Source organism: Pseudomonas entomophila, from assembly GCF_013523165.1.
In the GTDB taxonomy this organism is placed as follows: domain Bacteria; phylum Pseudomonadota; class Gammaproteobacteria; order Pseudomonadales; family Pseudomonadaceae; genus Aquipseudomonas; species Aquipseudomonas entomophila_A.
Map to the genome: position 1 here is coordinate 114230 of NZ_JAAMQI010000007.1, position 97050 is coordinate 211279.

At 65.7% G+C, this 97050-nt stretch carries 90 protein-coding genes, 2 tRNA genes, 3 pseudogenes and 1 riboswitch (1 of these 96 running past the window's edge); of the genes and pseudogenes, 46 read left to right on the forward strand and 49 right to left on the reverse strand.

Annotation, left to right across the window (positions count from 1 at the left end):
- Positions 1-389: the 3' portion of a sulfate transporter CysZ gene (cysZ, locus tag G7Z99_RS07710; protein WP_181092974.1), read on the forward strand. The gene continues 376 nt to the left of window position 1, outside the view; only the last 389 of its 765 coding nucleotides appear in the window; its start codon lies off the left edge, out of view; the stop codon is at positions 387-389.
- A gap of 42 nt (positions 390-431) precedes the next feature.
- On the forward strand, positions 432-647 hold the full coding sequence (locus tag G7Z99_RS07715) for a TIGR02450 family Trp-rich protein (protein ID WP_181092975.1): 216 nt from the start codon (positions 432-434) through the stop codon (positions 645-647).
- Between the two features lie 123 nt (positions 648-770).
- Here G7Z99_RS07715 and G7Z99_RS20115 read toward each other — a convergent pair whose 3' ends face one another.
- Positions 771-1331, reverse strand: coding sequence for a methyl-accepting chemotaxis protein (locus G7Z99_RS20115; RefSeq protein ID WP_375139140.1), 561 nt, complete (start codon positions 1329-1331; stop codon positions 771-773).
- Positions 1314-2087 (reverse strand): annotated as a pseudogene (locus tag G7Z99_RS20120) (PAS domain-containing protein); the annotation flags it as partial. The pseudogene G7Z99_RS20120 and the gene G7Z99_RS20115, both read right to left, overlap by 18 nt.
- Before the next feature lie 175 nt (positions 2088-2262).
- On the opposite strand from G7Z99_RS20120, the gene G7Z99_RS07725 reads away from it, so the two are divergent.
- Positions 2263-3489 carry a glycosyltransferase family 4 protein gene (locus G7Z99_RS07725; RefSeq protein WP_181092977.1) on the forward strand — a complete coding sequence of 409 codons (1227 nt, stop codon included), beginning with the start codon at positions 2263-2265 and terminating at the stop codon, positions 3487-3489.
- 32 nt (positions 3490-3521) lie between these two features.
- On the opposite strand, the gene G7Z99_RS07730 is transcribed toward G7Z99_RS07725, so the two are convergent.
- Together G7Z99_RS07730 and G7Z99_RS07735 are read right to left on the reverse strand one after the other, a co-directional pair.
- Positions 3522-4004 carry a glutathione peroxidase gene (locus G7Z99_RS07730; RefSeq protein ID WP_181092978.1) on the reverse strand — a complete coding sequence of 161 codons (483 nt, stop codon included), beginning with the start codon at positions 4002-4004 and terminating at the stop codon, positions 3522-3524.
- Positions 4005-4145: 141 nt separating this feature from the next.
- The gene (locus G7Z99_RS07735) at positions 4146-4631 is read right to left on the reverse strand and encodes an FKBP-type peptidyl-prolyl cis-trans isomerase (protein ID WP_181092979.1); all 486 of its coding nucleotides are present in this window, start codon (positions 4629-4631) and stop codon (positions 4146-4148) included.
- On the opposite strand from G7Z99_RS07735, the gene G7Z99_RS07740 reads away from it, so the two are divergent.
- Entirely contained in the window at positions 4630-4932 is a 303-nt protein-coding gene (locus tag G7Z99_RS07740) for a DUF3565 domain-containing protein (RefSeq protein ID WP_181093064.1), read from the forward strand. The two genes, G7Z99_RS07735 and G7Z99_RS07740, sit on opposite strands and share 2 nt — an antisense overlap.
- Before the next feature lie 30 nt (positions 4933-4962).
- On the forward strand, positions 4963-7050 hold the full coding sequence (pta, locus tag G7Z99_RS07745; protein ID WP_181092980.1) for a phosphate acetyltransferase: 2088 nt from the start codon (positions 4963-4965) through the stop codon (positions 7048-7050).
- Positions 7051-7329: 279 nt separating this feature from the next.
- Here the strand turns inward: pta and G7Z99_RS07750 are convergent, their stop codons facing one another.
- From G7Z99_RS07750 to G7Z99_RS07765, 4 genes are all read right to left on the reverse strand, one after another.
- Complete coding sequence (locus tag G7Z99_RS07750; protein WP_181092981.1) at positions 7330-8031, reverse strand: OmpA family protein; 702 nt, start codon at positions 8029-8031, stop codon at positions 7330-7332.
- 119 nt (positions 8032-8150) lie between these two features.
- A complete protein-coding gene (locus tag G7Z99_RS07755; RefSeq protein WP_181092982.1) occupies positions 8151-8843 on the reverse strand; it encodes a sensor histidine kinase in 693 nt (230 codons plus the stop codon).
- Positions 8840-10447, reverse strand: coding sequence for a tetratricopeptide repeat protein (locus tag G7Z99_RS07760; RefSeq protein WP_181092983.1), 1608 nt, complete (start codon positions 10445-10447; stop codon positions 8840-8842). The genes G7Z99_RS07755 and G7Z99_RS07760 overlap by 4 nt, the downstream gene beginning before the upstream one ends.
- 148 nt (positions 10448-10595) lie before the next feature.
- The gene (locus G7Z99_RS07765) at positions 10596-12470 is read right to left on the reverse strand and encodes a DUF1302 domain-containing protein (protein WP_181092984.1); all 1875 of its coding nucleotides are present in this window, start codon (positions 12468-12470) and stop codon (positions 10596-10598) included.
- Positions 12471-12755: 285 nt separating this feature from the next.
- On the opposite strand from G7Z99_RS07765, the gene G7Z99_RS07770 reads away from it, so the two are divergent.
- From G7Z99_RS07770 to G7Z99_RS07780, 3 genes are all read left to right on the forward strand, one after another.
- Positions 12756-13718 carry a 2-hydroxyacid dehydrogenase gene (locus G7Z99_RS07770; RefSeq protein ID WP_181092985.1) on the forward strand — a complete coding sequence of 321 codons (963 nt, stop codon included), beginning with the start codon at positions 12756-12758 and terminating at the stop codon, positions 13716-13718.
- Positions 13719-13767: 49 nt separating this feature from the next.
- Positions 13768-14766, forward strand: coding sequence for a class I SAM-dependent methyltransferase (locus tag G7Z99_RS07775; protein WP_181092986.1), 999 nt, complete (start codon positions 13768-13770; stop codon positions 14764-14766).
- A 38-nt stretch (positions 14767-14804) separates the two neighbouring features.
- A riboswitch (yybP-ykoY riboswitch) is annotated at positions 14805-14925 on the forward strand.
- Positions 14926-15012: 87 nt separating this feature from the next.
- Positions 15013-15597, forward strand: a complete 585-nt coding sequence (locus G7Z99_RS07780) for a TMEM165/GDT1 family protein (protein ID WP_181092987.1) — start codon at positions 15013-15015, stop codon at positions 15595-15597.
- Positions 15598-15696: 99 nt separating this feature from the next.
- Here the strand turns inward: G7Z99_RS07780 and G7Z99_RS07785 are convergent, their stop codons facing one another.
- From G7Z99_RS07785 to G7Z99_RS07800, 4 genes are all read right to left on the reverse strand, one after another.
- Positions 15697-16512 (reverse strand): M48 family metallopeptidase, encoded by an 816-nt coding sequence (locus G7Z99_RS07785; RefSeq protein ID WP_181092988.1) that lies wholly within the window; start codon positions 16510-16512, stop codon positions 15697-15699.
- A gap of 95 nt (positions 16513-16607) precedes the next feature.
- A complete protein-coding gene (locus G7Z99_RS07790) occupies positions 16608-17231 on the reverse strand; it encodes an SOS response-associated peptidase (protein ID WP_181092989.1) in 624 nt (207 codons plus the stop codon).
- A 15-nt stretch (positions 17232-17246) separates the two neighbouring features.
- On the reverse strand, positions 17247-17507 hold the full coding sequence (locus tag G7Z99_RS07795; RefSeq protein WP_181092990.1) for a putative signal transducing protein: 261 nt from the start codon (positions 17505-17507) through the stop codon (positions 17247-17249).
- Positions 17507-17692 carry a CPXCG motif-containing cysteine-rich protein gene (locus G7Z99_RS07800; RefSeq protein ID WP_181092991.1) on the reverse strand — a complete coding sequence of 62 codons (186 nt, stop codon included), beginning with the start codon at positions 17690-17692 and terminating at the stop codon, positions 17507-17509. Before G7Z99_RS07800 ends, G7Z99_RS07795 begins: the two co-directional genes overlap by 1 nt.
- A gap of 123 nt (positions 17693-17815) precedes the next feature.
- Here G7Z99_RS07800 and G7Z99_RS07805 point away from each other — a divergent pair, with 123 nt between their 5' ends.
- Together G7Z99_RS07805 and G7Z99_RS07810 are read left to right on the forward strand one after the other, a co-directional pair.
- Complete coding sequence (locus tag G7Z99_RS07805) at positions 17816-18979, forward strand: 1-acyl-sn-glycerol-3-phosphate acyltransferase (RefSeq protein WP_181092992.1); 1164 nt, start codon at positions 17816-17818, stop codon at positions 18977-18979.
- Positions 18980-19122: 143 nt separating this feature from the next.
- Positions 19123-19329 (forward strand): hypothetical protein, encoded by a 207-nt coding sequence (locus G7Z99_RS07810; protein ID WP_181092993.1) that lies wholly within the window; start codon positions 19123-19125, stop codon positions 19327-19329.
- Between the two features lie 67 nt (positions 19330-19396).
- On the opposite strand, the gene G7Z99_RS07815 is transcribed toward G7Z99_RS07810, so the two are convergent.
- The gene (locus G7Z99_RS07815) at positions 19397-19981 is read right to left on the reverse strand and encodes a YajG family lipoprotein (RefSeq protein WP_181092994.1); all 585 of its coding nucleotides are present in this window, start codon (positions 19979-19981) and stop codon (positions 19397-19399) included.
- 145 nt (positions 19982-20126) lie between these two features.
- Between G7Z99_RS07815 and G7Z99_RS07820 the strand changes: the two genes are divergently transcribed.
- The gene (locus G7Z99_RS07820; protein WP_181092995.1) at positions 20127-20360 is read left to right on the forward strand and encodes a hypothetical protein; all 234 of its coding nucleotides are present in this window, start codon (positions 20127-20129) and stop codon (positions 20358-20360) included.
- A 612-nt stretch (positions 20361-20972) separates the two neighbouring features.
- Positions 20973-22478 carry a malate dehydrogenase (quinone) gene (mqo, locus tag G7Z99_RS07825; protein ID WP_181092996.1) on the forward strand — a complete coding sequence of 502 codons (1506 nt, stop codon included), beginning with the start codon at positions 20973-20975 and terminating at the stop codon, positions 22476-22478.
- A gap of 53 nt (positions 22479-22531) precedes the next feature.
- Here mqo and G7Z99_RS07830 read toward each other — a convergent pair whose 3' ends face one another.
- The 3 genes from G7Z99_RS07830 to G7Z99_RS07840 form a co-directional block, all read right to left on the reverse strand.
- Positions 22532-22822, reverse strand: a complete 291-nt coding sequence (locus G7Z99_RS07830; protein WP_181092997.1) for a PA4642 family protein — start codon at positions 22820-22822, stop codon at positions 22532-22534.
- Positions 22823-22889: 67 nt separating this feature from the next.
- Positions 22890-23360, reverse strand: a complete 471-nt coding sequence (locus G7Z99_RS07835) for a hypothetical protein (RefSeq protein WP_181092998.1) — start codon at positions 23358-23360, stop codon at positions 22890-22892.
- A gap of 129 nt (positions 23361-23489) precedes the next feature.
- On the reverse strand, positions 23490-24047 hold the full coding sequence (locus G7Z99_RS07840) for a hypoxanthine-guanine phosphoribosyltransferase (protein ID WP_181092999.1): 558 nt from the start codon (positions 24045-24047) through the stop codon (positions 23490-23492).
- Positions 24048-24210: 163 nt separating this feature from the next.
- Between G7Z99_RS07840 and upp the strand changes: the two genes are divergently transcribed.
- Both upp and G7Z99_RS07850 read left to right on the forward strand, forming a co-directional pair.
- On the forward strand, positions 24211-24849 hold the full coding sequence (gene upp / locus G7Z99_RS07845; protein WP_181093000.1) for a uracil phosphoribosyltransferase: 639 nt from the start codon (positions 24211-24213) through the stop codon (positions 24847-24849).
- A 1-nt stretch (position 24850) separates the two neighbouring features.
- A complete protein-coding gene (locus G7Z99_RS07850; RefSeq protein ID WP_181093001.1) occupies positions 24851-26116 on the forward strand; it encodes a uracil-xanthine permease family protein in 1266 nt (421 codons plus the stop codon).
- Between the two features lie 64 nt (positions 26117-26180).
- Here G7Z99_RS07850 and hemH read toward each other — a convergent pair whose 3' ends face one another.
- Entirely contained in the window at positions 26181-27197 is a 1017-nt protein-coding gene (gene hemH, locus G7Z99_RS07855; RefSeq protein ID WP_181093002.1) for a ferrochelatase, read from the reverse strand.
- Positions 27198-27210: 13 nt separating this feature from the next.
- Positions 27211-28128 carry a TIGR01777 family oxidoreductase gene (locus tag G7Z99_RS07860; RefSeq protein WP_181093003.1) on the reverse strand — a complete coding sequence of 306 codons (918 nt, stop codon included), beginning with the start codon at positions 28126-28128 and terminating at the stop codon, positions 27211-27213.
- Positions 28129-28318: 190 nt separating this feature from the next.
- On the opposite strand from G7Z99_RS07860, the gene G7Z99_RS07865 reads away from it, so the two are divergent.
- The 5 genes from G7Z99_RS07865 (at position 28319) to G7Z99_RS07885 (ending at position 33397) form a co-directional block, all read left to right on the forward strand.
- On the forward strand, positions 28319-29305 hold the full coding sequence (locus G7Z99_RS07865; RefSeq protein WP_181093004.1) for an NAD(P)/FAD-dependent oxidoreductase: 987 nt from the start codon (positions 28319-28321) through the stop codon (positions 29303-29305).
- Positions 29306-29398: 93 nt separating this feature from the next.
- Positions 29399-30367, forward strand: coding sequence for a YbgA family protein (locus G7Z99_RS07870; protein ID WP_181093005.1), 969 nt, complete (start codon positions 29399-29401; stop codon positions 30365-30367).
- On the forward strand, positions 30357-31277 hold the full coding sequence (locus G7Z99_RS07875) for a MerR family transcriptional regulator (RefSeq protein ID WP_181093006.1): 921 nt from the start codon (positions 30357-30359) through the stop codon (positions 31275-31277). The genes G7Z99_RS07870 and G7Z99_RS07875 overlap by 11 nt, the downstream gene beginning before the upstream one ends.
- A complete protein-coding gene (gene phrB / locus G7Z99_RS07880) occupies positions 31268-32692 on the forward strand; it encodes a deoxyribodipyrimidine photo-lyase (RefSeq protein WP_181093007.1) in 1425 nt (474 codons plus the stop codon). The genes G7Z99_RS07875 and phrB overlap by 10 nt, the downstream gene beginning before the upstream one ends.
- 9 nt (positions 32693-32701) lie before the next feature.
- Positions 32702-33397 carry an SDR family NAD(P)-dependent oxidoreductase gene (locus G7Z99_RS07885; protein ID WP_181093008.1) on the forward strand — a complete coding sequence of 232 codons (696 nt, stop codon included), beginning with the start codon at positions 32702-32704 and terminating at the stop codon, positions 33395-33397.
- 51 nt (positions 33398-33448) lie between these two features.
- Here the strand turns inward: G7Z99_RS07885 and murI are convergent, their stop codons facing one another.
- The 5 genes from murI to hemA are packed head-to-tail and all read right to left on the reverse strand — an operon-like array spanning position 33449 to position 38175.
- Complete coding sequence (murI, locus tag G7Z99_RS07890) at positions 33449-34246, reverse strand: glutamate racemase (protein WP_181093009.1); 798 nt, start codon at positions 34244-34246, stop codon at positions 33449-33451.
- Positions 34239-34994, reverse strand: a complete 756-nt coding sequence (locus tag G7Z99_RS07895) for a molybdopterin-synthase adenylyltransferase MoeB (protein ID WP_181093010.1) — start codon at positions 34992-34994, stop codon at positions 34239-34241. The genes murI and G7Z99_RS07895 overlap by 8 nt, the downstream gene beginning before the upstream one ends.
- Positions 34988-35818 (reverse strand): peptide chain release factor N(5)-glutamine methyltransferase, encoded by an 831-nt coding sequence (prmC, locus tag G7Z99_RS07900; RefSeq protein WP_181093011.1) that lies wholly within the window; start codon positions 35816-35818, stop codon positions 34988-34990. Before prmC ends, G7Z99_RS07895 begins: the two co-directional genes overlap by 7 nt.
- Positions 35819-36901 carry a peptide chain release factor 1 gene (prfA, locus tag G7Z99_RS07905; RefSeq protein WP_181093012.1) on the reverse strand — a complete coding sequence of 361 codons (1083 nt, stop codon included), beginning with the start codon at positions 36899-36901 and terminating at the stop codon, positions 35819-35821.
- Complete coding sequence (gene hemA, locus G7Z99_RS07910; protein ID WP_181093013.1) at positions 36898-38175, reverse strand: glutamyl-tRNA reductase; 1278 nt, start codon at positions 38173-38175, stop codon at positions 36898-36900. Before hemA ends, prfA begins: the two co-directional genes overlap by 4 nt.
- 169 nt (positions 38176-38344) lie before the next feature.
- On the opposite strand from hemA, the gene G7Z99_RS07915 reads away from it, so the two are divergent.
- The 10 genes and pseudogenes from G7Z99_RS07915 (at position 38345) to G7Z99_RS20130 (ending at position 47397) form a co-directional block, all read left to right on the forward strand.
- Positions 38345-40072 carry a tetratricopeptide repeat protein gene (locus tag G7Z99_RS07915; RefSeq protein WP_181093014.1) on the forward strand — a complete coding sequence of 576 codons (1728 nt, stop codon included), beginning with the start codon at positions 38345-38347 and terminating at the stop codon, positions 40070-40072.
- 2 nt (positions 40073-40074) lie between these two features.
- Positions 40075-40695: a lipoprotein insertase outer membrane protein LolB gene (gene lolB, locus G7Z99_RS07920; protein WP_181093015.1), complete on the forward strand. Its 621-nt coding sequence runs from the start codon at positions 40075-40077 to the stop codon at positions 40693-40695.
- A gap of 3 nt (positions 40696-40698) precedes the next feature.
- Positions 40699-41544: a 4-(cytidine 5'-diphospho)-2-C-methyl-D-erythritol kinase gene (gene ispE, locus G7Z99_RS07925; RefSeq protein ID WP_181093016.1), complete on the forward strand. Its 846-nt coding sequence runs from the start codon at positions 40699-40701 to the stop codon at positions 41542-41544.
- A gap of 33 nt (positions 41545-41577) precedes the next feature.
- A tRNA-Gln gene (locus tag G7Z99_RS07930) sits at positions 41578-41652 on the forward strand.
- A 48-nt stretch (positions 41653-41700) separates the two neighbouring features.
- Complete coding sequence (locus G7Z99_RS07935) at positions 41701-42642, forward strand: ribose-phosphate pyrophosphokinase (protein WP_060392573.1); 942 nt, start codon at positions 41701-41703, stop codon at positions 42640-42642.
- Between the two features lie 123 nt (positions 42643-42765).
- Positions 42766-43365: a 50S ribosomal protein L25/general stress protein Ctc gene (locus G7Z99_RS07940; protein ID WP_181093017.1), complete on the forward strand. Its 600-nt coding sequence runs from the start codon at positions 42766-42768 to the stop codon at positions 43363-43365.
- Between the two features lie 78 nt (positions 43366-43443).
- Positions 43444-44028: an aminoacyl-tRNA hydrolase gene (gene pth, locus G7Z99_RS07945; protein WP_181093018.1), complete on the forward strand. Its 585-nt coding sequence runs from the start codon at positions 43444-43446 to the stop codon at positions 44026-44028.
- Positions 44029-44050: 22 nt separating this feature from the next.
- Positions 44051-45151 (forward strand): redox-regulated ATPase YchF, encoded by a 1101-nt coding sequence (gene ychF / locus G7Z99_RS07950; protein WP_181093019.1) that lies wholly within the window; start codon positions 44051-44053, stop codon positions 45149-45151.
- 266 nt (positions 45152-45417) lie between these two features.
- Positions 45418-46533: pseudogene (locus G7Z99_RS20125) on the forward strand (Cache 3/Cache 2 fusion domain-containing protein); the annotation flags it as partial.
- A gap of 132 nt (positions 46534-46665) precedes the next feature.
- Positions 46666-47397 carry a methyl-accepting chemotaxis protein gene (locus G7Z99_RS20130; RefSeq protein ID WP_375139141.1) on the forward strand — a complete coding sequence of 244 codons (732 nt, stop codon included), beginning with the start codon at positions 46666-46668 and terminating at the stop codon, positions 47395-47397.
- Positions 47398-47441: 44 nt separating this feature from the next.
- Here G7Z99_RS20130 and G7Z99_RS07960 read toward each other — a convergent pair whose 3' ends face one another.
- Positions 47442-50321, reverse strand: a complete 2880-nt coding sequence (locus G7Z99_RS07960) for a PAS domain-containing hybrid sensor histidine kinase/response regulator (protein ID WP_375139142.1) — start codon at positions 50319-50321, stop codon at positions 47442-47444.
- Between the two features lie 298 nt (positions 50322-50619).
- Between G7Z99_RS07960 and G7Z99_RS07965 the strand changes: the two genes are divergently transcribed.
- Positions 50620-50883, forward strand: a complete 264-nt coding sequence (locus G7Z99_RS07965; RefSeq protein WP_181093021.1) for a DUF6429 family protein — start codon at positions 50620-50622, stop codon at positions 50881-50883.
- Positions 50884-50904: 21 nt separating this feature from the next.
- Here G7Z99_RS07965 and G7Z99_RS07970 read toward each other — a convergent pair whose 3' ends face one another.
- From G7Z99_RS07970 to G7Z99_RS07990, 5 genes are all read right to left on the reverse strand, one after another.
- Positions 50905-53334 carry a DUF3772 domain-containing protein gene (locus G7Z99_RS07970; RefSeq protein ID WP_181093022.1) on the reverse strand — a complete coding sequence of 810 codons (2430 nt, stop codon included), beginning with the start codon at positions 53332-53334 and terminating at the stop codon, positions 50905-50907.
- 59 nt (positions 53335-53393) lie between these two features.
- Positions 53394-54446, reverse strand: a complete 1053-nt coding sequence (gene ada, locus G7Z99_RS07975; protein WP_181093023.1) for a bifunctional DNA-binding transcriptional regulator/O6-methylguanine-DNA methyltransferase Ada — start codon at positions 54444-54446, stop codon at positions 53394-53396.
- A 111-nt stretch (positions 54447-54557) separates the two neighbouring features.
- Complete coding sequence (locus tag G7Z99_RS07980; RefSeq protein WP_181093024.1) at positions 54558-55199, reverse strand: DNA-3-methyladenine glycosylase family protein; 642 nt, start codon at positions 55197-55199, stop codon at positions 54558-54560.
- Positions 55192-56376 (reverse strand): MFS transporter, encoded by a 1185-nt coding sequence (locus tag G7Z99_RS07985; RefSeq protein ID WP_181093025.1) that lies wholly within the window; start codon positions 56374-56376, stop codon positions 55192-55194. The genes G7Z99_RS07980 and G7Z99_RS07985 overlap by 8 nt, the downstream gene beginning before the upstream one ends.
- 103 nt (positions 56377-56479) lie before the next feature.
- Positions 56480-57691, reverse strand: coding sequence for an MFS transporter (locus G7Z99_RS07990; RefSeq protein ID WP_181093026.1), 1212 nt, complete (start codon positions 57689-57691; stop codon positions 56480-56482).
- Positions 57692-57932: 241 nt separating this feature from the next.
- Between G7Z99_RS07990 and G7Z99_RS07995 the strand changes: the two genes are divergently transcribed.
- The 3 genes and pseudogenes from G7Z99_RS07995 to G7Z99_RS08005 all read left to right on the forward strand — a co-directional run bounded on the left by G7Z99_RS07995 (position 57933) and on the right by G7Z99_RS08005 (position 59924).
- A tRNA-Met gene (locus G7Z99_RS07995) sits at positions 57933-58009 on the forward strand.
- A 78-nt stretch (positions 58010-58087) separates the two neighbouring features.
- A pseudogene (locus G7Z99_RS08000) lies at positions 58088-58443 on the forward strand (IS5/IS1182 family transposase); the annotation flags it as partial.
- 323 nt (positions 58444-58766) lie between these two features.
- Positions 58767-59924, forward strand: coding sequence for a hypothetical protein (locus G7Z99_RS08005; RefSeq protein ID WP_181093027.1), 1158 nt, complete (start codon positions 58767-58769; stop codon positions 59922-59924).
- A 96-nt stretch (positions 59925-60020) separates the two neighbouring features.
- Here the strand turns inward: G7Z99_RS08005 and can are convergent, their stop codons facing one another.
- The 3 genes from can to G7Z99_RS08020 are packed head-to-tail and all read right to left on the reverse strand — an operon-like array spanning position 60021 to position 61953.
- Complete coding sequence (gene can, locus G7Z99_RS08010) at positions 60021-60674, reverse strand: carbonate dehydratase (RefSeq protein ID WP_181093028.1); 654 nt, start codon at positions 60672-60674, stop codon at positions 60021-60023.
- A gap of 33 nt (positions 60675-60707) precedes the next feature.
- Positions 60708-61163: a ribosomal protein S18-alanine N-acetyltransferase gene (gene rimI / locus G7Z99_RS08015; protein WP_181093029.1), complete on the reverse strand. Its 456-nt coding sequence runs from the start codon at positions 61161-61163 to the stop codon at positions 60708-60710.
- Positions 61156-61953, reverse strand: coding sequence for an energy transducer TonB (locus G7Z99_RS08020; protein ID WP_181093030.1), 798 nt, complete (start codon positions 61951-61953; stop codon positions 61156-61158). Before G7Z99_RS08020 ends, rimI begins: the two co-directional genes overlap by 8 nt.
- A 169-nt stretch (positions 61954-62122) precedes the next feature.
- On the opposite strand from G7Z99_RS08020, the gene mksB reads away from it, so the two are divergent.
- The 3 genes from mksB to mksF are packed head-to-tail and all read left to right on the forward strand — an operon-like array spanning position 62123 to position 66904.
- A complete protein-coding gene (mksB, locus tag G7Z99_RS08025) occupies positions 62123-63400 on the forward strand; it encodes an Mks condensin complex protein MksB (protein WP_181093031.1) in 1278 nt (425 codons plus the stop codon).
- A complete protein-coding gene (mksE, locus tag G7Z99_RS08030; protein WP_181093032.1) occupies positions 63390-64064 on the forward strand; it encodes an Mks condensin complex protein MksE in 675 nt (224 codons plus the stop codon). Before mksB ends, mksE begins: the two co-directional genes overlap by 11 nt.
- Entirely contained in the window at positions 64061-66904 is a 2844-nt protein-coding gene (mksF, locus tag G7Z99_RS08035) for an Mks condensin complex protein MksF (protein WP_181093033.1), read from the forward strand. The genes mksE and mksF overlap by 4 nt, the downstream gene beginning before the upstream one ends.
- Before the next feature lie 358 nt (positions 66905-67262).
- On the opposite strand, the gene G7Z99_RS08040 is transcribed toward mksF, so the two are convergent.
- From G7Z99_RS08040 to rplU, 5 genes are all read right to left on the reverse strand, one after another.
- Positions 67263-67724, reverse strand: a complete 462-nt coding sequence (locus tag G7Z99_RS08040) for a CreA family protein (RefSeq protein WP_181093034.1) — start codon at positions 67722-67724, stop codon at positions 67263-67265.
- Positions 67725-67734: 10 nt separating this feature from the next.
- Positions 67735-68853 (reverse strand): glutamate 5-kinase, encoded by a 1119-nt coding sequence (gene proB / locus G7Z99_RS08045; protein ID WP_181093035.1) that lies wholly within the window; start codon positions 68851-68853, stop codon positions 67735-67737.
- Positions 68854-69015: 162 nt separating this feature from the next.
- Positions 69016-70239: an Obg family GTPase CgtA gene (cgtA, locus tag G7Z99_RS08050; protein WP_181093036.1), complete on the reverse strand. Its 1224-nt coding sequence runs from the start codon at positions 70237-70239 to the stop codon at positions 69016-69018.
- A 206-nt stretch (positions 70240-70445) separates the two neighbouring features.
- On the reverse strand, positions 70446-70703 hold the full coding sequence (gene rpmA, locus G7Z99_RS08055) for a 50S ribosomal protein L27 (protein ID WP_060392553.1): 258 nt from the start codon (positions 70701-70703) through the stop codon (positions 70446-70448).
- 36 nt (positions 70704-70739) lie between these two features.
- On the reverse strand, positions 70740-71054 hold the full coding sequence (gene rplU / locus G7Z99_RS08060) for a 50S ribosomal protein L21 (RefSeq protein WP_060392552.1): 315 nt from the start codon (positions 71052-71054) through the stop codon (positions 70740-70742).
- Positions 71055-71299: 245 nt separating this feature from the next.
- On the opposite strand from rplU, the gene G7Z99_RS08065 reads away from it, so the two are divergent.
- From G7Z99_RS08065 to G7Z99_RS08075, 3 genes are all read left to right on the forward strand, one after another.
- A complete protein-coding gene (locus tag G7Z99_RS08065; protein WP_181093037.1) occupies positions 71300-72268 on the forward strand; it encodes a polyprenyl synthetase family protein in 969 nt (322 codons plus the stop codon).
- 124 nt (positions 72269-72392) lie between these two features.
- Positions 72393-72731: a zinc ribbon domain-containing protein YjdM gene (locus G7Z99_RS08070; protein WP_181093038.1), complete on the forward strand. Its 339-nt coding sequence runs from the start codon at positions 72393-72395 to the stop codon at positions 72729-72731.
- Between the two features lie 150 nt (positions 72732-72881).
- Positions 72882-73127 carry a PA4570 family protein gene (locus G7Z99_RS08075; RefSeq protein ID WP_181093039.1) on the forward strand — a complete coding sequence of 82 codons (246 nt, stop codon included), beginning with the start codon at positions 72882-72884 and terminating at the stop codon, positions 73125-73127.
- Positions 73128-73211: 84 nt separating this feature from the next.
- On the opposite strand, the gene G7Z99_RS08080 is transcribed toward G7Z99_RS08075, so the two are convergent.
- The 5 genes from G7Z99_RS08080 to G7Z99_RS08100 form a co-directional block, all read right to left on the reverse strand.
- The gene (locus tag G7Z99_RS08080; RefSeq protein ID WP_060392548.1) at positions 73212-73829 is read right to left on the reverse strand and encodes an FKBP-type peptidyl-prolyl cis-trans isomerase; all 618 of its coding nucleotides are present in this window, start codon (positions 73827-73829) and stop codon (positions 73212-73214) included.
- Positions 73830-73914: 85 nt separating this feature from the next.
- A complete protein-coding gene (locus tag G7Z99_RS08085) occupies positions 73915-74220 on the reverse strand; it encodes a DUF6482 family protein (protein WP_181093040.1) in 306 nt (101 codons plus the stop codon).
- Between the two features lie 429 nt (positions 74221-74649).
- Positions 74650-75138, reverse strand: a complete 489-nt coding sequence (locus G7Z99_RS08090; RefSeq protein WP_144939451.1) for a TIGR00645 family protein — start codon at positions 75136-75138, stop codon at positions 74650-74652.
- A 99-nt stretch (positions 75139-75237) separates the two neighbouring features.
- Positions 75238-75576, reverse strand: a complete 339-nt coding sequence (locus G7Z99_RS08095) for a PA4575 family protein (RefSeq protein WP_060392545.1) — start codon at positions 75574-75576, stop codon at positions 75238-75240.
- A 162-nt stretch (positions 75577-75738) separates the two neighbouring features.
- Positions 75739-78177: a Lon protease family protein gene (locus tag G7Z99_RS08100; RefSeq protein WP_181093041.1), complete on the reverse strand. Its 2439-nt coding sequence runs from the start codon at positions 78175-78177 to the stop codon at positions 75739-75741.
- A gap of 253 nt (positions 78178-78430) precedes the next feature.
- On the opposite strand from G7Z99_RS08100, the gene G7Z99_RS08105 reads away from it, so the two are divergent.
- From G7Z99_RS08105 to G7Z99_RS08115, 3 genes are all read left to right on the forward strand, one after another.
- A complete protein-coding gene (locus tag G7Z99_RS08105) occupies positions 78431-78919 on the forward strand; it encodes a DUF3015 domain-containing protein (protein WP_060392543.1) in 489 nt (162 codons plus the stop codon).
- Between the two features lie 75 nt (positions 78920-78994).
- A complete protein-coding gene (locus tag G7Z99_RS08110; RefSeq protein WP_181093042.1) occupies positions 78995-80848 on the forward strand; it encodes an Lnb N-terminal periplasmic domain-containing protein in 1854 nt (617 codons plus the stop codon).
- A gap of 91 nt (positions 80849-80939) precedes the next feature.
- Complete coding sequence (locus tag G7Z99_RS08115) at positions 80940-81428, forward strand: GreA/GreB family elongation factor (protein ID WP_181093043.1); 489 nt, start codon at positions 80940-80942, stop codon at positions 81426-81428.
- A 209-nt stretch (positions 81429-81637) separates the two neighbouring features.
- On the opposite strand, the gene gdhA is transcribed toward G7Z99_RS08115, so the two are convergent.
- The 3 genes from gdhA to G7Z99_RS08130 all read right to left on the reverse strand — a co-directional run bounded on the left by gdhA (position 81638) and on the right by G7Z99_RS08130 (position 85441).
- Positions 81638-82978, reverse strand: a complete 1341-nt coding sequence (gdhA, locus tag G7Z99_RS08120) for an NADP-specific glutamate dehydrogenase (RefSeq protein ID WP_181093044.1) — start codon at positions 82976-82978, stop codon at positions 81638-81640.
- A gap of 219 nt (positions 82979-83197) precedes the next feature.
- Positions 83198-84865 carry an energy-dependent translational throttle protein EttA gene (gene ettA / locus G7Z99_RS08125; RefSeq protein ID WP_181093068.1) on the reverse strand — a complete coding sequence of 556 codons (1668 nt, stop codon included), beginning with the start codon at positions 84863-84865 and terminating at the stop codon, positions 83198-83200.
- Between the two features lie 156 nt (positions 84866-85021).
- A complete protein-coding gene (locus tag G7Z99_RS08130) occupies positions 85022-85441 on the reverse strand; it encodes a hypothetical protein (RefSeq protein WP_181093069.1) in 420 nt (139 codons plus the stop codon).
- Between the two features lie 298 nt (positions 85442-85739).
- Between G7Z99_RS08130 and G7Z99_RS08135 the strand changes: the two genes are divergently transcribed.
- Together G7Z99_RS08135 and glyA are read left to right on the forward strand one after the other, a co-directional pair.
- Positions 85740-89570: a bifunctional diguanylate cyclase/phosphodiesterase gene (locus G7Z99_RS08135; RefSeq protein WP_181093045.1), complete on the forward strand. Its 3831-nt coding sequence runs from the start codon at positions 85740-85742 to the stop codon at positions 89568-89570.
- A gap of 185 nt (positions 89571-89755) precedes the next feature.
- Positions 89756-91009 (forward strand): serine hydroxymethyltransferase, encoded by a 1254-nt coding sequence (gene glyA / locus G7Z99_RS08140; protein ID WP_181093046.1) that lies wholly within the window; start codon positions 89756-89758, stop codon positions 91007-91009.
- Between the two features lie 160 nt (positions 91010-91169).
- On the opposite strand, the gene yjiA is transcribed toward glyA, so the two are convergent.
- From yjiA to G7Z99_RS08155, 3 genes are all read right to left on the reverse strand, one after another.
- Positions 91170-92156 (reverse strand): GTPase, encoded by a 987-nt coding sequence (yjiA, locus tag G7Z99_RS08145; protein ID WP_181093047.1) that lies wholly within the window; start codon positions 92154-92156, stop codon positions 91170-91172.
- 65 nt (positions 92157-92221) lie between these two features.
- Complete coding sequence (locus tag G7Z99_RS08150) at positions 92222-92422, reverse strand: YbdD/YjiX family protein (RefSeq protein ID WP_060392535.1); 201 nt, start codon at positions 92420-92422, stop codon at positions 92222-92224.
- An 18-nt stretch (positions 92423-92440) separates the two neighbouring features.
- Positions 92441-94507, reverse strand: a complete 2067-nt coding sequence (locus tag G7Z99_RS08155; RefSeq protein WP_181093048.1) for a carbon starvation CstA family protein — start codon at positions 94505-94507, stop codon at positions 92441-92443.
- A 163-nt stretch (positions 94508-94670) separates the two neighbouring features.
- Here G7Z99_RS08155 and G7Z99_RS08160 point away from each other — a divergent pair, with 163 nt between their 5' ends.
- A complete protein-coding gene (locus G7Z99_RS08160; protein WP_181093050.1) occupies positions 94671-95048 on the forward strand; it encodes a PilZ domain-containing protein in 378 nt (125 codons plus the stop codon).
- Positions 95049-95168: 120 nt separating this feature from the next.
- Here the strand turns inward: G7Z99_RS08160 and radA are convergent, their stop codons facing one another.
- The gene (gene radA, locus G7Z99_RS08165) at positions 95169-96539 is read right to left on the reverse strand and encodes a DNA repair protein RadA (protein ID WP_181093052.1); all 1371 of its coding nucleotides are present in this window, start codon (positions 96537-96539) and stop codon (positions 95169-95171) included.
- 174 nt (positions 96540-96713) lie between these two features.
- On the opposite strand from radA, the gene mscL reads away from it, so the two are divergent.
- Positions 96714-97050 (forward strand): large-conductance mechanosensitive channel protein MscL (gene mscL, locus G7Z99_RS08170; protein WP_181093053.1); only part of this gene is annotated, 337 nt, incomplete at its 3' end.

A 97050-nucleotide genomic window follows, 5' to 3' on the forward strand; every position in this document is an offset into this window, starting at 1 on the left:
TCGCCATGGTCCCGCGCACCTTCAGCCGCGAGATGCGCAAGCTGGGTTACTTCCTGCCGCGCGCGCTCGGCCTGTTCGTCCTGTCGCTGATCCCGGTGGTGAACGTGATCGCCGCACCGCTCTGGCTGCTGTTCGGGGTGTGGATGATGGCCATCCAGTACATCGACTACCCGGCCGACAACAACAAGATGAGCTGGCAGGACATGCTCGCCTGGCTGCGCCAGAAGCGCTGGCAGAGCCTGGGCTTTGGTGGCGTCACCTACCTGGTGCTGCTGATTCCGCTGGTCAACCTGCTGATGATGCCGGCGGCGGTGGCGGGGGCGACGGTGTTCTGGGTGCGGGAAAAGGGTGAGACTCGTGCTGCAGGAACGCCCGCTCATCGCGCCTGAGACGGCCCCGGCGTGATCCAACCTCGTCCACAGGAGCTTCCCATGAACCGCTTCAACCCTGCCAAGCTCAAGCTGTCGAAATGGACCGCGACGCAACCGGTCAACCGTGAAAAGCACTTCCTGGTCACAGACCTGGAGCATGACGAGGCAGGTACTCTCCTGCGTGTGGAACTGCAGGCCGTGCACAGCGGACGCAGCGAGTGGCTGGACTGGCGGGTGCTGCGCGATGCCCAGGTGTGGGCGATGGGCTGGCGATAGCCGAGTGGCTGGCGGCTACCGCCCTTTGGCCGACCAGGCCTGGGGCGTGGTGCCTGAGAGCGCTTGACGCTCCACGCCTGCCAGCGACCAGCGTCACTGCTCCAGTCAGGGCGCCCCCTTCGTTCACCGCCCCAGTTGATGGGCGAACTGGCCCACGGCACCTACCACCTGGCGCGCACCGTCCTGGATCTCGGCGATCACGGCATCGGTCTGCCCCGCCAGCGCCAGGCTCTGTTCGGCCTGGCGTTTGCTGGCGTCGATGATCGCCACCGCGGCCTGGGCGAGTTTCTCGTTCTGCTTCACCACCTGGGCGATTTCCTCGGTGGCCCCACTGGTGCGCGACGCCAACTGGCGCACCTCATCGGCGACCACGGCGAACCCGCGCCCCTGTTCGCCTGCGCGCGCGGCCTCGATGGCGGCATTGAGCGCCAGCAGGTTGGTCTGCCCGGCGATGTCGCTGATGGTCTTGATGATCGCCCCGATGACCCGCGACTGCTTGTCCAGCGCCTCGATGCTCTCGGCCGCCTGCTGCATGCACGCCTCCAGCTCGCGCATCACCCCCATCGACTGGCTGACCACCTCACTGGCCTTGCGCGCACTGGCGTCGGTCTGCACCGAGGTCGAATGGGCGATGTCGGCTGCCCTGGACACGGCGTGTTCCTGGTTGATCTGGTCGGTGATCACGGTGGCGAACTTGACGACCTTGTAGAGCACGTCGTGGGCATCGAAGATCGGGTTGTACGAGGCCTCGAGCCAGATGGTGCGGCCACGCGAATCGACGCGCTGGAAGCGATCGGCGACGTATTCGCCGCGTCGCAGCTTCTCCCAGAAGGCCTGGTAATCGGACGAGCGTGCCTGCTCGGGGTCGCAGAAAAGACGGTGGTGCTTGCCGCGAATCTGCTCCAGCGTGTAGCCCGTCGCCTCCAGAAAGCGCTCATTGGCGGTCAGCACTTCGCCCTCGAGGTTGAATTCGATCACCGCCGTGGAGCGTTGCAGGGCCTTGATCAGGCTTTCATGCTCGCGCGACGTCTTGATGGTACGGGTCAGGTCGCTCGAGTGGATGGTGAAACACCTGATACGGCCCGAGGCATCCAGCACCGGTTGCAGGATCGAACGCAGCCAGGCCTCTTCGCCATCGCCACGCAACAGCCTGAAGGCCCCGTGGTAATGCTCGCCGTTGCGAATGGCACGGCTCATGCGCTGGTGGAATTCCAGGTTCTTCACATGCGGCGGCACGATGTCGTCGAGCGGTCGTCCGATCAGTTGCTCGGCGCGGTAATGCATGTCTCGTTCGAAATTGCCGTTGACCGACTCGATGCGTCCTTGTGGATCGAGCTGAAGTACCAGCATCTCGTTGTCGAGACTCGTCTTGATCTGCAAGACCGACAACAGGTCGTCACGCAGGCGCTGGAGTTCTTTCTTCAGTTTGTTGTGGAACATGACCGCTCTCCTGGAGGGCACCGAGGGTTCGTTGACAGGCCATCGGCCAGCTGCGAGCGATTCTTGAGTGGCGTGAACAAATATTCACGCGCCAACCTTTGGCCTCGAGGCGTCGTCATGCAGTGGTCATGACGATGACACGTCGCTGCAACGGAGCAGGTCCATGCTGTCCTGCATGAGCACACCGTCCCTGCGTATCACCCTGGTCAGCGAAACCTTCCCACCCGAGATCAATGGCGTGGCCACGACGCTTGGGCGCCTGACCGAGGGGCTGCGACAGCGCGGCCATGCCGTGCACGTGCTCCGGCCTCGTCAACCGGTCGATCTGGCGACACCGCCAGGGCCGGAGGTCATGCTGTCCCGGGGATGGCCACTGCCGGGCTACCCCGGCTTGCAATGGGGCGAGATTTCCGTGCACGCGCTGGTGCGTCAGTGGCGCAAGGAACGGCCAGACGTGCTCTACATCGCCACCGAGGGCCCCCTGGGGCTGAGCGCCCTGCGTGCGGCGCGACGGCTGGGCATCGCCGTGGTCAGCGGCTTCCACACGAATTTCGCGCAGTACGCCGGGCACTATGGGTTCGGCCTGCTGACCCGGCCGGTGACCCACTACCTGCGCTGGTTTCATCGCCGCACCGCGCTGACGCTGGTGCCGAGCCTCAGCCAGCAGACCGAACTGGAACGGCGTGGATTCGAACGCCTGGCGCTCCTGAGCCGGGGCGTCGACGCCACGCTGTTCACGCCCTGTCGGCGCAGCCAGGCATTGCGTGACGGCTGGGGCATGGGTGCGGACGATATCGTGGTGCTGCATGTCGGACGGCTGGCGCTGGAGAAGAACCTGGGCGTGTTGGCTCCCTGCCTGCTGGCCCTGCGTCACGCTCATCCCCAGCGCCGTGTACGCCTGGTGGTCGTCGGCGACGGACCGCAACGCGCCGCCCTGGAGCGCGTGATGCCGGACGCCATCTTTTGCGGCGTGCAGCAGGGCGACGCGCTGGCGGCGCACTACGCCAGTGGCGATCTGTTCCTGTTTCCGAGCCTGACCGAGACCTTCGGTAATGTCGTGCTCGAAGCCATGGCCTCAGGCCTGGGGGTGGTGGCCTATGACAAGGCCGCCGCCGCCCAGCACATCCGCCACGGCGACAACGGCGTACTGGCAATGCCAGGTGATCAGGCTGCCTTCATCGAAGCGGCCAGCTGGTTGCTGGAAGAAAGCGAGCATTTGCGCCGGGTGCGGCTCAATGCCCGGTGGCACGCCAGCCGACAAGGCTGGTCGACGATCGTCGAGCAGTTCGAAGGTTACTTGCGTGAGGCATGCCGGCCCGCGAGCGTGACGCTGAGCGCGTTGCCAGGTGCAAGCCTGGACCGTGTGACGCCGCCTGCGACGAACGCCTTGTCGACGGAGTGAGCCTGCCCCTCGGTCACGGCGCGTGCGTGACGTCAGGCCAGGGCTTTTTCGATGGCCTGGACCACCGACGGGTCATCAGGTGACGTACGCGGGGAGAACCGCGCCAGCACACGCCCATCCTTGCCTACCAGAAACTTCTCGAAATTCCAGGTGATGTCCCCTGGGAATTCGGCGCCCTCGCCTGCCAGCAGACGGTACAGGGGGTGGCGATGCGCCCCGTTGACCTCGAGCTTGGCGGCCATGGGGAAGCTGACCCCATAGGTCAGGCGGCAGAACTGCTGGATGTCCTGCTCGGTGCCTGGCTCCTGCCCGGCGAACTGGTTGCACGGCAGGCCCAGCACCGTCAGGCCACGCGCGCTGTAACGCTGGTAGAGGTCCTCCAGTGCCTGGTACTGCGGCGTCAGCCCGCACTTGGAGGCAACGTTGACCACCAGCGTCACGCCGCCCTTGAACGGTGCCAGGGGTAACGGTGCGCCCTCCAGGGTCTGCAAGGTGAGGTCGTGAAACGCACTCATGGTGAAGCCCCCCATCGTGTCGGTCATCGCGGCAATGCCCATTGCACATCAAAAAGGCGCTGGGCGCGCCGGCCATGCGTCCAAGGGCGCATGGCCGGCGTACTCAGCGCCTCGTGTCTGTTTCTGAGCGTAGCGCAGAAATCAGTGCTGGTGACCGCCTTCGCCATGGATATGACGATGAGCGATTTCTTCGTCGGTGGCGTCACGCACGTCGACGACCTTGACCTTGAAGTTCAGGCGCTGGCCCGCCAGCGGGTGGTTGCCGTCGACGGTCACGTCGTCGCCGTCGAGGTCACGGATGGTGACGATCTGCATCTGGCCGTCCGGCGCCGAGGCGTGGAACTGCATGCCGACTTCCAGTTCGTCGACGCCTTCGAACATGCTGCGGTTCAAGGTGCTGACCAGCTCGGCCATGTATTCGCCGTAGGCTTCTTCAGGCTCGATGGCAACGTTCAGCTCGTCACCGGCCTGCTTGCCTTCCAGTGCCTTTTCCAGGCCTGGAATGATGTTGCCTGCACCGTGCAGGTAGACCAGCGGCGCACCACCGGCGGAGCTGTCGATGACCTCCCCGGCGTCGTTGGTCAGGGTATAGTCGATCGAGACAGCCTTGTTGGCGGCAATCAGCATGGGGAGGAGACCTTTGCAAAAGAATGTAGAACGGACAAGTGTAACCAAGGCATCGCGCGATTGCGAACGCACCTCCGAAGATGTCGTCTCCACCAGTCGGATGGTCGCTTTTCATCAGGACGACCAGGGCCATTGGGTGGTCGAGCTGTCCTGCGGGCATACCCAGCATGTACGCCACCAGCCGCCCTGGCAGGTGCGTCCCTGGGTGCTGGACGCCGATCGCCGGGCTGCGTGCCTGGGGCAGGTATTTGCCTGCGGTTGGTGCGCTCGAGGGGCGGATGGGACTACTCTTGGCGCCTGACGTTTCCCTTCGCTGCGTTCGAGAGCCTGCATGCAGACATTCTTCATCGCGCCGACCGATTTCGGTGTCGGCCTGACCTCCATCAGCCTGGGCCTGGTCCGCGTGCTGGAGCGCGCGGGCCTCAAGGTCGGGTTCTTCAAGCCGATCGCCCAACCCCACCCTGGGGACACCGGCCCGGAGCGCTCCACCGAGCTGATGGCCCGCACCCATGGCATCAGGCCGCCCACGCCCTTGAGCCTGTCGCACGTGGAACGCATGCTCGGCGAAGGGCAGCTGGACGAGCTGCTCGAGCAGATCATCCGCCTGTACCAGCAGGCCTGCATCGGCAACGACGTGGTGGTGGTCGAGGGCATGGTGCCGACGCGCCACGCCAGCTACGCCGCGCGGGTCAACCTGCACCTGGCCAAGAGCCTCGACGCCGAGGTGATTCTGGTGTCGGCGGCCGAACATGAGGCGCTCAGCGAGCTGTCCGGCCGAGTGGAGTTGCAGGCGCAGCTGTTCGGCGGCCCGCGCGACCCGAAGGTACTGGGGGTGATCCTGAACAAGGTGCGCAGCGAAGAGAGCATGCCGGCCTTCGCCAGCCGCCTGCGCGAGCACTTGCCGTTGCTGCGCGGGGATGACTTCCGGCTGCTCGGCTGCATCCCGTACCAGGCCGACCTCAACGCACCGCGCACTCGCGATGTGGCCGAGCTACTGGGCGCGCAGGTGCTCAACGCCGGCGACTACGAGCAACGGCGCATGAACACCACGATCATCTGCGCGCGCACCGTGGCCAACACGGTACCCCTGCTCAAGCCGGGCACCCTGGTGGTGACGCCGGGCGACCGCGACGACATCATCCTGGCGGTGAGCCTGGCGGCGATCAACGGCGTGCCGTTGGCAGGCCTGCTGCTGACCAGTGACAGCAAGCCCGACCCACGCATCCTGGGGTTGTGCCAGGGCGCCTTGCAGGCCGGGTTGCCACTGCTGTCGGTCGGCACCGGCTCGTTCGAGACCGCCAACCAGCTGCACCAGTTGAACCGGGAAATTCCGGTGGATGACCGAGAGCGCGCCGAAGTCATCACCGATTTCGTCGCCAGTCACCTGGACGCTGCCTGGCTGCACCAGCGCTGCGGTACACCTCGGGAGCTGCGCCTGTCGCCGGCGGTGTTCCGCTACCAGCTGATCCAGCGCGCGCGGCAGGCCGACAAGCGCATCGTCCTGCCGGAAGGCGCCGAGCCGCTGACCATCCAGGCCGCGGCCATCTGCCAGGAGCGTGGCATTGCGCGCTGCGTGCTGCTGGCCAAGCCTGACGAGGTGCAGGCGGTGGCCCAGGCCCAGGGCATCGTGCTGCCGGCCGGCCTGGAGATTCTCGACCCGGACCAGATCCGTGCGCAGTACGTCGAACCGATGGTGCGCCTGCGCAAGAGCAAGAGCCTCAATGCCCCGATGGCCGAGCAGCAGCTGGAAGACCCCGTGGTGATCGGGACCATGATGCTGGCGCTGGACGAGGTCGACGGGCTGGTGTCGGGGCTGGTGCATTCGACCGCCAACACCATCCGCCCCGCCCTGCAGCTGATCAAGACCGCGCCGGGCAACAGCCTGGTGTCGTCGGTGTACTTCATGCTGTTTCCCGAGCAGGTGCTGGTCTATGGCGATTGCATGATGAACCCGCACCCGGACGCCGACGAACTGGCGCAGATCGCCCGACAGAGCGCGGCCTCGGCGCAGGCATTCGGCATCGTGCCACGGGTGGCGATGCTCAGTTACTCCAGCGATCAGGCGGTGACCGACGATGAGGTGGAAAAGGTTCGCGAGGCGACGCGCCTGGCGCAACAGGACCAGGCCTCACTGGTGATCGACGGCCCGCTGCAGTACGACGCGGCGGCCAACCCGGCCATCGCCCGTCAGCTGGCACCCGACAGCCCGGTGGCGGGGCGCGCCACGGTGTTCGTGTTCCCCGACCTGAACACGGGCAACACGACGCACAAGGCGGTGCAGCGCAGCGCCGATTGCGTGAGTCTGGGGCCGATGCTGCAGGGGCTGCGCAAGCCGGTGAACGACCTGCCACGGGGCGCGCAGGTGGATGACATCGTCCATACCATCGCCTTGACGGCGATTCAGGCGAGCACGGTCTGAGAGAGGGGCCGACATACGCAAGGATCGATGGGCGAGCGGCTGTGACGGCGCGATGGCAATCGCTGGCAAGCCAGCTCCCACAGGCCTTCATTCCAATCAACTGGCTGTGGTACCCGCCCACCGAGTGGCCCCCTGTGGCAGCAGGCTCCCCAGGCCTCCGTTCCAATCGACTACCTGGTACCCGCCCACCGAGTGGCCCCTGTGGGAGCGGGCTTGCCCGCGATGAGGGCCCGGCCAGCGCCGCCCTCCTCGAAGATCGGCACCGGCACGAGACGTGGCTTACTGTTGCCCTTGCTGCTGGTAGTTCTGCCCCGGGATCGGCTTGAGGTTCACCTCGACGCGACGGTTCTGCGCACGACCGTTGGCATCACCGTTGCTGGCGATCGGTTGGTCAGGGCCCAGACCACGGGCCGAGACGCGCGACGGGTCGACGCCCTGGGAGGTCAGGTAGCTGCTGACCGCCTGGGCACGGCGCTGTGACAGGTCCATGTTGTGCTGACGGCTGCCCGTGCTGTCGGTGAAGCCGACGACTTCGATGGTGTTCTGGTTGAACTGCTTGAACGAACCGGCCAGGTTGTTGAGCGGGGTGTAGAAGCTGGGCGAGATGCTCGCCGAGTCGGTGGCGAAGGTGATGTTCCCCGGCATGATCAGCTTGATCTGGTCGCCCTCGCGCTGCACTTCCACGCCCGTGTTGGCCATGCTTTCGCGCAAGGCGGCTTCCTGACGGTCGGCGTAGTAGCCATAACCTGCCGCCGCCGCCCCTACGGCCGCTGCGCCGATCAGCGCGCCCTTGCCACGGTGGTTATGGTCGATGGCCGCGCCTGCCACGGCACCGGCCAATGCGCCGAGCCCGCCGTATTTGGCCGTCTTGCTCACGCCACCCGACGCCTGGCCTTGGTCAGTGTAAGGGTTCTGGCTGGCACAACCGGACATCACGGCCGCGGCCGTGACCGCGATGACAAGACGCTGCATGTTGAACATGGGCAAGCTCCTACTCGATTCAAAAAGTGCATGGGGCCTCTGGCAGGCCCGTGCGGGTTTGGATCGTGATCGCGGAGAAAAATTCCTTGCCCAGGGCGCAGGACCCGAGACGGCGATGCTTACGGCAGGAACAGACGGAACACGCCACCGCCCAGGCTGCCACCGTTGGAGATCTCGATGCGCCCCTTGATGCCATCGCGCTCGTGCAACGCCGCGATACGCGAGGCGAAGTACAACCCCAACCCCGTGCTGCCGCTGCTCTGGTCAATGCCCTGGATGAACTCCTGCTGGCGATCGAGCATGGCCTGCGGGTAGCCCGGGCCATCGTCATTGATGCTGATGACCAGCTGCTCGTCCTCCTCGTCGATGGTCATCAGCAAGGCATGGCCGGCATGCCGAACGGCGTTGTCGATCATGTTGCCCACCACCGAGGCGACCAGCTCGCGGTCGAAGAACCCCAGCGGGCTGAAGGCATCCACGCGCCACGTGGCCTGGATGTTGCGCTGTACCAGCACATCCTGGTGCAAGGCCAGCTGCGCCTCGATGAAGTCATCCAGCTCGTGGTAGTCCGGGCACACCGGCAACTGGTTGACCCCCAGCTTGTACAGCCCCAGCAATTGCACCAGCATGCTGTTGAGGTGGGCGAACTCGTGCTCGATCACGCCATGTTCGACACCGCTGCGCAGGTCCTCCGGCATGCGCGCGACCCACTGGCCATGGGCCTGGATCAACGCTGCCAGGGAGTTTTTCATGTCGTGTACGGTGGAGGCGATCACCGTGGAGAAATCCAGCCCCTGGTTTTCCTGATTCATGCGCCAAAGACTCGAAGGTGCAGTTTACGGTAGCGTTCGTAGCGGCTGTCGCTGGTGGGAATGCCCGAAACGCCTTGGAGGCTACGACGGCACTCTTGCAGGATGTCATCGGATAGCTTGTCGCCAGCGATCCGCAGCAAGGCCTGGGTGGTGTTCAAGGCAATGCTGATGTTCTTCGGTTGCATGCCGAGCGCGCGCCGGAAGGTGTCCAGCGCCTGTGGCACCGCACCGGCCTGGTAACTGCGCACGCCTTGGCGGTTGAGCTCGACGGCCTGGGTCACGGCAGTGAGCACGCTCGGGTCGTCGGTCAGCTGCGAGACACTGTCCATGACCTTCGGGTCGTCGCCATAGGTTTCGACGCAGCTCTTGAGAATGTTGTTGGCCGCCTCGCCCTGCCCCAGTTGCTGCAGTTGCTTAGCCACGGTCAGCGCGGCGTCCACGGAGAAGAACTGGTCCATCTTCTCCAGCCGCTGCACGGCCTGTTCGGTCAGCTTGAGCGCCGTGTCGGGATCGCCGACCTGCTGCAGGCTGGCCGCCTTCATCATGCGCGCACGCACCTGAAGGCCTGGATCGTCGGCGTTTTCCTTGGCCACTTCGCTGAGCGTGGTGTTGATCTCGACCCGCGCCCGCGCATCCAGGCCCTGGGCCTCGCCACGGCTCATCAGCGCCTGGGCCAGGCCCAGGTTGCACTCCGGGTCCTTGTAGCGCGAACTCTTGCCCTGGTTGACCGCCTGGCGGAAGGCCCTGGCCGCGCCGTCGAAGTCGCCGTTCTCCATCGCCAGCTTGCCCAGCAGCGACTGGCGGCGTACCGCCAGGGGCGAGAGGCGTACGGCTTCCTCGAGCAAGGTCTGCGCGCGCTGGGTATCGCCCTGCGCCACCAGCGCCTCGGCCATGCCGTCGTACAGGTTGGGCATGATCGGGAAGGCCTTGAGCGCTTGTTCGAAGACGCCCTGGGCCTGGCCGTACTTGCCCCGCTTGTGCATGAGGTTGCCCAGCGCGGCATAAGCCCACGGCTGCGGGCGGCTGGCCAGGATCGCCTTGAGGAACTTCTCCAGCTCCTCGAAGCGGTTCAGGTCGCGCATGGCATCGGCGCGGTAGCGCAGGCACAACGGCGCAAAGCGAGGGTCTTTCTTGCACAGCTCGGCGCAGGCGGCCAGCACTTCGCCCGGACGGCCGCGGTCCAGCGCCTGCAGGATCGGCTTGAGCAGGGCCTTGCGCTGGGTCAGCTTCTCCAGCCGCTGGGCCAGCCCTACGCGGTTGAACGGCTTGGTGAGGTAGGCGTCGGGCTCGTGCTCGATGGCGCTGAGCACGATGGCCTGGCTGCTTTCGGCCGTGACCATGAGAAACACGCACTCATGGCTGATCAGCTTGTCGATGATCAGGTCCTCGAGCACCTGCTGGCCGTTCTTCTTGCCATCGCCCAGGTGGAAGTCCTGAAGGACGAAATCGTAGCGCTTCTGCGCGCACAGGCGCAGCGCCTGTTCGCCGCTGTCGGCGGTGTCCACGTCGCGAGCGCCGAGCTCGCGCAGCATGGAGCGCGTCGACGTCCGGAAATCGGTGTAGTCGTCGACGATCAGAAAGGATTTTTGCCCGTACTGCAGCATCTACGCAACCTGTCCTGGTGTAGAAGGGAAATGGCGCATGCCGTTGCCAGACGCCATCCAGGCTATCGACCGCCATCGAGAAAAGATGAGCCGGATTTCATCACAGCCGCCTGATGGCGTCGAGCCATCCTTTTTTAGGGGCGCAGGACTAGAACTTCACGCCCACGCTCAGCGTCAGGAAATCACGATCGCTCATCGTGCTGTACGCGCCGCCGAAGAAATTGGTATAGGCCACGCTGGCCATGTAGGTGTCCTGGTATTCGGCGTCCAGCCCCAGGCTCACGGCCTTGCGGCCTTCCTCGAACGTCGCTTGCGGGCCGGGCGAATAGCCCGACACATCGTGCGACCAGGCGATGCTCGGGGTCAGGTCGACGCCGGCGAAGACCGCATCATACGTCCAGGCCGCGCGCGCGCGGTAACCCCAGGCAGTACGGGTGGTATAGCCCTCGTTCTCGCAATGACGGCCGGGGTCGGCGCTGCCGCCCAGGCCCGAGCCGGCATACGTACGGGCATTCACCGCGGCACAGGTGTCCGCACCGCCCGCGTCAGGCAGGGGGCCGGGGCCGAACACCGCATCCCGGCCATAGCGCGCCTGGCGGGTGCTGTCCAGGCCGCCCACGTACGTCACGCCCACCTCCCCCATCACGGTGAAGCGACGAGCGCCCATGACCTGGTCGAAGACCTGGGTCAACGAGGTCTGGAACTGCGTGACGTCCTTGCGTCGGTAGCCTGCAATCGCCTCTCCGGCCGCCCCGTCGAGCACCGACGCATTGGCCAGGGTACCGCCCACGGGGCGCAGGGCGGCGAACAGGACGTCATGGCTAGCGAGCTGCACCGGCGCATTGGGCCGGTAGCTCAGCTCGCCACGCCACGCCAGGCCTGCGGGCAACGTCGTCGAGAAGCTGACCCCGTAGAGCCAAATGTCCTCCGGGTACTCGACGGCGTAACGGCCGCTACCTGCCACGGCCAGAGGGCGCAGCGCTTCGGGCAATGCCTGGCTCGCGGCCAGCGCGGAAGCGGAGGCCCGCCGGGCGCTCAGGAACGGCAGCCGGCTGTGGTAGTTCATGACGTAGGCCCCGAACTCGGTGTCCAACGGCTCGAACAGGTAGTGCAGCGCCAGCCCGAACTGGCCACCGTCCCGCGCGTCGCGGTCCACGCCTCGGCCGACCTTGACCCCTTCGTCGTCGATGTCCACGCCCTGGCCCGCCAGCAGGGTCCGGTCGGCCGCTGACAGGGCGCGCCGGCTGTCGAGCAGGCGCAGGTTGTCGGTGCAGCCATTGGCCAGGACATCGGACTGCGAGAAGAACGTGCCGCAGTTCTCGCCGTCGGTCTGTGCCCAGTCAAGCTGGTAGAACGCCTCGGCCGACACGGCATCGGTCAGTTGCTGGGACACGTAGAACAGATTGACGGGCGCCTGGCCGTCCTTGAGGTCAGTGCCGGGCCGCCGGAACGCACTGACGTCGGTCCGGTTGATGGCATTGAGGCCGCCGCCGATGAACAGGCCTTCGCCCCAGTTCACCACCTGCCGGCCCAGCCGGACCGTGCCGGGCTGCTCACCGAGGGTGTAGTGATGATAGGCGAACGCCTCGAGCAGCTCGACCCCGGAGGGCCGGGCACTGCGCGCACGGTGTGAGTCGCCGATGTCCTTGAACGGGCGGCCTTCGTCCTTGAGCTCGAAGTCGTACCAGTACCGGCCCTGCAGGTACACACCGCTGTCGCCATACTTCAGCTCCAGGCCATGCAGCCCGGTGAAGACCTTGGAAAAGGTGTCGCCGCGCTTGAAGTTCTGCCGCCCATCGTCGCTGATCGGCGCAAGCCCCCGGCCACCGTTGTTGGCCCCGATCAACCCCGTGTCCGGCTTGGCGGTGGACCAGCCGGCGCCGATCGACAGCGTGGTGTCCAGCTGCGCCTCCACTTCGCCGATGTTGAAGCTGACGCCGAACGCAGGCGTGGCGAGCGAGGATGCCAGGCTGATGGCCAGTGGCAGGCGGGCGCGGCGCCAGCGGGCGGGGGCGGGTGTCATCGACGGTTCTCCAGATCAGGGGCGGTGCAGGCTGAGGGCGCGGTCATCGTCCGGCCCGGAGGTCTGACCACGACGGACGGCGGACGTTGCCGGGCGCAGTGTAGCGGGAGACCATCGCAGCGCGTTGGACATCGTGCCTGGAAAGGCTGCCACGACGCGCCCTGCCAATGGCCGAAGACCGATTCGACCAGACCGCCCCAAGGCCTGCGACGTGTCCACCAGGCTTGTCAAACGCCCCTCCCCTGCGCCACTGTCCATCTCTGCCCTTTCGCCAGCGGAGTTCGCATGCCAAGTCCCCGTCACGCCGTGTTCCTCGATCACCACTCCCTCGACCTGGGGGACCTCGACCTCTCGCCCCTGGAGCAGGCCTTCGAGACCTTCACGCTGCATGCCACCACGGCGCCCGAGCAGGTCGCCGAGCGCCTGCGGGGCGCCACGGTGGTGATCAGCAACAAGGTGGTGCTCGACGCCGCCGTCCTGAATGCCAACCCGCAGCTCGAGCTGATCCTGGTCGCCGCCACCGGCACCAACAACGTCGACCTGCAGGCAGCCCACGCGCAGGGCATCACGGTGTGCAACTGCCAGGGCTACGGCACGCCCTCGGTCGCCCAACACACCCTGGCCCTGCTGCTGGCCCTGGCCACACGCCTGTGCGATTACCAGCAGGCCGTGGCCGAGGGTCGCTGGGCGCAGGCGCGTCAGTTCTGTCTGCTGGACTTCCCCATCGTCGAGCTGGAAGGCAAGACGCTCGGCCTGCTCGGCCATGGCGAACTGGGCGGTGCGGTGGCGCGGCTGGCCGAGGCGTTCGGCATGCGTGTGCTCAGCGGGCAGATCCCTGGACGGCCGGCGCGGCCCGACCGAGTGCCACTGGACGTGCTGCTGCCCCAGGTGGACGCCCTGACCCTGCACTGCCCCTTGAACGCGCATACCCAGGGCATGCTCGGCGCCCGTGAACTGGCCTTGCTCAAACCCGGCGCGCTGGTGGTGAACACTGCGCGCGGTGGCCTGATCGACGAGCAGGCCCTGGCCGATGCCTTGCGCAACGGCCATCTGGGAGGCGCGGCCACCGACGTGCTCAGCACCGAGCCGCCCGTGGCAGGCAACCCCCTGCTCGAACCCGACGTTCCACGCCTGATCGTCACGCCGCACAGCGCCTGGGGCGCCGTCGAAGCGCGCCAGCGCATCGTCGGCCAGCTCGCCGAGAACGCCCGCGGCTTCTTCGACGGGCAGCCACGTCGCGTGGTCTAGACCTGGGGCGGCTCTGATAAACTGCGCGCTTTTTCCAGGAGATACCGTCATGGACCCGCGCAGTGAAGTGCTGCTTCGTCAGGCCGAGCTTTTCCAGGGCCATGTCCTGCTGGCCGGCCTCCCTCCCGACGACCTGCTCGGTCGACTGCCTCAGGCCCATGGCTGGACCTGGCATGCCGGCGATCTGGCCCGGCTCGAGCAGCGCTTTGCCGGGCGGGTCCACCATGGCGTCGTACCGGGCACACAGGCCTTCGACAGTGCCGTGCTGTTCCTGCCCAAATCGCGTGACCTGTCGGCCTATCTGCTCGACACGCTGGCCGGCCGGATGAAGACCGGCACGCTTTACCTGGTCGGTGAAAAGCGCGGCGGCATCGAAGGCGCGGCCAAGCAGCTGCATCGCTTCGGCAAGCCGCGCAAGCTCGACAGCGCCCGGCATTGCCAGCTCTGGCAGGTGGAGGTGGACAACGCACCGGCAGCCACGCCTCTGGAGCAGTTGGCCGAACGCTTCGAGCTGCCTCTGGAGGACGGCCCGCTGCAGGTGGTCAGCCTGCCAGGTGTCTTCAGTCACGGGCGCCTGGACAAGGGCACGGCGTTGTTGCTGGCACATCTGGAGGGCCTGCCGCGCGGCAAGGTGCTCGACTTCGGCTGTGGTGCAGGCGTGCTGGGGGCAGTGATCAAACGTCGCTACCCGGACAGCGACGTGACCCTGCTGGACGTCGATGCCTTCGCCGTGGCCAGCAGTCGCATGACCCTGGCGGCCAACGGGCTGGACGGCGAGGTGCTCAGCGGGGATGGTATCGAGGCCGCCCCTCGAGAGCTGATGCTCATTCTCAGCAACCCGCCGTTCCACAGCGGGGTACACACCCACTACGAAGCGGCGGAGAAATTGCTGAAAACTTCCCACGAATACCTGCGAAAAGGCGGCGAACTGCGCTTGGTTGCCAACAGCTTCCTGCGCTATCAACCGCTGATCGAGCAGGCCTTGGGCCAGTGCCAGGTCCTGGGCGAGGGCCAAGGGTTCAAGATCTACAGTGCACGGCGCAGCTGAAACAGGGCTTGCCCAACGCGCTGCAACTGGGCAGAATCCGCCCCGTCCTAGGGGAGTAGTCTCCCGCGAGCGCCCTGCTCGCCCGGTACGCGTCAACATGCTTGGTCCACAGACCATGGCGCGTACGACCCACGGTCCGCACAGACGGATCCAGGGTTCGACAAGACCTATGACACGCACACCTTACCCGGGGCGGGGAGGCTGTTCGTGTCATAGCCGTGTCGACCCGCCCCTGTAGGAATCCTGATGCTGGAATCGTTGCTCGTCCCCACCGCCATCGTTGCGCTCGCCGAAATCGGCGACAAGACGCAGTTGCTCGCGCTCGTGCTCGCGGCCCGCTTTCGCAAACCCTGGCCGATCATCGCCGGCATCGTCGCCGCCACCTTGGCTAACCATGCGGCAGCAGGCGCGGTGGGCGCCTGGGTCGGGGACTTCTTCAGCGACAGCGTCCTGCACTGGATCCTGGCCGCCAGCTTCACGGCCACGGCCCTGTGGACACTGGTGCCGGACAAGCTCGACGACGACGAAGCCTCCACGGCGCGCCGCTTCGGCCCCTTCCTGACGACCCTGATCGCGTTCTTCCTGGCCGAGATCGGCGACAAGACCCAGGTCGCCACGGTCATGCTGGCCGCGCAGTATCCCTACCTGATCATGGTCATCATCGGCACCACCCTCGGCATGCTGATCGCCAACGTGCCCGTGGTGCTGGCCGGCAACTTCGCCGCCGATCGCCTGCCGCTGACGCTGATCCGTCGCCTGGCCGCGGCTGCGTTCTTCGTGCTAGCCGCCGTGGCGGTCTATGCGGCGATGCAGAGCAGTGGATGGGTGTAGCGGCAGGTGGCGAGCCAGCAGCTGGTAGCGCCTTAGGGCACGGTCCGCTCGAAGACGCTCGCACGCCATGCTCGGCGTGAAGCTCGCCACACAGCTCGACTACTTCTTGGCCGCCTGATACAGCGGCATGACCTTGGGAATGGCCGCCTGCAACGAGGCGATGCGGCTGCTCGAGGCCGGGTGAGTGCTCATGAACTCGGGCGGCGCGCCGTTGGAAGCCTGGGTCATCTTGTTCCACAGGGTGATGGCGGCGTTCGGGTTGTAACCGGCGCGGGCCGAGAGCTCCAGGCCGATCAGGTCGGCTTCGTTCTCGTTGGAACGGCTGTTGGGCAGGGTCAAGGAGTACTCGACGACCTTGTCGGCCAGTGCGAGGCTGGTTTCACCCAGGCCGAAGATCGCGCCAGCACCCTGGCGCGCCATCTGCACGCCGTAGGCCTTGGACATGGCTTCACGGCCATGCTCGCGCAAGGCGTGGGCGATCTCGTGGCCCATCACGGCGGCCAACTCATCGTCGGTGAGGTTGAGCTTCTCGATCAGGCCGCTGTAGACGATGATCTTGCCGCCAGGGCCGCAGTTGGCGTTGAGCTCATCGCTGTCGATCAGGTTGACCTCCCACTTCCACTGCGCCGCGTCGGGGCGGAACAGCGGCGCCTGGGCGATCAGGCGATCGGCGATGCGCTGGACCCGCTTGGCGTTGACGCTGCTCTTCTCCAGCGCCCCCTTGCTCGACGCCTCGCTCAAGGTCTGCTGGTAGGACTGGGCGTACATCGTGTTGACCTCATCGGTCGACAGCATGCTGAACATGTACTGCTTGCGCTCCACCCCCACGGCTCCGCCGCTGGTGGTGTTCACGGCCTGACAGCCGGCGAGCAGGATGCTGGCGCCCAAGGCGCTGGCGACGAATGACTTGCGCATGAAAACACTCCCTTTTTACGTGCCGCGTATCCTAGGCGTAACGCCGCGTTCAAGCCAGCGCCATGCAGCGGTTCGCGTCGCGCGTGCGACCTGCATCACGAAGCCGGGGTCAGGCACTCGGGGCCGTCCAGCGCCGGGTCGTTGACGAAGTTGGCGAGCAGGCGCTCACGCAGGCTCGCTGGCGGCTGGGCGAGCAGTTCGTGCAACCGGGGCATCGGCGTCTGCGGGTCGAGCCAGGCGGCTTGCGCGGCTGCGTCGAGCAGCAACGGGCGACGCTGGTTCATGGCGGCCTGGGTGACCATCGCGCAGCTCAGCCAGACCTGGTCCTGCACCGGGTAGGCCTCCCAGATGGCGGCGAAGGCCAGCACGCCGCCCTGCCCGTCCGTCAGCCAGTAGGGCCGCTTGCGGACACTGCCTCGCCACTCGTAGAACCCGTTGGCCGGCATCAGGCAGCGGCGCGCTTCGAAGGCGCCGCGAAACATCGGCTGGTCGGCCAGGGTTTCGGCACGGGCATGGGCCGGCGTGCGCGACAGGTCGGTGAGCCAGGACGGGGTCAGGCCCCAGCGCGCGCGCGCCACGTGCAGCTGGCCTTCGAGCAGGCGCTGGATGAGCACCTGCGCACCGGGGGCGATGTTCCAGCGCGGCGGCTGTTGACTGGGGAAACCAGGCAGCGCCGTGAAGGTGGGCGACCAGCGAAACAGTGCATAACGTCCAGACATGGGGGCGTGGGGGGCCTAACAGATCAAGGTGGCAGAAAAACTCTCCGGTTCGTCACCGGCCAGTGGCTGCGCGGTAGTGTACGCGGCGATCAGCGCACGTGCGCGCTCGGCGTCCTCATCGGCGACAGCCAGGGCCAGCAGACCGTGCACCGGCAGCTCGCCGAGCGCCCCGGTCAGGTGCCGCCCCGCCAGGTGCACGACCACACCCTCGCTGGCCAGCATGTCGATGAGCAACTGCGCCTCCATGAGGTTTTCCGGGTCGTAGATGCGCTGCATCAGGCGTCGTCCTCGCTGCGCGTCTCCAGGCTCCAGTCGTCGCCCTGCACCTGCAGGGTGAACACGATCGGTCGACAGCACACCTGGCAGTCTTCGATGTAGGTCTGATCGCCGCCAGAGAGGTCGACGGACGTGGTCACCGCTTCGCCACAGTAGGGGCAGTCGTAGAACGCTTCTTCGAGCATCGCGGCCTCGGGGATGACTTATGCGTATAATTACCGGTCTGCCTGTAGACCGCGCCGTTTCGCATCCGTTTGCCGGCAGCGGTGATCACCTTCTACCTTAGTCGTTTCCAACAAGAGAGCATGATGGGCGAATTCGATGCCATCCGACCATACGACGACGCTGAGGTCCCTGCCGTGCTGGCACGGTTGTTCAGCGACGCGGCCTTCCTCGACATCCTCACCCACTTCCGCTTCCCACGCGCGGCGGGGGCCCTGGGCTGGCTGCTCAAACCCCTGATCGCCCGTCGCCTGCGCAAGGAATTCGCAGGCGTCGACAGCGTGGCCACGTTGCAAGACAAGGTCGAGCACTATGTCGACCAGACCATCGAGCGCGCCACCGATGGCGTGACCTATACCGGGGTCGAGCAGCTCAAGTCCGGCACGGCCTACCTGTTCCTGGCCAACCACCGCGACATCGTGATGGACCCGGCCTTCGTCAACTATGCCGTCTACCATGCCGGCCTGCCGACGCCGCGGATCGCGATCGGCGACAACCTGCTGCAGAAGCCTTTCGTCAGCGACATGATGCGCCTGAACAAGAGCTTCATCGTGCACCGCTCGCTCACGGGCCGGCGCGAAAAGCTGGCGGCCTACCAGTTGCTGTCGGCCTACATCAACCACTCGATCCGCCACGACTGCGTGTCGATCTGGATCGCCCAGGCCGAAGGGCGTGCCAAGGACGGCGATGACCGCACCGACTCGGCGATCCTCAAGATGTTCCACATGAGCCGCAAGGACGAACCGTTCGGCGAGGTGATCCAGAGCCTGCACCTCACACCTGTCTCGATCAGCTACGAATACGACCCGTGCGACCTGGACAAGGCGCGTGAGCTGTACATCCGCGCGACCACCGGGGGCTACACCAAGGTGCCTGGCGAAGACGACTCGAGCATCGCCAAGGGCATCACCGGCTACAAGGGCCGGGTGCACATCCACTTCGCCACGCCGGTCGCCGCGGCGTTCGAGGACACCAAGCAACTGGCCCAGGAAGTCGATCGCCAGATCCTGGCCGGCTACCGGCTGTTCCCGGCCCACTACCTGGCCTATGGAATGTGGGCCGAGGCAGACCCCGCGCTCGGCGTGCCGACGGCCGAGCGCCTGTTCGACAAGGACGAACTGGCGACCGCACGGGCCGAGTGGCAGCGCCGCCTGGACGCCTGCCCCGTCGAGCACCAGCCCTACCTCATCGAGCAGTACGCGACGCCGGTACGCAACCAGTATCAGGTCAAGGCAGCCACGCAGCGCTGAGCAGGTCGGGGACAGCCTGCGCTGTCTCCAGCCGCTGGCCGGTATGGCAGGTGCCCGCCGCTCGCTGTGCAGTAAAAGTCAGTGTCACACGCTCGTCATGCAAAGAGGCCACGCTGTCGGCCTTCTTCGCATGGGAGCCCATCATGTTGCACGCTGAGAACCAGGACCACCTGTACCGAGTCGCGCACAGCGACGAGCAATCGGCCTTGATCGATGGCTTTTCCATCAACGTTCACGATCGCCGCTGGCTGACGTACTGCGTGCTGGGCGGGCATGCCCACCACGACTTGCCGGACGTGGACACGCAGACGGGCATCAGCCTGCTGGACTGGTCCTTCGAGGCGGCTTGAAACGTTCGTCGGGGGGCGATCGCCGCCCTGAAGGCGAGCGACGATCGAGGTCAGGCAGGAAGAGGTGTTACTGCGCCAGCACCTGACCGATGGTCGGGTCCTTGAACAGGCGCGTCAATGCATCGCTCAGCACATCACTGACCAGCTTGGTGTTGGTGTCCTGGTTCGGCGCCATGCCGAAGCGCTGGTCCAGCGACGCACCGTAGCGACCGTTGTAGCGACGGCCGGCATTGTTCACGTCCGCACGGAAGGTGGCGCCGATGGTGGCCTCGGTGACGTACATCTTGTCCTTGGGCGACTGGTACTTGAGCTCGGCCAGGGTCACGGTCAGCTGAGGCGCATTGTAGGCATTGGCGGTCGGCGTGAAGCCCAGCAGGCGCACGGCCGCTTCGGCCTGGGCCTGCAACTTGGGCACGACGTCGTTGCCACTGACGCTGATGGTGCTGGTTTCCGGGTACAGGCCGCCACGGGTGCCCAGGGACTGGCTCTGACGCCCATCCACCACACGCACGACCACGGGCTGGCCTCGGCCGACAGCGGCCAGCTGCGCGTTGAGGGTAGGCTGCGGGCTGAGTTGTTGGGGGCTGTGGGCACACCCGACCAGGCTCACGCTGGCCACCGCGATCAAACCGAACAACAGGCGTTGCAACATGCGCGTTTCTCCAGAAAAGGCCGCAAAGGCCACAGTATACCCAGCCGCCCGATGAGCGGCCATCGGCCCGCGAGGGCTGTCATACAGGGTTCATGGTCCGGAGGTTACCGTACGTGCATACCCGCTCGTTCAAGGACCGACCGCCATGCTCGCTTTCTGGAACCTGATGACCCGTCGCCCGACCCTGCGTGCCTATGCACGCCTGGATGCCCAAGGCCATTGCCAGGCCTTCAAGCACTGCGCCGAACGACCGGCCGGCAGCGGCTGGGTGGAGGTCACGGAGACGCGCCTGAGCTGGCTGGGGCTGCCGCTGCCTGCCAGCGCACGGGCACAGGCGCATCCGCAGACACACTGGCCAAGGCGCGGGTTGCCGGCGTGAGGCGCCTGGAAAACGACAATTAAACCGCGAATAACGACCTTTCTGCCCGCGACATCGTTATAATCTCCCCCCGATTACAAGGACGTCTCCTGATCGGGCCCCGCAGTACGCCGCTTCCCCGCGAACGGCACCTCCTGACTTCGCCCACAGAGAGCCTTCCACGACAGGTCTTGCATCGGCCTTCGCGCGCGTTTTCACGCGTTCGGCCCGGCTCGACCCTGCGGGTCGTCATCGCACGGCCCACTTTCAGAGGTTCACGCCTCCAGAAGAGCGTGAAACAACGGGTAATTCACAACTTCACAAGAGTGTGGCGAGCAGAATGAACAGTCTGGCAAGTGCAATAGCTGTCGAAGTCCGCAGTAACGCCTTTTTCGACCGATGCACCAGCGCGTCCGGTGGCACCGCCTGAGGGCGGACCATGACGCATTCCGGACATCTTGACCATTGGTCGAATTGCCGCAGGGCGGCAGCCAGCGTTCAATGCAAGGGCGCTGTGACTGATTGGCGAGTGTCCGTGGCAATGGCAGGCATTGCGAACAATCGGACATGGCGATCCCCGGCACCCCAGGGATCCTGTGCTGTCAATTAGGCTGTAGAGTGTGGAGACGCGGAATGTCGCAGAACGAATCGGTTGATGTGGTACTGGTAGGCGCGGGCATCATGAGTGCCACCCTGGCCGTGCTGCTCAAGGAACTCGATCCCTCGATCCGACTGGAGGTCGTCGAGGCGATGGACTCCGGCGCGGCGGAGAGCTCCAACCCCTGGAACAACGCAGGTACGGGCCACGCCGGCCTGTGCGAGCTGAACTACACGCCGCAGGCGGCCGATGGCAGCATCGACATCAAGAAAGCCGTGCACATCAATGCCCAGTTCGAGGTGTCCCGTCAGTTCTGGGCCTACCTGAGCCAGCAGGGCAACTTCGGCTCGCCCCGTGATTTCATCAACCCCGTCCCGCACCTGAGCTACGTCGAAGGTGACAAGGGCGTGGCGTTCCTGCGCAAGCGCTTCGAGCTGCTCAGCCAGCATCATGCCTTCGCCGACATGGAATACACCGAAGACAAGGCGAAGATGAACGCCTGGATGCCGCTGATGATGCCCGGCCGCCCGGCCGACCAGCACATCGCCGCCACCCGCGTGGCCCGCGGCACCGACGTCAACTTCGGTGCCCTGACCAACAAGCTGCTCACTCTGCTGAGCGGCATGCCCGACGCCCAGGTCAAGTACAGCAAGAAGGTCGTCGGCCTGCACCGCAATGGCAGCGGCTGGACCGTCGCCATCAAGGACGTCAACAGCGGCAGCAGCCGTGAAGTGGACGCCCGCTTCGTCTTCCTCGGCGCGGGAGGCGCCGCCCTGCCCCTGCTGCAGGCCTCGGGCATTCCCGAGAGCAAGGGCTTTGGCGGCTTCCCGGTCAGCGGCCAGTGGTTGCGCTGCGACAACCCCGAGATCGTCCGCCAGCACCAGGCCAAGGTCTACAGCCAAGCGGCCGTGGGCGCGCCGCCCATGTCGGTGCCGCACCTCGACACCCGCGTGGTCGATGGCAAGAAGTCGCTGCTGTTCGGCCCGTACGCGGGCTTCACCACCAAGTTCCTCAAGCATGGCTCGCTGCTCGACCTGCCGCTGTCGGTGCGCCTGGGCAACATCGGCCCGATGCTGGCCGTGGCGCGTGACAACATGGACCTGACCAAGTACCTGGTCAGCGAGGTGATGCAGTCCATGGAGCAGCGCCTGGAAGCCCTGCGTCGCTTCTACCCTGAGGCCCGTGCCGAAGACTGGCGCCTGGAAGTGGCCGGCCAGCGCGTGCAGATCATCAAGAAGGACCCGAAGAAAGGGGGCGTGCTGCAGTTCGGCACCGAGCTGGTCTCGGCCGCCGATGGCAGCCTGGCCGCCTTGCTGGGCGCCTCGCCAGGCGCATCGGTGACGGTGTCGATCATGCTCGACCTGCTGCAGCGCTGTTTCCCGGAGCAGGCCAATGGCGCCTGGAAGCACAAGCTCGACGAGATCTTCCCGGCACGCGAGAAGGCGCTGGCGCTGGATGCCGAGCTGTACCGCAAGGTCAGTGCCTACAACGACGAAGCCCTGCAGCTGGTCGCCCAGGACCACACTACCCAGCCGGCCTGAGCCCTGCTGCCGGCCTCGCGCGTGGACTCACGCGCCGAGGCCGGCTCACGGCATCAGCCGCGCGCGTTCTCGATGACCTGGATGTAGTCCGGTGCATTGCGCTGATCGGCGATGACCTCGACGAACGTCCTGCCCTGCTCGTCCTTGCCGTCCAGGTCCAGCCCCGCCTCCTTGAAGAAACGCACGAACCGCTCGAAGTCGTCGATCCGCAACCCGCGATAGGCCTTGACCAGCTTGTGCAGCGAAGGCGACGTCACGTCGTCGGCAGGCTCGAACACCAGGAACGACTTCACGTAATCGTCGCTGATCTCATCGCCAATCACCTGTTTCTTGTCTTTACGCATTGCGGGCTCCACTTGGCCGTCGGGATATCACGAAGCCCGGCAGTTTACCCGTGGCCGGTCGCCTGGCTCAACGCGCGCGTACGGTGCCGGTGTGCACGTCGGCCCAGACATGGCCATTGGCATAGCCGAGGTACTGCACATAGAGGGTCTCGTTGCGCAGCAGGTCCATGATCACCCGGTAGTCGCTGATCGGGTAATTGAGGCTGAGCGTATGGGTCTTGTCGTCGTAGACAGGCTTCTTCAGGCTCTTGCCGCCTTCGCCATCGAAGCTGAGCAGCACCTGTGCGACGGTTGCCCCCTTGCTCAACGGCTTGCCTTTCAGGCGCAGGGTCACCGCCGAGGTGATCGGGATCGGCTGCTGGTCGGACTGACGCTGCGTGCCGACGACCACCGAGTACTCGGTGACCTGCAGCAACTGTTGCTGCACGGGCGGCTGCTGCCGCACGTTCGCGTCGTCTGGTGGCAGGAATTGGCTGTGCAAGGGGGCAGCGGACAGCGGCAGGGCCACGGCCATCAACAAAGGGAGGAACACGCGCATGAGGGACTCCTTGGCAGAGAGCCGCACTCTATCATGCGCCTTCAAGGCCGGTGGACGTGCGGCCTCGGTGCGTGTCCCTGGCCCGCCACGGTGCCCGAACGCGGGCACACGGTGGCGGTCGCCCGGGGCTCAGAGCCCCTTGACGGCGAAGATGCCGTTGGCATTGCGCCAGTAGCCCTTGTAGTCCATGCCATAACCGAAGATGTAACGGTCCACGCAAGGCAGGCCGACGTAGTTGGCCTTCAGGTCGGGGCTGGCCTTGCGATCGTGGTCCTTGTCGATCAGGACCGCCGTGTGCACGTCACGCGCGCCGGCATGACGGCAGAAGTCGATGATCGCGCTGAGGGTGTGCCCTTCGTCGAGAATGTCGTCGACGATGAGCACGTCGCGGTCGATGAACGAAACCTCGGGCTTGGCCTTCCAGAACAATTCGCCGCCGCTGGTCTGGTTGCGGTAGCGCGTGGCGTGCAGGTAGGACACCTCCAGCGGGAACTGCAGATGAGTCAGCAGCTTGCCGGCGAAGATCAGTCCACCGTTCATCACGCAGAAGACCACCGGGTTCTTGTCGGCCATGACCTGGCTGATCTGCTGGCCGACCTGGGCGATCGCCGCCTCGACTTCGGCTTCGTTGTACAGGCAGTCAGCTTCGCGCATGACGTGATGGATGTGCTCGAGGTCGACGGACATGACGGTCTCCAGGGGGCGCGGATGAGAAAAGCGGGCAAAGGTACGCACCCCTCGACGCCAGATCAAGCGTTTATGGACTAACGTGCAGAATGACTGCGACATGCCGTGCTGAATAGATTAACCTAGCGCGGTTTTTTTGCCCGCCTCCCGGAGCTTACCTTTTATGCCCATTCGTGAGATCCGCCATCCGCTGATCCGCCACAAGCTCGGCCTGATGCGCCGTGCCGACATCAGCACCAAGAACTTCCGCGAACTCGCCCAGGAAGTCGGCGCGCTGCTGACCTACGAAGCCACCCAGGACCTGCTGCTCGAAACCTACGAGATCGACGGCTGGCACAGCAAGGTGTCGGTCGAGAAGATCGCCGGCAAGAAGATCACCGTCGTGCCGATCCTGCGTGCCGGCATCGGCATGCTCGACGGCGTGCTCAGCCTGATTCCGGGCGCCAAGGTCAGTGCCGTGGGCGTCGCCCGCAACGAGGAAACCCTCGAAGCGCACACCTACCTGGAAAAGCTGGCCCCGGAGATCGACCAGCGCCTGGCGCTGATCATCGACCCCATGCTGGCCACGGGCGCCTCCATGGTCGCCACCATCGACCTGCTGAAGAAAGCCGGTTGCCGCGACATCCGCGCCATGGTCCTGGTGGCCGCGCCGGAAGGCATCGCCACGGTCGAAGCCGCGCACCCGGACGTGCGTATCTACACCGCCTCCATCGATCAGTGCCTGAACGAGGACGGCTACATCATCCCTGGACTGGGCGATGCGGGCGACAAGATCTTCGGCACCAAGCAGAAGGACGCCTGACATGCAGGAGGGTTTCAACGACCCGCTCTGGCGTCAGGTCGTCTCTGGCGCGCAGATGCTCTTCGTGGCCTTTGGCGCGCTGGTACTGATGCCGCTGATCACCGGGCTGGACCCTAACGTGGCGCTGTTCACCGCGGGCCTGGGCACCCTGCTCTTCCAGGTGGTGACCGGTCGTCAGGTGCCCGTCTTCCTGGCGTCGAGCTTCGCCTTCATCACCCCCATCATCCTTGCCAAGGGGCAATTCGGCCTGGCCGAGACCATGGGCGGCGTGATGGCGGCCGGGTTCGTCTACACCTTCATGGGCCTGGCGGTGAAGATCAAGGGCACCGGTTTCATCGACCGGTTGCTACCGCCCGTGGTAATCGGCCCGGTGATCATCTCCATCGGCCTGGCGATGGCCCCCATCGCCGCGAACATGGCCATGGGCAAGTCGGGCGATGGCAGTGTCCTGCTGCCCTACCAGACCGCCATGATGATCTCCATGCCGGCCCTGCTCACCACGCTGGTCGTGGCGGTGTTCGGCAAGGGGATCTTCCGCCTGGTACCGATCATCGCCGGCGTGCTGGTCGGGTTCGCCCTGTCGTTCGCCTTCGGCGTGGTCGATACCGCCAAGATCGCCGCAGCGCCCTGGCTGGAAGTGCCGAACTTCACGGCACCGGCCTTCAACTGGCAGGCCATCCTGTTCATCGTTCCGGTGGCCCTGGCGCCGGCGATCGAGCACATCGGTGGCGTGATCGCCGTGGGCAGCGTGACGGGACGCGACTACCTGAAGACGCCCGGCCTGCACCGCACCCTGCTGGGTGATGGCATCGCCACCACGGCAGCCGGCCTGTTCGGCGGCCCGCCCAACACCACCTACGCCGAAGTCACCGGCGCAGTGATGCTGACCAAGAACTACAACCCGAAGATCATGACCTGGGCGGCGGTGTTCGCCCTCACCCTGGCGTTCATCGGCAAGTTCGGCGCACTGCTGCAGAGCATTCCGGTGCCGGTCATGGGCGGCATCCTCTGCCTGCTGTTCGGCTCGATCGCCGCAGTCGGCCTCAACACCATGATCCGCCACAAGGTCGACCTGGCCGAGGCCCGCAACCTGGTCATCGTGTCGGTGACGCTGGTGTTCGGCATCGGTGGAGTGCTGATCGGCAGTGGCGACGGCCCGGACGACTGGGGTCTGAAAGGCATCGCGCTGTGCGCGGTGGTGGCCATTGCCCTGAACCTGCTGCTGCCGGGCAATGACAGCTGGAAGCACAAGGCCGCCGACGACTGATCGGCGCCTCGCGCAGCGACGACGTCAGCGACGCCCTGGCCCTTGCGGCCAGGGCGTTTTCGTTTCACACCGCCAGGCACATCCCGGCCAGCGTCCTGGCCCACGCCGGATCATCGTTCAGGCATGGCACCAGCACCAACTCCTCGCCACCGGCCTCGGTGAACTGCTCACGTCCGCGATCACCAATCTCTTCCAGCGTTTCGATGCAGTCGGCGACGAACGCCGGGCACATCACCAGCAGGCGCTTGACCCCGGCTTTGGCCAGTGCATCCAGGCAGGGCTCGGTGTACGGTTCGATCCACTTGTCCTTGCCCAAACGCGACTGGAACGATACCGACCACTTGCCCTCCGGGATGCCTGCCTGGCGCGCAAAGGCCTTAGCGGTCGCCAGGCACTGACCGCGATAGCACACCGCGCGTGTCTGCGCGTCGGCATCCCGGCAGCAGTCGGCAGCACGCAGGTCATGCTTGACGCCCTTGGCGAACAGCTTCTTGAGGTGCCGCTCCGGCAGGCCGTGGAAGCTGAGCAGCAGGTGATCGTACGGCTGCTCCAGATAAGGCCGCGCGCTGGCCACCAGCGCCTCGATGTACACCGGCGCGTCGTAGAAAGGCTGCAGCACGCGCACGCTCAAGGGCAGCTGCCTGGCTTCGATGGTCTGGCGCGCCAGCTCCACCACCGTGGTCACGGTGCTGTCGGCGAACTGCGGGTACAGCGGCGCCAGGGTCACCTGACGCACGCCTTGCGCGGCCAACCGCTCGAGCACGTCCGGCAGGGCCGGCTGGCCGTAGCGCATGGCGAACTCGACCGGCCCGTGTGGCCAGTGCTCGACCATCGCCGCCTGCAGGCGACGAGTCAGCACGACCAGCGGCGAGCCTTCCTCCCACCAGATCGACGCATAGGCATGGGCCGACTGCTCAGGGCGCTTGATCAGGATCAGCGACACCAGCAGCCGCCGCAGCGGCCAGGGCAGGTCGACGACGTAAGGGTCCATCAGGAACTGGTCGAGGTAGCGCCGCACGTCGGCTACCGACGTGGAATCCGGCGAACCCAGGTTGACCAACAACAACGCATGATCGGTCATGCCGCATCCTATGTCAGAGGCGCTCGGACAGTGCGTCCAGCGCCGATTTCAAGTCAGTGAAACGGAACACGAAGCCCGCTTCGCGCAAGCGCTCCGGCACCGCGCGCTGCCCGCCCAGTAGCAGGTTCGACATCTCGCCCAGGCCGGCCTTGAGCAGGAACGCCGGCACCGGCAGGCAGGCCGGTCGATGCAGCGTACGCGCCAGGGCCTGGGTGAAGTCGCGATTGCGCACGGGCGCCGGGGCGCAGGCATTATAGGGACCGCTGCAGTCGTCCTGCTGCACAAGAAAATCGATCAAGGCGATCTGATCGTCGATGTGCACCCAGGGCATCCACTGCCGACCATTGCCGATGCGGCCGCCCAGGCCCAGCTTGAAGGGCACGCGCAGGCGCGCCAGCATGCCGCCGTCCGCCGCCAGTACCAGCCCGGTGCGCACCCGTGCCACGCGAATGCCCAACGCCTCGGCACGCTGCGCGGTCTCCTCCCAGGCGATGCACAGCTGGCTGGCAAAATCCGCCTTGATCGGAGGCGAGGCCTCGGTCAGCTCCCGCTCGCCGCCGTCGCCGTACCACCCGACCGCCGAACCGGAGATCAGGACCGTCGGCAAGGTGCCGCCCGTCTGGCGACGCCGTTCGAACCAGGCCAGCACCTGCTCGGTGATGCCGATGCGGCTGGCCCAGAGCAACTGCCGGCGCGCTGCACTCCAGGGCCGGTCGGCGATCGGTGCACCGGCCAGGTTGATCACCGCATCGATGTGATCGTCGGGCGCGATGTCATCGAGCCGGGCGACGCCGCGCACGGCCTGGCCGCACACACGCGACACCTGGTCGGGCGTGCGGCTCCAGACGGTGAGTCGATGGCCCTGTGCCAACCAGTGGCGGCAGAGATGGCGGCCTATCAGACCGGTCCCACCGGTCAGCACGATATGCATGGTTTGCATCCTCTTCGGTTCAGCCATGGTCTATCGTCAAGACCAAGGCACTTTTCGGGACATACGCTCTCGGATAAACATAGGCCAACCTGTTGCATCGAGCGGACCAAACCTTATACAACTCCGCAGGATTGTACAGGTATGCCCTGGCGGCACACACTGCCCTCACGCACGGTTCGAAGAGGCCAACATGACCTTACCCATCGCCATCATCGGCGCCGGCATCGCCGGCTTGTCCGCTGCCCAGGCCCTGAAAAAGGCCGGGCATTCCGTCCACCTGTTCGACAAGGGCCATGGCACGGGTGGCCGCATGGCCAGCAAGCGCAGCGACGTCGGCGCGCTCGACCTGGGCGCCCAATATTTCACCGCCCGTGACCGCCGTTTCGTCGACGAAGTCCAGCAATGGGCCAATGCAGGCTGGGCCAAACCCTGGTCGCCTCAGTTGTTCCAGTACCGCAATGGCCAGCTGAGCCCCTCCCCCGACGAGCAACTGCGCTGGGTCGGGGTGCCTCGCATGAGTGCCATCACCCGTGGGCTGCTCGACGGCCATACCGTCAACTTTGGCTGCCGAATCACCGAAGTGTTCCGTGGCCAGGCGTATTGGCACCTTCAGGATGCCGACGGTAACAACCACGGCCCCTACAGCCGCGTCGTGATCGCCGTGCCCGCGCCGCAGGCCACGCCCCTGCTGGCCGCCACGCCCAAGCTCGCGGCGGTGGCGGCCAACGTGCAGATGGAGCCGGTCTGGGCGATCGCCCTGGCCTTCGCCCAACCGCTGGACACGCCGTTGCAGGGCTGCTTCGTGCAGGACAACGCCCTGGACTGGGTCGCGCGCAACCGCAGCAAGCCAGGGCGCGACGAACCGCTCGACACCTGGGTCCTGCATGCCACATCGACGTGGAGCAAGCAGCACATCGACCTGCCCCGGGAAACGGTGATCGAACAGCTGCGGGGCGAGTTCGCCGAACTGCTGCATTGCACGGTCCCTGCGCCGACCTTCAGCGTCGCGCACCGCTGGTTGTACGCACGGCCCGCCGGCCACCATGAATGGGGCGCCTTGGCCGATGCCGACCAGGGGTTGTACGCCTGTGGCGACTGGTGCCTGTCGGGCCGGGTGGAAGGCGCCTGGCTCAGCGGTCTGGAAGCAGCGCGGCGTCTGCTGGAGCACTTGGAATGAGTCACGCGCGACAGGTTGCAAGAAATCGATTTTTACGATGGAATTGCCCTGTACACGCGCTGTCACTTGTACAAGTATTTTCCGGAGATGACGATGACCACGCCCGTGCCTTCCAGCAAGCCCCGCATCGGGGTCAGCGCCTGCCTTGCGGGCGACGAAGTCCGCTACAACGGCGGACACAAGTCGTCCTCGCTGTGCCACACATTGTTCGACGAGCACTTCGACTGGGTCACCCTGTGCCCTGAAATGGCCATCGGCCTGGGCGTGCCGCGTGAGCCCATTCGCCTGATCGGCGACCCGCAAGCCCCGAACGTGGTCGCCACACGCGATCCCGACGAAGACTATGGTCCCGCCCTGCGCGCCTACGGCAAGCGCATGGCCGAGGAACTGGGCGACATCTGCGGGTATATCTTCATGCAGAAGTCTCCCTCCTGTGGCCTGGAGCGGGTCAAGGTGTATCAGGAGAACGGTCATCCGGCGCTCAAGGGTGGGCGAGGTGCCTACGCGGCCGCGTTCTGCGCTGAAAAGCCCGATCTGCCGGTGGAGGAAGAAGGCCGTCTGCACGATGCCGTGCTGCGCGAGAACTTCGTCAGCCGTGTCTATGCCTACGCCGACTGGCAATCGCAGTTGGCACAAGGCCTGGACCGCGGTGCGCTGATCGCCTTCCACTCGCGCTACAAGTACCTGTTGATGGCCCATAACCCCCAGGCCTACCGCGAACTGGGACGCCTGCTGGGCACCATGACCCGCGACGACGACCCTCAGGCAGTCGGCACGCGCTACTTCAGCCAACTGATGGCCGCCCTGCGCCGCTGTGCCAACCGTGGCACGCACAGCAACGTCCTGCAGCACCTGGTCGGCTATCTGCGCCCGGTCATCTGCAGCGATGACAAGGTCGAGCTGCAACGCCTGATCACCCAGTACCAGCAGGGCATCGTGCCGCTGGTCGTGCCGATGACCCTGCTCAAGCATCACCTGCACAATCACCCGGACCCGTACCTGCTGCAACAGGCCTACCTCAACCCTCACCCGGAAAAGCTGGGGCTGCGCAATGTCATCTGAGACACTGCTGCCCATTCGCGACATCGCCCGCCTGACAGGCGTCAACCCCGTCACACTGCGCGCCTGGGAGCGACGCTACGGGCTGATCGTCCCGCAGCGCACCGCCAAGGGTCACCGGCTCTATTCCCAGGAACAGCTCGGCCGCGTCCGCCTCATCCTGGGCTGGCTCGATCGGGGCGCCTCGGTGGGGCAAGTGCGCGCCCTGCTCGAACAACAGTCCACGGCCCTGCCCGAACTCGAGGGCGAGTGGCAGACACGCGCCAAGCAGTTGATCGAAGCCATTGGCCGTCTCTCGCAGCGCGCACTCGACCAGCAACTCAACCAAGCCATGGCCCTCTATCCGGCCGTCACCCTGTGCGAGCACCTGTTGCTGCCGGTGCTGGAGCACCTGGCACACCGCTGGCAGCCACCGTTCGAGGCTGAACTGGAGACGGTGTTCTTTCAAGGGTGGCTGCGCAGCAAACTGGGCGCCAGGGTGTACCACGACGTTCAATCCCTGGAAGGCCCTGCCGTGCTGCTGGCCACCGACAACCGTGAAGCCTTCGATGCGCACTTCTGGTTGACGGCCTGGCTGCTCAGCAGCAGTGGCCAAGCCGTGGAAACGCTCGAGCAACCCGTGACCGGCCGCCAACTGCAGCAGGCCGTGCTGCGCCTGGCGCCGTGTGCACTGGTGCTGCACCTGGGCCGTTCGCCCGACGTGTCGACCCTGCGCCGGACGCTCGAAGGTATCCACGTGCCCGTCCTGCTTGGAGGCCCGTCGGTCGCTACCCACCAGGCCGAGCTGCAGGATTTCGCCAAGGCAGGGCATCGCCTGTTCGAAACACCCCACGCCGCACTGCGGCACGTTCAGGCCATCAAGCACGCCAGCACCTACCTCTCTCCACCCGACGAAGACCTTCCATGCACCTGATCTGGCTGCGCAACGACCTGCGCCTCGACGACAACACCGCGCTGCACGCCGCCTGCGAGCGAGGCCCGACCCTCGCGCTCTGGCTGGTCACGCCAGGCCAGTGGCAGGCGCATGACGAAGCGGACTGCAAGGTCGACTTCTGGCTACGCAACCTGAAGGCGCTGCGCGAGCGGTTGGATGCCGTCAACATTCCACTGCTGATCCGTCGTATCGAGACCTGGGATCAGGCCCCGGATACCGTGCTGACCCTGTGTCGCGAGCACCAGGTCGAGACGGTTCACTGGAACGATGAGTACGGCGTCAACGAAGAAGCCCGCGACGCTGCGGTACGGGCTGCATTGGAAGAGGCCGGTATCGGTGCGCACAACTACCTGGACCAGTTGCTGTTCAAGCCCGGCTCGGTGCTGACGCGCAGCGGGCACTACTTTCAGGTCTTCGGCCAGTTTCGCAAGACGTGCATGGAGCGCCTGCTGGACAGCCTGCCGGCCCTCGTCCCCACGGTGCGCAAGCAAGCGCCCCTGTCCATTCACAGCAGTCAGCTCCCCCGTCATGTCGAGGGATTCGACACACCGCCCGAGTCGCTACGCGCTCTCTGGCCTGCCGGCGAGGCCGAGGCCCAGCGACGACTGAGGCGCTTTCTCGACGAGACGGCCGAAGACTACGATCGCCTGCGTGACCTTCCGGCCAAACAAGGTACCAGCCAACTCTCGGCGTACCTGGCGGCAGGTGTGATTTCGGTCCGCCAGTGCCTGCATGCAGCCATCGACCGCAACCGAGGCGACCTCGACAGCGGCAGCCAGGGCGTGCAGACCTGGATCACCGAGCTGCTCTGGCGCGAGTTCTACAAGCACATCATGACCGGCTATCCACGCGTGTCGCGCCATCGTGCATTCCGGCCGCACACCGAGGCGCTGCCCTGGCGGCACGCGCCCGAGGAGCTGAAAGCGTGGCAAGAAGGCCGGACGGGCTTCCCCCTGATCGACGCCGCGATGCGCCAGATGCTCGCCACGGGCTGGATGCACAACCGGCTGCGCATGATCACCGCCATGTTCCTGACGAAGAACCTGTTGATCGACTGGCGCGAAGGTGAACGCCACTTCATGCGCCACCTGATCGATGGTGATTTTGCCGCCAACAACGGCGGGTGGCAGTGGAGCGCCTCCACCGGCACCGACTCGGTGCCGTACTTCCGGATTTTCAACCCGGTCACGCAGTCACGCCGTTTCGACCCAGACAGACGCTTTATCGGCCAATGGGTACCGGAAATTGATCATCTGTTCAAAAACGTTCATCTTCCACCGCCAAATTCTGACATATTCAAAAATAATGTTTATCCACGGCCAATCGTGGACCTGAGCAGGAGCCGAACACGTGCCTTGGAGGCCTTTAAGGGGTTGCCTCGTAGTCAGGGTTAAGGAGTCGGGGTGGGAGAGTCGCTGGTAGTTTGGGTAACGGGTGCGTCCAATGGGCTTGGACACGCCTTGGTGCATTATCTGTTGAGCAAAGGCCATCGTGTAGCGGCGAGCGTAAGGCCCGACACGTCTGCGACGTTGTTCTCTGATCGCCGGGACCCGCACGATTTACTGCTGCTGCCTGGTCTGCTGACCGACGCACACGCCGTGCTCGAGGCCAGCGCTGCGATCGAGGCGCGCTGGGGCGGCCTGGACCTGTGCCTGCTCAATACCGGCACCTGCGACTATCTGCCTGCCGATGTCACGGCCAATACGCTGTTCGCCAGTCTTGCCCAGACCAACCGGCAGGCCGCCAAACGTGTGCTCGAAGCGGCCATGCCGCTGCTGGCAAAGGCGCGCAGGCCGAGGGTGCTGGGGCTTTTCAGCCAGGCGTCGGCAGCCCAGCAAGGCGACCCCACCCTACCCCTCTCCACCAGCAACAGCCTGACTCAATGGTTCAGGGAACAACGCCAACCGCTTCAGGCCCAAGGCATTGCCCTGTCGCTGATCGCGCCCACCTCGATCAAGCTGCCGGTGTTCGGCAAACCCCTGCCGCCCGGTGAGTGGAGCGCCGAGAAAGCGGCTCACCGGATCGTCGAGACGCTGCCGGGCCTACACCCCGAACTGGTCCTGGAGGCGTTGAACATGGAGGGGCTGTGGCCTCTCTAGCCAACGATCCTCGGCGCTGAATGGGCGCCAAGAAGACTCACGCGCACCTCTTCAGCGTGCCAGACGCTGAACCTCGTCGCAGGCACCCCACAACGCGGGCAGCGTCCGTGCGAAAGCGGTCGGATCCCCGCTGGTCCAGAAGCGTGCGGCGCTGGCCGGGGTAGTAGCCAGCAGCCCACGGTCGTCCAGTAGTCGACGCAATTGCCGCGCCACCGCTGCCCCTGTGTCGATGAGGATGACCGAAGACGGCAACAGGTCGGCCAGCAACGGTTTCAGGAAGGGGTAATGGGTACAGCCCAGGATCACGGTATCGCAGCCCGCCGCGATCAGCGGCTGCACGTAGCCTGCCAGCAGGGTGCGCAACGCCGGGCTGTGCAGATCCCCCTGCTCGATCAGCTCGACCAGGCCTGGACAAGGCTGGGTGACGACCCGTACGTCGCTGGCGAAGCGATCGAGCAAGGCCGCGAACTTGGCGCTCTGCAGGGTGCCCGTGGTGGCCAGCACCCCGACCACCCCACTGCGCGTGGCCGAGGCCGCGGGCTTGACTGCCGGCTCCATGCCGACCAGGGGCCAGTCAGGATACGCCTGGCGCAGATCGGACACCGCAGCGGCCGTGGCCGTGTTGCACGCCAGGACCAGGGCCTTGGCGCCTTGCTCATGAAAGAACTCGGCGATCACCCGGCACCGTTGGCGAATGGCGTCGGGCGATTTATCCCCATACGGCACATGCCCCCCGTCGGCCACGTACAACAGGCTTTCCGAAGGCAGCGCGCGCCGGATCTCGGCCAGCACGGACAACCCGCCCACCCCGGAGTCCATCACACCGATCGGGGCGTCCCGCTCACCCATGACGGTGCCCGCACACGGCGCAACCGGGGTCGCGCTTGACCCGAAGCTCACGCAGACGCGTGCCGAGCGCGTCGATCAGCACCAGGCGGCCGACCAGGGTTTCCCCGAAGCCTGCCAGCACCTTCAAGGCCTCCAGTGCTTGCAGGCTGCCGACCAGCCCCACCAGCGGGCCCAGCACGCCGGCTTCGCTGCAGGTCAGTTCGGCCTCGCTGCCATGCCCGTACAGGCAGTGATAGCAAGGGCTGTGTGCCTGACGGGTGTCGAAGACCGTCAACTGCCCCTCCAGACGAATCGCCGCACCACTGACCAAGGGCTTGTGCTGCTGTACGCAGGCCTTGTTGACCGCTTCGCGGGTGGCGAAATTGTCGGAGCAGTCCAGGACCAGATCGACGGCGCCCACGGCGTCGGCCAGGGCGCGGTCGGCCAGGGCCTGTCGGTGCGCCACCAGGTGCACGTGCGGGTTGAGCGCGGTCAGGCGCTCAAGCGCGGAGTCGACCTTGCTCAGGCCGATGCTGGCGCTGTCGTGCAGGATCTGTCGCTGCAGGTTGGTCACATCGACATCGTCGAAATCAGCCAGGTGCAGCTCGCCAACGCCAGCGCCTGCCAGGTACAGGACGACTGGCGACCCCAATCCGCCCAGGCCGACGATCAGCACGCGGCTGCGCTGCAGGCGCAACTGGCCTTCGATGTCGACCTGCGGCAGCAGGATCTGGCGGCTGTAGCGCAGCAGCGCCTGATCGCTCAGCATGGCAGGCGGCCCAGGCTGATGCGCGGATGCCCGGCCAGGTCAGGGACACTGTCGACGTCGCCGAAGCCCTGGCGCAGCAGCAATTCGCGCACCGCGGCGGCCTGGTCGAACCCGTGCTCGAGCAGCAGCCACCCCCCAGGCGACAGGTGCGCCGGCGCCTGGACGATGATCGTGCGCAAATCATCCAGGCCGTCGTGGCCGGCGACCAGGGCGCTGCTGGGCTCGAAGCGCACGTCGCCAGCGGCCAGGTGCGGATCGGCGCTGGCGATGTAAGGAGGGTTGCTCAGGATCACGTCGAAACGCTGGTCGACCAACGCTTCGAACCAGTGACTGGCCAGGATGTGCACATTGTCCAGGCGCAGCCGCTGACGATTGCGCTCGGCCAGGGCGACGGCCTGCTCGACACGGTCTACCGCGGTGACCTGCCAGGCCGGCCGCTCACTGGCCAGGGCCAGGGCGATGGCACCGGTGCCCGTGCCCAGGTCCAGCACGCGCGTCGGGCCTGCGGGCAAACGCTGCAGCGCCGCTTCGACCAGCAGCTCGGTTTCCGGGCGAGGGATCAAGGTGTGCGGGGCCACTTCCAGGTCCAGCTTCCAGAACCCCTGCTGCCCGAGGATATAGGCGATGGGTTCGCCGGCCCGGCGACGCGCCACGTAGTCGGCGAACGTCTGCGCCGCCTCGCTGGGCACGATGCGCTCGGGCCAGGTGTGCAGGTAGCTGCGCGATTTGCCCAGGGCACTGGCGAGCAGCAGCTCGGCATCCAGGCGTTCGGTGGGCGAGTCCGGCAACTGCGCGGCGCGCAGCAGGCTGGCGATGATGGTCATTCAGTCCCCCAGTGCGGCCAGTTGATCGGCCTGGTATTCGGCCAGCAGTGGCTCGATCACGGCATCGACGCCACCGGCCAGGATCTCGTCGAGGGAATACAAGGTCAGGTTGACGCGGTGATCGGTCACCCGGCCCTGTGGGTAATTGTAGGTGCGGATGCGTTCGGAGCGGTCGCCCGAGCCGACCAGCAGCTTGCGCTCGCTGGCCATGGCGTTCTGTGCGGCGCTGGTCTGCATGTCGTTGAGCTTGGCCGACAGCCAGGACATGGCCCGCGCGCGGTTCTTGTGCTGCGAGCGCTCCTCTTGGCATTCGACCACGATACCGGTGGGCAGGTGGGTGATGCGGATCGCCGAGTCGGTCTTGTTGACGTGCTGGCCACCGGCCCCGGAGGCTCGGTAGGTGTCCACCCGCAGGTCGGCCGGGTTGATCTCGATCGCCGCCTGCTCGTCCGGCTCGGGCAGGACCGCGACGGTGCACGCCGAGGTGTGGATACGCCCCTGGGACTCGGTCTCCGGCACACGCTGCACACGGTGCGCACCGGACTCGAACTTGAGCTTGGCGTAGACGTTGTCACCCTCGACACGGGCGATGATCTCTTTGTAGCCGCCATGTTCACCCTCGTTCTCCGAGAGGATTTCCAGGCGCCAGCCGCGTTTTTCGGCATACCGCGAATACATGCGGAACAGGTCGCCGGAGAAGATCGCCGCCTCGTCCCCGCCGGTGCCGGCACGAATCTCCAGGAACACGTTGCGCCCATCGTTGGGGTCCTTGGGCAACAGCATGCGTTGCAGGCCGCCTTCCAGGGCCTGGAGCCGCTGCTTGGCCTCGCTGACCTCCTCGACCGCCATTTCGCGCAGGTCCGGGTCGCTGTCCTTGAGCAGCGCCTCGGCGCCCCTGAGGTCGTCCTGCACCTTGCACCACTGGCGGTAGGCGGCGATCACTGGCTCGACTTCGGCGTATTCGCGCGAGTAGGCCCGGAAACGCGCCTGGTCGGCGATCGTCTGCGCATCACCCAACAGGGCGGTCAGTTCTTCGAAACGGTCCTGGAGCGTGTCCAGTTTGTTGAGCAGCGACGCTTTCATTGCGGAGTCTTGTCCGTGGGGCCTTCGTTGAGGGCAAACAGTTCCTGGGCCATGGCCAGCGCATCGACGCGGCCTTCGGCAGAGAGCTTCTTCAACTGCACGCTCGGGGCGTGCAGCAGCTTGTTGGTCAGCCCCCGGGCGAGCTGGGCCAGCACCTCTTCAGGGTTGCCGCCATTGGCCAGCAACCGCTGGGCCTTGTACAACTCTTCATCACGCAGGCGTTCGCTCTGCTGGCGGTAGGCCTTGAGCACATCCACGGCCGCCAGCTCGCGCAGGCGCACCATGAAGTCCTCGGCCCCGGCGCCGACCAGTTCTTCGGCCGCCTGGGCCGCACCCTGGCGGCTCTTGAGGTTTTCCGCCACCACATCGTGCAGGTCGTCGACGGTATACAGATAGACGTCTTCGAGTTCGCCGACCTCCGGTTCGATGTCCCGAGGCACGGCGATGTCGACCATGAAGATCGGTTTGTGGCGTCGCTGCTTGAGCGCGCTTTCCACCGCGCCCTTGCCCAGGATCGGCAACTGGCTGGCCGTGGAGCTGATGACGATGTCGCTGTTGGCCAGCTCCTGGGGAATGTCGGCCAGCAGGACGGCATGGGCCCCGAACTGTTCGGCGAGCAGGCTGGCCCGTTCGAGGGTGCGGTTGGCCACCACGATCCGGCGCACACCCTGCTCGTGCAGGTGGCGGGCGACCAGCGTGATGGTTTCGCCAGCGCCGATCAGCAGCGCCTGGCTGCGCCCCAGGTCGCTGAAGATCTGCCGCGCCAGGCTGACGGCGGCGAAGGCCACCGACACCGGGTTCTCGCCGATCGCGGTGTCGGTGCGCACCTGCTTGGCGGCGCTGAACGTTGCCTGGAACAGCCGCCCGAGCAGCGGGCCGACGGTGCCGGCCTCGCGCGCCACGGCATAGGCCGACTTCATCTGGCCGAGGATCTGTGGCTCGCCCAGCACCAGCGAATCGAGGCCCGAGGCCACGCGCATCATGTGACGCACGGCGTCGTGTTCTTCGTGCACATAGGCACTGGCACGCAGTTCGTCCAGGCTCAACCGGTGGTAGTCGGCCAGCCACAGCAGCACGTCGTCGGCCGACAGGTGCTCCTGCTCCAGGTACAGCTCGCTGCGGTTGCAGGTCGAGAGGATCGCGGCTTCACGGCTGGCGGTCAGTCGACACAGTTGCTGCAGGGCATCGACCAACTGCTCGGGCGTGAACGCCACGCGCTCGCGGACGTCCACCGAAGCGGTCTTGTGATTGATACCGAGTGCGAGAAAGGCCATGCAAAATCGCTGGTGATGACAGGAAGCCGATAATTGTCCTACTTCGCAGGGTCCAGAACAACCACCGTTCACTATTGTCTCAATAGGCCTTGGCCATCGCGGGTGGGTTTGCCCCAGCGCTTGTGTCATGATTGCCACGACCGCCGGTGAGCCCTCCAAAGCCTCTTCTATGACCAGATCCCACGCACTGCTACTCGCCTTCGCCCTGCTCCAGGGCTGCCAGAGCCTGCCTTCGCAGACGCCGCAGACCGCTGCGCCCGTGGCCGAGACCGCGCCTGCCGAGCCGGCCAAGCCGGTGGTCTATGGCTCGTTCGCGCCCGAAACGCTGTACAGCCTGCTGGTGGCCGAACTGGCCGGTCAGCGCAACCGTTTCGACATCGCGCTGGACAACTACGTCGACCAGGCCGAGAAGACCCAGGACCCGGCCGTCTCCGAGCGGGCCTACCGGATCGCCGAGTACCTGGGCGCCGACCAGCCGGCCCTGGACACCGCCCTGATCTGGGCGCGGCATGCGCCCGACAGCCTCGATGCCCAGCGCGCCGCGGCCATTCAGCTGGCCCGCGCCGGGCGCTACGACGACGCCATGACCTACATGGAACGCGTGCTGCAAGGCCAGGGCGACACGCACTTCGACTTCCTCGCGCTGTCGGCGGCCGAAACCGACCAGGCCACGCGGGACGGCCTGCTCAAGAGCTTCGACCGGCTGCTGACCAGACACCCGGACAATGGCCAGTTGCTGTTCGGCAAGGCCTTGCTGCTGAACCAGGACGGCAAGACGCAGGAGGCCCTCGACCTGCTCGAGGCGCACCCGACGCAGGACGACGACATCGCTCCGCTGCTGCTGCGCACGCGCCTGCTGCAGGCGCTCGACCGAGGGCCCGAGGCGCTTCCCCTGCTGCAGAAGGCGATCCGCGAGAACCCTGACGACAAGCGCCTGCGCCTGACCTATGCGCGCACCCTGGTCGAACAGGACCGCCTGGCCGAAGCGAAAGCCGAATTCGCCAGCCTGCTGCAGCAGTACCCGGACGATGACGAACTGCGCTATTCCCTGGCGCTGGTGAGCATCGAGACGCAGGACTGGCAAGAAGCCGAAGGCTACCTACAGGAGCTGATCGAGCGCGACAGCAACGTCGATGCCGCCCACCTCAACCTCGGGCGCATCCGCGAGGACCGTGGCGACGCGACGGGCGCCCTGCGCGAATACGCCCTGGTCGGCCCTGGCGAGCAGTACCTGGCCGCGCGCCTGCGCCAGGCGGCGATCATGATCACCCAAGGTCGGGACAAGGAGGCCTCGCGCCTGCTCGACCAGGCACGTGAAGCCCAGCCGGACCTGGCCGTGCAGCTGTACCTGGTGGAGGCCGAGGCCTTCAGCAACGATGGCAAGGACGCACAGGCCGACACCGTGCTGACCCAGGCCCTCACGCATTACCCGGACGACCTGAACCTGCTCTACACCCACGCCATGCTGGCCGAGAAACGCGGCGACCTGGCGCGCATGGAGCGCGACCTGCGCGCCATCCTGGCACGTGAACCGCAGAACGCCATGGCCTTGAATGCGCTCGGCTACACCCTGGCCGACCGCACCACCCGCTATGCCGAAGCCAAGGCACTGATCGAGCAGGCGCACCAGCTGACCCCGGACGATCCGGCGGTGCTCGACAGCCTGGGCTGGGTGAACTATCGCCTGGGTCACCTGGACGAGGCCGAGCGCCTGTTGCGCCAGGCCTTCCAGCAATTCCCCGACCCTGAAGTCGCAGCTCACCTGGGCGAGGTGCTCTGGGCCAACGGCAAGCACCGCGAAGCACGCCAGTTCTGGGCCAAGGGCTTCGCCGCCCAGCCCGACAGCCCCCTCCTGCGCAAGACCGTCCTGCGCCTGACCGGATCCGAGAGTCTCTGACCATGCCCCTGTTGCGCCACTGCACCACCTTCTTCCTGATCGCCCTGCTCGCTGGCTGCGCCGGCATCGGTTCGCGCGAGGCCCTGCAAGGGCACGGCAACCCCCAGCTGTGGCAGGCCCACAAACAGCAGCTGTCGAACCTCGACGGCTGGCAGATCAACGGCAAGATCGGTATCCGCGCACCGAAGGATTCGGGCAGCGGCACCCTGTTCTGGCTGCAACGCCAGGACTACTACGACATTCGCCTGGCCGGCCCACTGGGTCGCGGCGCGGCGCGCCTGACCGGTCGCCCGGGCGGCGTGACCCTGGAAGTCGCCAACCAGGGCCAGTACGAGTCCCCGTCCCCCGAGATCCTGCTGGAGGAACAGTTGGGCTGGAAACTGCCCGTCTCCAACCTGGTGTGGTGGGTCCGCGGTCTGCCGGCACCGGACAGCAAGAGCCAGCTGACGCTCGACGGCGACAGCCATCTGGCAAGCCTGAACCAGGACGGCTGGCAGGTGCAGTACCTGAGCTACACCGAGCAGAACGGCTTCACCTTGCCCGAGCGCATCAAGCTGCATGGCCAGGACCTGGACGTGACCCTGGTGATCAAGGACTGGCAGCCACGCCAGCTGGGGCGCTGACCCATGGCGCGCCTGACCTTGCCGGCCCCGGCCAAGCTCAACCTGTGGCTGCACATCCTGGGTCGGCGGGCCGACGGTTACCACGAGCTGGAAACCGTGTTCCAGTTTCTCGAGCATGCCGACCAGCTGAGCTTCGAGATTCGCCAGGATGGCGAGATCCGCCTGCACGACACCCTCGCCTCGGTGCCGCACGACGGCAACCTGATCGTGCGCGCGGCGCGCAGCCTGCAACAGGCCTCGGGCTGCACGCTGGGCGCGGACATCTGGCTGGACAAGGTCCTGCCCATGGGCGGCGGCATCGGTGGCGGCAGTTCGGACGCCGCGACCACGCTGCTGGCGCTCGATCATCTCTGGCAACTGGGCTGGAGCCACGACCGCCTGGCCGAGCTGGGCCTGACGCTGGGCGCCGACGTGCCGGTGTTCGTGCGTGGACACGCCGCGTTCGCGCAAGGGGTCGGCGAGCGGCTGACCCCGGTCGATCCCGCCGAGCCCTGGTACGTCGTGCTGGTGCCGCAAGTGTCTGTCAGCACTGCGGAAATTTTTTCACATCCGCAGTTGACACGTGATTCCCTCCCCCTTAAGATGCGCCCCGTTCCCGAGGGAAACAGTCGAAATGACTGCCAACTTGTGGTAGAGCACAGTTATCCAGCCATTCGCGATGCATTGAATGACCTGGGCCAATACACTGAGGCTCGACTCACCGGGACTGGAAGTTGCGTGTTTGGGTCCTTCCCAAGCAAAGCCGAAGCTGATAGAGTTCTGGCCCTCCTTTCAGAGACCCAAACAGGGTTCGTCGCCAAGGGCAGCAACGTTTCGATGTTGCACCGAACGCTTCAAAGCCTGCTCTAGGTATCGAGTATCGCACTCGAAAGCAACAGATACAGGGGCGTCGCCAAGCGGTAAGGCAGCAGGTTTTGATCCTGCCATGCGTTGGTTCGAATCCAGCCGCCCCTGCCATTTTCCTTATACTCATCCAGGTATACCCTCAGCCTTCAGGTACTGCGCGTGTCCAAGATGATGGTCTTTACGGGGAATGCCAACCCCGATCTGGCTCGGCGTGTCGTACGTCAGCTGCACATCCCTCTGGGTGATGTTTCTGTCGGCAAGTTCTCCGACGGCGAAATCAGCACTGAAATCAATGAGAACGTCCGCGGTAAGGATGTCTTCATCATTCAGCCTACGTGCGCGCCAACCAACGATAACCTGATGGAACTGGTCGTGATGGCTGATGCCTTCCGCCGCTCCTCAGCCTCCCGAATCACCGCCGTGATTCCCTACTTCGGATACGCCCGCCAGGATCGCCGTCCGCGTTCGGCTCGTGTTGCCATCAGCGCCAAAGTGGTCGCTGACATGCTCACGGTCGTGGGTATCGACCGTGTACTCACCGTCGACCTGCACGCAGACCAGATCCAAGGCTTCTTCGATATCCCCGTCGACAACATCTACGGCTCGCCCGTACTGGTCGACGACATCGAGGACCAGCGCTTCGAGAACCTCATGATCGTTTCCCCGGACATCGGTGGCGTCGTGCGTGCACGTGCCGTCGCCAAGTCCCTGGGCGTCGACCTGGGCATCATCGACAAGCGCCGCGAGAAGGCCAATCACTCCGAAGTGATGCACATCATCGGCGACGTCGAAGGACGCACCTGCATCCTGGTAGACGACATGGTCGACACCGCCGGTACCCTGTGCCACGCGGCCAAGGCCCTGAAAGAACACGGCGCCGCACGGGTCTATGCCTACTGCACGCACCCTGTCCTGTCGGGCCGTGCGATCGAGAACATCGAGAAGTCCGTGCTCGACGAGCTGGTGGTGACCAACACCATCCCGCTGTCGGCCGCTGCTCAAGCCTGCGACCGTATCCGCCAGCTGGATATCGCGCCGGTGGTTGCCGAGGCGGTTCGCCGCATCAGCAACGAAGAATCGATCAGCGCGATGTTCCGCTAAGGCGGACGTCACGTTGATACATACGCCCCGCCCCGACGTTCGCGCCGGGGCGGGGCTTTTTTGCCCTCCCCGGTCCGGTGCTGGTCGCAAGCACCCTCCGGAAGGCTTATTTGGAGAAACAACATGACCGATTTCATCCTGAACGCCCAAGCGCGTACTGACCTGGGGAAAGGTGCGAGCCGCCGCCTGCGTCACGCCGCCAACGTCCCTGCCGTTGTCTACGGTGGTAACAAGGACGCCGAATCCCTGACCGTCGTGGCCAAGGAAATCGCCAAACTGTTCGAAAACGAAGCGGCCTTCAGCCACGTCATCGAACTGAACGTCGACGGCGCCAAGCAGAACGTCATCGTCAAGGCGATGCAGCGTCACCCGTCCAAGGGCTTCATCATGCACGCCGACTTCGTTCGCGTCGTCGCTGGCCAGAAGCTGACCGCCAAGGTTCCGGTTCACTTCATCAACGAAGAAGCCCCGGTCAAGAAAGGCGGCGAGATCTCGCACACCGAGAACGAAATCGAAGTGTCTTGCGAAGCCAAGGACCTGCCTGAGTTCATCGAAGTGGACCTGGGCAACGCTGAAATCGGCACCATCATCCACCTGTCGGACCTCAAGGCTCCTCAGGGCGTCGAGTTCGTGGCCCTGGCCCACGGCGACGACAAGGCTGTTGCCAACGTTCACGCACCGCGTGTCGAAGCCGCTGACGAAGCAGAAGGCGCTGCCGAGTAATCACTCGCACGCCGGCGTTGACCGGGTGACCGTGCCCTGGGCACGGTCACCCACCAACTCCAAGGAAGAGCCCCTGACGTGACCGCCATCCAGTTGATCGTCGGCCTGGGTAACCCCGGCCCCGAATACGAACAGACCCGGCATAACGCAGGGGCTCTTTTCGTTGAACGCATTGCCAGCGCCCAGCGCGTCACCTTGATCGCTGACCGCAAGTATTTCGGCCTGACGGCTAAATTCAGCCATCAGGGCCATGACGTTCGTCTGTTGATCCCCACCACCTACATGAACCGCAGCGGCCAGTCCGTGGCGGCCTTGGCGAATTTCTTCCGCATCAAGCCGGAAGCGATCCTGGTGGCCCACGACGAACTCGACCTGCCACCCGGCGTCGCCAAGCTCAAGCGCGGCGGCGGGCACGGGGGTCACAACGGGCTGCGCGACATCATCGCCCAGCTCGGTAACCAGAACGACTTCCATCGCCTGCGGCTCGGCATCGGCCACCCGGGTGACGCCAAGCTGGTGTCCAACTTCGTCCTGGGTCGTGCGCCGCGCGCCGAACAGGACAAGCTCGACGCCAGCATCGATTTTGCCCTCGGCGTGCTGCCGGACGTGCTGGCCGGCGATTTCGCCAAGGCCATGCGCGAACTGCACAGCCAAAAGGCCTGAATTCACCAAAAGGGGAATACCCATGGGTTTCAACTGCGGCATCGTCGGCCTGCCCAACGTGGGCAAATCCACCCTGTTCAACGCCCTGACCAAATCGGGCATTGCGGCGGAAAACTTCCCCTTCTGCACCATCGAGCCGAACAGCGGCATCGTGCCGATGCCCGATGCACGCCTGGACGCCCTGGCGGCCATCGTCAAGCCCAACCGCGTGCTGCCGACCACCATGGAGTTCGTCGACATCGCCGGCCTGGTGGCCGGTGCCTCCAAAGGTGAAGGCCTGGGCAACAAGTTCCTGGCCAACATCCGCGAGACCGACGCCATCGCCCACGTGGTGCGCTGCTTCGAAGACGAGAACGTGATTCACGTCTCCAACAGCGTCGACCCCAAGCGCGACATCGAGATCATCGACCTCGAGCTGATCTTCGCCGACCTCGACAGCTGCGAGAAGCAGCTGCAGAAGGTCACCCGCAACGCCAAGGGCGGTGACAAGGAAGCGCTGGCACAGAAGGCCATCCTCGAGAAGCTCATCCCGCACTTCACCGAAGGCAAGCCCGCGCGCAGCCTGATGAAAGACATGGGCGCCGACGAGAAGGCCGTCGTGCGTGGCTTCCACCTGCTGACCAGCAAGCCGGTCATGTACATCGCCAACGTGGCCGAAGACGGCTTCGAGAACAACCCGCACCTGGACGTGGTCAAGGCCATCGCCGAGGAAGAAGGCGCGGTCGTGGTGCCGGTGTGCAACAAGATCGAAGCGGAGATCGCCGAGCTCGAAGAAGGCGAAGAGAAGGACATGTTCCTCGAAGCCCTGGGCCTCGAAGAACCTGGCCTGAACCGCGTGATCCGTGCCGGTTACGGCCTGCTCAACCTGCAGACCTACTTCACTGCCGGCGTGCAGGAAGTCCGTGCCTGGACCGTGCGCATCGGTGCCACCGCTCCCCAGGCGGCCGGCGTGATCCACACCGACTTCGAAAAGGGCTTCATCCGTGCCGAAGTGGTCGCCTATGACGACTTCATCCAGTACAAGGGTGAAAGCGGCGCCAAGGAAGCCGGCAAGTGGCGTCTGGAAGGCAAGGACTACATCGTCAAGGACGGTGACGTGATGCACTTCCGCTTCAACGTCTGACGCACCCAGCGACGTTCGTCGCGCAGTGTTTCGAAAAAGCCCCTGCGGTCGCGATCGATCCGGGGGCTTTTTAGTGGGCCATGGGTGTGCGTTCAGTGCCTCTTGAATAGCGCGAATCCTTCGCCATACATCCTCGACGGCTCAAGAAATCCTGCCACGTGTCGATCCAGTGACACCAGCGCCCCTGAACTGGACATGGACGGCCTGGACAAGAAAAGACCAATCGACACGATTCGGTCATTCTGCCCTACTGCCAGGAGCCTCGCATGCCCAGCCCCCGTACCCACATCGCCTCCCAGCTTGGCGTCGCCCTCGCCGTCGTGCTGGCCGTCGTGATCACTGGCAGCACCCTGTTCGCCTTGCATGCCTTGAACGACGCCAACCTCGAGACCCGCCAGGAGCACCTGCTCAGCGAAGCACGCCTGCTGGCCGATCAGCTCGACACCTTCCACGGCTCGCTCAAGGACAATACCCAACGCCTGAGTGGCCTGTTCGAGCGGCGCTTCGCCACGGGGCTGACCTTGCAGGGCAACGAAACGGTAGTGGTGGCCGGAGAAGCCACGCCGGCGCTCTACCTGAACGCTCGCCTGGTGAACAACGACACCCAGCAGGTCGATGACTTCAAGGACATGACGGCGGGTGTGGCCACGGTGTTCGTGCGCAGCGGCGATGACTTCGTGCGCATCAGCACGTCGCTGACCAAGCAGGACGGGAGCCGCGCTCTGGGCACTCGACTGGACCGTCAGCACCCTGCCTACGCACGCTTGCTGTCAGGCCAGGCCTACGTCGGCCGTGCCATGCTGTTCGAGCGCAACTACATGACCCGTTATGTTCCCGTGCGCGATGGTAGTGGTCAGGTCATCGCCGCCCTGTTCGTGGGCTTCGATTACACCGATGCGCAGAACACCCAGTTCGCCAACCTCACGCGCTTTCGCATCGGCCAGACCGGCTCCCTGGCCTTGCTCGACGAGCACCATACCTGGCTGGTCGCCCCGGCCGAGGTGAACGACCCAGCAGCGGCCGCACAAGCCTTCGCGGGCACGGACGGCCTGCAGGGGCGCTTCTGGCAGGACGGCGAGCGCACCCTGTTCAGTGTCACCACACCGTTCGCCGAAGGCCCATGGACCGTGGTGGCGAGCATGCCCGAGGCCGAGCTGGAGGAAGTGACCTGGAACGTCGGCCTGCGCCTGGCCATCGGCAGCCTGCTGGCCATGGCGCTCGCCGTCGCCGCCACGCTCTGGCTGCTGCGGCGCAAGCTGCGGCCGCTGGCCGGGTTGGTGACCCAGGCCCAGGCATTGGGCGCGGGCGACCTGAGCGCACGCCTGCCGGTGACCAGTCAGGACGAGATCGGCCAACTGGCCGGCAGCTTCAATCAGATGGCCGACGCCTTGAGCGACATGGTCGAGCACATTCGTCAGGCCTCCGGGCAGGTCAGTGAGCGGGCGCATGCCTTGGCCGGCCTGTCTGCCGCGGCCTGCGACGGCATGGAGCGGCAATCGGGTGAGATCACCAGCATGGCAGGCGCCGTGGAGGAGTTCAGTGCCACGTCGCTGGACATCGCCGACAACATGGCAGGCACCGAGCGCACTGCACGGGACAACGCCCAGCAGACCCGTGTCGGTCGCAATGCCATGGACGACGCTTCGGCTTCGCTCAAGCAGATCGCCGAAGCCCTGGGCGGTACGGCGGCGGCGATGGACACCCTGGGTTCACGCTCCCAGGAAATCGGCGGCATCGTCGGGGTGATCACCGCCATCGCCGAGCAGACCAACCTGCTGGCGCTCAATGCCGCCATCGAGGCCGCACGTGCCGGCGAGCAGGGACGCGGCTTCGCGGTGGTGGCCGATGAGGTCCGCAGCCTGGCCGGACGCACGCGTCAGGCGACCGACGAGATCTCGGGCATGATCGCCAGCATCCAGCAGCAGACCGAGCAGGCGATCGGCACCTTGGCGCAGGGCAACCAGCTGATGCACGAAGGTCTGACCCGCAATGATCAGGTCGCCCAGGCCCTGGCCCGGATCGACGAGCAGAGCCGTGCGGCGGGGGAGCAGTTCGCGCTGATCACTACCGCCACCCAAGAGCAGAGCAGCACGGCGACCGTGCTCAGTCGCAACTTGCAGAGCATCGCCCAGGCCAATGGGCAACAGCACGAGGTGGCCAACGACCTGGCCACGACGGCCAAGGAGCTCGAGGGGCTGGCTGCGCAGTTGCGTCGGGAAGTGGACCGGTTCAGGGTCAACGCCTGATCCCTCTGCAGCACAGGGCGCCACACGTGGCGCCCGCCGCAGCCTCAATGGCTCATCAATTCCTTGACCCGCATGGCCAGGGCATCCACCGCGAACGGCTTGGTCAGCACCTGCATGCCCGGCCCCAGGTAGCTATCGTCGAGCGCAGCGCTTTCGGCATAGCCGGTGATGAACAGCGTGCGCATGCCGGGCCGCAGTTCGCGCCCGGCATCGGCCAGCTGCCGACCGTTCATGCCGCCGGGCAGCCCGACGTCGGTGACCAGCAGGTCGATGTGCAGGTCCGAGCGCAGCAGTTGCAAGCCTGACAGGCTGTCACCGGCTTCGAGCACGGTGTATCCCAGATCGCCCAGCACATCGGTGAGCAGCATGCGCACGGTCGGCTCGTCGTCCACCACCAGGATGGTCTCGCCCGATTCGGTGGAGGCCGAGGGGAAGTCGCCTTCCTGGTCTTCGTCACGCACCACGTCGCCCACGTGCCGCGGCAGGTAGACCGAGACCGTGGTCCCCTGCCCGACGATGGAATGAATGCGCACCTGCCCACCGGACTGCTTGGCGAAGCCGTAGATCATCGACAGCCCCAGGCCGGTCCCCTGCCCCAGTGGCTTGGTGGTGAAGAACGGGTCGAACGCCTTGGCGATGACATCCTCGCTCATGCCCGTGCCGGTGTCGGCGACCGACAGACACAGGTAGTGCCCGCTGGCCAGTTCGAGGGCCATGGCCAGTTCGTCGCCGATGCGCCGGTTGCTGGTCTCGATGATGATGCGCCCGCCCTCGGGCATGGCGTCGCGGGCGTTGATCGCCAGGTTGAGCAGGGCGTTTTCCAGCTGGCTGGCGTCGACCCGGGCAGGCCACAGCCCGGCCGTCGGCACGGTCTCGACCTGGATGCCCGGCCCCACCGAGCGCTGGATCAGCTCGCTCATGCCTGCCACCAGGATGTTCACGTCGGTCGGACGTGGATCGAGGGTCTGCCGCCGAGAGAACGCCAGCAGCCGATGGGTCAGCGAAGCGGCCCGCTTCACCGCGCCCTGGGCCGCGTTCAGGTAACGGTCCACCTCGTTGGCACGGCCTTTGGCGATCCGCGCACCGATCAGCTCCAGGGAGCCGGAAATGCCCGCCAGCAGGTTGTTGAAGTCGTGGGCCAGGCCACCGGTCAACTGCCCGACCGCTTCCATCTTCTGCGACTGACGCAGCTTTTCTTCCGCCTGCATCAACGCCGTGGTGCGTTCGGCGACCCGTTGCTCGAGCGTGTCGTTGAGCGCGCGCAGGGCATTGGTGGCCCGATCGCGCTCGGCCTCGATGACGCGGCGCTCCTGCACGTTGATCAACACGCCTGGGAAGTGCGTGGGGGTGCCATCCTCGGCATGATCGACCCGGCCATTGGCCTCGATCCAGTAGTACTGGCCATCGGCGCGGCGCACGCGGTACTGATGCGCATAGGCACCGCCTCGGGCGATGGCGTCATCGATGGCAGCGGTCAGGCCTTGACGATCGTCGGGGTGCACGGTGGCGATCACCTGCTCCAGGCGCAGCCCGCTGCGGCCCAGGGCCGGGTCGAGGCCGAAGGCGATGGCGAAGGCCTCGTCGACGGTGAAGCAGTCGGTCGGCAGGTGCCAGTGCCAGGTGCCCATGATGGCGCCGGCAGCCAGGGCCAGCTGCACACGCTCGACGTTCTCGCGGGCCAGGGCCTCGCTGACGCGCAGACGCTCCTGGGCGTTGCGCCGCGCGGTGACGTCGTTGAAGACGATGCCGATCTGGCGCTCGGCCGGGTCGCCCACGCGGGTGGCACGCACGTCGAACCAGCGACCGAAGGCTTCGGCATAGTTCTCGAAATTGGCCGGCTCGCCCGTCTTGGCCACATGGCCATAGGTCTCGAACCAGAACGGCTCCAGGTTCGGCGCGAATTCGGTGACCCATTTGCCGCGCAGGTCCACGCCAGACTCGCGGGCGAAGGCCGGATTGGCCTCGATGAAGCGGTAGTCGATCGGCTTGTCGTCGCTGTCGAACTTGACCTGAACGATGGCGAAGGCCGCGTCGATGGTGTCGACGACGGTGCGGAAGCGCTCCTCGCTCTTGCGCAAGGCCATCTGTGCGTGACGCATGCTGGTCAGGTCGAGCATCGCGCCGATCATGCGGATGGCACGCCCCTCCCCGTCGCGGATGACATGACCACGGTCGAGGATCTCGGCATAGGAGCCGTCCTGGCGCCGGAAGCGGTACTCATCGCTCCAGGCACTGCCATGCCCATCGATCACGTCGTGGATCGAGTCGTGGATGCGCTGTCGGTCCTCAGGGTGAATCTGCGAGAGCCACCATTGCCCGGTGGTCTCGATCTGCGCCAGCGGGTGCCCGTAGGCCTGCTCCAGGGCGTCGTTCCAGAGCACATGGTTGCCGACCAGGTCCCAGTCCCAGATGGCGTCGTTGGTCGCCTTGGCGGCCAGCCGGTAGCGCTCGCGGGTCTGCGCCATGGCACGCCCGGCCAGGTGTTCGCGGGTGCGGTCGCGCAGGATCTTCATGAAGCCCAGGTGCGTGCCGGCTTCGTCGAGCAGCGGCATCATCTCGCACGAGCCCCACAGATGGCGATCCCCTTCACCCAGCAGCCAGCGTTCGTCGCTGATGCGCCCCTCGCCCAGCGCTACCTGCATGTCCTGCTCGACCTGGCCCTGGGTACGGTCCTGGGGCGTGAAGATGCGGGCGATGTGCTGCCCACGCATCTGCGTGGCGCTCCAGCCCATCACCTGCTCGGCGCCGGCGTTCCAGTCGGTGATGATGCCGTCGGGGTCGGTGAGGACGATGGCGAAGTCGATGGCGCTGTCGAACACCGCGCGTTGCCGTGCGGCGTCGCGGACACAGGCCATCGGGCCTTTGCGACAGGGGCTGGGCAGGCGCGAGGGGTTCTGCGGGTCGATCCCCGCCTGTTCGAGCACCGCGCGCAGGCGCGTGACTTCGCGCTCGAGCGCTTCACGGGTAAGGTCTTTCAGGGGCTGTCCTCTCTGCACATCAATGTTGCCGCTGGCGAGCCGGCTCACGCTGCGGGCGCCACGTAGCGCACAGTGAGGCTCACCGGGGCGGGCGTCAAGCGTGCAGCGGGCATCGGACCGCGGCTGCGGCGGGAATGCTCACGTGCTCATGCCTGCGTTGTCCCCGTGGCCTGTCCGCTTCTTGGGCGATGCTCAGTCTGCCCCCTATACTCCACCCTTGCACGAACCACTCAGGGAGCATGCCATGGAGTACGACAAAGCACGTATCGACGACGCAGTCCTGGCCCTGCTGGAGACGTTTTCGTTCGACGGGGGCCGCAGTTGGAAAGGCTATGACTGGGGCGTAATGGACCGCCTGCACGAGCGCGGCCTGATCACCCAGCCGGCAGGCAAGCGTAAATCGATCTATCTGACGGAAGAAGGCGAGGCGCTTGGCCGTCAAGTGGCCGAGCGCCTGTTCGGCGTGTCCGAACCCGAATTGGCTCCTGGCGACCCGCACCGGTCGTGAAACCAATACGGGTCGCCCGACTCAGCCTTGCGCTGGCGCAGGCGTCGTCGTTGGTGTAGGCGCTGGCCCGACGGCCTGCGTGCCATCGCTGAGCAAGACCATGCTCTGCGGCGCCGACAAGGCGATGCCCTGCTCGCGCAGGCGCCCCAGAATGGTGAACAGCAAGTCGCTGCGGGTGCCGCCCACCACCCGTGGCCCGGCCACATATCCGCTGACCGCCAGCACCATGCCGGTGTTGGTGATGTCCTTGAACGACACCGACGGCGCTGGCGTGTCGAGGATCGCGTCGTGTTCGGCGTAGGCCGCGAGCAGCAGTTCGCGCACCTGCTGGGCGTCGGTGTCCAGCGGCAGCGTCAGGGTGATGCCGACCACGCCCAGGGCGTTGGCCATGGTCACGTTGCGCACGTTCTGCGAAATGAACTGCGAGTTGGGCACGATCACCGTCGAGCGGTCGGACATCTGGATTTCGGTGGCCCGCACGTTGATGCGCCGGATATCGCCCTCCACGCCGGCCAGGCTGACCCAGTCGCCGACTTTCACGGGCCGCTCGGTCAGCAGGATCAGGCCGGAGATGAAGTTCTGCACGATGGCCTGCAGGCCGAAACCGATCCCCACCGACAGTGCACTGACCACCCAGGTCAGGCTGCTGAGGTTGATGTGCAGGGTCGACATTACCAGCATCGCCAGGAACAGGAAGCCCAGGTAGCCCACCAGGGTCACCAGCGACGCACGCATGCCGGCGTCCATCTCGGTTTCCGGCAGCAGGCGCTCGCCCAGCCAGCGCTTGAGCACGCGGATGGCGAACAGGCCGATGAAGAACATCGCCACCGCGATGAAGATGTCCTCCGGAACCAGGTTCAGGTTACCGAGGATGCGCCCGCCGCTGCCGTCCCATTCGGCCAGGCTCATGAACAGCTCGCCAGGGCTGGTGCCCGACGGCAGGAAGGCGAACATCAGCGCGGTGAACAGCAGCAGGGTCTTGCCGACGCCCATGAGCAGGGTGCTGGCCTGGGCCTGGTGACGCTGCGCCAGGCCCAGGGCCGAGGCCAGGGCCAGCCCCCCGGGATGGCGCGGCGACAGCAGGGTTTCGCACAGGTCGACGAAGACACAGGTCAGCAGGTAGGCGCAGGTGGCCACGACGCTGATCCACAGCAGCTTCGAGGCGAGGAAGTACGCCAGCGCCAGGTAGCCGGTGAGCAGGGCCGCGATGATCAGCACCACCCAGACCGTCAGCACGAACGGCACCAGCCCCGCCAGCCCACTGGGCCGTTGCAGCTGGTTCTGGCGCCGGGCACGGCGGTAACGGACCAGCGCGGCGGCATACAGGGCCGCCACGGCCAGGGCGGTCAGGCCATTGGTGGCTACGGTCAGCGCCAGGCTGGTGCCGATGACGCTGTTGACGCGTTCCTGGGTCAGCAGCAGCATCAACACCAGCGCCAGCACCTGGGGGAACCAGGCCAACGCGCTGGCGACCTGATCAGGGATCGGCGGCAGGCGCCACGACGGGCGCTGCAGCATCAGCATGGCGCGACCCAGGCCCGCGATGAAGGCGGTGAACACCACCAGCGTGAGGATGTGATCGATCAGCGCCGAGGTGTTGGCGCCCAGCGTGGCGCTGTTTTCCAGCCCCCAGCGCACCAGCGAGACCGCGCCACCGATGGTGGTCAGCGTGGCCACGGCCACACTCAGCGCCAGGGCGCTGCGCCGTAGCCGGCCTTCGGGGATCCAGCGCAGCATGGCCGCCGCGAGCAGGCGCTCGAACACGCGTCGCACCAAGGTCCAGACCAGGAGCGCGGCCACCAGGCTGACGATGAACAGCGTGCGATGCTCCGGGCTCCAGGCGCTGGCCAGGGCCTCGGCCGCCTCGCTGCGCAAGGTGCGCAGGCGCGCGAGGTCTTCGTCGGTCGGGCGGATCAGGCTGGACCAGAACGCCGGGCTCAGGGGGCTCGCGGCGCGGCTGCTGACCTGCGAGTTGAACTGGCTACGGCGCAGGTTGACGATCTGCGTCGACAGGTCGGTGGCCGACTGGGCCAGCTGCGTGGCCTGGGTCTGTTCGTCCACCAGCCCCTTGCGCTCGGCGGTGAGCTCGCGGCGCTGGCGTGTCAGGGTGTCGGCCTCGTCGGCCTGCACCGGCCCCAGCACATTGAGCTGATCGTCCAGCCGGGCGATGTCGGTGGTGCGTTGCGCGGCCAGCGCGCTGGCCTGACGCTGCACCTGCAGGCTCGCCTGGCGCAATTGGGCCAGCAGGTCGTCGTTGGCACTGCTCGAGACGCCTTGGCGAATCAGGTCGAGCCGGTCGCTCAACTGGGCCAGGCTGGCGTCTTCGGCCAACACGGGAAGCTCGCCGGGCTGGCGCACCGGTGCCTCGGGGGCCGACCAGGCAGGCAGCGCGACCCACAACAGCAGGGCCAGCAACCCTGCGCAAAAACGGTCAAGGCGTAGGCGCCTCATCGAAGTGTCCTCTCTGTCCATCAGCATTCGAGGGGCGGATTCTACGCTGCTTGTTCGGCTCAGGGAGCCTCGGCTTCACGCTCGAGCAAGGCCCGCTTGCGTTCCAGGCCCCAGCGGTAGCCACTGAGCGCACCGTCGCTGCGCACCACGCGGTGGCAGGGGATGGCCACGGCGAGTCGATTGGCGGCGCAGGCCTTGGCCACGGCGCGCACGGCCTTGGGCGCTCCGATGCTCGTCGCGATGTCGCGGTAGCTGACCCGGGCGCCTACCGGCAGCGCACGCAGCGCCTGCCACACGCGTGCCTGGAACGCCGTGCCGCGGATGTCCAGCGGCAGGTGCAGGCCGAGCGCCGGCTGCTCGACGAAGCCCACCACCTCGGCGACCACGCGCTCGAATGCGGCATCGCCGCCGATCAGCTCGGCCTGGGCGAAACAGTCCTGCACCTGCCGCAGCAAGGTGTCGGCCTCGTCCGCCAGCCAGATGGCGCAGATTCCCCGTTCGCTCTGCGCGACCAGAATCGCGCCCAGGCTGCACTGACCGATGGCGAAGCGCACGGTCGTGCCAGCGCCCTGGCCCTGGACCTGGCGTGGTCGCATGCCCAGGCGCTGCCGAGCCCTCTCATAGACGCGGCTGCTGGAGCCATAACCGGCCTCGTGGATCGCCTCGGTGACCGACCCCTGACGGGCGATGAGCGCCTGCTGCAGACGCCGTGCCCGGCACGCGTCGGCATAGGCTTTCGGCGTCAGCCCGGTGTCGGCCTTGAAGCGTCGCTGCACGTGCCCGGCACTCAGGCCGAACCGCTCGCTCAGTGCGTGCAGACCCAGGGGCACCTCATCGGCCTCGAGCAGCCGACACGCGTCCGCGACCCAGCCTGCCGGCGCCTGCCTGGGCCAGCAGCGCTGGCAGGCTCGGTAACCGGCCTGGACGGCGGCGCCGGGATCGTCGAAGAACACCACGTTGTCGCGCCTGGGCGCACGGGCCGCGCAACCGGGCAGGCAGTAGATGCCCGTGCTGAGCACCGCATAGACGAACTGCCCGGCCGCGGCCTGGTCACGGGTGACGACCGCCTGCCAGCGTTGGTTGTCGGTGGCGTAGGCTGGGAGCGATGGCATGCTGGGCACCTCGAGGCAGTGAGGGTGACAGTCTGGCAGGCCCTGACGGGGTGGACACTCCGATTCTGACGCAGCAATCCGAAAGAAACGCGCGCATATGCGATCAGCTAATCAGGCCCGCCACAGGTACCATGCCGCGATGGTGCGGTAAGGACGCCAGGCCTGACCCAGCGCGCGCATCTGCGCAGGGGTCGGCGCCTTGTCCAGCCCTTTGAGACGGCGGTAGCCCTCGCGCACGCCATAGTCGTCCACCGGCAGCACATCCAGACGCCCCAGCCCGTAGATCAGCAGCATCTCGACCGTCCAGCGGCCGATGCCTGGCAGCGTGACCAGGCGTGCGACCAAGGCATCGTCGGTCAAGGCCTGGGCCTGTTGCTGGGTCGGCACCTGCCCCGTCAACCGCGCCTCGGCGAGCGCGTGCAGCGTCGCCAGCTTGCGCGCCGAAAAGCCACAGGCACGCAGGCGCTGCGGGTCGGTCGCGAGCAAGGCCTCTGCACTGGGGAAGGCGACGTCGGGAAACAGCGCCAGCAATCGACCGAGAATCGCTTCGGCGGCACGCGCATGCAGCTGCTGGTAGGCCACCGACCTGACCAAGGCCTCGAAGGGCTCACGGTGCACGGTCGCCCGATGCCGGCAGGGGCCAATGGCGGCAATTTGGCGAGCCCAGTCGGCATCCTGCGCGGCCAGGTGCAGGCTGGCCTGGCGATAGGTATCGTCCACGTCCGGCGCCAGGTCGTGGCCTTGCTCAGGCATCGCTGCCCTCCCCGGCATCGCTCATCGCGCCCGAGCGCTTGTCGGCACGCCAGTAGGCCGGCAGCGCTGCGCACACGAACAGGCCGGCCATCGCGGCCAGGGCCATGGGCAGGCCATGGGGCGCCCTGTCCATGGCCATGCCACTGACCAGCGGGCCGATCAGGCTGCCGACGCCCCAGAGCAGTCCGACACTGGCATTGGCGGTCACCAGGTCGCGCCCCTTGAAGCGCTGCCCGATCAGCACCAGGGCCAGGGTATAGATCCCCCCCGCCACCGCCCCCAGCAGCATCAGCAGCGGCCAGAGCAGCGCGGGGGTGAGCATCAGCCAGGGCAAGCCAATGCCGATCGCCAGCACGATCAGGCCACAGGCCAGGTGCAGGCCCGTGCGCTCCACCCGATCGGCCAGCCAGCCCAATGGCAACTGGAACAGCATGTCACCGGCGAACACCACGGTCACCATCAGGGCGGCCACGCCGACCGCGAAGCCCAGGCCGGTGGCATACACCGGCAGCAGCGACAGCACCACGGCGTCGAAGAACGAGAAGAACAGCACACCGAGGCACAAGGCAGGCGCCACCCGCAGGAAACCGCCCAAGGTGAAGGTTTTGGTGTCGTCGCCTTCATGACGCACCCGGTCGTTCGGCACGGTGAAGACGATGCACACCAGCGCCAGCAGATAGGCCAGCGAGACGATCGCGATCAGCCAGGGGCCGTGGGCGCCGAGCAGTGCCAGCAAGGCCGGGCCGAGCACCTGGAAGCCGGTGAAGCTGGTCGCGTACAGCGCCATGATCTTGCCGCGGTTGCGTTCCGGGCTCAGCTCATTGACCCACGACTCGCCCAGGATGATGGCGATGCCCATGCCGAGCCCGAGCGCCAGGCGCAACGCCGCCAGCCAGGCGATCGACGCGAAGCCCCACTCCAGCAGTGCGATGCTCGCCGCGCAGAGGCTGAAGCAGCCCAGATAGATGACGCGCCGGGTCAGGTAGCGGCAGCAGGCATCGACCAGAAAGGCCGACAGCATCATGCCCGCCGCCGGGATCGCCGACACGATGCCGATCTGCAGGGTACTGGCACCGGCATCGAGCAGGCGCAGCGAGACCAGCGGCAAGCTGGCGCCCAGGCTGAACCCGACGACCGAGACGGCGAACAGCAGGCCCGCCAGCAAACGTGTGTCCATCTCCACTCCTGACGATCGCGGCTGGGGCATCGGCGCCCGCCCGATCCTGATCCTTGGAAGGCGAACGACCGTAAGCCAGTCCTCCGCCGGGGTCAATCGCCGCTCAGCGCTTGCCCGTGGAGGGCAGGAACACCGCCAGCACCCCGAACAATGGCAGGAACGAACACAGGCCATAGACGTACTCGATGCCGCGCAGGTCGGCCAGGTAGCCCAGCAGCGCAGCGCCGATCCCGCCGAAGCCGAACATCAGGCCGAAGAAGATCCCGGCGACCATGCCGACGTTGCCTGGTACCAGCTCCTGGGCATAGACCACGATCGCCGAGAAGGCCGAGGCGAGGATGAACCCGATGATCAGGCTGAGCACGGTGGTCCAGAACAGGTCCGCGTAAGGCAGGGCCAGGGTGAAGGGCGCCACGCCGAGGATCGAGAACCAGATCACCGCCTTGCGCCCGATCCGGTCACCGATCGGCCCGCCAAAGAAGGTGCCGGCCGCCACGGCGCCGAGAAACAGGAACAGGTGCAGTTGCGAGCTGGCCACCGTCACGCCGAACTTCTCGATCAGGTAGAAGGTGTAGTAGCTGGTCAGGCTGGCCATGTAGAAGTACTTGGAGAACACCAGCAGCCCGAGCACGCCCAGGGCGAGCATGACCCGCTGGCGCGACAGGCCGTGGCTGGCCTGCTGGCCCTGACGGGCCCTGAACTGGTTGAGGTGGTCCTTGTACCAGCGACGCAGCAGCAGGGTCACGCCGAAGAAGAACAGCCCGGCCAGGCCGAACCAGGCCACGTGCGTCTGCCCGAATGGAATCACGATGGCGGCGGCCAGCAAGGGGCCGAACGCCGAGCCTGCGTTGCCGCCGACCTGGAAGCTGGACTGCGCCAGGCCAAAGCGCCCACCGGAGGCCAGCCGGGCGATGCGCGAGGTTTCCGGGTGGAAGGTCGACGAGCCGATGCCCACCAGCGCCGAGGCCAGCAGGATCATCGGGAAGCTGCCGACGAAGGCCAGCATGACGATGCCGACCAGGGTGCACAGCGTGCCCAGGGGCAGCAGGTTCGGATTGGGCCGTCGGTCGGTGTAGAAACCGACCCACGGCTGCAGCAGCGAGGCGGTGATCTGGAAGGTCAGGGTGATCAGGCCGATCTGGGCGAAGCTCAGGTCGTAGCTGGCCTTGAGCATCGGGTAGATCGACGGCAGTACCGACTGGATGAGGTCGTTGATCAGGTGCGCCAGGGCACAGAAGGTGATGATGCGCATCACCAGCGGCTGGGCAGGATTCGCCGTACCGGTGCTGGCGGTGGAGGTGCTGCTGGTGGCCATTGGCGTGGATTCCCGGCGCAGGTGTGGAAGCGGATTATCGGGAATCGAGCGCAGGCATCGCCACTGTTTTATCGCGTGCGCGGCATCTGGGCGGCGGCGCGTGTCCCCTCTAAGGGGTGCCCGGCCCCGTGCTATTCGTCGGACAGCACCGGCCAGGGCCGCTAAGCGTTTGAAAGCGTGCAAATTTTTTTGTGCGTGAGTGTTGACACCGACAGCGCACGAGGGAATAATGCGCGCCATTGGCTACATAGCTCAGTTGGTTAGAGCATAGCATTCATAATGCTGGGGTCCGGGGTTCAAGTCCCTGTGTAGCCACCAAATCCGAAAAGGGCTTACCGCAAGGTAGGCCCTTTTCTTTTGCCTAGAAAAGCCGCGTGGCTCAAGCTCACACGACGACTTCTACGCCAGTTGGCGCGCCTGACCTTGAGTGCGCCGATTCCCGAAGACACCGCGACCATGAGGTTCTGGCATCTGCTGGAGAAGCATCAGCCTGCGGCCGGAATTCTGCAGGTCATCAGCGGCTACTTGCAAGACAAGGACCGGTCGCTGCGCCAAGATACCTTCGTCGACGCCACCATCATCCATCCGCGGAGTTCGAACAAGTAGGGCAAGCGCGATCCTGAATGCACCACGTTCACGATACTGCCGCCAACGTCGCAGACGTTACCCAGGTGGTCAAACGGCTGCACGGCGAGGAGAACGCGGTGTACGCTGACGCCGGTTACATCGAGGTTGAGAAGCGAGAGGAGCACTCTTGATCAACGTGTGGTGACGCGCGCGCTCCAATGCAGTACGCACGACCTCCCCTTAATAGAAAAGCCGGGTATCACTGTCAGTCTTCATGGTGGATACCCTCCTTGGTTTGGACGCGCATTCGACATCCAAAAACTGGCATAAATGCCAAGCCGCATGGATGGCACTTTATGTCACTGATGGGTGGCTGCCGTGGCTTGCCGTGGGACGATGAGCTGTCACCGCCGTCGTCACTGGCCCTCTTGTCCTTTCCACTGAAAGACGCCTTGCCGCACTATGCGCGCGGCCGCTCAACCGGGCGGTCGTCGACAAGGAATCGAGCATGACAAGAACCGCCTTACCGGGCCTCGCTGCCCTCGCCTTCTGCAACCTGACCCTGGCCGACGCGAACATCGACCTGGGTGACGCCCAACGCGCCACCCGCCTGTTCGCCTTCCCCAACAACTGCCATGTGATCTGCTACCGCACCTGGACGCTGGAACAGACCGTCGAGCACTACCTGACCCAGAGCGTGCGTCGCGATGGCTATGCCAACGCGCAGGTGCAGGTCCGCCGGGACCACGACCGGCTCCACGCGGCCATCAGTGAGGTCCCCGCCAGTTATGCCGAGCCACTGCGCAGGCTGCTCGACAGCGGCGAACTGGCCTATGAGGGCGCCACCCGGTTGAACAAGGATGGCAAATGGTCGTACGACTGGTACCTGTTCCTGCCGCTGGGCATGGCCTTGCAGCATCGCCGCAGCATCGAACTGCTGCACTTCCCGCCCGACTATTCGCTGACCCAGGCCCAGGACTACCTGCGCTCCAGCACCACCGACCGCTGGGCCGAGCTGTTGACCTTCAATGGCGTGGAGGCCAGCCAGACACCGGCGTACCAGACCATCATCGACATCGCCCCGATCGCGGCACCCGCCAGCGCAGGCGCTGCCCTGGCGGACACCTACGGCTACTTCAAGGACTATCAGGTACGCATGGTCCGCGAGATGACTCTGCAGAGCTCGGCCAGTCCGTTGCCGATGGTTGCCTTCGGCGCTCCCGTGCATGCCTGGATCGAGCAGCAGTACGGGCCCAAAGTCGGTGTCCTGGACCTGGTCAGCATCAGCCCGCAACCGGGCGCGCAGGTGCCGGTGCTGGGCGCCAACCACCCCAGTGCGATCTGGTATGCGGCCAACAAGAACAGCCATGGCGGCGATCAGGACGCAGCCGATGCAGCGGGCTTGAAGATGATGGGGCAGGACCTGACGGCGGCCTGCTGGCAGGCGGGCATGGGACGCGAGCCACAGGCCGACGCCAGGCAGGCGCTGGAGGCCTGCTCGACCCAGTGGCAGGTGACGCAGAGAAAGCGAACGTGCGAGCTGTTCTTCCAGACGGTGCGCACGTACACGCCCGCGCAGGCGGCGGCGAAGTGCAACACCGGCGAGATGACCCGCCGCCTGCGGGACCTGCGCAAGCCGGTCGACGGCGCGCCCCAGGCGTTGTGACGCGTCTGCCGGCCTCTCGGCGCACGCCTGCCGCCAGGCCGGCCCGAAAGAAGCCTGAGGGGCTGCCGGCCAGAGCCTGGTCCTGGCCGGCACGCATCACCCGCTCGTGCCTGCCTCTACCGGCCGCAACCGGTACTGCGCAGGCACTTGCTCGAGCTTCTCGATGGTGGTGTCCAGGCTCTTCCAGCGGCCATCCTTGATGCCATAGATGCACCCGTGGATCGACAGGGGCTGGCCGCGGTGCCAGGCGTTCTGGACGATGCTGGTGTGCGCCACGTTGGCCACCTGTCGGATCACGTTCAACTCGCACAGGCGGTCGACGCGAGCCTCCTCGCCGTCGAGCGCCGCCAGCTCGCCACGCTTCTCGTAGTACAGGTCGCGAATCGAGCGCAGCCAGCCATCGATCAGGCCGAACTGGCGATCCTGCATCGCCGCGCGCACGCCCCCGCACCCGTAGTGCCCGGTCACCAGGATGTGCCGGACCTTGAGCACGTCCACCGCGTACTGGATCACCGACAGGCAATTGAGATCGGTGTGCAGCACCACGTTGGCCACGTTGCGGTGCACGAAGAGGTCGCCCGGCAGCATGCCGACGATCTCGTTGGCCGGCACCCGGGCGTCGGAGCAGCCGATCCAGAGAAACTCCGGCGCCTGCTGGCGCGCCAGCTTGGCGAAGAACTCGGGGTCACGCGCGTTGATCGCGTCGGCCCAGCGAGCGTTGTTGTCGATCAGTTCCTGCAAGTCATGCATGGTCGTGCCTCGTCAATGCATCAGGTCATCGGGTCAGGCGTCGAACAGGGTGCAGGCCATCACCAGTGCATCCTCGCGACCACCGGGCGCGGGGTAATAGTCGCGTCGGCGACCGATCTCGTTGAAGCCATAACGTTCGTACAGGCGGTAGGCCGACTGGTTGCTGGCCCGCACTTCGAGAAAGCATTCCCGCCCGTTCAGTGCCCAGGCCCGTGCCATCAGGTGTTCGAGCAGGCGCAGGCCGAGCCCACGCCCCTGGTTCTCGGGTTTGACGGTGATGTTCAGCAGGTGCGCCTCGTCGATGATCACGTTGATCACCCCATGCCCGACCTGTTGCTGGCCGTCGAACATCAACCAGACTTCGTACGACTTGAGCGCATCCTGGAAGATACCGCGGGTCCAGGGATGGCTGAAGGCGGCATATTCGATCTTCAACACGGCATCCAGATCCGCCTCGGTCATCGGGCGGAAACTGATCGATTCACTCATTCGAGGCTTTCCAGCGCGCCATCAGCTGGCGCATGGCTTTCCAGACGTCCGCCTTGCGCTGCGGCTCGTCCATCAACACTTCAAGACCCGGCAACGCCCAGGCATCGCCCAGGCCGTCGATCGGCACTTCACGGTAATACGCCTGCTCGTCGGCCTGCCCGGCGAAACGGATCGCGGGCAGGCCGATCAGCCACAGGCAGGCACAGGGCGACTCTTCGAGGCGCGCCTGGATGAACCCCTGGACGAAGTCCTGCGCCGCCTCGGGCCCCTGGTCGAGGTTACCGCGCATCAGCAGTGGCCAGCGGACCGGCTCGCCGATGATCTGCGGGGCGTCCGACAAACCGGCGGCGCGCAACAGGTCCTTGAGCAGCAGGTAGGACGGATCGCGACTCTGGAACGGCTGACCGGTGGCCAGCTCCACCAGCAGCAGGCAACGGCCTGCGCGCAGCAGTTGCAGGGCAAAGCGCGGTGGCGGCGCCTGCACCGGGCGGGGCGCAGGGCTGGGCGCTTCGGCGGGCGTTGACGGCGCAGGCTTGGCGAGCGCGGCAGGACGCGGGACCTCGATCTTCGGCCGCTCGCCACCACGGGCCTGTGGCGTGGCCACTGGACGCGGCGCAGGCGCCACCACGGCGACGGGTTCGACGCTCGGCGCATCGGGCGCGCTCGGCAGCGCCACCGGCAGCAGCAGCGCGGGCCGTGACGGCGCCGCGAACGGCAGTTCGGCGCGCGGCAGCCAGTGCACCACCTGCATGGCGTTCAAATAAGCGCGGCGGCGAGACTCGGTCAGCACGGCACGGGTCATCCAGGGTCAGAAAACGGTCGGCCATTCTACCGCCGTTGCCACGCGTGTGCCGCACTGGATCGATGGGAAACCCGCCGTAACGACCAGGGGGTGAAACCCTGCCCCTCCGATACAGTACAATCGGCGCTTTTTGACCTGGCAGCGAGCCCGACCGTCGATGATCGAACCCAAGCGCGTCCTGCGCGCCCTCGCCGAGCACTGGGCCTTGCTCGAACCGCTGTGCGCACGTTTCGACCAGGGCACCCTGAGCCTGGTGGAACTGCGCCAGCACCTGGCCCGTCAGTCAGGCGACACGACGCCGCAAGACATCACCCACCTGCTGGACGTGTGGATCCGCCTGGACATCCTGATGCCCGTGGCGAAAAGCCCCAACCGTTTCGAGCTGAATGCGCAGATCCATGACTTTCTGGCCTACCTGCGCCGCGAGCATCGGCTTGGCCTGTGCCTGGAGATCGAGGCCTACCTGCGTCACCTCGAACGCCTGGCCGGGCACATCCAGGATGCCTTCGAGACCCGCGACCGCGACGACCTGGCCCGGCAACTGCGCCTGCTCGACATGCGCGTGCGCGACGTGCTGAAGAAGCTCGACAACGACGAGCAGGCACTGGTGGCGGTGGCCGAGCGCGCCAAGACCCGTGACCGGCAGATCCCGTTGCGCCAGCGCTACGCCGAGGTGCTGGCGACCTGGGACGAATACGTCGAGCCGATGATCCAGCTGGTCAACGCCGACGGCGCCTTCGAGCAAGGCGTGCGCAAGGTCGAGGCCGTGCTGCTGCACTTGCTGAGCGAGCAGGCGCGCCTGGGCCACCTGATCGACGACGACCGTCTGCTGCGCACCCACGCGCGGATCCTGGAGATGCAGACCAGCGCGCAGCTGACCCTGCGTCACGCCCGCGAACTGCTGCTGCCCCTGCGCGAAGAGGCCCGCCGGCACAACACCGTGACCCGTGGCGCGGCGCTGGCCCTGGCGGTGATCCGGCGCAAGGGGCTCGACGCCCTGCCCCACGCTGCCGTGCCGCTGTTCACACGACCGCAGAGCACCTTTCTTGGCAGCGCCAGCCAGGTCGAGGCCTACGTCTATGCCCTGGCGCGCTTCGAGCCCAAGCCGGCGCGCTTCCCCAAGGCACACAAGACCGACAAGAACACCCCCGCCCAGGCACCACGCACGGTCAAGGAAATGCTCGACCGCTGCGAGCAGGCCCTGCCGCTGCCCGACCTGATGGCCTGGCTGCTCGAGCAGGAGCCGGAGGGCGACACCGACGAGTTGCTGTACTGGTTCTCGCGCCTCTCGCGCGAGAAGCGCTTCCAGCGCGAACGGCTCGAGCGCCGCGACTACGTCACCCATGAACACAAGGTCAGCCTGCGCTCGTTCGCCCTGACCTCCCGTCGCGCGCCTTCGCCCGACGCCACGCCAGGCCCTGCCCATGCATCTTGATCTTTCCGAACTGTCCCAGCTCGCGCCTCTGTTCCGCGAGCTGTACAAGGGTTTTCACATCAGCCGCCGCGACCCGGAACTGTACGCTCAGCTGTCGACGTTCCAGGACGCCTACCGGGCCTTGTTCAAGGCGCTGGGCTTCGAGCTGGTCTGCGATACCCGTGGCTTCTACTACTTCGTCCCGGAACAGGCCGCCGCCCACGTCAACAAGACGGCTCAGCGCCTGTCGCTGATGACCTTCATCCTGGTCGAACACCTGGCCGACCAGGGCCGTGACCCCCTCGCCGTGCTCGACGGCGGCAGCCTGGGCCGCGACGAACTGCCCGCACTGCTGGACAAGTACCGCGACCTGTTCATCCAGGCCGAGGTGCAGAGCGTCGAGGACCTGGAAGAGAAGATCCTGCGACGCATGACCCAACTGGGCTTTGCCCACGAGGAAGGCGGGCTGTACCGCTTCCTGCCGCCGATGCATCGCTTTCTCGACGTCTGCCTGTCGGTCCAGCAGGACCGCGACCTGGCGGCCACGCTGCACAGCGACCTGCCGCTGCCGACCCCGGTACTGGCCGAAGACGACGGACTGACCGGCCTCGATGCGCTGGATGACAGTGAAGACGAGGCCCTGGCCCGCGCCATCGCCGAAGAACAGCAGGAGACCTGCCCATGAGCCAGGACCGCTACGGGATCCGCCGCTTCGCCCTGCTCAACACGGCCGGTTACAGCCTGGGCGTGTTCCCGCTGGAAGAGCCGCTGTCGGTGTACGGCGCCAACAACCTGGGCAAGTCGGCGTCGATCAACGCGCTGCAGTTCCCGATCCTGGCACGCATGTCCGACATGAGCTTCGGCAAGTACAGCCTGGAGCAGTCGCGCCGCTTCTACTTCGCCAGCGACACCAGCTACATCCTCTGCGAGCTCAACCTGCCCCACGGCCCCCATGTGATCGGCGTGGTCGGGCGTGGGCCGGGCGGTGGTTTCGGTCACCAGTTCTTCGCCTACGCCGGCGAACTGGACCTGGCTCACTACCAGCGCGACGACACCTGCCTGCGGCAGAAGGAGCTGTTCGCCAACCTCGACCGCCATGGCCTGAAGGCTTACGAGCTCAAGCCCGACGAGCTGCGCCGCCTGCTGGTCGGCGGGCATACCTCGGTCCCGCTCGACCTGACGCTGATCCCGCTGCGCTCGACCAGCGAGCACAGCCTCAAGACCTTCCGCGCCCTGTTCATCAACCTGCTGCACATGCGCGAGATCACCGCCGCCAAGCTCAAGCAGCTGTTCCTGGATGCGTTCGAGCACAGCCTGCGCTCGGGCAGCATCGACTACATCGCTGCCTGCGAAGAAGCGTTCCGCGACGTGCGGCGCATGGAGCAGGACTACAACGCCCTGGTCATCGCCGGGCCACTGGTCGAGTCGCTGGCCAACGGCGTGGCCCAGCGCGATGTGCTGCGCGGCAAGCTGCACCGGCTCTCGCCCCTGCTCGACCACCTGCTCGGCACCTGGCAGGACTACGCCGCCGCGCGCAAGGAAGAGCTGGTCATCCAGGCCGAGCATTACCAGCAAGAACAGGACAACCTGCAGAACACCCAACGTAACAGCACCCAGGAGCTGATGCGCCTGGAACGCGAACTGACCGGTGTGCAGCGCTGGCTGGGCGAGCTGTCGGCGCTCAAGCACCGGTTCGCGCTGGTGGACGACGTCAGGGGGCTGGAGCAGCAACTGCTGGTCGCCAAGGATGCCCACGACGAATTGGCCGGCGCCCTGGCGCAGTCCCGTCAGTTCAGCGCCGAGGACCTCGATCAGCGGGTGCAGGATGTGCAGGCGCGGCTCAAGTCGGTCCGCCAGCAGCTCGATCATGCCGACAACAACAGCTACGCCCGCCTGCGCGAGGCATTTTCCCAGCAGGACCTGGAGCGGCTGATGCGCCTGTTCAACGGCGCCCTCTTCAGCCTGCCCCTGGGCCAGGCGGGCCTGGCGCTGGACGACGACGAGCAGTGGGTCAAGACCCTCGAAGGCGTGCTCGAAGGTTTCAACGGCGAACGCTTCGAGGCACCCGGCCTGTCGATCGACCTGTCGCACGTCGACCCGCCAGCGCTGCGTGCACTGGTCGACCGCGCCGCCTTGCGTGAGCAGAAGGACCGCCTGGAGAAAGAGCTGCGCCAATTGCAGACCCAGCAGGCGGTCAGCGCCGACCGGACCGCCAGCAAGACCCAGACCGACGCCTTGTACCAAGCGGTGCTGGATGCACAGAAGGCCCTGGAAGACTATCGCCGCGCCCAGACCCTGGGCGCCGAGGAAGCCCAGAAGCTGGAGCACCTGGCCCAGCTCGAGGCGGCACAGGACGAGCTCAAGCGCTCCAGCGATGCCTTCACCGAGCGCGTGCAGCAGTTGTCGACCAAGCTGCAACTGGTCGGCCGGCAGTTGGCCGACCTCGAGGCGCGTCAGCGGACCCTCGACGATGCCCTGCGCCGTCGCCAGCTGCTGCCAGCCGACCTGCCGTTCGGCACACCCTACCTGGAGCCGGTGGACGACAGCCTGGACAACCTGCTCCCGCTGCTCAATGACTACCAGGACAGCTGGCAAGGGCTGCAACGGGTCGACAACCAGATCGAGGCGCTGTACGCCCAGGTGCGCCTCAAGGGCGTGGCCAAGTTCGACAGCGAGGACGACATGGAGCGTCGCCTGACCTTGCTGATCAATGCCTATGCCCACCGTGGCGACGAGGCGCTGACCCTGGCCAAGGCCCGCCGCGCGGCGGTCACCGACATCGCGCGGACCTTGCGCAACATCCGCAGCGACTACGACAGCCTCGAGCACCAGCTGGCGCTGTTCAACCGCGAGATCAACAAGCGGCAGGTGTCCAACCTGCAGAGCTTCCGCGTGGTGCTGGCACCGAACAAGGATGCCCTCAGGCACATCGACCAGATCATCCACAGCGCCGGTCAGTACGAGGAAGGCGAGACGCTGTCGGTGTTCGACCTGAGCCATACGGCCGAACAGGACCACAAGAACGAGGAAGCCAAGGAGTACCTGGCGCGCCTGGTCGCCGCCAATCATAACCAGCTGGGGCTCAAGGACCTGTTCGAGCTGGCGTTCGAGATCACCAAGGTCAACGGCCAGCCGGTGATCCACGCCGACATCGACGGCGCGGCCTCCAATGGCACCACCATGACCATCAAGGCGCTGACCAACATGTACCTGTTGCTGCACCTGATGGACCGCGACCTGGCCGGGCGCGTGCGCCTGCCCTACTACCTCGACGAGGCGGCGGACATCGACGAGCGCAACCAGACGGCGCTGCTCGAGACCAGCCAGCAACTGGGCTTCGTGCCGATCCTGGCGAGCGTGAAGCCGCAGGTGTCGGCGCGGGTGGCGATCGACCTGGAAGGCGGTAGCGGGCCGAACGGGATCTACCTCGACGAAGCGGACTGGAAGTACATCAGTCGCCTGGACGTGCAGGTGGGTGAGGCAGAGGACGTGTGGGGCGTCGAAGAGGAGGCGATGCCGGGCTGACAGGACTCAGGGGCCTGAGAAGGCGCCGTTCCTCTTCAGAAGAATCGAGTGGCTGATTCTGTGGGCCCTGACGGGCCCAATCGCGGCACGGGGGCCGCTCCCACAGGGGACCGCGATTGCCTGTGATGCCGTGGTGCAGCTACGGGTGCAGGAGCGGCCCCTGCCGGGGCGCCGGACCGGCCGCGATTGGGCCCACCGGGCCCACATCACACTTGGTGGAAACCATAGAATCTCCCACAGGGGACCGCGATTGCCTGTACTGGTGCGACGGGTGAGCGGCCCCTGCCGGTACATTGGGCCGAGCGCCATCAACCCCGCCAGGACTGTAGAGTCAGCTGCCTCGTCTAGCCCGGCATGCTTACTGCTGTGGCCACGGCACGATCGGGATCGCCGTCACGGCGTTCTGCGGGCTGCCTTCGACGACACGGTCGCTGTACACCAGGTACACCAGGGTGTTGCGCTTCTTGTCGAGGAAGCGCACCACCTGCATGGTCTTGAACACCAGCGAGGTGCGCTGCTTGAAGACTTCGTCGCCATCCTTCAGCTCGCCCTTGAAACGAATCGGCCCGACCTGACGGCAGGCGATGGACGCCTCGGCGCGGTCTTCGGCCAGGCCCAGCCCGCCCTTGACGCCACCGGTCTTGGCCCGCGACAGGTAGCAGGTCACTCCCTCCACCTTGGGGTCGTCGAACGCTTCGACCACGATCCGGTCGTTCGGCCCGACCATCTTGAACACCGTCGAGACCTGGCCGATCTCCTCGGCACCGGCCATCGAGGACACACCGGCCAACAGCACCAGGGCAAACAGGGGTTTCAGCATGATGGCCTCCTCAGACCAGGACCAGGTTGTCGCGGTGCACCAGTTCCGGTTCAGCCGCATAGCCGAGCACGGCCTGGATGGCATCCGACGCCTGCCCGATGATCTTCTGCGCCTCGGCGGCGCTGTAGTTGGCCAGGCCACGGGCGACCTCCTGGCCGTCGGTATCGACGCACACCACCATCTCACCCCGGCGGAAGCTGCCCTGCACGCCCTTCACGCCGACCGGCAGCAGGCTCTTGTTGGCTTGACGCAGGGCCTGCACGGCGCCTGCGTCGAGCACCAGGGTGCCGCGTGTCTGCAAATGCCCCGCGAGCCACTGCTTGCGCGCCGCGAGCATGCCGCGCTCTGGCGACAGCAAGGTGCCCAGGCGTTCGCCGGCCTTGAGACGGTCGAGCACGCGCTCGAGGCGACCGCCGACGATGAGGGTGTGGGCGCCCGAGCGAGCGGCCAGCCGCGCCGCCCGCAGCTTGGTCTGCATGCCACCGCGACCCAGGGCGCCGCCCGTGCTGCCGGCCACGGCATCCAGGCCCGGATCGTCGGCACGGGCTTCGTGGATCAACTGGGCATCGGGGTTGTGACGCGGGTCGGCCGTGTACATGCCATCGCGGTCGGTGAGGATCACCAGCAGGTCGGCCTCGACCAGGTTGGCCACCAGCGCCGCCAGGGTATCGTTGTCGCCGAAGCGGATCTCGTCGGTGACCACGGTGTCGTTCTCGTTGATCACCGGCACCACGCCCAGCTCGACCAACGTGCGCAACGTGCTGCGCGCGTTCAGGTAGCGCTTGCGATCGGACAGGTCGTCATGGGTCAGCAGGATCTGCGCGGTGTGCTTGCCGTGCTCGCCGAAGCTCGACTCCCAGGCCTGTACCAGGCGCATCTGGCCCAGCGCGGCGGCAGCCTGCAGCTCGTTCATCGCGCTCGGTCGCTGGGTCCAGCCCAACTGACTCATGCCCGCGGCCACGGCCCCGGAGGACACCAGGACCAGTTCGACGCCCGCGTCACGCAGGGCGACCATCTGTTCGACCCAGACGGCCATGGCGCCGCGGTCCAGACCTTTGCCATCGGCGGTCAGCAGGGCACTGCCGATCTTCACGACCCAGCGCTGCGCGCCCGTCACCTTGTCTCGCATCTTCTTCCAACCTATGTCGTGTAGATACCAAAACGCCGCGCCTGGGCGTGGTGTCGGAGCGAGGATTCGAACGGCCGGCCATCGCGGGAATGTCCCGCCGGGCCAGCCAACCTCGACCGATCACCACGCACCCAGGCGCGGCGTTCAGTGTACTGCAACCGGTCAGTCGCGCACGTAAATGATTTCCGGGCCGTCCTCGTCGTCCTCGAAGTCATCCCAATCGTCATCGTCACCGATGTCGTGCACGCTCTTCACACCGGTACGGCGCAAGGTGCGGGCATCGTCCAGGGCCTGCAACTGGGCGCGAGCCTCGTCTTCGATGCGCTGATCCAACTCGGCCATTTCTTCGGCGTAGGCCGGGTCATTGGCCAGGCGGTCGGCGCGGTCCTCGAGGTAGCGCATCAGGTCGTGGCTGAGCTGCTCGGTGCCCTGCTTGGCGATGGCCGAGATCACGTAGACCGGCCCCTCCCACTGCAGGCGCTCGACCACTTCCTTGACGCGCTCGTCGCGCTCGTCGTCCATGATCATGTCGGCCTTGTTCAGCACCAGCCAGCGCTCACGCTCGCTCAGCGACGGGCTGAAGCGGGTCAGCTCGTTGACGATGATCTCGGCGGCATCGGCCGGGCTGCTCTCGTCGAGCGGCGCCAGGTCGACCAGGTGCAGCAGCACGCGGGTACGCGCCAGGTGCTTGAGGAAGCGGATACCCAGGCCGGCACCGTCCGAGGCGCCTTCGATCAGGCCGGGAATGTCGGCGATGACGAAGCTCTTCCAACGGTCGACGCTGACCACGCCCAGGTTCGGCACCAGGGTGGTGAACGGGTAGTCGGCGACCTTCGGCTTAGCGGCCGAGACGGACCGGATGAAGGTGCTCTTGCCAGCGTTCGGCAGGCCCAGCAGACCGACGTCGGCCAGCACCTTGAGCTCCATCTTCAGGTCGCGCTGATCGCCTGGCTTGCCCGGCGTGGTCTGGCGCGGCGCACGGTTGGTACTGGACTTGAAACGGGTGTTGCCCAGACCGTGCCAGCCGCCCTGAGCGACCATCAGCTTCTGCCCCGGCGCGATCAGGTCACCGATCACTTCCTGGGTGGTGGCGTCGATCACCGTGGTGCCGACCGGTACGCGCAGGAACAGGTCCTCGCCCTTCTTGCCGGTGCAATCGGTGCTGCCGCCATTGGAGCCGCGCTGGGCCTCGTGGTGACGGGTATAGCGGTAGTCGACCAGGGTGTTGAGGTTTTCGTCGGCGACCATGTAGACCGACCCACCATCACCGCCGTCGCCGCCATTGGGGCCGCCGTTCTCGATGAACTTCTCACGACGGAAGCTCATGCACCCATTACCGCCGTCACCGGCCTTGACCCGAATCGATACTTCGTCAACAAACTTCATAAAAACCGCCTCTCGTCGGTGGACGAGGTGAAATGACTCAAGAACATGAGGCTCTTGCAAAATTGAGCGCGGCGACCCCGTCAACGACCGTGGTGGCCTGTGTGGTCACTCTCAGCGCCGGCAGCCCATACAAACAGCTTTGCAAGAGGCTCCGCAGAAACGAAAAAGCCCCGTCGCGTGACGGGGCTTTTCCAGCGACAACGCGATCAGGCCGCGACGACGCTCACGTAACGACGATTGAACTCGCCTTTCTTCTCGAACTTGATCACGCCTTCGATCTTGGCGAACAGGGTGTGATCCTTGCCCATGCCAACGCCGTAACCGGCGTGGAACTGGGTGCCGCGCTGACGCACGATGATGTTGCCGGCCTTGATGACCTGGCCGCCGTACATCTTCACGCCCAGGCGTTTCGATTCTGAGTCGCGACCGTTACGGGTACTACCACCAGCTTTTTTGTGTGCCATGGTTCAATTCTCCAAAAAATTCAGGGTTCGAGGCGATTAAGCCTGAATACCGGTGATTTTGATCTCGGTGAACCACTGGCGGTGGCCCATGCGCTTCATGTGGTGCTTACGACGACGGAACTTGATGATGCGAACCTTGTCGTGACGGCCTTGCGAAATGACTTCGGCAACGACCTTGGCACCGGCGACGACGGGTGCACCGATGGTGACGTCGTCACCGTTGGCAACCAGCAGAACGCGATCGAAGGTCACGGATTCGCCAGTGGCGATCTCGAGCTTCTCGATCTTCAGGTATTCACCTTCGGCGACTTTGTATTGCTTGCCACCGGTAACAATTACTGCGTAAGACATGGTATTTCTCCGATAATCCTGCTCACCCAGCGCTTTATGGGATAAGTATTGGCTGGCATGGCTGCACGGGGCTGGAACGGCCCGGTGCAATTGCGTAAGGCAGGTGCTGCCCAGGAAAGTTAGGGTGCGCGATTGTACGCAACCGGTGGCCGGCACGCAAGTCTCGCCCCGCCGCCCTGCCCCGCGTGCCTTGACACACCGGGACCTGCGACCTAGCATGCCGCGCAACCTCAATGGAGCAATCGATGCAACCCCAGACCTTCTATCGCGCGGTGGCCGAAGATTTCAGCGCCGTCGATGAGATCATCAAGCAGCAGCTGACGTCACGCGTGCCGCTGGTATCGAAGATCGGCGACTACATCACGTCGGCCGGGGGCAAGCGTCTGCGGCCCTTGCTGGTGCTGCTCTGTGGCAAGGCCCTGGGCCGCGAGGGCGACGACCTGCGTCTGCTGGCAGCGACGATCGAGTTCCTGCACACCGCCACCCTGCTGCACGACGACGTGGTCGACATGTCCGGCATGCGCCGTGGCCGCTCCACCGCCAATGCCCTGTGGGGCAACGCACCCAGCGTGCTGGTCGGCGACTTCCTCTATTCGCGCTCGTTCGAGATGATGGTCGAGCTGGGCTCCATGCCGGTCATGCAGATCCTCTCCCGGGCCACCCGGGTGATCGCCGAGGGCGAAGTGCTGCAGCTGTCGCGGGTACGCGATGCCAGCACCACCGAAGAGGTCTACATGGAGGTCATCCGCGGCAAGACCGCCATGCTGTTCGAGGCGTCCACCCACAGTGCCGCGGCCCTGGCCGGCGCCAGCGCCGAGCAGTGCGAAGCCTTGCGCACCTTCGGTGACCACCTGGGCGTGGCTTTCCAGCTGGTCGACGACCTGCTCGACTACAAGGGCGACTCCGACACCCTGGGCAAGAACGTCGGCGACGACCTGGCCGAGGGCAAACCGACCCTGCCGCTGATCTACACCATGCGTGAAGGCTCGCCCGAACAGGCCGCGCTGGTCCGTCAGGCGATCCAGAAAGGCGGCCTCGAAGACCTCGAGCGCATCCGAGCCGCGGTCGAGGTCTCGGGCGCCCTGGACTACACCGCACGCCTGGCGCGCGACTACGTGGCCCGCGCCATTGCCTGCCTCGAAGTGCTGCCGGCCAGCGAATGCCGCGATGCCCTGGTGGAACTGAGCGAGTTCGCCGTCGCCCGTACGCACTGATCCTGCCGCGTCTCGGCCTGCCCGAGACCGCCTGTACGCCTGATCGATCATGACGGGCGTATCCCTTCGCGGGCAAAACCTCATATAATGTGCGCCTTTTTTCGCCCACCTTCGAGGAACCCCCGTGAGCACCTTGCCACCCTGCCCCCACTGCAACTCCGAATACACCTACGAGGATGGCACCCAGCTGATCTGCCCCGAGTGCGCCCACGAGTGGTCCGCCGTCGCGTCCGACGAAGCCTCTGACGAGGTGGTGAAGAAGGATTCGGTCGGCAACGTCCTGCAGGACGGCGACACCGTCACGGTGATCAAGGACCTCAAGGTCAAGGGCTCGTCCCTGGTGGTCAAGGTCGGCACCAAGGTCAAGAACATCCGCCTGTGCGATGGCGACCACGACATCGACTGCAAGATCGACGGCATCGGTGCGATGAAGTTGAAGTCTGAGTTCGTGCGCAAGGTCTGAGGCCTCTGCCGGCAAGGGCTGCCGACCCGGTGGCCCCTGATCGTCCCGCAAGGGGCACCCGGCAGGGCGACATGAAAAACGCCAATAGGGGCTTGCTATTTAGCGAATAAGAATTATTCTCATCGGAACGTGTTTTCGAGGAGACCTCTCATGACCTACCTGATCGATGCCTGGCTGGACCGCCCTCACCCTTACCTGCGCATCCTGCACCGAGAGACCGGCCGTGTGTGCGCCGTGCTCGAGGAAGAAGCGCTCGACGAGCTGCGTGAACAGGGCGACCTGGACCTTGGCTGCCTGAACTCCAGCGAACCGAGTGCCCTCAAGGAAATGGTCAGGAACCTGTTCCTGTTCAGCTACGCCCGCGCACTGCGGCCTGGCGGGCACCACTGGCACTGAGTGACGTTGCGTCACCTGCCTGCCCAGGCCGGAACCAGGCCGGCCCGATCGAACACCGATCGGCCGACCCGTCTCGCTCGAAGCTTACAGAACGTCGAGCAGCTCGACGTCGAACACCAGCACGCTGTGCGGCGGGATGCTGCCTGCGCCCTGGGCACCGTAGGCCAGCTCGCTCGGCACGTGCAGGCGCCATTTGCTGCCGGCGTTCATCAGTTGCAGCGCTTCGGTCCAGCCTGCGATTACACCCGTGACCGGGAATTCGATCGGCTGGCCGCGCTCGTAGGAGCTGTCGAACACGGTCCCGTCGATCAGGGTGCCGTGGTAATGGGTGCGCACGGTGGCTTCACGGCCTGGCTTGGCGCCGTCGCCGGTGGCCAGCACTTCGTACTGCAGGCCCGATGGCAGGGTGATCACACCTTCACGGGTGGCGTTGTCGGTCAGGTACTGCTTGCCCACGGCTGCTGCGGCTTCGGCCTTGGCGGCAGCTTCGGCCTGCATGACTTCGCGGATGACCTTGAAGCTGGCCGACAGGTCGGCTTCGCTGACACGGCTGTCCTGACCGTTGAACGCATCGGTCAGGCCCAGCAGGATCGCCTCGAGGCTCACGCCCGGTGGCGGGTTGTCGCGCAGCTGGCCACCCAGCTGACGGCCGATGCCGTAGCTGACGCGGGATTCGTCGGTGGACAGGTTGATTTCGGACATGCACGTGCTCCGCTGCGGGGCGTCAGCACGCTGCGCCCCTGATGAAATGGGCCCGCAGCCTAGCACACTGCGGGTGACGCATCAGCTACCAGGCCGACCGTTGCGAGATCGGCACCTTGAGCACGTTGCGCGGGTGTTCGCCCAGGCCGCACATCTCGTCGTAGGCCGACGGGTGGACCAGGTGCATCGGGACATCGGGAAGCGTCTGCACCAGCTGGCGAATGTGCTCGACCGAGCGTGCGCGCAAGCGTGTGCCGCCTGTGTCCTTGATCGGACAGACACGCTCGTCGATCAGGGCCTCGAGCAGGTAGTCGCCGCCCTCGATGGAGATCACGTTCAGTTCGCGGACACGGCCGGCCTGGATCTCGAGGTCGAGTTGCTGAAGGTTCATGGGACGCCCTCGCTGGAGTGGGAGGGGCATTGTTGCCAGGATTCGAGAGAAAGGACAACGGGCATGCGGTGTTGCAGTGGGAGTCCGCCCCTTGCCCTGGCGCTGCGCTGTCGCACAGAGCACATGACGATCACCGGCAGGGCTCGGAGGCTTTATCGCCGATCGATTTCCAGGGTCGCTCCCCCATGACCACGTTGCAGTGAGACCAGCTGTCAGAGCCTTGTGTGCGGGCTTGCCCGCGATAGCGTCCGGTCCTTCACCGCCTGCATCGCGGGCAAGCCCGCTCCCACAGAGGATTGCGTCGGCCTGTCGGACTCGCAAGGCGGTTCGACGTGCAGGCCTGCGGGGCAGGCGCTGAATGGGTCGGCCCTGTGGCTGGCAAGCCGGCTCTGACGTCAGCGCCCCCGATCACGGGTGCGCAGCGGTTTCTCAATGCTTGGTCAGCTTGTCCAGGTACCCCATCACGAACGCCGAGACCACGAACGTCATGTGGATGATCACGTACCACATCAGGTAGTCGGTGGTGATGTTCTGAGCATCCATGAACACCCGCAGCAGGTGGATCGAGGAGATGGCCACGATCGAGGCGGCGACCTTCATCTTCAGCGAGGACGAGTCCATCTTGCCCAGCCAGTTGAGCTTCTCCTTGCTCTCGTCGATGTCCAGTTGCGAGACGAAGTTCTCGTAGCCGGAGATCATGACCATCACCAGCAGGCCACCGACCAGCGACATGTCGATCAACGACAGGATCACCAGGATCAGGTCGGCCTCGCTCAGGGCGAAGACATTGGGCAGGACATGGATCACTTCCTGGAAGAACTTCAGCGCCAGGGCCAGCAGGCCCAGGGAAAGACCGAAATAGATCGGTGCGAGCAGCCAGCGCGAGGCATACATCGCGTTTTCGAGGATACGTTCCATTGCAGCGTCATACTCGTGGAGGGCGAAAAACGAGCGCGAGTATAGCCACCCCGTCCCCTTCAGAGAAAGCCTGCGCTGCTGTGCCGCAGCCCTCGAGGCTCACGCGTCGGGGTGAAACTGGTAGTCGCCCAGGTGACGGCAGCGTTCGCCGTTGATGCGGCGCAGCTGGGCCTGCAGGTGCGTGCACCAGATCTGCGGGCCCTCAGCGACTTCGTAGCCATGCACGGTCAGGCTCTCGAGGATGGCATCGAGCACCGATTCAGCGACCTGCGGGCCGTGGAACGGGCCCTGGGCCTTGATCGCCGAGGGTTGCTCACCGGCCATGCCAGCGGCGAACAGCAATGTCCACAGGCCGGTGTCGCCGGCCAGGGGGCGAATGCTGCACTCGATACGGGTCACCAGGCCCAGGCACTGGCGGGTCAAGCTGAGGTTGCGCATGGTCGCGTCTCCCTCGTTCAGGCCCCAGATCCATGACAAGGGGCAGGCGGCCTCCTGCCTGGAGACCGAGGACGTCGTGACCTGAGCATAGAAGAGGCGTCGCGAAGCCGCGAGCCTGGCGCCAGACGGTCGAGCCGTCCGCGCCACGAGCCTGGCTCTGACTTACTGGGGCTGAGCCTGTGCCAAGGCCTCCTCGAGCCGGTCCTTCTCGGCTTCCTTGATGTCCTCCTCGCTCACCATCTCGGCGATGACGCGCAGGCGCTCGACCACGCGGGCGTTGATGCTGCCCTCGGGGAATTCGCCCTGATCGTCCGGCGCGCCGGCCGGTTCGCCCACCAGCAGGCTGAGGGCCTCGTCGGCCTGGCTGACCGCATAGACATGGAAACGCCCCGCCTCCACCGCCTGCAACACCCGCTCGTCGAGCATCAGCGTGGCGACGTTGGCGCGCGGGATGATGACGCCCTGCTCACCGGTCAGGCCACGGGCCTCGCACAGCCGGAAGAACCCTTCGATCTTCTCGTTGACGCCACCGACCGCCTGCACTTCGCCGAACTGGTTGATCGAGCCGGTGATGGCGAAGCATTGCTTGAGCGGGGTCTTGGACAAGGCCGAGATCAGCGTGCAGACCTCGCCCAGCGAGGCGCTGTCTCCGTCCACGTAGCCGTAGGACTGTTCCAGCGCGATGCTGGCGGAAATCGCCAGCGGGAATTCCTGGGCATAGCGGCTGCCCATGTAGCCGGTGAGGATCATCACGCCCTTGGAGTGGATCGGCTGCCCCAGGTTGACCTCGCGCTCGATGTCGACGATGCCACTGCCGCCGGGGTAGACGGTGGCCGAGATCCGCGCCGGGACGCCAAAGGCCGAATCGCCGACTTCGAGCACGGTCAGGCCATTGCACTTGCCGATGGCCGCGCCGTCGGTGTCGATCAGGATGATCCCGGCGAGCATGTCGTCGAGGATCCGTGCCGACACCCGCCCGGTACGCGTGGCCTTGGCGCGCAGGGCGCGGTCGATGTGCCCTGCGTCGGTGGTGGCGTCGTTGGCCAGCTGGCGGATGAAGTCCGCTTCGCTGACCAGCTGGAACAGGTCGCCGATCCGCGCCGACAGGCGCTTCTGGTTCTCGGCCAGGCGCGCGCTGTAGGTCGCCAGGCGTGCGACCGCATCGGCGGTCAGCGGCGCCATGCCTTCCTCGTTGGTGCGCGTGCGCAACAGCTGGGCGAACTGCTCGAGGTTCTCGTCGAGCATGGGCATGTCTTCGTCGAAGTCGACCAGCACCCGGAACATCTCCTGGAACTCCGGGTCGTTGTCCTGCAACGCGTAGTAGAGCTGTCGCGACCCGATGATCACCACCTTGACGCTCAGCGGGATCACCTGCGGCGCCAGTGTCACCGTGGCCACGCGGCCCAGTTCGCCCAACGGCGACTCCATCTTCAGCTTGCGTGACTGCAAGGCACGCTTGAGCGCCTCCCAGACGAACGGTTCGCCCAGCATCTTCTCAGCTTCCAGCACCAGGAAGCCGCCATTGGCGCGGTGCAGGGCCCCCGGCCGCAATTGCCGGTAGGAGGTCGACAGTGCGCCCTGGTCGGTGCTGTATTCGATACGCCCGAACAGGTTGTCGTAGGTCGGGTGAGGCTCGAACACCACCGGTGCGCCGCCCTTGGCCGGGTGGCCGACCACCAGGCTCGGGGCGTACTGGTCCTCGAGCAGCTTGCGCGCCGCAGCGTCGGTCTTGCTGTCGTCGACCAGCTGCTCGACCACGGTACGCAGCAGGTTCAGCTGCATGGCCTGCAGGTAGGCGCACACGGCTGCGTTTTCCGCGTACGTCTCGGACAGCGGCGCCAGTAGCGGCTGCAGGGCCAGGGTGATGGTCTCTTCGTTGAGCTCGCGCAGCTGGTTGTTCGATTCGCGCTTCCACTGCGGCAGGCTGGCCAGCTCTTCGTTCAGGCGCTCCTCGAGGGCCGCGATGTCCTGGTGGAACTGCTCGCGCACCGCCTCGGGCAACTGGGCGAACTCGGCCTCGTCCAGTGCCTTGCCGTCGCTCATCGGCGTGAAAGCGACGTTGCTGGCGTCACGGTACAGCGCCACGTCCTTTTCCAGGGACGCGCGCTCGATGATGTCCAGGGCGCGGTCATAACGCTGATTGAAAGCGCGGTCGATGGCGCCCTTCTTCTGCTGGTACGAGGGGTGTTCGAAGACGGCCGGGAAGGTCGCCACCAGGTTGCCGATCAACGTGTTGATGTCGGCGATGAACGCATGGGCGCTACCGGCCGGCAATTCCAGGGCACGCGGCTCGCGCAGGTCGTCGAAGTTGTTGACGTAGACGCGGTCGGCCGGCGTCTGCTGGCGCTTGCCTTCGGCGTTCAGGTAGCGTTTGACGAAGGAGAAGCGACCGGTCCCCGGCTCGCCCATCACATACACGTTGTACCCAGGGCGCGGCATGGCCACGCCGAACTGCAAGGCCTCGACCGCACGCTCCTGGCCCAGCACACCTCGAAACGGCTCCAGGTCGTCGGTACTCGAAAAAGCAAACTGGTCGGCGGAAAAACGCCGGGTCAGGGCATGAGGTTCAAGACGCAGACTCGCAGCGACAGAATCGGGCATTGGGCTTCCTTGGTTCGCGGGCAGATGACGGCATTCTGGCGCCGCATGCGCGCGCCTTGCAAGGTGCCGAGACGCTTTATGTCACCGACGCAAGGGCCGTGCGTTCAAGGAAATTTTCACATCCCGGTACGCAACCTTTGGAACATGCCTAAACTCCAACTTGCGCGGGAAGGCGAATCGCTTGCCCCATCCGGCAGCCGATGTTGTCGGGTCCATGACCTTTGGCATGTTTACTGATAAAGAGAACAAAGCTATGAAACGGATTCTTCTGGGTACGCTGTTCACCGTCGTTTCGATCAACGCCATGGCCGAAGCGCCAGGTGGTCCGAACTGCGGTTGGGGCAACATGTTGTTCGAAGGCCAGCGTGGCACCCCTGCCCACTTCCTGGCATCCACCACCAACGGCACCTCGGGCAACGCCACCTTCGGCATGACCTCCGGCACCAACGGCTGCTCGACCAACTCCGCGCTGACCTACGGCGGCAAGTCCTGGCTGGCCATGAACGGCATGATGAACGAACTGTCCGAAGACATGGCCCAGGGCCAGGGCGAAGCCCTGACCACCTACGCCGTGGTCATGGGCGTGGCCCCTCAGGACCGCGAGCGCTTCGCGGCCGTGACCCACGACCACTTCCAGCAGATCTTCAGCAGCGCCGACGCGACTGCTGAAACCGTTCATACCAACACCCTGGCTGTCCTGAAAAACGACCCGCAACTGGCCAAGTACGCGACCGAGGCCTGAGTCCTGCCCAACCCGCCCTGCACGACAGGGCGGGTTCGTGCATTCTATCGGCACTTTCCTGACTAGTTGCCCGACATGCTCAAACGCCTTTGCCTGCTGGCGCTCAGCGTCAGCCCCTCGCTGCATGCCGCACCCTCCATCGATCACGCTCGCTTGCAACAGCTCGCCGCCCTGCCCTACTGGATTGCCCTGGGGCACTACGAAAGTGGCAAGCTCGGCGGTTGGCGCAGCTATGTCGACGATCCCAAATTCTTCCTGGCCGACGATGGCGCTCACCACCCCGAGCGTGAACTCGACGCCACGGTGCAGGCCCTCTATGCCCCGGCAAGCCTGGGCAACCGGCACGCCCAATGCGTGTTTCCGGCGCGCACCCGCTGGTTGCGCGAGCAGCTCGCCCTGCGCGACCTGCCGCAGCCGGTCTGCAGCGATTACCGGACCTGGTACGACGATGTCGCTCCGCACAGCGCCGCCCTGATCTTCCCGGCGGCCTACCTGAACAGCCCGTCGTCGATGTTCGGGCACACCCTGCTGCGCATCGACCAGGCCGACACGCACAGCAACCAGACCTCGCTGCTCAGCTATGCCATCAACTTCGGCGCCTACATCGAAGGCAACGACAACAGCATCCTGTATGCCTGGAAAGGCCTGGCCGGTGGCTACCCCGGGCTGTTCGCCCTGATGCCCTACCAGGCCAAGCTGTCGGAGTACCGCAGCCTGGAAAACCGTGACCTGTGGGAGTACCAGCTGAACCTGACGCCCGAAGAGACCGGGCGCATGGTCGAGCACGTCTGGGAGCTGCGGCAGGTGCAGTTCGACTATTTCTTCTTCGACGAGAACTGCTCCTACCGTCTGCTGGAGCTGCTGCAAGTGGCACGCCCCAGCCTGGACCTGACGTCGCAGTTCCCGCTCACCGCCATCCCGACCGACACCGTCAAGGCGGTCAAGCAGGCGGGGCTGGTGGCCGACACCCGTTATCGACCGTCCCGCGAACGCGAGCTGCTGGCCCGCGCAGAACCGCTCGATGCCGACGAGACCCAGCAGGTGCTGGCCCTGAGCGCCGATACCCAGCACCTGCAGGCGCCGGCCTTCACCGCCCTGCCCCGCGAGCGTCAGGCTTTGATCCAGGACACGGCCTATCGCCTGGAGCGCTACCGCGCCAATGGCCAGGAGCGCGACCCGGCCCAGGCGGCACGCAGCTTCGAGCTGTTGCGGGCGATCAACCGCAACCCGCCACCGCCGCTGGAAGTCGAAAGGCCCGGCCTGCCGGAAGAAGGTCACCAGTCGCGCACCTGGCAGCTGGGCGTCGGTACCCGTGACGATCGCGCCTATGCCGAGTATGGCCTGCGCATGGCCTACCATGACCTCAACGACAACGCCTACGGCTTCCCGCTGGGCGCGCAGATCGAGATCCTGCAGCTCAAGGTGCGCCAGTACGAAGGCAACGAGTGGCAGGTGCAACGGCTGGACCTGGCCACGATCCGCTCGCTGACGCCACGCAACGACCTGCTCAAGCCGTGGTCCTGGCAAGTGGCCGGTGGGCTGGAGCGCGTGCCGGGCAAGCACGACGACGAGGTGCTGGTCAGCCACGTCAATGGCGGCGCCGGGGGTACCTGGCAGTTGGGCGAGGATGTGCTGGGCTTCGCCTTGGGCACGGTGCGCCTCGAGCACCACAACGACTTCGCCGAGTTCGTCTCGCCCGCCACCGGGTTCAATGGTGGCGTGCTGTGGCGCAACGGCCTGGGCAACCTGAGCCTGGAGGCCAAGGGCGATTTCTTCACCAATGGCGAAGTGCGTCGCAGCCTGAGCCTGAATCAGCAGTGGGAAATTTCCCGCAACCTGGGCCTGCGCCTGAGTGCCAAGCGCGAGTTCAGCCACCTGGCGTCGGCACAGAACGAAGTGATGCTGGAAATGAAGTGGTATCACTACTGAAGCACAATGGCGCGCGGGTGGGTCCAACCAACGAAGCGCATCGTCTACGCCAGGCGGTGCGCAACGTCGTTCGAAGGATCAGGAGGTCAACATGAGTCGCGCATTCGTCAACGAAGACCAGGCGGCCGCCCAGGCCAACCCGCCGGTGGAGCGACGCATCAGCGATCAGCCCAACCAGGTGACCGCCAATGGATATGCCCAGTTGCAGCAGCGCGTGGCCGAACTGTCGGCGCAGCGCAGCGCGCTGCTGGCACACGGGGACGCGGTGGACACGTCACAGGTGGCCGACAGCGAGCGCGACCTGCGCTATTTCACCGCGCGCTTGCAGAGTGCCCAGGTCGTGCCTGCACCGACACCCGGCGGCAAGGTGCAGATCGGCAACCGGGTGCGCTTCCTCGATGAGGATGGTGTCGAGCATGCGGTGCAACTGGTCGGCGAAGACGAAGCCGATGCCGCGCAAGGGCGGGTGAACTGGGGATCGCCCCTGGGGCGGGCGCTGCTGGGCGCGGCCGCGGGGGATGAAGTGAGATGGCGCAGGCCGGCAGGCGACCAGACGATCGAGATCGTCGCCATCGAATAGCAGGCAGGTCTTGCACAAGCGAGTCGCAGGGCGTCGGCGCCCTGTGTTCAGGCGAAACCGACGTCGGCTTCATCGCGGGCAAGCCCGCTCCCACAGGGCCCGGCGCCATGCCTATGACGACCTGAGGATTGCCCCCGCTCTGTGGGAGCGGGCTTGCCCGCGATGGGGCCGCGGTGCGGCCCCTGCGTTTCACGTCTTTCGCCTTACGGTCAGACCACACCCTGCGCCAGCATGGCATCGGCCACCTTGACGAACCCGGCGATGTTGGCACCCTTGACGTAGTTCACGCGACCATCGGCCTCTTCCCCGTAGTGCACGCACGCCTGGTGGATCGACTGCATGATGCCGTGCAGCTTGCTGTCCACCTCCCCGGCGGTCCACAGCAGGCGCATGGCATTCTGCGACATTTCCAGGCCCGAGACGGCCACACCGCCCGCATTCGAGGCCTTGCCCGGCGCGAACAGGATGCCGGCGTCGATGAACAGGTCCACGGCCTCGAGGGTCGTCGGCATGTTCGCGCCTTCGGCGACGCACAGGCAGCCATTGCCGAGCAGGGTACGGGCAGCCTGGACGTCGAGTTCGTTCTGCGTGGCGCACGGCAGGGCGATGGTGCACGGCAGCGACCATGGCGTCTGCCCCTGGCGGAACTCCAGCCCCAATGCTGCCGCCAACGTGCTGAGCCGCCCGCGCTTGACGTTCTTCAATTCCAGCACCGCATCCCACTGCGCCTCGGTCAGGCCCGATTCGCAATACAGCGTGCCTTCGGAGTCGGACAGCGAAATCACCTTGCCGCCCAGGTCCATGACTTTGCGTGCCGCATACTGGGCCACGTTGCCCGAACCGGAAATGGCCACGCGCTGGCCGTCGAAGCTCAGCTGCCGGCGCTTGAGCATCTGTTCGGCGAAGTACACGCAGCCGTAGCCCGTGGCTTCCGGGCGGATCAGGCTGCCGCCATAGCTCATGCCCTTGCCCGTCAGCACCGAGGTGAACTGGTTGGCCAGGCGCTTGTACTGCCCGAACATGAAACCGATCTCGCGAGCGCCGACCCCGATGTCCCCCGCCGGAACGTCCACGTCCGCACCGATGTGACGGTACAGCTCGCTCATGAACGCCTGACAGAAACGCATGACCTCGCCGTCGCTCTTGCCCTTCGGGTCGAAGTCCGAGCCGCCCTTGCCACCGCCCATCGGCAGCGAGGTCAGCGAGTTCTTGAAGACCTGCTCGAACGCCAGGAACTTGAGCACGCTCAGGTTCACCGACGGGTGGAAGCGCAAGCCACCTTTATAGGGGCCGATGGCGCTGTTCATCTGGATGCGGTAGCCGCGGTTGACCTGGACCTTGCCCTGGTCATCGACCCAGGACACGCGGAACAGCACGGCGCGCTCCGGCTCGACCATGCGCTCGAGAAGGCCGGCGTTCAGGTAATGCGGGTTGGCTTCGAGAAACGGCCAGAGGGTGCGCAGCACCTCTTCGACCGCTTGATGAAATTCGGGCTGGGCCAGGTCGCGCTGCTTGAGGCGGGCCAGGAAATCGTCGACAGATTCAGTCATGGAGGCATCTCACCACGTCGGGATTGTAGTTGTTGGTTTCCTCGACTGTAGCAAGAACCTTTCGCACCGCAACAGGGCGTGATGTCGTTTTTATGAAATTTTTTGGTGCATTTCTGTAACTGTATGCCAGAGGAGGCGCCAAAAGTGCCGAATCATGTCGCTTTCAGGCACAAAAATGGGGCCATCAAGGCCCCATTTTCATCCATCGGCGATGGACGCTTACTGCGCCAGCTTCTTGTGACGCACACGGTGCGGTTGCGCTGCGGCATCGCCCAGGCGTTTCTTGCGATCGGCTTCGTATTCGGTGTAGTTACCCTCGAAGAAGACCACGTTGGAGTCGTCTTCGTACGCCAGGATGTGGGTGGCCACGCGGTCGAGGAACCAACGGTCGTGGGAAATCACGATGGCCGCGCCCGGGAAGTCCAGCAGGGCCTCTTCCAGCGAACGCAGGGTCTCGACGTCGAGGTCGTTGGACGGTTCGTCGAGCAGCAGGACGTTGCCGCCCTCCTTCAGGGTCAGGGCCAGGTGCAGGCGGCCACGCTCACCACCGGAGAGGTCCTTGACGAACTTCTGCTGGTCGCCGCCCTTGAAGTTGAACCGGCCGACGTAGGTGCGCGACGGGATCTCGTAGCTGCCGATGCGAATCTGGTCGGAGCCGTCGGAGATCTGCTGGAACACGGTCTTGCTGCCGTCGAGGTCCTCGCGGCTCTGGTCGACGCAGGCCAGCTGGACGGTTTCGCCGATCTCGATGCTGCCGGAGTCCGGTTGCTCCTTGCCCATCAGCATGCGGAACAGCGTCGATTTACCCGCGCCGTTGCCGCCGATGACGCCGACGATGGCACCCTTGGGCATGGCGAAGGACAGGTTCTCGATCAGCACGCGATCGCCATAGCCCTTGCTGACGTTCTTGAACTCGATGACCTTGTCGCCCAGGCGCGGACCGGCCGGGATGTAGATCTCGTTGGTTTCGCTGCGCTTCTGGAATTCCTGCGACTGCATTTCCTCGAAGCGCGCCAGACGGGCCTTGGACTTGGACTGACGAGCCTTGGCGCCTTTGCGCACCCACTCCAGCTCTTCCTTCATGGCCTTCTCGTGGGCGCTCTGCTGCTTGGACTCCTGCGCCAGACGATCGGACTTGGCTTCCAGCCAGCCCGAGTAGTTGCCTTCGTACGGAATGCCCGCGCCACGGTCCAGTTCGAGGATCCAGCCGGCGACGTTGTCGAGGAAGTAACGGTCGTGGGTGATGGCCACCACGGTGCCGGGGAAGTCGTGCAGGAAGCGCTCGAGCCAGGCGACCGAGTCGGCGTCCAGGTGGTTGGTCGGCTCGTCGAGCAGCAGCATGTCGGGGGCCGAGAGCAGCAGGCGGCACAGGGCCACACGGCGTTTCTCACCACCGGACAGGTGCTCGATCTTGGCCTCCCAGGCTGGCAGGCGCAGGGCGTCGGCAGCCACTTCGAGCTGGCGTTCGAGGTTGTGGCCGTCGGCGGCCTGCAGGATCGATTCGAGCTTGGCCTGCTCGGCGGCGAGCTTGTCGAAGTCGGCGTCCGGCTCGGCGTAGGCGGCATAGACCTCGTCCAGGCGCGCCTGGGCATCCTTGATCACGCTGACGGCCTCCTCGACCACCTCGCGCACGGTCTTGCTCGGGTCCAGCTGGGGCTCCTGGGGCAGATAGCCGACGTTCAGCTCGGGCATCGGACGGGCTTCGCCGTCGAACTCCTTGTCGACCCCGGCCATGATGCGCAGCAAGGTGGACTTGCCCGCGCCGTTCAGGCCCAGTACGCCGATCTTGGCGCCCGGGAAGAACGACAGGGAGATGTTTTTCAGGATTTCCCGCTTCGGCGGCACGACCTTGCTCAGCCGATGCATGGTGTAGACGTATTGAGCCAAAACCAAGCCCTCTCTCAGATAGGTGAAGACATCGACGACGATCCCGGCCCGGTGACAGGCCAGCGGGAAGGGCCGTGTACAGAATATCGGTGGACAAAGGCGTCCATTCTACGCCAAGACGCGCCCTTGCACAGAAGGACACGCCGGGCGTGGTGGTCAGACCTGCCGCTGGCCTGCCTTGCCGCGTGGCAGCCGGCAGCGGTCGCGCTGGGCGGCCAGTTTCAGCGCCCAGGCGGCCTTGACGCTGACACCGCCAGCGGCGCTCGAGGGCGTGGCATCGGTCACAGGCGCCCTGGTGACGGGGCGTGGTGTGGCGACGACCTGGGTGGCGCGGCCAGACGCGGCAGACGGCTTTGTGACGGTCGAGGTGGCCGAAGGCGCTTCACGGCTCACGGACTGACGCAGGTCGGCCAGCGAAGGCGACTTGCGCACGCTGGCGGTGCCGGCGGCCGGTCGCGCCAGGCTGCGCTGGCATGACTTGCAGGAAACCGAAGCCGCGTCGGCCGTGCCGAGCAAGGTCGCGCTGCTGCGCCCGCAGGCGGCGTCGAGGCCATTGAGGGAGTAATGAGTCACCAAACCGTACATCTCCAAGCATTCATGAACAAAGCAGGTGGTGCGGCAAGGACAGGGCCGGGATGGTACCCGTTGCTCCGTCGGCTGGCCGCAGCACCGAAAGCGCGCGCATTTTCGCACAGGTCGCGCCTCATCCCGAAACCCGCACCCGACGAACGCCACGATTTGCCCCCGCTGGCCACTGGCACTTTGCCACAATTGCGGGCATGCTAGCGCCCCGGCCGGGCCGGCAGTCGTCCGTCCGCGAAACCCGCCTTGCCCGATCTTTCCCTGCCCCGTTCGCCAATCGCAGGATCGACGCGTGACCAACCTCAAGCAACCGCTTCCGCCGCGATCGGCTGACCCTGTGGCCGTCAGGCCGTTGCGTGGTTCACTGAAAAGCGCCTTGGCCGCACTGGCACTGATCCTGCTCGGGCTGCTGCTGTGGCAACTGTTCAGTCAGTTCCAGCAGACTCAGCGGACGCTGCGCGAGCAAGTCATGGGCGAGACATCGGAACTGGCCGATCACATGAGCCTGAACCTGGCGCTCAAGGCCCAGCAGGCGATCAACCTGATCCAGCCCTACAGCCAGGCGCCCGCGCCGTCGACTCTGCCGGTCCTGCTGAGCGGCCTGCAGGGGCGTCTGCCGTTGCTGCGGCACATGGCCTGGCTGGACAGCCGAGGGCGCATCCAGGCCGACAGCCTGGGCCTGAGCGATGACCAGCAGCAGGTGCGCGACTACGTTTCGCTGATCCAGGGGCGGCAGTATTTCTATGGCAATTCCAAGGATAACGGCCTGATCTACCTGCTGCTGCGTCAGCCGACCGGCCATGGTCATGGCTACTGGCTGCTGCGCTTCGAGAAGGCGTACTACCAGGAACTGACCCGCCCCCTGGAAAACCCCAGCCAGCCAGCCTGGCAACTCGAGAACGGTCGTACGGGCCAGGTGCTGGGCGGCCGTGCGGTCGACGGGCGCACCGACGCGCCATTGCACAGCGTGATGCTGGCCTTCATCGACAACAGCGCCTGGCAGTTGCGCGGCCTGTACGATGCGGCGGCCGTTCGCCAACAGCTGTTGCCGGCCCTGATCGGCAAGTGCCTGCTGGTGCTGTGCTGTGCACTGCTGCCCATGCTGGCGCTGATCAAGATGCGTCGTCGCCAGCTGGCACTGCACGAAGACCGGCGCCGCTACCAGGCGATTTTCGAGGGCACCGGGGTCGCGCTGTGCGTGCTCGACCTGTCCAGCCTGCCGAGCCTGCTCGAGCGCCATCACGTGCGCAACCCACGCGCGCTCAAGCAGAGCCTGGCGCTGGACCCTGAGCTGCGTCACGCCTTGCTGCGCGAACTGAGGGTCACCGAGATCAACGACGTGGCACGCCAGCTGCTCAACGTCGGCAGCCCTGAAGGCGCCTGGAGACGCCTGATCGATGGCAGTAATACGGGGCGCGACAGTATCGGTGCGCAACTGCTCGAAGCGCTGATCGACCAACGCACCGAGCTGGAACTCGAAGTGCGCCTGGCGACACCGCGCGACGGCGAACTGCACCTGTGGCTCACGGTCCGTCTGCCGCAGGCCCGAAACGACTACGCAGCGGTGATTCTCAGCATCAGCGACATCACCAGCCGAAAGCAGGTGGAGCTGTCCCTGCTCGAGCGCGAGCGGTTCTGGTCCAACGTGGTGCGTACGGTACCGGACCAGCTGTACGTTCAGGACGTACACAGTCAGGCGATGATCTTCAGCAACCGCCACCTGGGCCACACGCTGGGGTATGACCGCGCCGAACTGACGCAGATGGGTGATCGCTTCTGGGAACTGCTCCTGCACCCGGACGATGCCGTCGACTTCAGGTTGCTGCGCCAGCGCCAGCACGACAGCGGTCACGATGAAGCCCTGCATTGCCAATTGCGCTTCCGCCACCGGGACGGCAAGTGGCGCTGCTACGACATCCGCGAACATGTGCTCACCCGTGACGGCGCTGGCCTGGCCACACGGATCATCGGTGTGGGCAAGGATGTCACGGTGCAGCTGGAGGCCAGCGAGTCCTTGCGTCATAGCGAGCGTCGCTACCGGATGCTCGCCGAAAGCATCAGCGACGTGATCTTCTCCACCGACTGCGCCCTGCAGCTCAATTACGTCAGCCCGTCGGCCACGACGGTGCTGGGGTATTCGCCCGAATGGATCTTCGAGCATGGCTGGCAGTCGACCGTCGCCAACCCGGCGCAGCTGACCGGGATCTTCACGTTCATGGCCCAGGTGCACGCCGCGCTGGACGATCCGGCGCAGCTGAGCCGCCTGCGCGCGCAGTTGCCGACGCCGCTGTACCTGTTCGACTGCCTGCGCGCCGATGGTCGCAAGATCCCGATCGAATTGCGCCTGGTGCTGGTCTGGGACGATCAGGAGCGCTTCGAAGGCATTCTCGGGGTCGGCCGCGACATCAGCCAACAGCGGCGCGCCGAAAAAGACCTGCGCATGGCCGCCACGGTCTTCGAGCACTCGACCTCGGCGATCCTGATCACCGATCCGGCCGGCTACATCGTCCAGGCCAACGAAGCGTTCAGCCGGGTCAGTGGCTACACGGTGGACGACGTGCTGGACCAGCGCCCGAGCATGCTGACCGTGGACGATCAGCAGCAGGCCCACCTGAGCTATGTACTCAAGCAGCTGCACCAGCGCGGCAGCTGGGAGGGCGAGGTGTGGCTCAAGCGCCGCAGCGGCGAACACTACCCGGCCTGGGTCGGCATCACCGCGGTGCTCGATGAGGAAGGCGACCTGGCCAGCTACGTCTGCTTCTTCACCGACATCAGCGAGCGCAAGGCCAGCGAGCAGCGTATCCATCGACTGGCCTACTACGACGCCCTGACCCACCTGCCCAACCGCACCTTGTTCCAGGACCGCTTGTACACCGCCCTGCAGCAGGCCGAACGGCACAAGTCCTGGGTGGTGCTGATGTTCCTCGACCTGGACCGCTTCAAGCCGATCAACGACTCGCTTGGCCATGCCGCCGGCGACCGCATGCTCAAGGACATGGCCGAGCGCTTGCTGGGCTGCGTGGACGATGACGACACCGTCGCGCGGATGGGGGGCGACGAGTTCACCCTGCTGCTGCAACCGCGGGCGACGCGGCAGATGGCCCTGACCCGCGCGATTCACGTGGCCGAGCACATTCTGGGCAGCCTGGTGCGGCCGTTCGTGCTGGAGAACCGTGAATTCTTCGTCACTGCCAGCATCGGGATCGCCCTCAGCCCGCAGGATGGCAGCGAGCTGAGCCAGCTGATGAAGAATGCCGACACGGCCATGTACCACGCCAAAGAGCGCGGCAAGAACAACTTCCAGTTCTACCAGGCCGACATGAACGCCAGTGCGCTCGAGCGGCTGGAGCTGGAGAGCGACCTGCGCCATGCGCTGGAGCAGGACGAGTTCGTGCTGTTCTACCAGCCGCAGTTCAGCGGCGACGGCAAGCGCCTGACCGGCGCCGAGGCCCTGCTGCGCTGGCGTCATCCACGGCGCGGGCTGGTGCCGCCGGGCGAGTTCATTCCGGTCATCGAAGAGCTGGGGCTGGTGGTGGACGTCGGCGACTGGGTACTGCGTGAAGCGACCCGTCAGCTCAAGGCCTGGCGCCAGGCCAACGTGCGCGTGCCGAAGGTGTCGGTGAACATTTCCGCGCGGCAGTTCTCCGACGGCCAGCTGGGTACGCGGATCGCCCACATCCTCGAAGAGACCGGGGTGCCGCCAGGCTGCCTGGAGCTGGAGTTGACCGAAAGCATCCTGATGCGCGAAGTCAACGAAGCCATGCTGATCCTCGACAGCCTCAAGCAGCTTGGGCTGAGCATCGCGGTGGACGACTTCGGCACGGGCTATTCCTCGCTCAACTACCTCAAGCAGTTCCCGATCGACGTGCTGAAGATCGACCGCACCTTCGTCGACGGCCTTCCCGAAGGCGAACAGGACGCCCAGATCGCCCGCGCCATCATCGCCATGGCCCACAGCCTGAACCTGGCGGTGATCGCCGAAGGCGTGGAGACGCACGAGCAGCTCGAATTCCTGCGCGAGCATGACTGCGATGAAGTGCAGGGTTACCTGTTCGGTCGCCCCATGCCGGCGGCGCAGTTCGAGTCGCAGTTCAGCAATGAGACGTTGTTCATGCTGGGGTAAAGCCAGAGCGGCAGCGGCGTCTCAACGTCCTGTCGACACCCGACGCACCGCACGACCGTCCGCTTGTAGCCTGGATTTCATCCCTGCCCCACCGCTCACCCGAAACATGAATCCCATTCATATGCCACCCGGGAAGCAATGGGGTAGAATGCCCGCCCAATCCAGCCCGATCCTTGAGGACCGCCATGTTCAGCCGTGATTTGACCATTGCCAAGTACGACGCCGAGCTCTCCAAAGCCATGGAGCAGGAAGCTCTGCGCCAGGAAGAGCACATCGAGCTGATCGCTTCGGAAAACTACACTAGCCCGGCCGTCATGGAAGCACAGGGTTCGGTCCTGACCAACAAGTACGCCGAAGGCTATCCAGGCAAGCGTTACTATGGCGGCTGCGAATACGTCGACGTGGTCGAGCAACTGGCCATCGACCGCGCCAAGGAGCTGTTCGGCGCCGACTACGCCAACGTCCAGCCCCATGCCGGTTCCCAGGCCAACGCTGCGGTCTACCTGGCCCTGCTGTCGGCAGGCGACACCATCCTGGGCATGAGCCTGGCTCACGGTGGTCACCTGACCCACGGCGCCAGCGTCAGCGCTTCGGGCAAGCTGTACAACGCCGTCCAGTACGGCATCGACGGCAACGGCCTGATCGACTACGACGAAGTCGAGCGCCTGGCCGACGAGCACAAGCCGAAGATGATCGTCGCCGGTTTCTCCGCCTACTCCCAGGTGCTGGACTTCGCGCGCTTCCGCGCCATCGCCGACAAGGTCGGTGCCTACCTGTTCGTCGACATGGCCCACGTCGCAGGCCTGGTCGCGGCTGGCGTCTACCCCAACCCGGTGCCGTTCGCCGACGTGGTTACCACCACCACCCACAAGACCCTGCGCGGTCCACGTGGTGGCCTGATCCTGGCGCGCGCCAACGCCGACATCGAGAAGAAGCTCAACTCCGCCGTCTTCCCAGGCGCCCAGGGTGGCCCGCTCGAGCACGTCATCGCTGCCAAGGCAATCTGCTTCAAGGAAGCCCTGCAGCCTGAGTTCAAGGCTTACCAGCAGCAAGTGGTGAAGAATGCCCAGGTCATGGCCGAGGTGTTCATCGAGCGCGGTTTCGACATCGTGTCCGGCGGCACCCAGAACCACCTGTTCCTGCTGTCGCTGATCAAGCAGGATATCTCGGGCAAGGACGCCGACGCCGCCCTGGGCAAGGCGTTCATCACCGTGAACAAGAACTCGGTGCCGAACGACCCACGCTCGCCGTTCGTCACGTCCGGCCTGCGCTTCGGCACCCCAGCCGTCACCACCCGCGGTTTCAAGGAAGCCGAATGCCGCGAACTGGCCGGCTGGATCTGCGACATCCTGGCCGACCTGAACAACGAAGCAGTCATCGACAGCGTTCGTGAGAAGGTCAAGGCGATCTGCAAGCGACTGCCGGTGTACGGTCACTGAGTGACAGCGTGCCGATGACACGCTTCGTACACTGAAGAGGGGCCGCCATGCGGCCCCTTTTTCATGTCATCTGGGCTCATGCTGCGGGCGCCCTGCCTGCCTCAGGCGTCGCGAGGTCGCGTGCGCATGGGCCGCCGCGGACCGACGCTGAGCGTCTGCTCTACCTCGCCTCGCTCAAGGCCTCGAACCCAGCCCGAATCGCCGCTTCCGGCAGGTCGTCAGCGATGAACACCAGGACGCTCTCACGGTGTTCGCCGTCCTTCCACTCGGCATCCCAGTCGAAGCCATACAGTTTCAGCACGCCTTGGAAGACCAGTCGACGCTCATCGCCGGCAATGTTCAGGACGCCCTTGTACCGCAGCAACTGCTTGCCGTGGTTTTCCAACAGCTCGTTCATGAAGTCGCTGAGCCGATCGATGTCCAGCGGGGCATCGGTGCGCAGCACCAGGGTCGCGATGCGGTCTGGGGTCGCCGGCTTGAGCAGGGGCCGCAACATCGGCTTGAGACTGCCGCCCACGTCCGTGTTGAGGTTGAAGCCGCGCACATCGAGCAACTCGGCCAGGTCGATGCGCCCCTGCTCGACCACGCGGATCGGCGCACGGCCGTTGATGCGGCCAAGCCGTTCGCGCAACGCCTCCACGGCCTCGGGCATGACCAGGTCGGTCTTGCTCAGCAGCAGACGGTCGGCAAAACCGACCTGGGCCTGGGCGATGGTCTGGGCCAGGTGCGTGTCGGCATGCGCCGCGTCTACCAGGGTGATGATGCCGTCGAGCAGGTAGCGCTCGCGCAGGTCTTCGTCGATGAAGAACGTTTGCGCCACGGGGGCCGGATCGGCCAGCCCGGTGCATTCGATGACCAGGCGGTCGAAGGCGATCTCGCCCGCGTCCAGGCGCTCGAGCAGCAGGTAGAGTGCGCGCGTCAGGTCACCGTGGATGCTGCAGCAGACGCAGCCGTTGGCCAGGGTCATCACTTGCACGGGTTCGTCGCCGAGCAGTTGGCTGTCGATGCCCGCTTCGCTGAACTCGTTCTCGATCACCGCCAGTTTCAGGCCGTGCTCGGCCTTGAGCATGTGCTTGAGCAAGGTGGTCTTGCCAGCGCCGAGGAAACCGGTCAGCACGGTGACCGGGATGGGGATGGGGTGTGCCATGGACATTGCGACTCCTGAAATGAAACGCGCCACGACGAGGCGTGGCGCGTGGTGTGACACAGGACTCAGCAGCAGCGGGTCGAGCCGTTGCCGCCGCCGTAGCGGGCTTCCTGGCGTTCGCGGAAGAACACCTCGTAGCTCATCACCGGCTTGTCCGGGTGCTTGGTCTGCATGTGTTCGACGTAGGTGTCGTAGTCGGGCATGCCGACCATCAGGCGGGCTGCCTGCCCCAGGTACTTACCCAGTCGACCGAGATCGTTGAACATCAGTGAACACCTCTAGCGTTATGCATCAGGCAAGGCCTGGAACGGGGTTTCCTTGTCGCTGCGCTCCTTGCGGCCCCAGGCGGCGTAACCGACCTTGAGGGCGAAGAACAGGATACTGAAGACCACGACCAGGAACAGCACGGTCAGACCGGCGTTGGTGTAGGCGTTGAAGATCACGTGCTGCATCTGGCCGATGTCCTTGGCCGGGGCCAGGACCTGACCGGCTTCCAGGGCCACGCTGTACTTGTTGGCCAGGGCCAGGAAGCCCACGGCCGGGTTCGGGTCGAACAGCTTGATCAGGCCGGCGGTGGTGGTGCAGATCAGCAGCCAGATGGCAGGCAGCAAGGTGACCCAGACGTAGCGCTGGCGCTTCATCTTGATCAGCACGACCGTGCCGAGCATCAGGGCGATGCCGGCGAGCATCTGGTTGGAGATGCCGAACAGCGGCCACAAGGTGTTGATGCCGCCCAGCGGGTCGATCACGCCCTGGTACAGCAGGTAACCCCACATCGCCACGCACCCGGCGGTGGCGGTCAGGTTCGCCGGCCACGAATCGGTGCGCTTGAGCGCCGGGACGAAGCTGCCCAGCAGGTCCTGCAGCATGAAGCGACCGGCGCGGGTACCGGCATCGACCGCGGTGAGGATGAACAGCGCCTCGAACAGGATCGCGAAGTGGTACCAGAACGCCATGGTGTTCTCGCCGGGCAGTACCTGGTGCAGGATCTGGGCGATCCCCACGGCCAGGGTCGGCGCGCCGCCAGCACGGGCCAGCACGGTGTGCTCGCCGATGTCGCGGGCCGTGGCTTCCAGTTGCTCAGGCGTGATCAGGAACCCCCAGCTGCTGACCGTCTGCGCCACCGACACGACGTCGGCGCCGACCACGGCAGCCGGGCTGTTCATGGCGAAGTACACACCCGGCTCGATGACCGAGGCGGCGACCATGGCCATGATGGCCACGAACGACTCCATCAGCATGCCGCCATAGCCGATGTAGCGGGCGTTGGTTTCGTTGTCCAGCAGCTTGGGCGTGGTGCCCGAGGAGATCAGCGCGTGGAAGCCGGAGACCGCACCGCAGGCGATGGTGATGAACAGGAACGGGAACAGGGTGCCCTTCCACACCGGGCCGGTGCCGTCGGTGAACTGCGTCAGGGCTGGCATCTTCAGTTCTGGCGCGATGATCAGGATACCGATGGCCAGGGCCACGATGGTGCCGATCTTGAGGAAGGTCGACAGGTAATCGCGGGGCGCCAGTACCAGCCAGACCGGCAGCACGGCAGCGACGAAGCCGTAGCCGACCAGCATCCAGGTGATCTGCACGCCGGTGAAGGTGAAGGCCGGGCCCCAGGTCGGGTCGGCGGCGACGACGCCGCCCAGCCAGATCGAGAGCAGCAGCAGGACCACGCCGATCAGCGAGATCTCACCGATCCGGCCAGGCCGGATATAGCGCATGTAGATGCCCATGAACATGGCGATCGGGATGGTCGCCATCACCGTGAACATGCCCCAGGGGCTTTCGGCCAGTGCCTTGACCACGATCAGCGCCAGCACCGCCAGGATGATGATCATGATCAGGAAGCAGCCGAACAGCGCGATGGTGCCCGGAATACGCCCCATCTCTTCGCGCACCATGTCGCCCAGCGAGCGACCGTTGCGACGCGTGGACATGAACAGCACCATGAAGTCCTGGACCGCACCGGCCAGCACCACACCGGCGATCAGCCACAAGGTGCCCGGCAGATACCCCATCTGCGCAGCCAGCACCGGCCCGACCAGCGGCCCTGCGCCGGCAATGGCGGCAAAGTGGTGACCGAACAGGATGTGCTTGTTGGTCGGCACGTAGTCCAGACCGTCGTTGTTGAGGACCGCCGGGGTCGCGCGACGCGGGTCGAGCTGCATGACCTTGGTGGCGATGAACAGGCTGTAGTAACGGTAGGCGACCAGGTAGATGGCCACTGCCGCGACGACGATCCACAAGGCATTGATCGCTTCGCCACGGCGCAGGGCGACCACGCCCAGCGCACCGGCCCCGAGGACCGCCAGCAGTAGCCATGGCAGATGGCGTAGCAGGCTATTATTGTTGTTCATGGTTTACTTCCACTGATGGATTGGAAAAGACCGCCCAGCGAGTCTAGGGCGAGACTTGGCGCATTGCCACACCTGCTTTGGTCAAAGCCGTGCGCCGCTCTATCGAGCGCCCCTGGGGCCGATCCGTTCATTCCTGCTGGAAACCCTCTGGAGGGTCCGCTGCATGTCATCCCACGACGAACGCCGCCGCTTCCAACGCATCGCCTTCGATGCCACCACCCACCTGCGCCAGGGCGAACGAACCTGGGAGGCGCACCTGCTGGACCTGTCGCTCAACGGACTGCTGGTCGAGCGCCCCGCGCACTGGGACGCGGACCCGACGGGCGGGTTCGAGGCGGTGATCGAACTGAGCGGCAAGGAACGGGTGGCGATGCAGGTCGAGCTACGCCACGAGGAATCGAACCACTTGGGGTTCGCCTGCCAGACCATCGATGTGGACTCGATGACGCACCTGCATCGGCTGGTGGAGCTGAACCTGGCGGACCGCGAGGAGATGATGCGGGAGTGGGAGGCGCTGATCGAAGGGCATCGGCGGCGCTGAGGGTTGGGGCAGGCTGCGGGCTGCGCGCAAAAAGCGATCTGCCGGGCGCTCGTTCAGCGCCTGGTGCCTGGATCGCCTTTGCTGACACTCAGCCCTGCCTGTCCGCTTGCAGCGTGCAGCTCACTCCTCGAACAACGCATCCAACGCTTGTTCCAGCCGCGTCACGGCGATGACCTGCAGCCCGGCAGGCGCGTCCTTCGGCGCGTTGGCCTTGGGCACGATGGCGCGCTTGAAGCCGTGCTTGGCTGCCTCCCTGAGCCGTTCCTGGCCACTGGGGACAGGCCGGACCTCGCCCGACAGGCCGATCTCGCCGAACACCAGCAACCCGTGCGCCAGCGGCCGGTTGCGCAGGCTGGACATCACCGCCGCGAGCAGGGCCAGGTCCGAGGCGGTCTCGAGCACCTTGACGCCCCCGACCACGTTGAGAAAGACGTCCTGGTCGTGGGTCGGGATGCCGCCGTGACGGTGCAGCACCGCCAGCAGCATGGCCAGGCGGTTCGGGTCCAGGCCCAGGGTCACGCGCCGGGGGTTGGCCAGGTGACTGTCGTCCACCAGCGCCTGCACCTCGACCAGCATCGGCCGGGTGCCTTCCCAGGTCGCCATCACCACGCTGCCCGGCACCTCCTCCTGGGTCCGGTTGAGGAAGATGGCCGAGGGGTTGGAGACCTCCTTGAGCCCGCGGTCGGTCATGCCGAAGACGCCCAGCTCGTTGACCGCGCCGAAGCGGTTCTTCACCGCGCGCAGCAAGCGCAGGCGTCCATCGGACTCGCCCTCGAAGTACAGCACCGTGTCGACCATGTGTTCGAGCACCCGCGGGCCGGCCAGCGAACCTTCCTTGGTGACGTGGCCGACCAGGAAGATCGCCGTACCGCTCTGCTTGGCGTAGCGCACCAGCAGGGCTGTGCTTTCACGCACCTGGGCCACGCCGCCTGGCGCCGACTGCAGCTGCTCGGTGAAGATCGTCTGGATCGAGTCGATGACCATGACCCGCGGTTTTTCCTGCCGGGCCGTGGCGATGATGGTCTCGATGCAGGTTTCGGTCATCACCTTGAGCTGGTCCTGGGGCAGGCCCAGGCGCCGCGAGCGCATCGCTACCTGCTGCTGGGATTCCTCACCGGTGACGTAGAGCGCAGGCATGTGCGTGGCGATGTTGCACAGGGTCTGCAGCAGGATGGTGGACTTGCCGATGCCCGGGTCACCGCCGATGAGCACCACCGAACCATCGACCAGGCCGCCCCCCAGCACACGGTCCAGCTCGGTGCTGCTGGTGGTGAAGCGCGGGATTTCTTCTACGCTGACTTCTGCGAGGGTCTTGATCTGGGCCTGCTGGCCGGTCCAGCTGGCACGCCCGCTGGGAGCCGCTGCCGCCCCGCTTTCGAGCATGGTTTCCACCAGTGTGTTCCAGGCCCCGCATTCGCCGCATTGGCCAGCCCACTTGGGAAAGGTCGCGCCGCATTCCGTGCAGCCGTACAAACGCTTGGCTTTGGCCATGGTCGATCTCCCAGGGAAAACCGCCATGATAACCGAGCCGATGTGCCGTGAATGCGCCAGAAGGCGACAAAACTATTCGGCCTGTGTGCAGTCATTAACAGCTCAGCGGCGCATGACGCGCATGCAGTCCGTCTGAACCGCTTCGCCTTCTTCAATCGTCACAAGGAACACACCATGGGCATGCTCAAGGAATTCAAGGCCTTCGCGGTCAAAGGCAACGTCGTGGACATGGCCGTCGGTATCATCATCGGCGCCGCCTTCGGCAAGATCGTTTCATCCTTCGTCGGTGATGTGATCATGCCACCGCTGGGCCTGCTGATCGGCGGGGTCGACTTCAGCGACCTGGCCATCACGCTCAAGGCCGCTCAGGGCGACGTCCCCGCCGTGGTCCTGGCGTATGGCAAGTTCATCCAGACGGTGATCGACTTCATCATCATCGCTTTCGCCATCTTCATGGGCGTCAAGGCGATCAACCGCCTCAAGCGCGAAGAGGCCGTCGCCCCGAGCGCCC

Excerpts from the sequence above, each read along its gene's own strand:
- prmC (WP_181093011.1), bottom strand. The coding sequence starts at position 35,818 with ATGACCATCATCGCCAGCCTGCTGCGCGCCGCGCAGTTGCCGGACTCG.
- G7Z99_RS07740 (WP_181093064.1), top strand. The coding sequence starts at position 4,630 with ATGGGGAGGAGACCTTTGCAAAAGAATGTAGAACGGACAAGTGTAACC.
- G7Z99_RS07850 (WP_181093001.1), top strand. The coding sequence starts at position 24,851 with ATGCAGGAGGGTTTCAACGACCCGCTCTGGCGTCAGGTCGTCTCTGGC.
- G7Z99_RS07785 (WP_181092988.1), bottom strand. The coding sequence starts at position 16,512 with ATGCGCAAGTCATTCGTCGCCAGCGCCTTGGGCGCCAGCATCCTGCTC.
- phrB (WP_181093007.1), top strand. The coding sequence starts at position 31,268 with ATGCACCTGATCTGGCTGCGCAACGACCTGCGCCTCGACGACAACACC.
- G7Z99_RS07860 (WP_181093003.1), bottom strand. The coding sequence starts at position 28,128 with ATGCATATCGTGCTGACCGGTGGGACCGGTCTGATAGGCCGCCATCTC.
- lolB (WP_181093015.1), top strand. The coding sequence starts at position 40,075 with ATGCCCCTGTTGCGCCACTGCACCACCTTCTTCCTGATCGCCCTGCTC.
- prfA (WP_181093012.1), bottom strand. The coding sequence starts at position 36,901 with ATGAAAGCGTCGCTGCTCAACAAACTGGACACGCTCCAGGACCGTTTC.
- mqo (WP_181092996.1), top strand. The coding sequence starts at position 20,973 with ATGTCGCAGAACGAATCGGTTGATGTGGTACTGGTAGGCGCGGGCATC.
- ada (WP_181093023.1), bottom strand. The coding sequence starts at position 54,446 with ATGCCATCGCTCCCAGCCTACGCCACCGACAACCAACGCTGGCAGGCG.
- ychF (WP_181093019.1), top strand. The coding sequence starts at position 44,051 with ATGGGTTTCAACTGCGGCATCGTCGGCCTGCCCAACGTGGGCAAATCC.
- G7Z99_RS07965 (WP_181093021.1), top strand. The coding sequence starts at position 50,620 with ATGGAGTACGACAAAGCACGTATCGACGACGCAGTCCTGGCCCTGCTG.
- G7Z99_RS07980 (WP_181093024.1), bottom strand. The coding sequence starts at position 55,199 with ATGCCTGAGCAAGGCCACGACCTGGCGCCGGACGTGGACGATACCTAT.
- can (WP_181093028.1), bottom strand. The coding sequence starts at position 60,674 with ATGCATGACTTGCAGGAACTGATCGACAACAACGCTCGCTGGGCCGAC.
- G7Z99_RS07765 (WP_181092984.1), bottom strand. The coding sequence starts at position 12,470 with ATGACACCCGCCCCCGCCCGCTGGCGCCGCGCCCGCCTGCCACTGGCC.
- G7Z99_RS07865 (WP_181093004.1), top strand. The coding sequence starts at position 28,319 with ATGACCTTACCCATCGCCATCATCGGCGCCGGCATCGCCGGCTTGTCC.
- G7Z99_RS08110 (WP_181093042.1), top strand. The coding sequence starts at position 78,995 with ATGCTCAAACGCCTTTGCCTGCTGGCGCTCAGCGTCAGCCCCTCGCTG.
- gdhA (WP_181093044.1), bottom strand. The coding sequence starts at position 82,978 with ATGACTGAATCTGTCGACGATTTCCTGGCCCGCCTCAAGCAGCGCGAC.
- G7Z99_RS07750 (WP_181092981.1), bottom strand. The coding sequence starts at position 8,031 with ATGTTCAACATGCAGCGTCTTGTCATCGCGGTCACGGCCGCGGCCGTG.
- G7Z99_RS07835 (WP_181092998.1), bottom strand. The coding sequence starts at position 23,360 with ATGCGCGTGTTCCTCCCTTTGTTGATGGCCGTGGCCCTGCCGCTGTCC.
- proB (WP_181093035.1), bottom strand. The coding sequence starts at position 68,853 with ATGCGAGACAAGGTGACGGGCGCGCAGCGCTGGGTCGTGAAGATCGGC.
- G7Z99_RS07735 (WP_181092979.1), bottom strand. The coding sequence starts at position 4,631 with ATGCTGATTGCCGCCAACAAGGCTGTCTCGATCGACTATACCCTGACC.
- G7Z99_RS07990 (WP_181093026.1), bottom strand. The coding sequence starts at position 57,691 with ATGGCCACCAGCAGCACCTCCACCGCCAGCACCGGTACGGCGAATCCT.
- upp (WP_181093000.1), top strand. The coding sequence starts at position 24,211 with ATGCCCATTCGTGAGATCCGCCATCCGCTGATCCGCCACAAGCTCGGC.
- G7Z99_RS07725 (WP_181092977.1), top strand. The coding sequence starts at position 2,263 with ATGAGCACACCGTCCCTGCGTATCACCCTGGTCAGCGAAACCTTCCCA.
- G7Z99_RS07820 (WP_181092995.1), top strand. The coding sequence starts at position 20,127 with ATGCTCGCTTTCTGGAACCTGATGACCCGTCGCCCGACCCTGCGTGCC.
- G7Z99_RS07940 (WP_181093017.1), top strand. The coding sequence starts at position 42,766 with ATGACCGATTTCATCCTGAACGCCCAAGCGCGTACTGACCTGGGGAAA.
- mksB (WP_181093031.1), top strand. The coding sequence starts at position 62,123 with ATGATCGAACCCAAGCGCGTCCTGCGCGCCCTCGCCGAGCACTGGGCC.
- G7Z99_RS07730 (WP_181092978.1), bottom strand. The coding sequence starts at position 4,004 with ATGAGTGCGTTTCACGACCTCACCTTGCAGACCCTGGAGGGCGCACCG.
- G7Z99_RS07805 (WP_181092992.1), top strand. The coding sequence starts at position 17,816 with ATGGGCGAATTCGATGCCATCCGACCATACGACGACGCTGAGGTCCCT.
- G7Z99_RS08160 (WP_181093050.1), top strand. The coding sequence starts at position 94,671 with ATGTCATCCCACGACGAACGCCGCCGCTTCCAACGCATCGCCTTCGAT.
- yjiA (WP_181093047.1), bottom strand. The coding sequence starts at position 92,156 with ATGGCACACCCCATCCCCATCCCGGTCACCGTGCTGACCGGTTTCCTC.
- G7Z99_RS07795 (WP_181092990.1), bottom strand. The coding sequence starts at position 17,507 with ATGCAGCGCATCTACGACCCGGAAAACCTCATGGAGGCGCAGTTGCTC.
- G7Z99_RS08115 (WP_181093043.1), top strand. The coding sequence starts at position 80,940 with ATGAGTCGCGCATTCGTCAACGAAGACCAGGCGGCCGCCCAGGCCAAC.
- G7Z99_RS20130 (WP_375139141.1), top strand. The coding sequence starts at position 46,666 with ATGGCAGGCGCCGTGGAGGAGTTCAGTGCCACGTCGCTGGACATCGCC.
- G7Z99_RS08100 (WP_181093041.1), bottom strand. The coding sequence starts at position 78,177 with ATGCCCGATTCTGTCGCTGCGAGTCTGCGTCTTGAACCTCATGCCCTG.
- G7Z99_RS08150 (WP_060392535.1), bottom strand. The coding sequence starts at position 92,422 with ATGTTCAACGATCTCGGTCGACTGGGTAAGTACCTGGGGCAGGCAGCC.
- mksE (WP_181093032.1), top strand. The coding sequence starts at position 63,390 with ATGCATCTTGATCTTTCCGAACTGTCCCAGCTCGCGCCTCTGTTCCGC.
- murI (WP_181093009.1), bottom strand. The coding sequence starts at position 34,246 with ATGGGTGAGCGGGACGCCCCGATCGGTGTGATGGACTCCGGGGTGGGC.
- G7Z99_RS08085 (WP_181093040.1), bottom strand. The coding sequence starts at position 74,220 with ATGAACCTTCAGCAACTCGACCTCGAGATCCAGGCCGGCCGTGTCCGC.
- G7Z99_RS08080 (WP_060392548.1), bottom strand. The coding sequence starts at position 73,829 with ATGTCCGAAATCAACCTGTCCACCGACGAATCCCGCGTCAGCTACGGC.
- G7Z99_RS07895 (WP_181093010.1), bottom strand. The coding sequence starts at position 34,994 with ATGCTGAGCGATCAGGCGCTGCTGCGCTACAGCCGCCAGATCCTGCTG.
- radA (WP_181093052.1), bottom strand. The coding sequence starts at position 96,539 with ATGGCCAAAGCCAAGCGTTTGTACGGCTGCACGGAATGCGGCGCGACC.
- G7Z99_RS07875 (WP_181093006.1), top strand. The coding sequence starts at position 30,357 with ATGTCATCTGAGACACTGCTGCCCATTCGCGACATCGCCCGCCTGACA.
- cgtA (WP_181093036.1), bottom strand. The coding sequence starts at position 70,239 with ATGAAGTTTGTTGACGAAGTATCGATTCGGGTCAAGGCCGGTGACGGC.
- G7Z99_RS08105 (WP_060392543.1), top strand. The coding sequence starts at position 78,431 with ATGAAACGGATTCTTCTGGGTACGCTGTTCACCGTCGTTTCGATCAAC.
- G7Z99_RS07870 (WP_181093005.1), top strand. The coding sequence starts at position 29,399 with ATGACCACGCCCGTGCCTTCCAGCAAGCCCCGCATCGGGGTCAGCGCC.
- G7Z99_RS07790 (WP_181092989.1), bottom strand. The coding sequence starts at position 17,231 with ATGTCTGGACGTTATGCACTGTTTCGCTGGTCGCCCACCTTCACGGCG.
- G7Z99_RS07775 (WP_181092986.1), top strand. The coding sequence starts at position 13,768 with ATGGACCCGCGCAGTGAAGTGCTGCTTCGTCAGGCCGAGCTTTTCCAG.
- G7Z99_RS08065 (WP_181093037.1), top strand. The coding sequence starts at position 71,300 with ATGCAACCCCAGACCTTCTATCGCGCGGTGGCCGAAGATTTCAGCGCC.
- G7Z99_RS07755 (WP_181092982.1), bottom strand. The coding sequence starts at position 8,843 with ATGAATCAGGAAAACCAGGGGCTGGATTTCTCCACGGTGATCGCCTCC.
- rimI (WP_181093029.1), bottom strand. The coding sequence starts at position 61,163 with ATGAGTGAATCGATCAGTTTCCGCCCGATGACCGAGGCGGATCTGGAT.
- G7Z99_RS07970 (WP_181093022.1), bottom strand. The coding sequence starts at position 53,334 with ATGAGGCGCCTACGCCTTGACCGTTTTTGCGCAGGGTTGCTGGCCCTG.
- G7Z99_RS07840 (WP_181092999.1), bottom strand. The coding sequence starts at position 24,047 with ATGTCCGTCGACCTCGAGCACATCCATCACGTCATGCGCGAAGCTGAC.
- ispE (WP_181093016.1), top strand. The coding sequence starts at position 40,699 with ATGGCGCGCCTGACCTTGCCGGCCCCGGCCAAGCTCAACCTGTGGCTG.
- G7Z99_RS08095 (WP_060392545.1), bottom strand. The coding sequence starts at position 75,576 with ATGCGCAACCTCAGCTTGACCCGCCAGTGCCTGGGCCTGGTGACCCGT.
- G7Z99_RS07915 (WP_181093014.1), top strand. The coding sequence starts at position 38,345 with ATGACCAGATCCCACGCACTGCTACTCGCCTTCGCCCTGCTCCAGGGC.
- pta (WP_181092980.1), top strand. The coding sequence starts at position 4,963 with ATGCAGACATTCTTCATCGCGCCGACCGATTTCGGTGTCGGCCTGACC.
- G7Z99_RS08005 (WP_181093027.1), top strand. The coding sequence starts at position 58,767 with ATGACAAGAACCGCCTTACCGGGCCTCGCTGCCCTCGCCTTCTGCAAC.
- G7Z99_RS07760 (WP_181092983.1), bottom strand. The coding sequence starts at position 10,447 with ATGCTGCAGTACGGGCAAAAATCCTTTCTGATCGTCGACGACTACACC.
- hemH (WP_181093002.1), bottom strand. The coding sequence starts at position 27,197 with ATGACCGATCATGCGTTGTTGTTGGTCAACCTGGGTTCGCCGGATTCC.
- G7Z99_RS08090 (WP_144939451.1), bottom strand. The coding sequence starts at position 75,138 with ATGGAACGTATCCTCGAAAACGCGATGTATGCCTCGCGCTGGCTGCTC.
- G7Z99_RS07780 (WP_181092987.1), top strand. The coding sequence starts at position 15,013 with ATGCTGGAATCGTTGCTCGTCCCCACCGCCATCGTTGCGCTCGCCGAA.
- G7Z99_RS08075 (WP_181093039.1), top strand. The coding sequence starts at position 72,882 with ATGACCTACCTGATCGATGCCTGGCTGGACCGCCCTCACCCTTACCTG.
- G7Z99_RS07770 (WP_181092985.1), top strand. The coding sequence starts at position 12,756 with ATGCCAAGTCCCCGTCACGCCGTGTTCCTCGATCACCACTCCCTCGAC.
- G7Z99_RS07830 (WP_181092997.1), bottom strand. The coding sequence starts at position 22,822 with ATGCGTAAAGACAAGAAACAGGTGATTGGCGATGAGATCAGCGACGAT.
- G7Z99_RS07815 (WP_181092994.1), bottom strand. The coding sequence starts at position 19,981 with ATGTTGCAACGCCTGTTGTTCGGTTTGATCGCGGTGGCCAGCGTGAGC.
- hemA (WP_181093013.1), bottom strand. The coding sequence starts at position 38,175 with ATGGCCTTTCTCGCACTCGGTATCAATCACAAGACCGCTTCGGTGGAC.
- glyA (WP_181093046.1), top strand. The coding sequence starts at position 89,756 with ATGTTCAGCCGTGATTTGACCATTGCCAAGTACGACGCCGAGCTCTCC.
- G7Z99_RS08155 (WP_181093048.1), bottom strand. The coding sequence starts at position 94,507 with ATGAACAACAATAATAGCCTGCTACGCCATCTGCCATGGCTACTGCTG.
- G7Z99_RS07985 (WP_181093025.1), bottom strand. The coding sequence starts at position 56,376 with ATGGACACACGTTTGCTGGCGGGCCTGCTGTTCGCCGTCTCGGTCGTC.
- G7Z99_RS07810 (WP_181092993.1), top strand. The coding sequence starts at position 19,123 with ATGTTGCACGCTGAGAACCAGGACCACCTGTACCGAGTCGCGCACAGC.
- G7Z99_RS07715 (WP_181092975.1), top strand. The coding sequence starts at position 432 with ATGAACCGCTTCAACCCTGCCAAGCTCAAGCTGTCGAAATGGACCGCG.
- mksF (WP_181093033.1), top strand. The coding sequence starts at position 64,061 with ATGAGCCAGGACCGCTACGGGATCCGCCGCTTCGCCCTGCTCAACACG.
- rplU (WP_060392552.1), bottom strand. The coding sequence starts at position 71,054 with ATGTCTTACGCAGTAATTGTTACCGGTGGCAAGCAATACAAAGTCGCC.
- G7Z99_RS07800 (WP_181092991.1), bottom strand. The coding sequence starts at position 17,692 with ATGCTCGAAGAAGCGTTCTACGACTGCCCCTACTGTGGCGAAGCGGTG.
- rpmA (WP_060392553.1), bottom strand. The coding sequence starts at position 70,703 with ATGGCACACAAAAAAGCTGGTGGTAGTACCCGTAACGGTCGCGACTCA.
- G7Z99_RS08040 (WP_181093034.1), bottom strand. The coding sequence starts at position 67,724 with ATGCTGAAACCCCTGTTTGCCCTGGTGCTGTTGGCCGGTGTGTCCTCG.